Genomic DNA, 115343 nt, shown 5'->3' with positions numbered 1-115343 from the left:
CCCGTTACATCAATTTACGGTGTGAACCTGACTGAGTATTTAACTCCTTTCGGCATCGTAGATGTTGTTTGGAATCCCGTAATGGACGGAAAGTATACCGATTACGGTTTCACGGTGGATGCGGAGAAAGTAAGACTTCGCTATATGGCAAACGACAAAAAAGGAAGCCGTAAATTCAGGATCGAGGAAGGTGTCGAGACTCCCGGAGTTGACGGCGTGACTGACAAGATCCTTTTTGATGTGGGACTTGAAATCCACAACGAAGAGTGCCACGGTATCCTCAAAAAAGCAATATAATTTGATCTCCCGAGAGGGGCGTCTTGTTTAGGCGTCTCTCTCTTTTTTTATCACGCAATTTGGAAAACGACATGTCACACAAATTCACTTTCATTTCAAAATACAGGAATTTTGGTATCACTCTCCCGGGTGGAGCAAGGGTAAAGTTTCAGGATAATCTTTTTGTCACGGAAGATGCTTCGCTTGCTGATAAGCTGAGAGCGTCATCGGTCTGCGGAAAGGATTTCAGCGAAACAACTCCTTCTGAAACGGAAGAGGTAAAAGGGAAAAAGAAGTAAGAAATGGCGATTATTACGCTTGCAGAAGTTAAGACGCTGCTCTCTATTTCAGACGATACAAAAGATGATCAGATTGAGATGATGATACCGATTGTAGAGGATTTTGTTGTGAGATACTGCAATGATGATTTTACCGATGGGGATGGCGTCACTTCTTTTCCTGCCGGGCTAAAGTTGCCGGCTTCACAGTTGATCAAGTTCGCAATGACGTACAAAGGTGTTAGCGGTGAAAGTATTGGGGACTATTCCGTATCGTTTTTTGGTGCTATTCCAGAGAGCATCAGGGCCGGTTTGAAACCGTACAAAAAGCTGAGATTTGTGTGAGTGTTAGCGACTACTACAAACAGAACTGTCAGCTTTATTCGGTTTCGAGAACTGTGGACTATGGTGGTGCTTTTAGTGAGAGTTATGTCAAGGTAGCCGACTTTATGGGGCGAATCAGGCTTTTACAGGGGCGTGAACGAGTGATAAACGAGAAGCAAGGTTATGAGTCTACACACAGAATTTATTGCTCCAAGTTGCTCTCTGTGAGTTTGACAGACCGGGTAAAAAATGGTCAGTACACTTTCGATGTGGTGAATGTGAACTACCTGAACGATGAAGCTGATCATATTGAAATTGATGTGAAGCTGGTGACGGAGTTATGAGTTTTATACTTTTCTTCATAGCCGGGTTATTGAACGGCGGTATGGACATGATCAAGTTCAACTGGAACAGGTTCATTTTCCAGACAGATTGGTGGTTAGAAAAAGGCGACTGGGCACCTGGTCTTAGAACATGGCTACAAAAACATGTTGCTACAATGTTCGCCGGGGGCTGGCACCTGCTGAAGTTTTTAATGGTGATTTCAATTGTTGGGACGGTACTGATGTACTCCCCTTTATTCGTTTGGTGGATTGATCTGGTGTTGATGTTTGCGGTATTTAGTACCGGCTTTATTTTAGGTTATTATTTCGTGTGGAGAAAGCGATAAATGTTTCTGAATTTTCTTAAAAGAATCTCTTACAAGCTGGTGGGTCGTTACCTTAAGATCGGCGAATATGTTGATCAGGTAACAAAGAAAAACGCTCTTACATTCCATTTTACAGCAGGGTACGGAGATGCAATCGCTACCGGCAACTACTTCGATCAGCAACCCGGAAAAGTAGCAACAACTTATGCTGCCGGCAGGGACGGAGTGATTGCGGAATTATTTCCACCTGCCAAGTGGGCGTATCATCTGGGTTCGACTCTTTTTAATGAAATGCGAACCATCGGGATAGAGATTCAAAACATCGGGCCACTCTGGAGCAGGAACGGCGTTATGGTGGATTGTTACGGCAATATTTACAAGGGTGAGTATGTCAGTTTTAAGACTCCATTCAAAGGCGTTTTTCACTGGGCAACTTTTACAGAAGCACAATACGAGAATGTGGGAAAATGGGCGGCTGAGAGATGTTTGGCGTTCGGGATCCCGCCAATAATCAACACGAATCTCGATTATGTCGAGAACAATGAAAAGCTCGTTGGGATCACAACGCACACGCATTTCAGGAAAGACAAATACGACATCGGGCCCGCATGGGACTGGGCACGGTTTAAGGTTTATTTCGATGCCGAGTATGCAAGATTGAAGGCTGCCGCATGAAATGGACAGAACGCGGACTTAGGAAGTACAGTGCCTTCCTGATCAGCCTGTTGGCTTACTGTGTGATCTTTTCTGTTACGGTTTTCGCCAAGTACATCGATAGCGCAAATATCCCTGCATTTGCGTTTCAGCTTGGAGTTGGAATTGCATCAGTAACAGGTGTTTTTTATGCAGGAAATGTTTTGAGTAAAAAGGTAGGATATGAGCAAAGGATTTTGGATTACAGCGGGAATTATCCTGTTGTTGGTGACAGTGCTGGTATTGATAACCGGCAGGAAACCCAATCCCAAAGAAGTACGGGAATATAAAGAGGGAACACCTGACACTGTATTTGTGAAAGGTGATCCTGATACTGTTTTTTTCTCCCGGGTGTATGAGAAGATTGTACAAGTGCCGGTGGAAAAGATTGTGAGCTTTGGCAGGGACAGTTCAAAAACGGACACAACTGTAAATCTTGAGAATGGTACTCTGACATTGGGATTAACTACTTATCCGGCGATTGAGTCTTTAAAACTCGACATCGATCTATTGACAGTTGATCGTGAAATTGTGAGAGTAGATACATTTAAGGTTACAAGGGTGGATACGCTAAACATTACAAAGGAAGTGAGTATCGAACCGGCTTGGTACGAAACCTGGTGGTTCGGTTCTCTTTTGACAACTGCCGTCGGGATCACGGCTATAATTCTGGGTAAGTAGTATGAGTAAAATTGATGAGGCGTTAAGAGAAAAAACCGCCTCCTTGCTGGAAATACAAGAACTTTCGAAACGGATTGACAGTCTCGAAAGTGCCGTTCGGGATCTGACAAAGATACTTAAGGACGATCTAAAGGAAACGAAGGATCGACAGACACAACTCGAGGACAAAGTGGAAAAGCTTGAAAGATTTAAGAATATGCTTATCGGAGCATTGATCCTTTCAAACATTATTGTCGGAATAATCGTGAAGTTCTTCTTGTGAAGGCTGAGTGGAACACTCCCGACCTGACGCTGATCAGGCAAAGGCTCGTTGACAAATTGACCATTGCAGGTGAAGTCGTGGCCAGTGCTGCAATCAAAAATTGTCCTGTAGATACTGGAAATCTGCGAGGCTCGATAACGGCTGAAGTTGATGAGAATGCCTTGGTTGCAAGAATCGGGACTCCTGTTGAGTACGCTCCCTACATTGAGTTTGGTACGGGTGAATATGCTGAAAATGGCGACGGAAGGAAGGGCGGCTGGTTCTTCGAATATGATGGGAACAAGGGCGAAAAGGGAAAGCGGTTTACCCGGGGAAATAAACCGCAACCGTTTTTAAGACCGGCTTTGATCGAAAACAAAGAGAAGATCAGGGGGATATTTAATGCTTCCTGAGTTACGCCATGTACTGTATGTTCGCCTAGAAACACTTATAGACAGAATTCCTGCTTTTTATGTTGAGGCTCCCTCTAATCAAGCACTCCCCTACATAGTTTTTTCAGGGTTAACAGGCGGTGTTCGTTGGGATACAATGAAAAAAGATGAAGAACAGTATGTCCAGATTAATGGGTACGGGACACTTAATGATGTTGAGTGGGCAAAAGAGAGAATAAGAAAGGAGTTAGACAATAACCCTTCATCTCTTGGTCAATTTATGTCCGGAGGCGAAACATTCACCGTTTACGACATAACAGAGCAAATAAACAGAGTTGCCAAATTAGGCGATGTTTGGCAATTCACATTACAATTCAAAATCACAATTCAAAAAAGTTGAGGCAGAAATGGCAAAAGTAGCCGGTAAAGGAATTTCTTTAAAGTTGGGAGCAGTCCCGACAGAAAAAGGCGTTGTTGATGTGAAGTTAACCCAGCAGGCTGGTGAGATAGATGTAACAGATACAATGTCAGCAGGTGATTCGAAAGAGTACCTTTCGGGTTTGGTGGACCGATCATTAACATTCGGAGCCTGGTTCAGAGATGATGACGCGGATCCTCTCGATGTTGGTGACACATCCGCATTCGAGTTGATTATCGGAGCAAAGAAGTTTTCGGGCAACCTTGTTATCACACAGGCTGATCTGGATGCATCAATGGCTGATGCAGTAAAGTACGCTTATACGGCAAGAATCACAGGTGCAGTAACATTCGGGACTGCGAGCTGATGAGCACTTTCGTGAATATTGGAGGGCTGAAGCTGAAAATATTTCCGCGGAAAGCCCTCGATGTTATCCAGTTAGCTGAATATGTTCGACGGTCTGAGCAGAGTAAAGAGCCGCAAAATCAGGTTTTTCAGTATGTTATGATAGTGCGAGACAGCTTGAAAAACAATATCGGAGAATATGCCTGGTGGAGAGTAATAACCCGGTGGCGCATAAAACGGGCTCTTTCTCTGAAGCGGATAGCGGGTTGTTTATCGTTGCTGGAATTAAGCGAAATTACCAGACTTATTTTGATCTCAGAGGGAATTTCTGAGAATGAGTTTGAAGCGCTTAAAAAAAAAGTGGAAGAGACAGCGACCTCGATGTAACGGACTACGAGCTGTGCGTATCCATCGTGATGAGCTTCTTTCACTTTGACGAAAACAGAGCTTTAGACATGGATATAAGTTCTTTCAGGAAGAGAGTGACTGATGCCATTCGATTAGGCAGTTTTCAAGCCGGTGCCGGGCTCGAGCTTGAGGACAAGGATTTGAAGAATAATCTTGAATATGAGGAGATGAAAAGGATTTGGAAAAAGGAGAATCGATAGGAGTTCTGTATGTTGAGATAAAAGCACAAAATGAAATCTCAAAAGAACTCTCTAAAATTCAGAGAGATGCGGCGAAAGGTGCTGATAATATAGAAGATCAGTTCAATTCGTTGCGTCTTAATATTCGTACCGACCTCATGAAAAAGAATATCAGTCAGATCAGACAGGATCATACGAAGTTGAAAGAGGAGCTGGAAAAACAAATCGTCCTCAATGCAAAATACGGTGATTTGGAGAAGTTGCAGGTGGAAATTGAGGAGTCGGAAAATGCTCTGAAAAAATTTGCCCGGCAAGCGGAGAAGACCGAAAAAGAAGTGGATGAGGGATTTATTTCGAAAGCGAAATCGAAATTCAGCTCGTTCGCCTCTGCGGTTACTACAATTTTTGCCGGTATGGCTATAGGCTCTTTTTTCAAATCATCTGTTGAAGCTTTTTTCGAGAGTGAGAAAGCCGCCGCCAGCCTGAAGCAACAACTTGGATATACCTCTGATTCGTTAAACGAGTTTGCCGCGGCAATACAAAATGTAACAGTTTATGAGGATGATCTCGTTGTGGGGGCTATGACACGAATAGCGGCGTTTACAAAAGATGAAGAGCAGATAAAGGCACTTACACAAGCATCCTTGGACCTTGCCGCAGCGAAAGGGATGGATCTTACATCAGCTGCTGATATGGTTGCAAAATCCTTTGGCAGTGAGACTAATGCCTTGGCTCGCGCTGGCATAGAAGTTGACGCTGTGGCGGGAAGTACGGAAAGACTGACTCAGGTGACAGATGGAATTGCAAGACTCTATGGTGGTCAAGCATCTGCTCAGGCGGCTACATACGGCGGAAAGTTGCAAATCTTAAAGAATAAATATGGAGATTTGAAAGAACAAATAGGGCAACAGCTTGCTCCCGCTCTTGGGGCTTTAAGCACCTATTTCGGTAAGACGACAGACCAGATGAAGAAGGGTGACACGGCGGGAAGCACCCTCAAAAAAACCTTTAATGCGATTGCAATAGTTGGCGTTTCATTATTCACATCCCTCAAAATAGTCTGGATAGCATTAACTACCCTGATAGCAGGAGTGATTGGTTTTGCGAATCTTGGGATTCAGGCGATCACAGTACCCTTCAAAACATTAATAAATCTTCTAAAAGCGGTTTCAGATATTGGTCCCAGTATAGTTGCAATTTTTAAAGGTGACTGGGCAAATGTTAATTTTGCCGGTATTACCTCAGCTGTAAAGAATGCTATTTTGGAACCGGTAACCGATGTTAAAAATGCCTTTAACAGAATGGTACAAATCGGGAAAGACGGTTGGGCAAAAATTGGGGACGAGGTGAAATTAGCTCGAGATTTTGGAGGAGCCTTAAAATATGAGGATTATTTAGACTCACATGCTAATCCGAATAGTGAGACAACAGGGTTAGACTCAAATGGACCCAATGAGACGGCGGATAACAAAGAACTCTTGGATAAAAAAGAGCAAAATTTAGAAGAGTATTATGATAAGGTAAAATGGCTGGATAAGGGTTATCAAAAGTTTCGGGAAGATCAGCTTGAAAAGGAGATCAAAGAACATAAAAAAATGTTGGGGAAAAAGTTTAATGAAGAATTGTTCCGCAAGCGGGAAATGCAAAAACTTGAGGAAGAAAGAATTAGTTTTTTAGAGGCAATTGATCAAAAGGAACAAGAGTTCGTCAATAATAAATACAAAACCTGGTATGAAAAGGCAAAATATTGGCAAGAAAAGTGGAAAGGCTCGGAAATTGCCGGAGACGAAGCTCTGCAAAAAATTAACCCGGCTGATGTTGCCTACAAACGGGATAAAAATCAAAATCCTCGCGGGCTTACTGCCAGTGGTTCATTACAATACGAACCAACAGCACCGAAGGATGGTTTTGAGGTGCTCAAGAATAATCTTAAGAAGAAAGAAAACTTCACCGGTTTAGAGTATCTGGACAATTTTAGTGCTTTGGAGGCGGTTAAAAAAATTACAGAGGGGACACTTGAAGCGAAGCTGGCTTTTGACGCCTTGGGAGATGCTGTAGCGCAAACCCTTTCATTCATTCGAATCCGATTTGCCGAGGATGCGAGCGACATAGAAAAGATTTGGGGGGGGATGATCAACAACATGATCGATAAATTAGCCGGGCTTCTTTCTCAATGGCTCTTATTCAATACGATTGCGGCATTTATCCCTGGTGCGGGTTTCGGTTCGATAGGATTTGGCAAGCTCTTGGGACTTCCCGAAGCGGCAACAGGCGGAACCTTTCTTGGAACGAATAACGGTGTGATGAAATTAGCAATGGGTGGTGACTTCATTGTTCCGCAGGGATTTGCCAATGATTCATATCCTATGTTGGTGCAATCAGGTGAACGGGTGAAGGTAACGCCAAGCGGAAAGGTGGGAGATGATGTAAGGCTATTAGCAGAAATCAAAAACGCAATTGAGGCTAACACACTCGACAGACGAATGCTTGGCTCACGACCTGTTATAGTGCAACCGAAAATTCAGATTGGTGACAGAGAGCTGACAAAAGAAGTTTCGAAGGTAAACAAAATTATCAGCAAGGAAGGGTGGAAACTGGAATGATCGCCATCCTCATCAACTCCGTTGATTTTTCAGACCATGTCGTTAAATGCGATAGAATCCCTGTTTGTGTTCGTAACAGGGATTTTTCTCCTGTTGCAGAGGGTTTTGGGTTTTCGCTTGGGTGGAATATTTCAGAAATTCCCGAGGTGGGCGATATCGTCGTTGTCAAGTACGGCACCACAAATATTTATCATGGCTACTTGACAAAAATTGCCAATAATTGGAATGAGAGAACTTACGATCTAACCGTCGAAAATTCTTTATTCAAACTTCGGAATGTCCTGATCGAATCGGCTAAACTTCGGAACCTTATCGTACAAACGAACGGCTTTGACACGGGTTCGGCTTTTACCGTAACCGAGGGTCTTTGTATGGCAACAGATCACGGACTTGTTACAGACCAGCCGATAATTTTCATGACGGATGGTACACTTCCCGCACCCCTGCGAGATGATCGATACTACTACGCTTTTTACGAAAGCTCTGACAGCTTTAGGGTCCGTCTGAAACCTGATGACCTTGGCTTTGTCGATCTAACTTCTCCCGGGAGCGGTACCAATAAGTTTATCCTTCCAGACCTGAATCTCTATAAAGAAATCGACAATGAAGAATGTCCAAACGCCAACCTTGCGTGGGCTCTCAAAATGATCTTCATTGCCGCTGGTCTGAAACTCGATACTACTGCGGTTGATGAGTTGGTTTTGTTTAGCACCAGTGTCGAGGGTGTGGGTACCGAGTATAAGTTCAAAGACATCAAGATTGATCTAAACATGTTGTTCGCTATCAATCAGGATTACGCTTTTAACAACACAAAAATTGATGATACGGACGGATATACCTACTTCCAAAACAAGGTGAATTCGCTTGATTTCCTCTTCTTTGTTTGCTCTATGTTCGGCTTTACTCTTCAATTTTACTCAGAAACAGGCGGGATAACTTATAAACTTTTGGCTCCGACCTCGTTCACATATTCGGTTGCTGACAACGATAAATTCAGCTTTTCGACCGAGACGCTCCCGGACGAACTTGTTTCCGGCTACTCTGCGGTGATTTCTTACAATACTGACAGAACGAAGTACAAAAACACAGTTGAGACGGATATCACAGATGTGAAAATCGTCTCTGTCGGAAATGCCGAAGAGGAAGTGAAGTGGTACTCTAATTTCATTCCACTTCTAAAAGACAAAAGAGGGGTTGCTTTACCCGGGAATGTGTTGCCTCTTTCTACATATCCCTACCCTCATACTTCGGCATTATATTTTAAAGTGAGATTCAAAGACTATGAACATCTGAGGGAAACGATTGAAACAAATGTAGTTTTAACTAACCCTTTCGTGGTGGAAAACTACATCAATCCCGAAAAACTGACAAGCGAAATTGTACAGGAGAATATACTTTGATTTTTGGAATATCGAAACCCAAGTTTGTATTTAGTGCCACCGACTACTTTCTCGATTATGCGGTACTCTCCCCTAACTACTCCATTCCCCAGAGCATGGAACAGACATCCGTTCTTACCGGTCACAGGGAATTGGTGGAAAAGGGAGATTATGCGGAGTTTACAGTCCTGGTGCATCTTCACAAATACGCGGACCCTCGGGCAAAATTTGAAGAGCTTTACCCGGCTTATCGACAGACCGTGAAGTTTTATCCGCATAGAGATGGTGAAGCTCTAAAGGACTTAAACGGTGATGATGCTCTTTTTATAGTAACTGAAATGAAGCCCGGGTATCTTTCTAACCTGGTTAATTTTGATATTCTCACAATCACTTTCAAGAGTAAAGATTATGTCGACCTTTCTGATCAGGTCGTTTATCCTCCTGATCCATCGGTAATAATAATGGCACAGGTGTAAAATGGCAACTTCAAAATTCCTTAGACTCTTTCTTACAAACGCCTGGGAACCTCTTCTCGGGGCTACAATTTACCTCGTACCACAGGCGAACAGTTATCCGACAGGAGCTATACTTCTTACTGCCCACCCGACTCGATCAGGTATATATGAAGCAGACGGAGTTGCTCACGGCGAGTATAAAATCTATATTGGTTCGGGAACGCCGACATTATACACGGAGAAAATTTGGGTTGGTGAAAACTTCATAACTATTATCGCTGACAAATTCGATGTGGTGACTAATCAGCTCACTACTGCCGGCATTATGGACAATGCCGTTACTGCTGCAAAAATCGGGAGTGGTCAGGTGACAAGTACTCATGTAGCTGCAGAGAACATCAATGCAGCACATCTTGCATCGAATGCCGTAACAACTGCCAAGATAATAGACGGAGCGGTTACAGAGGCAAAGCTCGCATCAAACTCGGTTTCATCAGGGAAAATAGTTGATGGTTCTGTTACTGCTGCGAAAATCGCAACAGGAGCGGTTACAGAGACCAAAATAGGAGCTCTGGCGGTTACTACCGGAAAGATTGCGGACGGAGCCATTACAAGCATCAAGCTTGCAAACGATGCGGTAAACGGCACTAAGATCGAGGACAACTCGGTAAGTGCCAACAAGCTCGCTGAAAATGCCGTTACGGAGCTTAAGATTGCCAATTCAGCGGTCACGGCGAACAAGATTGCCACTAATGCCGTAACAACAGATAAAATCATTAATGCCGGTGTGACAGATCTCAAGATAGCAAACGGAGCTGTAACAGAGTTGAAGCTGGCAACTGATTCTGTGAGCACTTCAAAAATCGTAAACGATGCCGTTACCAAGGCAAAGCTAAACCCGGATGTGATTGATCCAAGCGGTCTGCTTGCACAGAATCTTGATGGCTCACTTAAAGTTGATGTTGATGGGGTGTCGCTTGGAACCGGTTACGGTTACCAGCTCTCAATCCTTGACGGTGGTGTTGATAAGAGCCACATCAATTCGAATGTAGCAGGTGCGGGACTTGGCAAGAATTTGGACGGAGCCTTGGAAGTTAAAACTGACGGAGTATCACTCGAGGTGGTCTCCGATCAGATCAGGCTAAAGCGAAAAGAGATATACGGGATCCTGCAATTTTCGGGCGGTGGAAGATCTTTCACACAGTCTTACAATTCAGCCGGTGTTACATTGTCTGTGACACGCGATGATGTCGGAGTTTATTCAATCACGGTTTCAGGCTCGGTTTTAACAGTTTCAAAAACAGTCTGTTCAATTCAAGCACTGGTACCGGCACAGATTCACATCGGAATTAGAAGATATTCAGATACCGTGATTCGGATTGAGTCCGAAGACCCTTCTGGATCCGCCGTTGACCTCGATGGAAGTTTCTACTTAAGTGTGGTTGTTTTCCCCTAAACCTGATTGATCCACCAGATGACCCTCGTATGCTTTAGTGTACGGGGGTTTTTTGTTCCTTCCCACCCAACCTTTAGAGAATTTCTAACATTTTAAAAATTAAAAAAAAAGTACTTGACTTGTGTAGTGTGATTGTAGTATATTTGTAGTAGAGTTTAACACAATTTTGTAACAACACAACGGAGTATAAAATGGCTTGCTGGAACACACACATTGAAACAACAGAGAATAAAGTTGTTGTTAAAAGCGGAACAAGAGACCACTCATATTACGGAAAATTCTGGGTGGCAAAAATCACAGGCACCGACCCTAAATGGGGACTGAAAAGAGAATTTGTAAACGGGAAAGACGAAGCCCGTATTTCTGAGGATGGCATCTATCAGGTATTCAGAACCTGCCAGTACGCAAAAAGGGATGAAAATTACTTCATTCGGGTAACCGGTAACACTTATGTTGTAATCAGCAAAGAAGAGGCAATTCAGCACTTTGAAAGTATTGCAGCTTAATTTCACAGGGGAGCCTCACAGCTCCCCATTCAACATAAACGGAGAATTAAAATGACACCTGAGCGTTTTGAAGAAATATTAAAGAACAATGGTTTTGAGCCGGTGGAATGGTTTTATAGAGATGTTAGAATATTGTCATTAAGACATTATGGTGGTGCATTAAGCGAAGGATTGAGAATCAATTTTGTAGAATCAGAAAGTCATATACCATTAATGGAATTGGAGACATTCGATAGTGAAATGGTTGAATTCAAACCAGAAGTCACAGAGGCTATTGCTTATTGTATCATTAATTTTAACGCAGTTTGGAATTATTTTTATCAGAAAGGAACAACAAAATGAACAACAAAATGAACATAATTGAATTAGCACACCTGGTTAAATGCCATGTATTGGATACAACCCCTCGCAATGTGGTAAGCACAAAACGGCTTATCGCCACAGATGAAAATGCAACAACCTTTCTCGATGTGCAAGATACATCAAAAGAGGGACTGATTTACTTTGATTGTATTTTCCGAGATGGGCAGGTACGGTTGAGCGAAGTGAAAAGAAACACAGCCCGGAAAGCTATTAATGCGCAGGTATCCGAGGAAACTTACGACAAGCTGAATCGCATGGCGGTAGATCAGAAGCGGAGTATGACAAGCATGATCGAGTGGTTAGTCGAAGAAAAGTATCGACAAACTTTCGGAGAGTAGATTTAGATACCCTCTTCGGAGGGTATCTTTTTTTATTCTAAGGCAGATTATCCGGGTTGTAAAATTGAAGAAGAACTTAATCAGAATTTGGATTTCTGTTATACTTTCTGTTATACTCTTCAACATGAACCAACTTTATTAAAGCAAAAAGCCCTTGTAACTTCTTTAATTACAAGGGCTTATTTTTGTGCACCTTGCGGGACTCGAACCCGCGACCTGATGATTAAGAGTCATATGCTCTACCAACTGAGCTAAAGGTGCACCGCAAAATTACTCAAAATATTTTATATTGCAAAATTGTTCTCGAATTTTCCGGAACATTTAAAACGGAATTGTTTCATTCCTGTTCCGTTTAACCGCTTTTTGTTAATTCTTCAGTAAAAGGAGATATTCTGAATCTTCAGGTCATCTGGGACCGGATCAGCTATGCTGTTACAATCCCCTCTCTTTTCATTGCGATACTCTGGATCATTAAATTGACCGAATGGTTCACCGGGATATCTCTCTCCTGGCTTGGAATAGCCCCGAGGGATACCGATCATATCCTTGGGATTTTTCTCTCTCCCCTCATCCATGGTGATTTCAGACATCTGATGTCGAACACACCACCACTGTTTGTTTTGGGCTTTCTTGTGCTCTTCTTTTACCCTGTCGGCTCCAGAAAAGCAATCCCGCTGATGTATGTGCTCGGCGGAATAATCCTTTGGGTCATCGGCAGACCGGCTATTCATATCGGAGCGTCCACACTGGTTTACGGACTGGCATCGTTTCTGTTTTTCAGCGGAGTGGTAAGAAGAGATATCCGTTCGATAGCGCTCGCTCTCCTTGTGGTGTTTGTTTATGGAGGTTCTCTTTCGATGGGACTTCTCCCCGTCGATTCGGGGATATCATGGGAAGGACACCTCTCGGGTGGAATTGCAGGCATGATTTCAGCCATGCTCTACAGAAAATATGACCCCCCTAAAAAATATTCATGGGAAGAAGAGGATGAGACTGAAACTGATGTGAAACGGTACTACAAAGACAATTATTTTACTTGAAATTGTATCTCTTTTTGAAATAAGCATAGGCTGAGTTTATCCGTTTGGATGCCTCTTCAGCCCGTTTCCCCTCCTGAGCATTCGAACCCGCTTTCGAGTCGGGGTGGCTCTCCTTCATCCGTTCCCTGTATTTTTTCTTGATGTTTTCCTTGCTGTAGTCGCCATTCAAACCGAGGATGTCGCCGTAATATTTATCCATCGGATCGATATATTTTCCCCCTGTTCCTGATGAGGATGTGTAGCTGCTTCCGCCGGAGCTTCCTCGTGAGTAGCGGCTCGAACCTGATGCGCTAGCATTGTCGTAATCCCTGACAAGGTGCTCCCTGCCGATCAGAAGAAAATGGTAGAGATTCTGTGTCCTGTACCCGAATGCGTGCAGGTAAATCAGGAGCAGGTCACCATACGGTTCGGTCTCCATCGAGAGTTTGCTTGCCTCCAGATACAACTCATGAAGCAGTTTGGGAATGTCGTAGTGATGCTCATTCCCGTTCAGTCCTTCATCCGCAAATGGATTGATCAGGCGAAAGACACTCTTCAACCAAGTATTATCCTGCCTCGAATTGCTGAGTTTGTAGAGGATGAGAAAATCCCTCAGCATATCTTTTTGGGGCACCCTCGCCATTATTCCGGGCTCCAGGGTACTGCATATCAGTTTCATATAGGTAGCCCGCCCAAGGAGGTCCATCAACCCCTCAAGATTTACTCCAAAAAGTGAGAGAACCACTTTATTGATGGCAGGCACAATGAGCAGGTCCTCGGCACCAAATCCGCCCGTAAGAAAAGCAGCCAGCCAGCCGGCACCTTTTGCGATGTTACGCGAAAGTTTCACCTTGTCGAGACCCTGCATTATTTCATTTCTGATCTCACCCGCAATTGTGTATGCCTCGTTATACCGGCTCTGATCATAATATTTCTGAGCCAGCCGGTATTTCTTTTCCAATTCGTAGTAGTTCAAGAGGTCCATTGTGTTTGTTAGATGAATGATGCAACAGAAAAAAGAAAGGCTGCCCGTAATGAGACAGCCTTAAAAATCAGGATTACAAAATGACTAAAGATCCCCGGCTCTCTTCATCTGGAAATACATGCTTCGTGTCATTTCATATCTCCAGACAAGTCCGTCAACGGGATCAACATAATCATCAGTCCTTACAAAACGGAGTTTGTTCAGTATGTGGTTCGATGCATTCACTTCAGGTCTTGTATGCGCGACAACTTTAATAATCGAACTGTCCTTAAACGAAAAATGAAGAAAAGCCCTGGCAGCTTCGGTTGCATATCCTCTGTTGCGGTACTTTTCAGCTGTACCATATCCGATTTCAACAACACCGTTGTTCGGCTTCCCTTTGAATCCACCGGCACCAATAAGTGCCTTGTCTTTTCTGTGTACAAAAAGGTAGAAACCCCACTCGCCAAATCCCGGTCCGTGTGCCAGTAAACTGTAGATGAACTCGAGTGCCTCAGGGAACTCCAGGTATCCCTTCTCCACTTTTAAGCCAAATTCCTTCTCAAAAAGAGACTCGTCCTCTTTTAACAGCTCGATATGACGGGCTTTTGAGTTGACAAGATCAAGATTTTCTGTTTTGATTACAAATGGTTCTAGCATGAAATGAATTTTTCCGGAAAAAATAAAAAAACTAACTTTTAATGTAACTTATTTTTTGACCGAAATAAAGTCATTTATTTTGCTGAACTACTTTAAACTTGTCGCCTGATACTCAAGGACCACCTGGGAACCCGAGTAGAGATACAGAATGCCGTTGTTTACTGTAAATCTGTCAACTTTTTTAAGCGCCTGAAAATAGTTGATCTCCAGATTCATATCGTCACAAGCCATCTTTGTGGAACCGAGGTCACCAAAAGTTATCCTGTCACCCGATACGGTTACATTTCCAAAATACTGGTTGCAGCTTGAATTGCCGCCAAAACTGTTCACACCTGCAACCACTGCCAAAGTGACATCATTCGCATATGCAGGTTTAACCGCAGCCTGACCGTTTATTTTTACCAGTTTCCAGGCGTTGCTGTAAAGAACTCCCGTATCGGAGAGTTTGACCAAAGATCCACACCCTGCAAATAGCATCAACAGGAGGAGTGGTGTAATAATTTTAATCGTTCGTTTCATTTTTCTTCCTCGAATATAATTGAAAATTTAATGATGGTTTTACTGAATGAAAGTTCAGTTTGTTCCCCGTCTCCGGTTCTTCCATCCTGAAACCGTGACAATTAAAACTTTTCGTTTATTAAAAAATCGAAACTTCATATATTGTCACTTTCAATTTAACTCTTTCCGGAGATTTTCAATGTACTTTACAATAAATGCCGAAGATAATAAATTCTTTATCCTTTGCGACGGTTCTCTGAACGCTGTTGCAGTTGAGGAATTCAGAAATACCGTGGAGCCCTTCATTCGTGATTACCGAGCCCCTGTCGTTATAGACCTCGACAAGGTTGACTATGTTTCCTCTGCCGGTATCAGAGCCTTTCTGCTCCTCTTCAGAGCTGCAATGGCAAAAAGTCCCGAAGTCGGCGTACATTTCATGGACATGGTTTCAATTATAAATATCTCTCCTCAGGTACAGCAGATTCTCGATATCTCCGGTCTTTCCGATTCGATAAGACAATGGTCGGAGGAGAGAGATTCTCTTCATTAAAAGGAACTTTTTAGTTAACCTGTGGATTTATTCAAATAAAAAGAGAGTTAATGAGCAGAATAAACATTGAAGACAACCGCATAAAAAGATACCTCCTCTTCGGGCTCGGTTTTGCGTTTATGGTACTCGGAATCATCGGGTTTATCATCCCCTTGATGCCCGGCACCATCTTCCTGATCCTTGCATCGATATTTTTTGCGAGAAGTTCGGAGAAATTCCACAATCTTATCCTCCACAACAGATTCGTAGGGAAATATATCCACTACTATCACAACGGAGGCAAAATGCCCCTGAGAGCAAAAATTATCACCGTTGGAATAATTGTTGTTTCCCTCACCATCTCAGCAGCCTTCACATTTTGGATAAACTGAACAAAAAGAACAACCCGCCACTGCACGGTGTCAAAACAATCGCGCCGGTTTCTCATGACGGGAATGCTGCAAACCTTCAGGAACGCTTGAATAAACTCTCCCTGATGGTTTATCTGGCAGCAGGTGACATGGAAATTCATGAAACCGAATGGGATCTCATAAAAGACAAAGGGGAAAAACTCGGTTTCTCTTCCGGTGAAACAGATGAAATTATCAAGTCACCGGCAAATTTCCTCCATGTAGTAATCCCGGAACGAAAAAGAGACAAACTCTCTCTGATCTACGACCTCCTCAATCTGATGCTGGCAGACGGGAAGGTAACAGTTGAAGAAGTTGCCATCATTTCCAAAATTAGTTTCCTCTTCGGAATCCCCGCCATCAAACTCAAAACCTTCTATATCCAGCTCGTTGAAGCCGGCAATAAGGGTGTCACCAAGGAAGAATTTCTGCACACAATGGAAATCTTTATCTGACCTCACCTTTTACCTCAATTAGTGTCTTTCATCACTTGATTTATTCGACCCAAGTTGTTACATTGAATTGCAGTAAAGTTTATTTTTTCAACTAAACAAGTCGTTGCAAATTGGCTCCCAATACAATGATCACCCTCGGTGGTCTCGTACTTTTTGGAATTTTTCTCCTTTCCACGAACAGTATCATTCTGAATCAGTCTGATATTGCCGTCTCGAATGAGTTCTACATCTCAGCCATAGGGTTGGGGCAGTCTCTGATTGATGAGGCGAAAGGGAAAAAATTTGATGAAGCCGCTGTTGCAGGTACTCTGAATGCCATCGGAAACCTTACCGATCCTTCCGCTCTTGGAAGGGAAACAGGCGAAACCTACACAACCCCCGATTCATCGTGGACAGGCAGTTTCAGAAGCCTCACCACCTTCGACGATTTCGACGATTACAACAACTACACAAGAATGGTCAGTACACCCCGCGCAGACAAGTTTTCAATTTCCTCGAGAATTGGATATGTGAGCGAAACCTGGCCCGATTCCACTAAAACCGTCAGAACTTTTGCCAAGAAAATGACTGTCACCGTAAGCAGTCCTTATCTTTCAAACACCGTCATTCTGGAATATCTCTTTATCTACTGATATGACTGCGATGTTAGACCTGATCGGTGCAACTCTGATCTCAGCTTTTATAACTCTAATGTTGATGACCGTTAACAACAACCTCTCCACTACGGCATCGCAACAGTATATGAACACTAATACCCAGCAAAACATGGTCGCCCTCACAGAGGTGTTTCAGTACGACTTCAAAAACATGGGGTACAGAGTTACTGACTCGATAAAAATCAGGGTTTCAGAACCGACATATATGAGCTTCAGAACCGATTTTGATAACAACGGCACGGTCGATTCAATTACCTATTATCTCGGCACCACATCAGAACTCACTGCCACTGAAAACCCGAATGACAGACCTCTCTACAGGAAAATAAACAGCAATACTGCAGTGCTCAATAACTGGGGTATAACGAGTTTAAGATTCAGATATTACGACAGTCTGGGAGTCGAAACTTCCTATAAATCAAAAATTAGATCCTTCAAGGTTACAGTTTCAACCATGAGCCCTATGAAATATGATGATCAATATTCATATTCCAATTGGGAAAAACTTTACAAACCAAGAAATCTGAGGTAAACCATGCCCGGGAAAGCTTTAATAATTTTACTCGCTGGAATACTCAGCATCGCCGGGATCACTTACATGAACATTTTCGACTCCGGCAGAAAAATGAATCAGTCAACCTCTGATTCTTACAGCAACATGCAGGTTAAAAATATCGCCGAAGCCGGCGCTCAGATGGCAGTAAGGCAAATGATTAAGGATACTGCCTGGAGAACAGGTTATCAAAACCTGAAACTCTTCGGCGGCACTATAAATGTCAGACTGAAAGACACCATCTTCGATACCACCTCAGTTGTCAAAGTGGTTTCTGTTGCCACGATGGGAGGTACTGATGATTTCAAATCATGGACTGCCACCTGCTACTTCAACAGATTCAGAAGACTCACAATCTTTCCACCTGCCATCAAAGGTGCAGTAACAACGAACAGTACCATTACAACCCTCGGTGATATGAATGTCGACGGGCGGGATCATTCGGTGAGTGGTGCCCTCCTTTCGGGTACCGGAAGTCTCGGTATATGGACTACGGGAGGTCTCTTCCAAAGCGGCTCCTCTACCATAGGTGGTACCAATTCAGGAGGTACCGATTTTGCACCCTCTAAACCGGCAAACGCTACTATTGTCTCTTACAACCAGACTTATCCCGGTGGATACCCCCGGTCTCCCGACAGCCTTCTTGGCGGTCCCGCGAACGGATACCCGGAGGGGACTCTGAAATCGATCGCACTCGCCGGACTCGGTGGCAGCCAGTATGTTACAAATCCTGTGAATCTAACTTATCCGCTTAGAGGTGTAACTTATGTGGAACTCCCCTCAGGCACTACCTGGAACTCTGCCAATGTTGACGGTACAGGCATCCTCGTTATCCACAACTCTGCGGTAAATGCTGCGATTACAAACATCAATTCCGGTATCTTCGCGGGTATTTTTATGTCTGATGAAGTCGTCAGAATTCATACAAACATCATCGGCGCACTGATTGCCATTTCACACAATCCCGAAGGTGGTGATTGTATTGGAAACGGGACGGGAAGCATCCTTTTCTCCCGTGAGGCGATTATGAATGCCGTAAACCTGGTAAACTTAACCAACTCGATCAATGCGCTGTCTGTTAATCAACAGATTTTGTACTGGTTCGAATGATTAATTTTTATTAATTTTTATTTCTGAATGTCCACATTTAATCGATCAATTTAATATACAAATTTTAGAAACGAGATAGAGAAAATCTATGCCCGGAAAAGCCATTATAATTCTCCTCGCAGGCATGATCGCCCTGGCAGGGATTACTGTGGGTAATATTTACGAACGGGGCAGTGACCTCGCAGCAGCTTCTGTGAATACTTACGACAACAATCAGATCAAGAATATTGCCGAGGCAGGGGTGCAAATGGCTTTAAGAAAAATCACCGTTGATACTGCATGGCGAACAGGTTTCCCGCTGATGAATCTGATGAGAGGTAAAGTGTCAGTAAGACTAAAAGATACAACTGCCCTCTCGATGAATCTTATTAAAATAGAGGCATTTGCTTTTACAAGTTACGGCACTTCCTCACAAAAAAGCTATACCGCCATTTGCTATGTCAACAGGAATGCCACTTCGACCGCCATGCTTCCACCTGCAATTAAAGGTGCCATTTCTGCAAACAATTCAATCCAGACTCTTGGTAATCTAACAGTGGATGGAAGAGATCACAATCTTTCAGGCGGTTTGGTTGCTGCAACAGGAACTCTTGGTGTATGGACAACTTCCACTTTAAATCAAAGCGGCGCATCGACCATTGGTGGAACCAAAACGGGTGTGGATTACGCCCCCTCAAAACCTGCAAATCTTAATACTATCGCAACTTTGCAGACTTATCCGGGTGGATATCCTGCATCGCCTGACAGCATCATGGGCGGACCGGCAAACGGTTATCCCGAAGGCACTCTAAAAGCTGTGGCAATGAGTGGTGCAGGTGGCAGCCAGTATGTCACCAACCCGGCGTCTTTGACTTACCCTCTTAGAGGTGTAACCTATGTGGAACTTCCCTCTGGTGGTTCATGGACTCCCGCCAACATTGACGGGACAGGAATCCTTGTTGTCCATAATACAGCTCTTAATGCAGAAATGAAAAATGTGAACAGCGGTACCTTCAAAGGTGTTCTCATAGCTGACGACATAATTCATATTCATAATACCATAATCGGTGCTGTAATAAGCATGTCACCCCTCCCCTCAGCCGGAAACTGTATCGGTAACGGTTCGGGAGATGTGCTTTATTCGAGTGAAGCAATCAGAAATGCTGTGAGTGCAGGAACAGGTGCAGGAACAGGCGTTGTCAGCAGCAGTATGAAAGTGGTTTACTGGTGGGAGCAGTAACAGGAGGTTATTAAAAATAAAAAGGGCAACCCCGTTCGGAACTGCCCTTCACAAAACAAACGATATTTTTTAGAGAGCTATACCAACAAAAGAATCTGCTTTAAGACAGGCACCACCCACCAAAGCTCCATCTATGTCAGGCTGACCAAGTAACTCCCTTGCATTATCAGGTTTTACGCTTCCGCCATATTGGATGATGGTTTTTTCAGCCGTTTCACTTCCAAAATGTTTTACAAGTTCCCCTCTGATGAATGCATGCACTTCCTGTGCCTGAGCCGGTGAGGCAACTTTCCCCGTTCCAATAGCCCAAACGGGTTCGTAAGCAATAATTACATCCGACATCTCTGATACAGAAACTCCCGCAAGACCTTTTTCGACCTGTCTTTTTATGACATCAAAAGTTACTCCTGTTTCTCTTTCTTCAAGTGTCTCTCCTATGCAGAAGATCGGCTTCAAACCTGCGGCAAGAGCTTTTTTCACTTTTTTGTTGATTGTTTCATCAGACTCACCAAAAATGGTTCTCCTTTCGGAATGTCCAAGAATGACAAATTCAACACCGACAGATTTCAGCATCGAAGCTGATATCTCGCCTGTGTATGCTCCACTCTCTTCAAAATACATGTTCTGAGCTCCGAGTCCCACATTGCTTCCCTTCAGCAGCTCTCTGGCTGTCTCAAGTGAAGTGAAGGGGGGACAAACGATAAGCTTTGCTTCGATATTTTTATTTGCCAGTTCAGCTTTTATACCCGAAATAAGTTCAATAGTACCATTAAGGTCGTTGTTCATCTTCCAGTTACCGGCGATAACTTTAGTTCTCATTTTTCTCCTCGAAATTTTAAGATTTTCAGACACAAAGTTACCCATATTTATACCGTCTGCAAAGTTCTTTTCCCGTTATGGCTGATCAAAAGACCCGGCTGCCATCCTTTCCCTGTTTCTTTTTTTCAGGAGTTCATAGTCTTTCAGGGTTATTTTTCCCTGTTTGTAGCTTTGAATCAGTTTTTTTTCGAACTCCACAGGATCGCCAATTTCCATTTTTTTACCTCTCTTTTCGGGAGGTGATTCAAAGTCATGGTACTCCCGTTTCCCGTCTTCATAGAGATAAACCCGCCTCTGTTTTCCGTCCTTCCACTCGTTGAAGCGGTCGACCACCTTCGGTTTGTAGAAGGAATTTTTGATTTTACCCCCCGAACCGTCACCGAGCCAGTCCCTCTCCCCTGATCCATTCTGCCAGTATAACCACGGTTCATCATACTTGATCGTCTTTTTCTTCCCCTCTCTGTATTTTTTGTAGAGGGAGAAAACTCCCGGTGAGAGAAGTGAAAGCAAAGCCTCCTTTTGGGGAAGTGGTGCTCCCTCCGAAGAAGGAACTCCGTTTTCCCCGCCAACCAGCTCCCCAAACAACCCAAGTATATCCGAAACCTCCCCCTCATTCTTTCTGCGGAGTTGGAATTTTTCATGGTTTGTCGCTCCCAGTCCCAACCCTCCCGAAAATCCTTTTATAAGATTAACGAAGAAATCCTCATTCACGCTACCACCTCGTTTCCTGCAAGAGCTTTGCGATTAATGACTCCTCCTCCTGATCGGCTGCGGGTTCATCTTCATCATCATTCTCTTCCGACTCGTTCGACGGCACAGGAAACGACGCCACCACTTCATTTTTGAGAAGCGGCTCAAAATATTTTCTGATCTCATCCATCAACTCCGCCTTAAGTTTTGCCAATGCCTCATCGTTAAGGTCTGTTGCCTGCGGACGATCAATTATCTCTGTCGCATCAGAAAATTCAGGTTTTGATTCAGTAGCCTCAATTGTCTCAGAAACCATTTCAACGCCGGTCTCCTGTTCCGGGTCCATTTCCCGATTTTCTTCACTGTTCATTTCTTTTCTCCTCTATTGATTGTTTACTGGTATAATTGTTGATAATTTTTTCTTTGTCTCCGGTTTCAAGGTTCATGTAGTTTAGCACCACATCAATGGGAACCGATCCCGGGAAGACATTATTTAACGAGATGAGCTGATCAAGTTTTTCCGCCTTCTCATCGCTGCTCAGAGGTGCTTCGGTAACAGTAATTTCATAGTCCATTATTTTTAACTCTTCGGCAGACGGGAGGTTTTCCCCCTGTATCTCCTCCCGCCTCATTTGCCGAAGTACCGCTTCAACCGCGGAGTCCCCCTCATATTCCAGTGTCCCCTCGAGCAGCTTTTCCCCCAAATCGCATTTCCACCTTCTCAGATTATCAAGAACAAGCCCGGCGGCAAGCAGCCCCTGCTTCTGTTTCGCTATTATCGCCTTGCCGCTCTCGTTGCTGTAGTCCGCAAGTCCGTGAAAACTTCTGCCACCGGCAAGATCCTCAATAAACCCCTGCATCACCGCGGCTATCTGAAAATACTGCGGATTAACTCCCGAAACCTTTAACGGACGGAAGACCTCTTCACCTGTTCTTGTCCAGATGATTCCCCCTGTCCTTTCCGCCTTCCTTAATGCTGTTTCGGGAGTCTCCGACTCTGCCAGCGCGTGAACATTCCCCTGATAAACATTCTTCACATCCCTGCCGAAGCTGTAATCGATTTGCATAAAGACCCTGTCAAGGAATATCTGCGGCTCAACGAGAAGATCGGCAAGTGTCCAGAATTTGTTTTCAAAATGGAAAGGGCGGTAAATAGAGACGGGTATCCTGTTCAGTGGAAGATCGATAATGTCGAGTATCTCCCCTCCCGTCATAACATATTTTGTGATCTGTACTCCTTCAACGGGCATGATCTCGTGCAGCGGAACCTCCTGATCATTCTCCAGATACGGAATGTGCAATTCTCTCAGCCGGCTGTTCGCCTTCTCCCGTGATGTGAACTTCCCGGCATAAACTCCCCCCGGAAGCCGGTGATGATCCCTCCAGTCATTGAAAAGGAGGACAAACTCTCTTACCGGTGACTTGCAATAATGGTTGATGAGTCTGACTGTATCCTTCCCCCCTCTGAACAGGTTACCACTGTCACTTCTGTAAAACGAATGTGTGAAAAGAGAATCACCCGAAGAGGAAACACTCCCGTATTTGCGCTCGACACTCTCCCTGCTAAAGGTTTCACCCGTGGCAATAAACAGGGCATCGTCAAGATTGTAACTCTTCGCACTGCTGTCCCAAAACACATCGAGATAATCCCTCTTTTTTGCAGATACCCTGATCTCGCCTCCCGGAGAGACGGGTACAACCTCGACCGCCCCAAAACAGACCGAAAGTCCTGAATCGAATACATCACTCTCGAGCTGCATAAGGTCCTCGCTCCTCTCTTTGTCTTTCAATATTGCCGTGGCGATCTCCGCACTGAAGGAATTTTCTTCGCCCGAGGTGACCTTGATCGAATTCCTCGACTGCCTTTGTGTCGAAATGATATTGTTGATTTTGTGGTTCATCAGGGAAATGGAGTAAGGATGCCTGTTGGCACCCTTGATTGCGTCAAGTTCTTCAGGTGTCCAGTGAATCCCCTGCTTGAATCGTTCATTCCTCCTCCCCCGTTTCCATGCCTCCTCAAAGTAATTGAGTGACTCAAGGTGAAGTTCTGTTATTTCGTTGTGTGAATAGTAGTTGCCCATATTTCGCTTTTTTTTAATGCAAATTTGGGGCACGGGGTGGTTTTTCTCAAGTGTGAAGTGCTGCACGGGAAGGAATTTAAACAAAAAAACCCGGGAGAGTTTTCACTTCCCGGGTTCGTAAAATAAAACGGTTTTGTCTAACGGAGGTAGATTACCTTCTTCGACAGGAATTCTGTTTTGCCCGAACCAAGATTTTTGATTCTTGCATGTACAAGATAAACACCACTGGCGAGGGTGGTATTAAAGTTGTCTTTTCCGTTCCAGTTATACCTCTTTGCTCCCTTCACTTCCTCATTAACGGCGATATCCCTGACAAGCTGTCCTGTGATATCGTAAATGCTGAGTGTTACGCTCGAGAGTTCCGGAAGACTAAGTTTGATCAGAGACATCGAGTTGAACGGATTCGGCCAGACATCAAGCATAAGCGAGTCGACAATTTCCTCTTCACCTTTAATGCCAGTGAGTTTGCTCTCATCCCAGGGATTAATGAGATAATGAACAGTATCGTTCGGCTCGAGTACCAGAAATGCCGTGTAGTCGCAAAGTACCCTGTCGCTGAATGCCATGTCAACGATCAAAGCGGTATCATAGGCCGCATTGACAAGCATTTCGTTGATCTTCTCGTTTGTCAGGATGCTCGGCATGATTGTTCTGCTGCTTATTGTATCAAACTGCACCGTAAATGGATACTGCTTCGTGTAAAGTGTGTCATTTCCGGAGAATTTGGCTTTCACATCTATTGTTACGGTGTTGGTGTTCTGATACTTTCCGATGAAGAACAACGGTGCCCAGTAGTTCTTAAGATTTTTCCTGATCTCGCGAAATTCGGAAATCAAACCACCGGACTGTGCAGAAGCATTTATGATCAGGGTATCAAGAGCCGGCATCGATGTGGCAAGACCCGAGGAAATGAAATCCCAGTCATAAATCGCTTTTTCGAAGTGCAGTCCGCCTCTCTTTTCAGCTATCTTTGAAAGGAGCAGACCACTTCCGTAATAAGTCTTCAGGCTGTTGTATGTGACAGGTGGAATTACAAACGGTTCACCGTCAAGCAGATTTACCGTACTTATGGCAGGTTTTTTCTCACCAAGCATCACATTGAACTGATTCACCTTCTGATTGATCTCTTCCTCTGTGTAATACTTGTCGGAATTGCTGGCAATTATTATCTTCGAAGGGTGTTCCTGAACATTGAAGTTCGTGATGAAATCAAGATAGTCAGGGAGCATCAAAGTGCCGTTTGTGACATTCATTCCCATCAATGGCGGGTTTATCAGAGATTTCAGACTGAGATCATCATCATATCCGTAAATTCCCGAGACAACAAAAAGTCCGCTTAATACCTTTTTTGAGAGAACGGCGATTTTGTCCAGTGAATTTTTCAACTCCACTTTCACATTGCCATCGTTGTGGTTCAACACATGGGTGGTCTTCCTCTCCAGTGAGAACGGGAATCCCATCCCGAGGTTACCGTTTTCATTTCTGAACCAGGTATTGAACTTCGTAATGGTTGTATCCACTCTCAAACTGGTGAAATAGTTTTTGAGAAGGGAATCCTGGACAACTGTTGATTTTGAGGTATAGGAAAGGAACCTGCCACCTCGATTGAACATCGTATTAAGGGTATCTTTGTATCTTGCTATCGTATCCTGATGCTTGAATCTACCTACAGGGAGATATGCCATTACCAGGTCGCTGGATGTAATCTGGTCAATACCTGTTCCAAATTCGTTCACAGCCTTGTAATTTGCCAGCGTACTGATACCGTGGAAATCCATCGTCCATCTTGCATCATTATCCAGCCAGAGAATCTTCCGTTTCTTCACCTGTTGAGCTGCAATTCCGGGCCCGCTGTTCAAGTAGTTTGTGAACATGTTTTGAAGATTCCACCCGGCTATTACGGAATAGGGGGTCCATCCGTCTGTTATCTCGACAATGTTGTTCCCTCCGGCAATAAAGATCCGCGCCGAATCTCCATCCCTGATACTTCCCGTTATCAGCTTTCGCAAATTGGTCGCCTGCGTCGAAAGGTTTTTGCTGAAATCACCACTCACATCGAAAGCATACATAAGCCTCTGCGGCGTTCGGGAGGTATCCACATTAAATATGGTACCCAGCGAAAGACCCAGTTCAAAATAATTCTCGCCCGGTTTCTTTTTCTCCGAACTGAAATATGTCCCGAAATTGAACGGGAAATCATAAGTCATTTTCAGCGACTGGTAGCTCCCCACATTTGCAAGATAGGCGTAGAAATAGCTGAACCCCATGGTATCCGCCTTCGGAACAAAAGTCGAACCCGGCGCCTCATATATCGATGGTAAAGGCGTATCACTGCCGGTTCTCCGGAAGAGTATGTGCAAAGGAAGGCTCGCTAATGAATTAGCCCGCAACAATCCGTAGGGAAGTTCTGCAATGTTTTTGTTTTGAGCGTATTGAAGCGGTACGAGATATGTGATTTTAACTTTTCGGGTCGTACCTGACCTTAAAGGAAAGATGTGGAGTTCATACTGCTCTCCAATCTTTGTTAGAAAACCCGGATCGGGGTTCGTCGGAATGTGGATAATGCTGTCGTAAAGTTTCCTGGCTCTCCAGGTATCAATGTGGAGCGCTTGCATCACATTGTTACCCATCCACATCCAGAGATCCTTCATTATCGCACCTTGTGGCAACTCGAAACGGTGAACAATCTCAACATTGTTGTTACCAAACAGACCGTTGTCCGTATAGTAAATGTATAACGATTGCTCCGTAAATGCACCCCTTGGCTCCACAACAAGTGTAACATTTTTCATGTACGCAGCGCGTTCAGGTACCCAGGGTTGCAAAGGTATTCTGGCGATCAATGTATTTATCGCCGACATCTCCGTTACAAATAAGCATACGATTAAAAGCATATATAGCCGTCTCATGGGCATGCCTCCTTCCGATCACTCTCCCGCCAAATTATGGTCCCGTGATCTTTAGTTTTTTCCGGTGTCACCAGTAAGGCTGGTTATTTCCCTCCACCGAAATTTGATTATTTGTTTGTGAAGTTAAACATAATTTAATTGAACCACAATAGCTGATTGTTCATTTATATTTCCCTTATTATCTCCCCTTCTCGGAAAAAATTAGTAAGTTTGTATTACTCTTTTTTATACACTTTTATTGAAGATTACCTGACATTTCAGGTACTCTTTTTACATCAACCGAACGAAAATAACGACACACGGAGACATTTACATGGAGAGACAAATCACAGTTTTCCTTCCCTACAGCGGAGGAGAACATACAAAAACCACTATTACAAATCTGAAATCAACAGGGACGGTCGACAAAATATTTCTGCTCACTACACAGGACGGTCTAACCCCGCTTCCGGGTGCCGAAATTCTAAAGGTTGACTCCATTCAGTCTTCAGCCGGAATAAGAGCAATCGTTGCAAATAGCGCGACTCCTTACTTTGCTTATATTAAGCAGGATACTATCATCGAACCGGGACAGTTCGGATTCGAAAGAATGCTCCTCGTTGCAGACGCAACTTCAGCTTCCATGATTTACTCGGATTACTACGAGATCAAAGAAGGCAACGCCTCACCGCACCCTGTTATCGATTATCAGGCAGGAAGCCTCCGCGATGACTTCAATTTCGGCTACCTTATGCTTTTCAATACAGATCTGGCTAAAAAAGCCGTTGAAGAAACCAAAGACGAAAACTTCTCATTCGCCGGTGCCTACAGCCTTCGCCTCGCTGTTTCAAGGTTTGGTGATCTCGTCAGAGTTGGTGAGTTCCTCTACTCATCAATCGAACACGATACAAGAAAATCGGGAGAAAAACTTTTTGACTATGTAGATCCCCGTAACCGCGCTGTACAGATCGAAATGGAACAGGCATGCACCAATTATCTTAAATCCATAGGTGCACTCCTCACACCCGAACACTTCAAAAGCATCGACTTCTCAAAAACAGATTTTGAGTTCACAGCCTCGGTTATCATTCCTGTTAGAAACAGAGTAACCACTGTTGCCGATGCAATTCAATCAGTATTGAAACAAAAAACAGATTTCCCCTTCAACCTGATCATAATTGATAATCACTCAACCGACGGCACTACAGAGAAAATCAAGGAATTTGCATCCGATCCCAGACTTCTTCACCTCATCCCTGAAAGAAAAGACCTTGGAATTGGCGGTTGCTGGAACCTCGGTGTTCATCATGAAAAGTGTGGCATGTTTGCCGTCCAGCTCGACAGCGATGACCTCTATAACGATGAAAACACGCTGCAAACAGTCGTTGACACTTTCAAAAAAGAAAAATGTGCAATGGTCATAGGTACCTACCAGATGACCAACTTCAAACTGGAAGAGATACCTCCCGGAATCATCGATCATAAGGAATGGACTGATGACAACGGACCAAACAATGCTCTCAGAATCAACGGACTCGGTGCCCCAAGAGCTTTCTACACACCTGTTCTTCGCGAAATAAAAATACCGAATGTCTCCTATGGCGAAGATTACGGAGTCGGTCTCGCGATTTCCAGACAATATCGTATCGGAAGAATTTATCATCCAATCTACCTCTGCCGCAGATGGGAAGGAAATTCAGATTCCGCGCTGAGCATTCCGCAGGTAAATGCACACAACTATTACAAGGATAAACTCCGTACTTTCGAACTTAAGGCGAGGATGAAAAAACTCTCTTGAGAAGGTCAGTACTCTCCGTACCGGGACACATCGCTAAAATGCACCTGAAAGCTTCGGCTTCAGGTGCAGATGTCGTCATGCTCGACCTCGAAGACAGCGTTCCTCTTTCCGAAAAAAGATCCGCCCGTCTTCAGGTCGTTGAATCAATTAATTCCCTCGACTGGGGAAACAAGTTCCTATCCATCAGGATAAACCGACCTGGAGACCGCTTCGCCTACAGGGACATCGTGGAAATTATCCCCTTCTGCAGCGATAAACTCGATTCCATCGTAATTCCAAAAGTCTCCTCCGCCGCTGATATCCATTTTGTCGAAAAACTTCTGAACTCACTCGAGGATGAATATTCACTCAAAAACAGAATATTCCTTGAGCCTTCAATTGAGGACGCCCTCGGACTGGAAAATGTTTCAGAGATTGCTGCCGCTTCGGAGAGAAATATCACACTCGTCTTTGGAATAGCAGATTTCTCCTCCTCCATCGGTGCCAAATTTATCTCGATTTCCGGTCACGGTGAAAATGAGGATACCTATCCGGGTCACCGCTGGCAGTTCGTCCTATCAAGTATGGTGGTGGCGGCAAAAGCCCGTAATCTCGCCGTTATCGATGCTCCTTATGGCAATTTCAGCGATGCGCAGGGATTGAGAAAATCAGCCGAACTCGCTGCCGCGCTCGGGGTGGATGGAAAGTGGGCTATACATCCTGCTCAGATTGAAATAATCAATGCGGTCTTCTCCCCTTCACCTCAGGAAATTGAACGGGCCAAAAGAGTGCTGGATGCTTATGAAAATGCTTTGAAGGAAGGGAAAGGTGCGGTGGAACTCGACGGCAGAATGATTGACAATGCAACCATCCGCCTTGCAAAAATCACCCTGAACAAAATTTGATTAAACCGCAAAGGACGCCAAGACCGCGAAGATTAGTAAAAACCACAGAGCACACAGAGATCACAGAGCACTTAACGAAACTAATTTCAAATATGAAGTTCTTAGCTCATAGATCATAGATCATAGTTAATAGCTCTCTGTGTTCTCTGCGCCCTCTGCGGTTTATTAATTAATCCTATTCTATTATTTCCAGGATTGACTCGAGAGGCAGTTTTTCCCTCGCAGGAAGTGACTCGAGAGGCTTACCGACTGCAACACACGCAGCAAGACGATATGGCTCCTTGATTCCCAGCAATGGCTCCAGCTCTTCCCGGGCAACGAGAAGACCCGTCAACCAGCAACATCCGTAACCCATTCCTGTGGCAGCAAGCATGATGTTCTCTATTGAGGCTCCGATGCTCTGGATGTCAGGGTAGTTCCGCATCTTGTTCATCTCTTCATGTGTCATTCCTGATGCTTCGAGAATCGTGTCAACAATTGCATCATACGATTTCATCTGAACAGCTATAACTGCAGGTGCATCGGTAAAGACTGTGGAAAAATGTGAAACGGTGGTTTTTATCTTCTCACCTTTGCTGTCTTCTGTGGAATTCAAAAGTGATGATATTTTTTGATTCACAACATTCGACATCTTCGCAATTACATCTTTATTCGTTACGACAACAAATTTCCATAGCTGTGCGTTATTTATACTTGGGGCAAGACCCGCAAGTCTTACCAGTTCTTTTAAATCTTCAAGCGGAAGACTCTCAGGCTTAAAATGCCTGACACTTCTTCTGCGTTCTATTACTTCTTTGATCTCCATAAATTTTCCCATTTGTGTCCTGAAACTTAACAATATTTTAGCTCCCCGTGAAATCAATTTAATCCCCGTAAATTTGTAATTTGCATTGTTTATTTAATTTTGAACTCATTTCACGGAGATCACAGAATGAAAGCCAAAAATTATGATGAGATGTTGCAGGTTGCAATAGAAGAAGCCAGAACCGGACTTGCTGAAGGTGGAATTCCGATAGGAGGTGCCATTTTCGACCTCGAAGGAAATCTGGTCGGAAGAGGACACAACCGCCGGATTCAGGAAGGCGATCCATCCATCCACGGCGAAACCGATGCATTCAGAAAAGCCGGAAGGCAGCGAACATACCGGGATAAGATTCTTGTAACAACTCTTGCACCCTGTTGGTACTGCTCTGGTCTTGCCAGACAATTCAATTTCAGAACTGTAATTGTCGGTGAGTCTGTAAATTTCGACGGAGGAGTTCAGTGGCTCCGGGAATCGGGAATTGAAGTTGTCGATATGAAATCAACCGAATGCATCGAGATGCTAAAAGACTATATTACAAAAAATTCTGAAATCTGGAACGAGGATATCGGAGAAGAGTAATAGTCTATCAATGGAGACCACTTATCCGGGTTAGTCACCGTCTCCATTAAATGAAATAAGCTCTTAAGCGAATCTGTTCCCGTTTTTATTCATCTAACTTATGTTGATCTTTGAGAGTCTTTTTTCCGGATTTTCTCAAATCCATGATTAAGTTAAAAAAGGATAAAAATATGGAAAACATGCAAAATCGAATTCCGCTTCTTGGCGAAAAAATGCCGGACATTACTGTCCAGACCACTCACGGAGTCAAAAACATCCCCGGTGACTATGCCGGCAAATGGATTGTACTCTTTAGCCATCCGGGAGACTTCACTCCCGTCTGTACTACTGAATTTGTTGCTTTTGCGAGCAGAAACGAACAGTTTAAGAATTTGAACGCCGAACTCGTCGGATTGTCAATTGATCAGGTTTTCGCTCATATCAAATGGGTTGAATGGATTCAGGACAATCTTGATGTGAAGATACCTTTCCCGATCATTGCTGATGATATGGGTAGAACTGCCGAAAAACTCGGGATGATTCACCCGGGAAAAGGAACAAATACCGTTCGCGCGGTCTTCATTATCGATCCTCTCGGACTGATAAGACTGATGATCTATTATCCTCAGGAAATCGGACGACAAATCGATGAAATACTTAGAGCACTGAAGGCTCTACAGATTTCTGATGCGAACAAAGTGGCAATGCCGGAAAACTGGCCCAACAATGAAATGCTGAAGGATAAGGTCATTATCCCTCCCCCAAAAGACATGGCAGGAGTTGAAGACCGTAAACAGTATGAGGGACCCGACTGGTGGTTTAAGTATAAATCGCTAAACTAAATATTACGCTAAAAAGGCTGTCTCAAAAGGGGCAGCCTTTTTTTGTATTTTTATCTGAAGAATTAAGTTTTACACTATCAAAACAGGCATCAAAATGAAATCCGCAGGACGATTCTTTTTGCTTTTACTCTTTCTCTTTTTGAAGGCAAACCCCCAAAATTCCCGGCACTCTACTTGTCTCTGGCAGTATATGACGGCCACCGGTGTACCTGCGGCAATCTCTTTAATATATCATTCAAATCAGGATCTGATACTGTTGCCTCAATCAAAATATTCAACACCCTCGGAGAAGAAGTGTACAGTAAACAGAATATTTCCTTGGGAAAAGGTGCAAACTCTTACTCGGTCACCCATAATCTCCCGGCAGGAGTATACATCCTGAAGGCAGTAATAAACTCCGCATACGGGCAACAGACCGTGATTGCAAAGAAGGTATTGATAATGAAATGAGAATTCACCGATTTTTCGGAGGTGGAATAACCAATCTTTGATTCACACAATTTATTTCTTTGTTTTTCTTTGCGTTTTAACTTTATTCGCATAATTAATTATTCTTTACACGGATACTATGCCCGATATTCTTACTCCCGAAACATTACAATACCTTAATTCTCTTCCCCGGAGGAGAAACCCTCTGATAGCTGAAATGGAAGAGTTTGCCAGACAAAATTTTGTACCAATCCTTGACGCAGCATCCGCTCAATTTGTTGAATTTCTCGTTAAGGCAACGGGTGCAAAAACGGTATTGGAAATCGGGACTGCCATTGGTTATTCTACTGTTAGAATTGCTGCCGCACTTCCCGAGAACGGAGTGGTCTACACAATCGAGAAATCAACCGATATGATCCCGGTTGCGGAGCAGAACTTCGATGCGTCGGGCGACTCAAGCAGAATTAAATTGCTAAAAGGAGAGGCTGTTCATTTTCTTCTTAAAATGAATATCGAGTTTGATTTGATTTTTCTGGATGCCGATAAGGAAGATTACCGTCGCCTGTTCGAATTCTCTCTGCCTCTTCTGAAAAAAGGTGGAGTTTATCTTGTCGATAACCTGCTTTGGCACGGATACACTTCCGCAACCGGGGAAATACCCCCAAAATACCTGAGATCCACAGGTCTGATCAGGGAATTCAATCAGCATTTTTTTTCGGTTCCGGCACTCGAGACTTCTTTGATTCCAATCGGAGACGGGCTTGGGCTTGGATATAAAACTTCAAAATTTGGAGAGGATAAATTGAGCGAACTGCATCATTGTTTTAAAAATTTTAATCTGCTCGCAACCGACAGGCTCGAAGAGGCAAAGGATATCCTTACTCTCATCGAACTTGCTCTCGAATGTAATCTTGAAAAGAACTTCGAAAACCTCTGCTTCGATGCCAAATATATGATCGGGCTGGGGAGCTCAATAGCGAAGGCGGAAGAGAATCCTGAAATAAGCTCACTCGGAACAATGAGGGAAGACCTGAATAAAACCATTCTGAAATTTCTGCAAGGGTTCCGTGAACTTCTCTCGGAAGCCGATGAGGAAACCCAAATCTATTTCCTTAATAAATATCTTCAACAGGAAGAGGACGAAGAAGGAATGGAGGACCTGCTAAGACTGGTTAACGACTTCGCAGAATTAAAACTGATTCTGAATGATTTAAAACGGGGTTGACAACTCTAAAAAAACTGAACGACTTTTAAGTCCTTAATATTTTCAGGCAGAAGACTTTTCTTCACCCTGAACCTGTAAATATTGCTGACTCCCGCAACAGGCTGCTTGTCCACAAATTTGTAGTGGGCATCAACCACAGTATCACTATAAAGATTGTAGATTATGATATCTTCACGCGTCACAAAAAAGAGATATTTCTCCCCTTCATAACTCCGCGTCGGCACCACTTCCTTAAACAATCTGCTTGTGTAATTATTGATTCCCGGGATTTCCGACAGGGCAAACGACCCCTTCGAATGAAACCAGTAATAATCACCACCATCGAAAATGCGAACCATTTCTCCGTCAAAAATCATCGGAAGTGTATCCTTAACATCTTCAACCTGAATGTTTCGCTCAGCTACATATTCCCCGGCATACTTGATGAATTCATCTTTTTTCGGGACCTTCAGCTCTACAGAATTTCCCGCCATAGACTTCTCATTGGGAGAATTCTTCTGCATGTAAAGTCTCAGATACTCCTTTGCTCCAACATCCCTGATCAGGAAGTGGTTGTATGCAGCAGCAAGAGGTATCGAGAACGATCTGTCCTGTGCTGCGAAAGAAGTGTCGTCTGCCAAAGTTGAAATATCCAAAATTCCTTCTTTTTGAAGGAATGCACCAAGCTTCACAAGCAATCCGGAAGAACGGGGGGGCATCCCACCAAGAGCAGCACCAAATCCCTCCCCAAACAACTTTGGAGTATTCAAATTCATTTTCCGAAGTTTGAACCGCAACAACTGCTCAGCAAGTCCGGTAATATTCATCGGGGTGCAGGTGACAATCTCATCCCACGCGGGAATAAAAGCACCTTTCGATTCATCAGCACCGAACTCGGTAACATTCTTCTCATGCAAGGCAACAATATAAATAAGCCGTTTCTTTTTAAGTTCTGCCTTCTCCTCATTTGTAAATTCGAGGAGTTTCATGATTGCTGCGGCATTTTTCTCAATTTGGGCGCCGGAATATGAATTGAAATTCTTTTTCTCTCTTACGAAAAAATCAAAATAGTCTGTTTCATATTTAGTCCAATACAAGGTGAGATAACTCGATGGAGCGACAAGCTGAAACTTTTTGAAATAGAAATATTTTTTGTAGTTGACGGAGGGGATTGAAACTTCGACACGGAAAAAATCCTGAGGCAGGTTCTCAATCTTATGATTGATTTCAGTCTCACCCTTTAATATGCTGTTTCTGACAGAAAGGGGGATTTCACTTCCCGCTAAAATCTTGGTCGAAACATCATTGTAGAAAATATTGAACCGTTCCGCTCTTTCAAGCGATTGCGGTTCTACATAATGTACTATTCTCGCAGGATCACTGAGAAGATACTGAACAAAACCCCTCACAAAATCTTCTCGCGAAGGTTGAGCTGATAACATAGCGGCAAGCAGGATGAAAAAGCCGGCTATTCTCGTCATGAATCTCATCCTGGTTCTCAATATCTTTTCAACTTTCAATGAAAACTCCGGCGGAGCAGAAACTATTTTTTTATTTCTTCGATGGAAACCACAGAAAAGCCTGCGTTCTTCACGGCTTCTTCGATCTCTTCTCTTTTCACTTTTGCCTGATCAAATCTGACTTCCGCACTCCCGACTTTCACACCGAGTATGTTCACCGCAAGTTCAGATAATTCCACTTCCACTGCCTTTACACAGTGACCGCATGTCATTCCATCAATAGTAATTTTTACACTTTCCATCGGCATTCCTAAATTAAGAAAAAATGATTATTTTCTGTATGAAATTTTAATTAAATTTTTCAGAAAACAGGATACAATTTAAATGAAAAAAATGATTTCATTGCTCCTATTAATTTTCCTCATCTCTCCGTCGTATGCACAAAAAAGAGCATTCACACTTGATGATATCTATAATGTAAAAAATGTAACCGCTCCGGCTCTTTCTCCCAAGGGGGATGTGATGCTCTACTCCGTTACCCGATACGAAATGAAGGGTGGGAAGAGTTATACTGATCTTTTTCTCGCCGGAGTTGACGGAACCAATCCTGAAAAATTGAATCCGGAAAAGGAAGGGTGGTATTCGCCTGCATTCGCTCCGGATGGAAACTCCTTCTACTTTATTTCTTATAAGGGTGGCAATGCACAATTATGCAGCTACACCTTTTCTTCAAAAGAGGTAAAGAAACTTTTTTCATTCTACATGGGAATAAATGACTACACGGTTTCCCCCGATGGTAAAAAGATTGCATTCTCTTCCAAGGTCTATCCCGAATGTGGAGAAAATGACAACTGCAATGAAACAAATTACTCGGCTTTCAAGGATGGACCCGTTCATGCGCATGTCTCCGATAACCTTTTTGTTCGTCACTGGACCGAGTACGAGGATGATCTCTACTCACATCTTTTTATTTATGATGTAGCAGCAAACTCAATAAAGGATATCACACCCGGAAATTTTCATTCTCCAATTTTCATGCTCGGAGGTGGTGTCGGATATAACTTCTCAACAGATTCAAAGTCGATTGTTTTCGCTTCAAACCGTGAAAAAGATCAGGTATCAACAACAAATTCCGATCTTTGGATGACAGACCTCGAAGGGAAAACCCTGAATAACCTGACCAAGGTAAACAAATCATGGGATGGACATCCCGTTTTCTCCCCCGACGGGAAATACCTCGCATACAGAATGCAAACTGTTCCCGGATATGAATCGGATAAATTCAGAATCGCACTTTACGACCTCTCGAACGGAGTTGTAAAAGTTATTTCCGATGCGTTCGACAATTGGGTTACAGACATTTTATGGAGCCCCGACTCAAAGAAAATCTATTTTACAGGCGATGTGCAGGGTTACAGTCCCCTTTTCAGTATTGACATTTCAACACTTAAAATTGAAGAACTTGTGGCAAAGAAGAATGTCGGTGGATTCACTGTTTCCCCCGATGGTAAAAAACTGTTCTACACATACAGACTGAATCACCTCCCTGCGGAGATTTACTCTCTCGATCTGACAACAAAAAAAGAGTCTCAACTGACCTTCGTAAACAAACAACTCACGGATGAGGTTGATTTCAGACCCGTCGAACATCACTGGGTTCCCGGTGCGGACGGAAAGAAAGTCCATGTAATGATTGTAAAACCTCACGGCTTCGATCCGAATAAAAAATATCCACTCATCGTGAATATCCACGGTGGACCTCAAAGCCAGTGGTCTGATGCATACCGCGGTGATAATCAGGTTTATGCAGGCTACGGGTACATATATGCACTCCCAAATCCCCACGGCTCAACAGGGTACGGACAGGAATACACAGCGGCAATTTCAGGAGACTGGACAGGTAAAGTGGTCGAAGATATCCATAAAGTTACTGATTACCTAGAGAATCTTCCTTATGTGGATAAATCAAGAGTTGGCGCAATGGGATGGTCTTTTGGAGGATACATGGTCAACTGGCTTCAGGCAACCACAAAAAGATACAAATGCTTTGCTTCCATGATGGGACTCTACAATCTCGATGCCTTCTACGGCACAACAGAAGAACTCTGGTTCCCTGAGTGGGATCTGAAGGGAACTCCATGGACATCAAAACAATATAAAGCCAACAGTCCGTCAGAGTATGTCAAAAATTTCTCAACCCCCACACTCATCGTAACGGGCGAAAGGGATTACCGCGTCTCATACAACCAAAGCCTCGAATACTTCACCGCTCTTCAGAAACTTGGTATCGACTCCCGGCTGATCATTTTCGATAACGATGGTCACTGGCCCTCACACACCAAATCGATGCCGCTTTACTACAATGCCCACCTCGAGTGGTTCCACAAATATCTGAAAGGCGATCCCGCTCCCTACGATACAAAAAAGATGGGGAGAAACAAGTTTTAGGGATGAGCTATGATCTATGAACTATGAGCTGTTTTGGGATTTAGCTCATAGTTCATAGTTAATAGTTAATCGCTGATATTCAGTTCTTTATAAAGCTTCGTCTTTTTAAACTCGGCGTTGTCTTTGGTGAGGTCAACTATTTTTTTGCTTAGGTCGGCTTCTTTCAGTTCAAGCATTACATTGGCTTCCCAGCCGTCTGCCACTTTGTTGACGGAGCTGTCAGTAACGACGGGTTTTTGAAGCAATTCATTTTTGGCAAGTTTGCCGGCATTGGAAAAGATGTCGGCAACTTCCTTTTGATTCTTCAACTTCTCTTTTTTTAGCGATTTCTGATAATCTTCAAGTTTTTGTTCGATCTGCTGCGAAAGTCCGTTTTTTGCACCGGTCATTGCTTTCACCATGGCAGTTTCCTTGTCGGAAGCCTTGGCTGAGAATGTGGAAAGAAGAAGATCGGGTGAATAACCGAGTCCACCCTCATCGGGCATCTCCTTGTTAAATCCTTTCTCGAAAGCACCCGATTCCTCCGGAACTTCGACCGGGGCAGGCACTACTTCCTCTTCCTCTTTCTTCTCCTTTTTCTCTTCCTTGTTTTGCGCAGTGGCACAGCCGTTCAGCACAACCCACAGAGGAAGGATCATGATGAGAAACAAAAACAATTTATGGGAATTCATATTGATCTCAATATAAAATTTTTCTCGCTATTTATTCGCTTTAGCCCAGTTGTCCCGAAGCGTAACTGTTCTGTTAAACACGGGTTTTCCCGGAAACGAATCTTTTATGTCAGCACAAAAATAGCCGAGTCTTTCGAACTGACATGTGAACCCCGGCACCACATCCCTAAGATAAGGTTCGAGTTTGCAATTATTTAGCACGGTGAGGGAATTTTGATTCAGATTATCTGTCCATTCCTTCCCTTCGTCAGGTCTGTTCGGGTCAACATGATCAAACAACCTGTCATAAAGTCTGACTTCAGCATCAATTGCATGTTTTGCAGAAACCCAGTGTATTGTACCTTTAACTTTACGACCATCAGGTGAGTTCCCGCCTTTGCTTGCAGGATCATACTCACAGTATATTTCAACGATTTCACCGGTTATTTCATCTTTTTTGAATCCGGTACACTTCGCAAAATAAGCCCATCTCAGACGAACTTCATTACCGGGGAAAAGTCTGAAATAACCCTTGACAGGTTCTTCCATAAAGTCTTCCCGCTCGATGTAAAGTTCTCTGGAAAACGGTACCTTTCTGCTCCCTTTTTCCGGTTCTTCAGGATTGATGGTAAATTCCATCTCCTCCGTCTGATCCTCGGGGTAATTGGTAATTATCACCTTAAGCGGATTAATTACAGCCATAGCCCGTTCAGCATGTTTGTTCAGATCTTCTCTTATGGAGAATTCAAGAAGTGCGACATCAATAATCGACTCTCTCTTCGCAACGCCTACGCGGTCGGCAAAATTTCTTATCGCCTCGGGTGTGTAGCCTCTTCTCCTTAGTCCGGCGATGGTCGGCATCCTTGGATCATCCCATCCGTTAACAAATCCTTTTGTAACCAGCTCGTTCAACCTCCGTTTGCTCATGATTGTGTAATTTAGATTCAAACGGGCAAATTCAATCTGCTGCGGGTGGCAGGGCGTTTCAAGAGTATCCAAAACCCAGTCGTATAACGGACGGTGGTCTTCAAATTCCAGTGTGCATATCGAATGTGTGATCCCTTCCAGCATGTCAGAAAGGGCATGAGCATAGTCATACATCGGATAGATGCACCATGCATCACCTGTACGATGATGATGAGCCCGCATGATTCTGTAAATAACAGGGTCACGCATATTAATGTTGCCTGAACTCATGTCAATTTTGGCTCTTAGGGTTTTTGAACCATCAGGAAATTCACCGGCTCTCATTCTTCTGAAGAGGTCAAGATTCTCCTCAATACTCCGGTTTCTGTAGGGACTTTCCTTTCCCGGCTCTGTCAGGGTTCCGCGGTATGCTCTCATTTCTTCGGGTGAAAGTTCACAAACGAACGCTTTTCCTTTTAATATAAGTTGTTCAGCAAAATCATACAGCTTCTCAAAATAATCGGATGCGTAAAAAAGTCCGTCACCCCAGTCAAATCCGAGCCATTTCACATCTTCCATGATGGAATCCACATACTCTGTGTCTTCCTTGCTGGGATTTGTGTCGTCAAACCTCAGGTTGGTCCTGCCGTTATATTCGATTCCGATTCCAAAATTGAGGCATATCGATTTTGCATGTCCGATGTGCAGGTAACCGTTCGGTTCAGGTGGGAATCTGGTGAGTACTTTTGTACCGTTCTTTCCTGTACGCAGGTCTTCATCAATTATCTGTCTGATAAAATCTCTGGGAGCAGAAACTTCTGTATTATTATTGTTTTCCAATTCTTCCGGCATGTTATTCTTTTGCTAAATATTTAATAAATGAATCCAAATTTACATAATTTGTCTCTAAGTTCATAAGCAAAGCGATTTGCCGGAGAATGGTCGGATGCACCTCTCCCGTTGGAGACTTCCGGAAACCTCCAGGGAAATTTCCCTGCGACTTCTTTTTAGGGGGCAGTTTTTCCTATTTCAACAAGTATGCGGTAAATATACCGTTCCACTTCCCTCCATTACTTGTTTTGCCTTCAATATTCCTTCCATCACCGGATAAAGAAAGTTTGTATGAGTCAAGGGCTATTATCCCGAGCGGGTCTTCCTCTTTATAACCTGACATCTGAATTTCATCGCCCGTTAGAGTTCCTTCAAGAAACTCGACGGCAATCCTGTCGATGTATTGTTGAAATTTTCCGGGCTTGGTGGCTTTGAGCTGCCAGACGAGTACCGCTTCGAATTTTGAACCGCCTGTGGAATTCATGACAAGTGTGCCGGCAAAGGAAGTACTGTTATTGTCAGTCCAGTTGACCGACCAGGCTCCGTTCAGCCTTTCGGAGTGTTGTGCGCTGATCTCAAAAAAGAGAATCAGGAAAAGAAGAGTTGTAACTTGTGCGAATCGTTTCATTTTATTCCTCATGTATGGAATTTAACACATTACAATAAACCTATTCTCACGCACTGATAATGTAACAATTATTCTCGCAATGTCAATGAATTTATGTTTTTTTGTTTTGTGTCTTGGTTTTCTACCCACATGTCGCCACAAGGGCTCTTTTGAAAGGGGTCACTTGATTCTACACATATGTCGCCACAAGGGCTCAAATTCCCTCTGCGTTAATCTGTCCAATCTGCGTGTATCTGCGTCCCCTGCCCACATGTCGTCACAAAGGCTATACCCGTCGCCAGGACAATCGAGACGATTGTCGCTCCTTTTCCGATATCGGGGTTTGTTCACTATCTGTGGAATCCGTGAAGAATCTGTGCAATCCGTGGAACTATAAAATTCCCTCTGCGTTAATCTGTCTAATCTGCGTGTACCTGGTCCGCTGAGGCGGATCTGCGTCCCCTCAAACCCCTCTTTTTCAAAAATTTTTCCCGAAATTTGAATTTTTTTATATAGTTTATAAACGGAGATTAGAAAAAATCTGAAACTGCAAATATTTAAATTTTGGTATAGATATGAGCCAAAGAATACAATCGTATGAAGTAATGGAAAACATCGGGTATGGTGGAATGGCAAAGGTCATGAAGGTGCGCCACCACATCACGGGTGAGATTCGTGCCATGAAAATGCTCTACGAACAGTTTGCCATCGACCCCCACATGAGGGAACGATTTGAAGAAGAGGCGAGAAACGCCGGCAGACTTCGCCATCCTAACATTGTTCAAGTATATGATTATATAACGGAGGGGAACTACCTCTGCATTATTATGGAGTATATCGATGGTAAACCACTTTCAAAAGTGATCGGCAAGGAAGTGGGACCAATCGTCCCCGAAGTGGCAATTCCTATCTTTATGCAAATAGCATCGGCAATCGAACACGCACACAATCTTCCAAAACCCCTGATTCACCGCGACATAAAACCTTCCAACATCCTTATTACCACAGACAGAACAGCAAAAGTTACCGACTTTGGAATCGCCAAAGTACTGGGTGGTGACAGTCATACTGCAACAGGAACGATGCTAGGCACACTTGAGTATATGAGTCCCGAACAAATGAACGGTAAGGATGTGGATCAAAGAAGTGATGTTTACAGTCTGGGGATGACTCTATATGAAATGCTCGCGGGAAGACTCCCTTTTGGCTTCGGTTCCCAGGATTCAATGCTCGATAAAATCAGGGTGATTAATCAGTCAAAGATTCCCGATCCAAGAGATTACTACCCGCACATCCCTGAATATCTTGTGGAAATTATTCGCAAAGCGATCCAAAAGGACAAAAACCTGAGATTCAAATCTGTCTCCGATTTTATTGAAGCGATCGAAATAAGGGCACATGTCTCTTCACCATCTCTCGAAAGTTTTGCTCCTGAAAGCGAGGTGAATCAGGAAATCAAAAAAGAGGAACCGGTATCCCGGAACCATCGCAATTCGGAAACCGCTGCTCAACCCGACTGGTCAGGTAAACTGACTGAGGATGATGTTACTAACGAAGAAGACGAGGAGGAAGAAGAAGAAGAAGAATCAGGCAGTGGCTCTTTCTATCCTCTGGTTATTTTCCTTGTCGCTGTCATCGGCGGTCTCATTTACCTGATCATTCAGCTCTTAAAACATAAAAACTAAACTTATGGACGCAGTACTGTAATAATGTGCTGTTCGGAACATTTGTACCCTCGGTTCGTGGGTATCAACCTGAAATTCTTGTAAACCTTTACATTAGAATCTTTTCTCAGTTTCCTGTCGAAAGTGGAATGGAATTCGGTTATGTATGCTGAAATGGAACCACTGTCAAATTCATATGCAACCAGATCTGTAAAGTAGTGGTCATTCGGGTCTGTGTTATCGAAAAATTTAAAGAGTGTACTCCTCATCTTTTCCCGGTCGAAAGTATTTTTTCCGTAGATTGCGGGATATGAATAAAGGTCTGCCAGTTCTTCCGTCAGCTCTTCTTTATTGCCTCTGCTGTATTCATTGAAAAAAGCCCATATCTCCGACAATTTCCTGTCGTCTCTCACCCTTGTGGAATCGGGCTTCCTCTCTTCCACTTGCCTTTCATATCCGCTGGTCGTGTCAACGACTGGAGCTTTAACCGACTCGGTTTTAGCTTCCTTATTCCCTTCTTTATTTGTGGTTACCACAAAGAGGGCAACGACAATAAGGAGTAATACAATGATTATTCCCATCAAAATCATTACAGTTTGATTCTGTTTTGCTCGCATAAATCCCTAACTCCATTTCTGATACAAATTCATAAGATGTAGTAATATTTCCGGTCAAAAACAATGATCGATTTACGATTTAAACATAAAAAAATTTTTGATCAGAGCAAGAGTTTAATAAAATTTTAGCTGATTGAACAGGCTTTGCAGATTCCGGTGGCAGAAATCTCCAGCGATTTCACACTGTATCCATCCGGAATATCAAGTTCAGGCTGTTTGTGGTAGTTGAGGCAGAAGGTTTGTCCACACGACGAACACAGGAAGTGGATGTGGCGGTCTTCGTGACGGTGGGTGTTACAAGAACCGGATGAACATAAAGCATACAGAACAGTGCCGTCACCTGTGGCTATCTGATGAATGATACCCTCTTCCACAAAGGTATTCAGAGTGCGGTAAACCGTCACCCTGTCAAAATCATCACCGATATTCTCCTTTATCTCTTTACACGACAAGGCGGTGGATTTATCAAGAAGTGCCGATACAATCTCTTTTCTTATTGTGGTGATTCGAACTCCATGCGACTTCAGCAGTTGTTCCGGTCGGTTGCTCATATATTCTTTTTCTTTTTTTACTCTGCAAATGTAATATTTTTATTTTATTTTTGCAACATTGTTGCAAGAATGACAAATTCTTTTTACATTTGTAACAACAAAAACAATTTTTCCGGAAAAAAGTGAAATTTAACCATTTGGAACACAACAAGATTCATAACATAGACAAGACAGGTATTACCGTATCCACTCTCTGCCTGATTGAGTGCACCTTGAGACCTGTTATTCTCACCGCTCTCGCTTTGAATAATGTCGGTGGATTTCTCCATGATCTCCTCGCTCTCCTTGTGATTCCCGTTTCCGGTTATGCTGTTTATAAAGCATGGATTTCTCACCGGAATCTTTTTATTATCTCTCTACTTGCCATCGGAACAATACTCATTGTCTCCTCCTCTCTTCTGCTCGGTGATGCACACGACCACGGCCATTCAGGGTTCGAACTGAACACTCATCTGATAATGGTTATTGCCGGAGGTATCTCCATGATTACGGCACACATTATGAACACAAAATACTGCAATTCCTGCGCTGTCTGAGCTGTTTCTCACCGGGGAAGGAATAGTAATTCCATCCATCCTTGATTAAAACAGTTTGTCACTTTTTAATAAAAATACATACCCTTGCCTGATTACATTCCCGTTTTAATTTTTGGAAATAATGGAAGAAAAGTTCCTCTTACGAAATGTCTATAGCACAAAAGGCGTTTCGCATCTCGCTGCTAATATAAAAGCTGTCTATAATGAGTTCGATGATAAAGGATTTTGCTCCGTCGTCAACTCAAAACTTGAATCTCTCGGATTTGGTGACAGAGGAAATCTCATCTCGAACTCGCTTGACCGGTTCCTCCCCAAAGACTTCGAAAAAGCTGCAAATATCCTTTTGAAGGCACTGCCACCCGCGGGAAGTGAAGAATTGAAGGGGTATGAAGGTTTTATTATTATACCTCAGGCTGGTTTTATCTCAAGAAACGGAATGGATTATTTCGATCTTTCGATAAAAGTTCTTTTCGAAATGACACTAAGATTCAGTACTGAAAACGATATCAGACCTTTCCTGATCCGTTACCCCGAAAAAACCATTGCCCGGTTGAAGGAACTTGCCCGTCACCCGCATGCTCTCGGCAGAAGACTCGCAAGTGAGGGTACAAGACCCAGACTCCCACTGTGCGGCAGACTCGATATTTTCATCAAAGACCCCTCGCCTGTCCTCGAAATTCTTGAAATATTAAAAGACGATCCCGCTCTCGTTGTCAGACGGTCAGCGGCAAACAACCTGAATGACATCTCAAAGGACAACCCGGAAGTGGTCGTCGAGACTCTCACTCGATGGAAAAAGAACGCTTCACCTGAACGGGAATGGCTCATAAATCATTCGTTGAGAACGCTCTATAAAATGGGACATCCCAAAGCTCTCGAGCTGCAGGGTTACCCTGTACAAACGGAAATATCACTAAACAGCTTTTCCATCTCGAAAAAAGCTATCTCACTCGGTGAATCCCTTGGTCTTGATTTTATTCTCGAAAATAAAGGTGATTCTCCTGTAAAACTGATGATCGATTACGGTGTCCATTTCAAAAAAGCCAATGGAACCAATAAACTAAAAGTTTTCAAATTGTCTAAAAAGACACTTGAACCCCGGCAGCAGATTAAATTTAAAAAATCTGTTCCGTTCGTTCCGATAAACACCCGTGTATTCTATCCGGGTGATCATATTATCGATTTAAGGGTAAACGGCAATGTTCTCGGAAGCTGCAACTTCCATTTGTCGCTGTAATTATTGAACCATTTCTCGCTTGAATGAAGCGATATTTTTAATTAACTTTAGAGTTGCGTTTTTCAAGCTTTAAAAACCCCCAAAGGAGATATATGTATATAACTTTCTTCAAGTCCTTCAGAAATGTGGCTCTTACAGCCCTGCTGGTGGTCTTCTCACTTTCCGCCACCGTCTTCGCACAGCACACAGGAGTAAATCTTGATACTGTAAAAGCCGGCAAATTTGATACAGGAAGGATGTGGACTTTCGACTTCCCGCCTACTGATCACTTAAAATCAACCTACAACTTTTCACCCGATGATGAGTGGTACAGCAATGTAAGAATGTCTGCACTTCGCTTTGCCGACTATTGCTCTGCTTCATTTGTTTCCGCCGACGGTCTTGTAATGACAAACCATCACTGCGGCAGGGAGAGCATAACCGGAGTCTCCAAAGAGGGCGAAGACCTTCATAAATCGGGCTTTTGGGCTTCTACTCTCGCTGAAGAAAGAAAAGTTGACGGACTCTTCGTTGAACAGCTCGTTTACATCGAAGATGTGACCTCCAAAATCCGCGAAGCCATGGATTCCGGTACCACCGATGACGAAAAACTGAAAACCAGAGACGCCAAGAAAAAAGAACTCGTCGAAGAACTTAAAAGCAAAGGCTTAAAAGGACAGGTTATCACCTTCTTCAACGGCGGTAAATATTCCCTTTATGGTTTCAAAAGATATAATGATGTTAGACTCGTATTCGCTCCCGAAGACCAGCTCGGTTTCTTCGGTGGTGACCCCGACAATTTTACCTACCCAAGATATAATCTCGACTGCACCTTCTTCCGTGTTTACGATGAGAATGGTCAACCGTTAAAAACCGATCACTACTTCAAATGGAGCACAAACGGCGCCATGACAGGTGAACCGGTTTTCGTAGTAGGTAACCCCGGAAGCACCAACAGACTTTATACTGTCTCCATGCTCGAATCGCAGAGAGATTACACAACCCCCGTTACCATTGGATTTTTGAAATCACTCGTGAATTCATATTCAAAATATCTTGAATTGAAGCCTGAAAAAGCTTACGAAATGAACGATCAGCTCTTTAGCTTTGCCAACGGCTTAAAAGCCACCAACGGTCAGCTCGAAGGGCTCCTTAACCCTGTCTTTATGAAGAAAAAACAGGACTGGGAAGCAAAATTTAAGGCTGCAGTTATGGCTGATCCTAAACTCGCTTCCGAATATGGCGAACTTTGGGACAAAATTGCAAATGGCAGAAAAAAAATGAATGAAGTTTTCAACGAACTGAATGCATTCAGAGTAAGACCGATGATCTTCTCACAATATTTCCTTACTGCTTCAGGCATCATTGGTGCCGCCAAAAAAGGAAACAAACCTGAACTTACAGTATTCCCCGATGACTTCGATCAGACGATGTCGGAACTTCTCTTAAAAGAAAACATCGCTTTTATCAGCGGACTCATCGGTACGAACCACCCTGCATTCATCGCCCTCACAGGCGGAAGAACAGGTGATGAAGCCGTTAAATACCTCCTCGAAAAAAGCAGACTTACCTCCAAGGAAAAAGTTGCTGAATTTCTGAGTATGGAAGTTGAAGATATTCTGAAATCAGACGATCCGTTTATCAAGTACGCTCTTCTCGCTCAGGAAAAAGTAAAATCGCACAGCGATATCGTAAAGAAATCGCAGACCGAGGAAGCCGTTTTTCTTGAGAAACTCGGCAGAGCTGTCTTCGAAGTTTATGGTACTACCATTCCACCGGATGCAACTTTCTCACTCAGAATTTCTGACGGTGTTGTAAAAGGTTACGACTACAACGGAACCACCGCTCCTCCGATCACTACCTTCTACGGTCTTTACGACAGATACTTCAGTCACGGTAAAAAATTCCCATGGAACCTCCCCGAAAAATGGGAAAATCCACCTGCAGAATTTGATCTGAGTGTTCCGTTCAATTTCGTTTCAACCAACGATATCATTGGTGGTAACTCCGGTTCCCCTGTTATCAACCAGAAAGCTGAAATTGTCGGTCTCGCTTTTGACGGCAACATCGAAAGCCTCCCCGGTCAGTTTATTTTTGACGAAACTGCAAACAGAACCGTGTCTGTTCACTCGTCAGGCATGTATGAAGCTATAAAAAATCTTTATAAAGCTACCCGTCTGGCAAATGAACTCAAAAAAGGAAAACTTGATTAATCTCTGATTGATCATTACTCCCCCGTTTTTATAAGCTGTCGCCCGCCCGGGTGACAGCTTTTTTTATTTCAAGACCCCATATTCAGGCTATTTTCATAATTCTGATCAATTAATTCTGCAATTTTTCTTATATTTCACTTGTATGCAAAAAAACATTTAATTAGGAGCAAAAGATGGCACTTTTTACAGGTGGCAAGAAACTTGAAAAACTTACACAGGATAATGAGAAACTTACAAAAGAAGTAGCCAAGTTAAAACAACTGCATGACAAAATCTCCCGCGAAAGCAGCGAATTAAGGATGGAGAAGGGGAACCTTCTTATCGATATCGAAACCTTAAGATCGCAGCTCAATACTTTCATGGAGAAATATGTCGATGTCGAGGAACTCGAGAAAAGAGCCGAAGAACTCAAAAGTGAAATCGCCGGTCTTGAGTCAGGCAGTCGGATTCCTGCTGAAGCCACCATCGCATACGATGAAATTCCGCTTCATCTCCGCTCTGAAATTGAAGAACTGGAAAGAAGAAGAGCGGCGCTCCAGACTGAAATTAATACCAAAGAAGCATACCTTGAAAAACTGAACCAGCAGTTCGACCTCCTCGAGCAGGCTACCCTTAATGCCGCTCCGGTTGCTCCGGCACAGATTGCTGACCTCTCCGAATTGAATTCGGAGCAGGAAACCCTGCAGGAGATTATTCTCGACCTCCGTAGATCAAAACACGAACTCGAGGCAGAAATCGCCGAACTGCAGTCTCAAAAATCAAGTCTCGAAATGCCTCATTTCACTCCTTTTGTTACAGAACCCGAGCCGGTGTCAGTTGTAGACAATTCTGAGGAATTGTTCCGGCTCCGCACTCAACTCGAAGAAAAGGAACTGCAGCTTAATCAACTTCAACAGCAACTCTCCGAGGAACTCGCTGACAGAAATCTCGAAATCAGCTCCTTAAGGTCACAGATTGAAGAAAGAGACCGTAAGATAGCATCAATGGGTCTCGATGGCATCAGCATTGAACCATTTGAGTCGCCCGAACTGCCTTCTTATCTGACAGGTGATTCAACTCCCGAACCGGTGAGTGAAACATCAGATTTCAACAGGTTGGAGCTTGATGAAATCATCTCCCAAAAAGACTTGCAGATCGATAACCTTCAGGAAACAATCGCATCACTCCATCAGGAAATTGAGAGTTTACAGGAGCTCATTCTCACCATGGAAGAGGAGAAAGCAAATGCTCCTGTTCAGGAAGTCGATTTCGAATCTCCCGATGGTGAGCCGCTTAATCCACCGGTTGAAAACAGTGAATTTACGGTGCCCGAAGTGGAAGACACTCCCCTTCCTCTCGAAGAAACTATTGTTGATGAGGAAGCTTTCCAAATGCCCGGGTTCGACGGTAGCACTCCGCCTGAATTCCCCGAAGGATTCGATTCGGAACAAACAGCAGCGTTCATGGAGCAGTTTGAAGCTGAAATGGAAAACATTAAACAGCTAAGACTGGCACACGACACCCTGCAGGAGGAAAACAGTGAACTCGTTGCCAGACTGACCGAAAGTGAGTCCCACCTGATCACAGCCAACAAGTTGCTTACAGACCTCCAGCAGGAGAATGAAAGATTAAATCAGGAAGTGGAAGCTCTAATTGAAGAGGTTGATGCACTTAAATCGCAATCTGCACAGATGTACCAGCCTGAGCATGCCCCGTCATCCTTCGATGAAAAGGAAAAAATTCTCTCCGATTATCTCGAGAAACGGGAGAAGCTCAGCAGCGAAGTTTCATCCCTGAAATCGGAAATTGACAGACTCTCATCACTCGCAAAAGCACAGAATGATGAACTGAATTCCATGAACGAGGAGTTACAATCGCTTCAGGAAAAAAGATCGGAAGCACTTCTGAATCTCCAGCAGTTCGAGGAGAAAAAATCACTTCTCACCAAAGAAGTGATGGAACTCGAAAATACAAAACTGTCGGTTGCAGGCGAGGTTACCAATCTCAACGATACCCTGAGTGACCTGGAATCATCATCGAAAGTCCTCGAAGAGAAACAGCTTAAAACAGAGGAACTCGTGCTCGAGGCTCTCCGCTCATTCAATCAGGAAATTGTTTCGCTCCGTGAGCATCAGACCAAACTCAGAACTGATATCATGGAGAAGGAAAGACTCAAATCGCAGAAGGAATCTGATATCGAACAACTCGATCTTCAACTGGGTGAATTAAAGTCGGAAATCAAAATTGCCGAGAAAGACCTCACTAATATCCGGCAGCACATCCACAGCCTGAAAGAGGAAAAAGATCAGTTGAACAAAAATCTCTTCGAGCTCAAAGACACCGAAAAACGGATGAACCTGATTGTTCAGGAGCTCAAGAAAAACCGTGAAAACCTCAAGGAAGAGAATAACGAGCTCGAGAGGAAACTCTCCTCGATGTTCAACAGCTTCTCGAAACGGCACGCCGATCTTGAAGGAAGAAGAGCATCACTCGAAACTGCGATAAAAGAAAGACAGTCTGATCTCACAAATTTGCAGGATGAAATTGAGAATGGCTCGATCATGCTCAACCGTGTGAAGTCTGAGCTGCAAAGCCTGGAACATCAGAAAAACGATCTCGTAAACAGTATCGAAAAACTGAAAAAAATTGAAAAAGAAGCCCACGATTCAAACAATGAATTTTAAGCGCGGTGCTATCCATGGATGAAAATTTCGACAGCGGATCTATGTCCCCTGATACAAATAACCAACTCGACATTAAAAAACTGGAGCTCGACAGACTCAAAACCGAAGAGGAACAGCTTGTTGCGAAAATAAAAAAATTGCAACAGAACCTCATTGACCTTGAGACCAAGGAGACCGCCCGTCTAAGCAGCTTTAAGTCGCTCTATTCCAAAGAACGAGATATGCTCCTCTCCGAGGTTGAGGCTTTGAAGCAGGAAAAAGCTCTGCTTGAACAAAAGAATTCGGAACTCAGCGAAAAAATTGACAACAATGAGTCCAGACTGATTGCTCTTATTTCCGACCTTGGAAACAAGACCCGCTCGGTCGCTGCTCTCGAGGATTACCTCCCGCAGTTGCAAAAATCCGTCGAGAATAAAGAGAGAGATTTCAACTCCATTCTCAATAATATCGAATTAAATGAAGAAAAACTGCTCCACCTCTCCAAGAGACTTGAAAATGCAAATCGCGACCTCGATATCAGAAAAATTCAGCTCGAGTCGTATGAAGCTTCCATCTCAAGCTCACAACAGACCGTAAATGAGCTCGAAGATAAAATCACAAAATATGAAAATCTCAAAAACGAAATCTTCAGAAATATTAAAAATGCCCTCCTGAAGGAAAGCGCTCTGAAAGAAAAAACCGCTCGATTAAAGAAGCATCTCAATTCCCTCGAGGAAAACAGATACGAAATCGAGTCAAATATCCTGAAGACCGAAGAACATTTTATTACCATGGCTTCTGCGTACAAGCAGGAGATAAGCGATCTGAAGGTTAAGGTCCGCGAAATTTCGAAAAAACTGATTGACAAGGAGCTCATCCTTTTTAGAAAATCAGAGGAAATTGCAAAAAAAGAGAAGGCAATCACCAACCTCGAAATCGAATTCCGTTCCATCGTTTATCGTGTAAAATCGGGCAATGAGGAGGTTGAATCAATTTCTGCCAGAAAAACAAAATTGCAAAATGAAATAATCGAACTCTCGGCACAAAAAACCGGTCTCGAAAATTCGGTTAATGCAACATTGTCCGAACTTGACAAAGCCGGCGAAAAATCGCATGAGACGGAGGAAAGCTTCCTCAAGGTGATACAAAGCTTCAAAGAAGAAATTGAAGCCCTTAGAAGAGCCCGTGACGAAGCCAGCAACGAATATTCACTCATCGAGCAGAGGCTCTCTCTCCTCAAACTTGAGTCCCAAAAATCGGAAAGATCAATTTCCGGTATCATCCTCGAGAATGATCAGCTCGCTGCCGAACGAGATATCCTCAGTAACGAGATAACCAAACTGGTCGAACTAAAAACCCGGCTCGATTCTGCAGACCCCGAAAACATCGAGGAAAACATCGAATCGCCTGTGACTTCTGAAAGTGAACTCGAACCTGAGAAAAAAACGGATCAGGACGAAGAAGAAGTGAAAGAGAGGATTATGCCTCCCTACGGATACAGTGGCATCGACAAGGAGCTGCTGAGTTACCTGTCGTCAGAACTCAAGGATTTCGGAAGCGAGTCGATAAACAAAGAGCTCGAAAGTCTGACTGCCGCTCTGATTGACGGCAATGAAGCTTCACCCGAACCCGAAATAAAGATCCAGACTCCCGCCAATTCGGAGGAATTGAAGGATTTAATAAAAAAAATTAACGAATCTCCCGATGAAGAAGGAGAAAAATAAAGAATCTGTTTGTTTATTTCTGATTCCATTGTTATCTTAGTGTCTTGAATTTTTTAAATTCCCTCGGCGGGGTAGCTCAGCAGGTTAGAGCAGTGGAATCATAATCCACGTGTCGGGGGTTCGAGTCCCTCCCCCGCTACCATATTTTTTTGGAGAAAAAATGTTTACCTTTTTTAGTATCGTTATCATACTCTTGGCTGTTTTCCTTATACTGGTTGTTTTAACACAACAGTCCAAGGGAAGTGGTTTGACTGCGACTTTCGGTGGTGGAAGTGTTGGTAGCATGTTTGGTACACGCCGTACGGCTGACTTTCTTTCTAAAGCAACCTGGGTAATGGCTGCTACAATTGCCATTCTTACCATTCTCGTTAATGGTTTCTTCCTTCCGACCGGATCAAGTGCTGAAAGCGTTATCCAAAAGGGCGGATCAAATCAGACTGCTCCCGCAAATCCAGGTGGAAATCAACCCGCTAAATAGTATTAAAAGTTTATTGAAAAAAAGGCTGCCCAAAAAAGGCAGCCTTTTTTTATAGCTTGTCGATAAGCAGATTAAATATCTGATCCTGCAGCGCCCTGTAATAATCAGGGTAACCGTATGTATAATTGAAGAAAACAGCTCCTATCATATCCCTCCCCCTCTTCGTCTTGAAATATCCGCTTAATGTAATAACACCCGAGAGAGTACCTGTCTTCCCTTTCAGATTGTTGTCACCGTTTGCCTGTTCCATCCGGGAACGCAAGGTACCATCCACACCTGATATACTGAGAGTTGAAAAGAACTGCGATCTGAAAACCTGATTCCCGTAAATGTACTCATAAATTTTTACTATCACACCAGTCGGGATTTGATTTCTCCTCGACAAACCACTTCCATCAGCAAGAATTGTCCCTTTCAAATAGGCACCCGACTCATTCAAAAAACCGATACAAAGCTTTATTCCGTTCTTTGTATTTCCTCTCTCTCCGTTTACTGCGGCACTAATCAGCTTCATTGTATATTCAGCGTAAAAATTGTCACTCCGCTTGTTCACGATCTTCAGCAACTCTGCAAGCCGCACTTCCGAAGTTACCACAAGGCTGCAACCACGGGGCATAACTCCTGAAACCGCATTACCGTCAATTCTTATCCCCTCTTTTTCGAGGGCAGCTTTCAATTTTTCAGCTATCGCAACGGGAGGTGTGGTGAATTTGTTTCCTGTTATCCAGATGTTTTTGTCGAGAACAAGTGCCGAAAGAGGATATGTCTCGTAATCATACTCGCCGCTCCCTACATACTGCGACCTGCTGTAAAGGTCATCAAAGTAACTGTCATCACCGATTATATTCCCGGTTATCTCTCTTACACCACTTTTCTTGAATTTGGCAACAAATGTTTCCAGGTCCTTCGTGGTGAAGAGCGGATTCCCCAATCCTTTTATGTACAGATCGCCCGTCAGTACTCCTGTTGTGCTTATACTTCCCAAATACCTTAGTTCGGTAGCCAAAATGAAATCCCCGCCAAGCAGGTGAAGTGCCGCCGCACTTGTTACCACTTTGGTATTGGATGCAGGAATCATAACATTCCGGTGGCCGTATGTGTAAACCGTATCGTTTGTCTCGGCGTCAACTACAAGAATCGACCACTGGGTTCCGGCAGGCATTGCAGTGAGGATATTGTTTATCCCCGAGCGAACATCCTGGTACTGCGCCAAAAGGGGGAGGGAAAGGAAAAGAAATAGTGTAATGAAATAATTATTTTTTAATTTTAGCCGCAAAATCGATTTTCACAGGTTTATTTATAAAGTTTACTTATTTAACTTTAAAGATATGAATTATTGTTTTTATTGAAAAACATAAAATAGAGGAAACAGTGGATATGACAAGAAGACCACCTAAATCTTATAAAAATGAAGAATTTCTGAACTCATCCGAAGGCAGAACTGTAAGAATTCTTTCTGAATACCTCGACCCCGAAGCTAAATTCAAAAGAAATAAAATTACCAATACTGTTGTTGTTTTTGGATCTGCCAGAATCAAGCCGTTGGAAGTGGTTCTTGACAAGGCAAAGCAATTGGAGAATTCCGGAAACGCGACCGAAGAAGACAAAAAGCAACTCGAAAGAGAGCTCGCTTCAGCAAAATATTATGAAGATGCTGTTGAATTTTCAAAACTCACGGGAGAATACCTTAACTCGCGAACCACCGAAGATAAAGGCTTTGCTATTGTTACAGGCGGAGGTCCCGGAATTATGGAAGCTGCCAACAAGGGAGCAACCCTCTCAGGATGCAAATCCGTAGGCCTCACCATCAGCCTTCCAAAAGAAGAAAGCATGAACGACTATGTGATTGACGAACTGGGATTCGAGTTCCATTACTTTTTCATGAGGAAATTCTGGTTCGCATATCTTGCCAAGGCTGTCGTTATCTTTCCGGGAGGGTTCGGCACTCTCGATGAGATGTTCGAAATTCTCACACTGGTTCAAACCAGAAAAATGACAAAGGAGATGAAGATTATTCTCTATGGAAGTGATTTTTGGAAAAACCTGATCAATTTTGATAAACTGATTGAGGTGGGCACCATTTCACCCGAGGATGTCAATATTTTTGAGGTACATGATACGCCAAAGGATGCATTCGAGTCACTTAAGAAGTACCTCGATGCCCGGCTTATCAAATAGAATTTATACTGAAGAAGGGGCTTGCATAAACTGCAGGTCCCTTTTGTGTGAAGAATAGACTAAAAAAGGTCTGTGTCGTTCTATCTTCCGATAAAAAGACACAAACCCGTTATAAAACCTTATGAGAACTGAAGGATAATGTTAATCCTTGTTGTCAGTCCTGTGAGCTCTTCTCTCCGCTTTAATCCTCTCAAGTCTTTTCTTGATTGAAGGTTTAACGAAGAATGTCCTCTTCTTAAATTCTTTTAATATGCCCGAGCGTTCATATTTCTTTTTGAAGCGCTTTAACGCTTTATCTATAGATTCGTTCTCTTGTACAGTAATGCCTATCAAGCGAATACCTTTCTTAATTGATGGAAGCTAATAACTTTTTAATACCTTTACTCTGAAATTCAACAGTAAGCGATATCTTTGTTGGTGAAAGTTTGGACTTCGACTTTACAACCCCGAAATCTTGCCATTCTTTATGATAAAGAACAACGCCTACTTCATAGTCTTTGGCCGGCGAGTAGTCAACTGCCTCACCCATGTCAATGTCTTTTACCGATATCTTGTCGTCTCTGATGATATCATCAACAGAAATAACAAGTTTGTTCTTGCATTTTTTGCAGTGTGCCCAGTACATGTCTTCGCCAAAAGCCTCTCCCGCGGGGGTAGAGATTTCCATCTTGGTTACAGATGCGCAGGTTCTGCAAAATGCTTCTATGTTTTTTGTAAGTCGTGCCATATAAATTAAATTTTAGCTTTAAAATATACGGAAGATTTTCCCCTTTTTCAAGTAAAAAGGGGAAAATCATCTGTGTTAAAACTGTTTTTTTTCTCTTTTTTTGTATTTATCACCGAAAGAAGGCTTGTCAGACTTCCTTTCGCGGGAATTAAACTCTTTAAAGCGTCTGGAACCGTCTCCGCCGGCTGCACTTTCAGAGCTTCCACCCTGTCCGCGGTAACCGCCTGAAGAACCTTCAGAGCTTCTTTTTCCTTTGTAACCACCACCCGATGAGCCCTCGGAACTGCGGCTTCTGTTGAATCCGGAACCGGCTTTGTCACCTTCGGAACTGCGGCTTCTGTTAAAGCCTGAACCGGTTGATGATGAACCTTCGGAACTGCGACTGCGGCCATATCCTGAACCACCCGAGGATGATCCTTCAGAGCTTCTTCCTCTGCCGCCACCGTATCCGCCGCCGCCACTTCTGTTGCCGCCTTCAGAGCTTCTGCTTCTGTTGCCGCCTCTGTAATTGCTTCTTCCGCCTTCGGAACTTCTGCCACGATCGCCACCAAATGATGCTCTTCTTGGTCTGTCATCCGAACCGGATTTGCTCTTACCCTCTGAAATTTCGACTGAAATGGTTCTCCCTTTGTAATCTTTTCCACCGAATGAATTCATGATCACATCGGTAAACTCGGAATCCGCTTCGAAGAATGAGAAGTTCCGCTGAAGTTCAATGTCACCAATCTGTATATCGGAAAATCCTGTGTACTCGTTAACGAGTCCCATGAGGGTTCCGGGTTTCAGATTGTCGGTTTTTCCAAGATTAATAAAAAATCTTGTGTAGTTCACATCAGATCTTGAATTCTTGCCTGTCGATTTTCCCTCTTTCGGTGTGGCAAGTTCCGCACTGTTTTTGTAGTAATCGAGGAAACGGTTAAACTCAACCGAAACGAACTTCATTATCAGTTCTTCCCTGTCGAGCCATTCAAGTTTTCTGTAGATTTCGGGCAAAAATGATTCGATCTGAGTATAGTCAACTTCCACTTTTTCCATTCTGTCAATCAGGTGGAAAAGCTGTTTTTCGCAGATTAATTTACCGGCAGGAATCTCTTCAAAGGTAAACTTTTTATTAATCTGTTTTTCGATGCGGCTAAGAATGTGTTTCTCTTTTGCGTTGGAAATAACAATCGAAGTCCCTTTTTTTCCGGCTCTGCCTGTTCTTCCGCTTCTGTGTGTGTAGAGTTCTATCTCTTCGGGAAGGCTGTAGTTGATAATGTGTGTAAGGTTGTCAACATCAAGACCTCTCGCAGCAACATCAGTTGCAACCAGAATCTGCAGGTGTTTTATTCTGAATTTGTTCATTACCTGGTCACGCTGAGCCTGACTCAAGTCACCATGAAGTGCATCAGCATTATAACCGTCTTTCATCAAAAGATCTGCCACTTCCTGGGTTTCTCTCCTTGTACGGCAAAAAACAATACCGTAAATCTCGGGATAAAAATCCACGATTCTTTTCAGTGCAAGATATCTGTCTTTTGCATATACCTGATAGCAGACATGATTTACATTCTCGGCACCTGAGTTTTTCTTTCCGACTGTAATTTCAATCGGGTCTTCCATATATTTTTTAACAATTCCGGTAATTTCTGAAGGCATGGTTGCAGAGAAAAGAAGCATGTTCTTGTCAGCAGGTGTTTCTGAAAGTATCGCAACGAGTTCATCTCTAAATCCCATGTTCAACATTTCATCAGCTTCATCAAGAACAACAGTCTCAACTTCGGAAATGTTTACTTCTTTACGATGAATCAGATCGAGTAATCTGCCCGGAGTGGCTGATATTATCTGAGCTCCGTCTTTCACTAATTTTATTTGTCTTTCGATGCTCGCTCCGCCAAACACTGCGGCAATTTTCACACCTGTTTTATATTTTGAGTAGTTTGCAAGATCATCGGCGATCTGTAGGCAAAGTTCTCTGGTCGGACTTAATATAAGTACCTGAATCTTTTTCTTTGCAGTATCAAGATTCTGAAGTATCGGTATGCCAAACGCTGCGGTCTTTCCGGTACCTGTTTGTGCAAGGGCTATAATATCCCTGCTGTTATCTTCCAAAAGTAATGGTATTACTTGTTCCTGAACTTGAGTGGGCGTTTCAAAGCCAAGTTCTGTGATGGCTTTAATGATGCTCTCTTCAATTCCAATTTCTTTAAACATAAAATCCTTAAAAGGTTGGCGACCGGCGTAAGACCCCGAACGGGAGTTTGTAACTCTGTTGTCGTTCTCCGTTTTCTATACGGAATTGCGGGATACTTGCTGATCAAAATAAATAAATGTCAAACCCGAGGCAGAAACTTCCGAGCCGGAAGTGTACAAGTTGATAATAAAACGAATAGAAAGATTTGATTGTCGGGGGATACCGTGTTTTTTGTCTTTATGGAAAGTTTTATACACCAATTGCCGCTCTTGCAGGCTGTTTCGAGGAAATTTTAATTTCCAGCACCTAATATACTAATTATTCCACACATAAACTAATTTCAGGGAATGTCAGAACTCCGGAACCTCAGAACCTCAGTATCTCGGAAGTTCAGAGGCTCTGAAACTCTGAGGTTCTATTTCACAAAAAGCATCTTGTCCGAGCGGATGAAAACCGGTTTCAGGTTTGCATCCCTTACTGTGAGGTTGTAGAAATATACTCCCGATGCCATGTCATTCATCGTTCCTGTCTTTCCCGGGGTGAAATCCCTCTCGTGCTCTCCTGCAGGTAGCCAACCATTGTTCAATACCGCAACGGTTGACCCGTTTACATCGTAAACCCTCAGGATAACCTCTCCGGGTTCTTCAAGCCTGAATCTTATTGTTGTGGATGGATTAAATGGATTAGGGTAGTTTTGGTAGAGTACCACTCCCTTGGGTGTAAGTTCTCCACCTTCTGCGATATCAGTCAGTACCACCGTTACACTGTCCCATTTGCTAACAAGACCCTGATTATCCTTCGCTGTAATTTTGTATGTATAGTTTCCTGTCGGGTCAGAGAGTGAATCGGTAAACATTGTGTCTCTGCCTGAGTATATTCTGTTTAATTCTCCCGGGATGAAATACGGGTCTCTCCCCCTGTGAAGTGAGAATGAATTGAAATCCGCCTCTGTACCTCCCCGCCAGTGAATCTCCATCCTCCCCTCGCCTTTCAGGAGAGTGCCGGAGGCATCCCCACGGGAGGGTAAAGGGGGTGAGGTAACAAGAGTAAACCTCGGTTTTTTGGGTGCAAGATCGAGATATTCGTATCTCTGACCATAGGGACCTCCATACCTTCCGATGTCACTTCTGGTTCCGTCAACATCAAGGATGGTCGGGTCACCGGCATCAATGAGGGGGGAATACATCCGAAGACGGTAGTTGCTACTGTCGGTGCCTTCATACATCGGGTCATACGAAGTGTAGATCAGAGTATCGGGATCAAGTTTTGAAATGTCATTGGAAATTGTGCCGTTGCCGTAGAAGTTGTTGTAACTGATGTTGCCATGGACCACGCCCTCCTGGCTGAGGTTAAATACAACTGTGCATGAGTCAATTGAATTATTGAGAAAGGTTAAAGGTGTATTTGAAGTATATGGCTGTATTGCAACCTTATGTTTGTTGATTATGTTATTTTCTATCTCTCCTCTGGCATATTCAATTCCAATTGACCCCGGTCGTCCATTAGCTATTAAATTGTTAAAAAAGGATGCAGTACTCCCTCCTAATATGCTCAAATAAAGACCTGTCATATCGCTAAGTAAAACCAAATTATTTTTAAATACTCCATAATTTACCATGAATCCAAAAGTCGATTTACTTATATAATTATTAGCTATATTCAGAGTTGAGGTGCCGGGCGAGTAACTTGTTTCAAAGGCAATCTCGGCACCTGCGATCAGATTATTTGATATTTCCCCCCTACCTGACCAGATTGTCAAAGACTTGTAAAATCTGCCTGAAAACTTATTGAAGCGAATTCTTACATTTGCACTTCCACTTATTACATCCACCCAAACCGCTTTATGATCTGTTGAGGAAGTGATTGTTCTAATCGTGATATTCTCAAAAATGAGATTATCTCTCATTCTGAAGGCGTAAGATGTTGTAAATTGAGGAATATTTTTCATATCCACAACGCAACTGTCAACATCAACACCGATTATCGCAAGGTCTCTCCCTTGGTGTTCTGATACCACCTGTTCCCTGTAGATACCCGTCCCGATCAGTATCGTATCTCCGCTCTCACACATGTCAACAACTTTCTGTATGCTGTCAGATGCAGTCGCCCAGGTGGTGTACGGATACACAGGCGTGGGGTTACCCGCTTTCACATAGCGGATGGTTGGTACAACAGCCCGACCGCTCCCTGAATGAGGAGTCCGTCCGGAGTGACCCTTCTCAGCAATCTCATCTTTTTTGTTGTGGTATCCCGATTTATTATCGCTGTTCGTCTTACTGAGCATTTGGCTGTTCTTCAGCGCAAAGCGTTCCAATATTCTTTCCTTGTCTCTACCATAAACATACCAGATTAACCTGTCCATCACTTCAATATTATCGATGTAAAGTTCTCCGTGGTTCAATGTGCTGATACCTTCAGGAAGTACAACTGCATACGATATATTCATCGATTTTATGCTTTGCGGATCGATTGTACCGGATGAACTGTTATTGAAACTGCTTATTATCCGCAAATCGTATGGAAGAATGATCAGCGTAAAAAACTCATCGGACAAATCTTCCCGTTTTACTTCCTTCCCCGCCAATGTGACGGTTGTCGTCTTTCCTGATATGTCTGTCAGGTTCAGATTCACCCGTAATGAACAAACAGTGATGTTCGAATCAGGCCTTCCTCCTCCCTTTAACTTAAATTGTGCCAGATATTGTATCAGCATTGAATTTGGAAGTCCAGGCAGGTTTGTAAATCTGTAATCCCTTTCCTGATAAATGAAAGGACCTTCAACGAGTGTGATCTCCTGGCGGGTTTTGTTGCAGGCTGTGTCTGTCAGAGACCTTTCAGATAATTTGGTTTTGACATAAATCCCCGATTGATCGCTTATGACGGTTGTGTAATTGGAGTCACGGTTCATTCTGACAGTGCTGGAAAAATTACCACCACTGCCTCCTTCTGCTTCCCAAACATTATGGATACCGTGAGAGAATAGTTTCTCCCAGTCAATTTGCCTTTCATCGGGTTCAGATACATTCCAAAAACTTGTTTGTGCAAAATTTTTCCCGAAAAGTATCCCGTTTGGTACCTGTGATTTTATGGTTTGTACCAAAACGATCGTAAAAATAACACAACTTAATAAACTGTATCTACAGGTCATTGATCCGTCTTCTTTTGGTTTTTATAAATTGTTGAACCCCGGTACCTCAGAATCTCCGAAGTTCTGAAACTCTGAAGTTCTGAGGTTCTATTTCACAAAAAGCATCTTCCGGCTCTGAATATATACGGGGATGTCCCTCTCACTTTCAACCACATTGATGCGATAGATATAAACCCCGCTCGCAACCCCTCCGGATTTACTCCCCGGTGCTGCAAGATCTTCCGCGTTTACCGTCAGCGAATAATATCCCCCCTCCTGTTCCTTGTTTATCATCGTCTTCACCAGTTCACCACTCGAGTTGTAGATATCAAGCCGTACCCTCGACCTTGTTTTTAGCTTGTATTCTATCGTTGTAGAAGGGTTAAAAGGATTCGGATAGTTCTGATAAAGGTGATAATCTTCTGAAATAATATCTCCCTCATCAACCGATACGGGTACTATTCCCGTCTCCTCACTCGCATCACTCTTTAGATTCTGGTTATCTACTGCCTTTACCTTAAAAAAGACAGGTTTGTTATACGGTTTCTTGTGAACGAAGTTAAACAGTGTATCTGTACCGTTCCAGATTATCTTCGTTGTGTCGGGGGTAAATCCTCTTGTGCTGTCGGCATATACCTCATATCTGTTCAGGTCTGATTCCGTGTTTGGTCTCCAAGAGAGTTCATAGATTCCCTGTGTACCCGTGGAGCGGAGTTTCACTCTCGCCGGAACGCGGGGAGCATAATCCTGATATGTGTAACTTTCACCAAAAGGTCCGCCGTAGAAACCGATGTCGCTTCTCGTACCGTCCTTGTCGAGTATCGTTGAGTCTCCCGCATCTATAAGGGGGGAGTACATCTGGAGATGAAAATCGATGTCGGGGAAGTCACCGTAATCCTTCACAAACATCGGATTGACATACAGATTCCCGCTGTTGACAAGTGGTGGCTGGGTTCCGCTAATCGGGGTGGGTACATTCCAGAAACAGTTGTTGTTTACCTTCAGATTGGGAGAGTTGTTCCAGATACCTTTATCAAACCCGTAAACCACATTATTGGTAAAGGTTACATTGCCGGAGGAGACCATGAAGTCTTTGCGGTATTCCCTGGCAGGACCCTCTGAAATGCAAAACACATTGTTGAAGAATGACATTGTGCCGTTTGCAGGGACAAATGTATTGATGTCATTATTATATGACCTTGTGTAAAACAAATTATTCGAAAACTCAACGATTGGGTTGATGGAAAAGATGTTACTGTATAACTGACTATAAAAACTGGATGATTGGAACGGTTTGATAAAAATGTTATTTGTGATCAAAATATTTGGATATTTCAGATAGTTTATGATGAAATTTTCCATTGAATACAGTGGGTGGACCAGTACATTGTCGCAGAGTTTAATTGAATCAATATTATTTGCATCTATTGAAGTCAAAAGAAATGTATGAACATCCCTCATAATAGTGTTTCCAATCACCCCCCTCGCGAGTGAGACACCTGATAAGAAATTGATCAACTTACAATATCGTACCAAAATCCCGGATGCGATTCCGGATAAAGGGTTATCTTCGAATGCTATTTTAATTAAGGAGTCATTTATTTCAGTTGAATTACCTATTAATGTCAAATTCAGCACAGTTAATGAATCAGCTAATTCTACAGCTGATTTCCGGAACGAATTTGTTGATTTAAGACCCGAACAATTTATTACTGTCGATTCCATTTCTTCACCAACAATTGTGAGGAAAGGTGGTATATTCCGAAGGTACTCCCTGTACACCCCCGAACCAACATAAATTGTGTCACCTCTTTGACATACATTAACACATTTCTGAATGCTGTCAGATGCAGTTGCCCAGGATGTGTAGGGCGGTTGTGGGGTCGGATTGCCCGCTTTCACATAGCGGATAGTACCATGCACATTTGTTATGAGACTGCATAGCAATACAGCAAACAGGAATGCAGTCATTTGGTATCTCTTGCAACAGGAATCATCTGGGGGCAATCTTTTCGTCATATCTGTCCCCGCTTACCTCTCATGCCGCAAGATGATATTATTGGATGATGTCCGTAGAGGGCTCCGCCGTTTCTTAAAAGGTTGTACCAGTCCCTCTTTGTAAAGATATGCGATTGATTCCCCGAGTATTTGTATCGCATCATAATTATCCACTGAATTGGGAGCCGGTATTTCAATTTCATAATCCTCGACCCGGGATGTCATAGAAGCATTTATGTTATCATCAGTTTGTAATGATTTAAGATAATAGAAGAGACGGCTCATTCTTTCTGAACTTCCTGTCGGCGAAAAGTATTTTTCCCAAATAAACGAATCTGAAACTTCAATGCTCTCAACAGCGTAGAATTCACGGGTGGTTTTGTTTTCCAATTCGAACTCTATTCCCAGAAGTTTCTTTCCGGAGGTGTGGTTTCCGATAAACTCAACAGGGGAGGTGTTGTCTTCAAGAAAGCCAAGTTTATAAGAAATGTAGCAAAGATTTGTATTAACCAGTTCCCCTGAACGGACTGCATGAGTTATCACGGAATCCTTCACCAGACCCCCGTCTTCAAAGTGAATGATTACTTTTGCAAGACAAAGAGTATCATAAGGTCTTCTGATCCTGTCCCCGTTCGACAGTCTTCTCAAATGGAAATCAACTCTGTAGCTGATGGTATCAAGGCACCACTCATTTGCCGGTACCCTGTATCTGGTAACCTGTCTGTAGCCTCTTTCTTCCCTGTACGGAGAGGATTGCCAAACCGAAGGTCCGTATATTATCTTTGAGTTTAAGGGTGCATTCAGGTTGGTCCGGTAATATTTCCCATCCAGAAGGGTGTCTTTGCCTGATTCATGACGGAGTTCGAGACGATGGGCACTTGGGTCTGGTTTGAAGGCTTTCCAATTCTTGTGATATGCATTGGAAAAATAAAAAATCCAGTCCATACTGTGTATTCGCTCTGCACTGAAGAAATTGAAATTTTCAATCCTGCTTTGTGGAAAACCCGATACCATCATGAAAACCATCAAGAACAAGGTCTTGACTATAAATTTGTTTCTGTTTATCATATTAATTCCTGCGAATAAAAAATAACTTGTGCCTGAAAATAATCAATTTTTGGGAAAGAGAAAGTTTTAGAACTCCGGAACTTCAGTATCTCTGAGGTTCTGAAACTCCGAAGTTCTGAGGTTCTGCATGGCTATTTGATACACAATGAGTACCGGGAAACAAAAAAAGCTGCCCCAAATCTGAGACAGCTTTAAATCAAATTGATGAAATGCAGAGACTGGTTACTTCAGTCCCGTTTTGGGGTAATCACAAGCACAGGGCAGTCAGAGTGACGGATAACTTTTTCAGCAACACTTCCAAGGAGAGTGTGCAGGAGTCCTGTTTTTCCCTGGGTTGCAATAACAATAAGGTCAATTTCGTTTTCAGCGGCATATTTCACAATTTCGGCATGACTTACACCAAACCGGAAAACCTTCTCAATTTTCGCATCACCGTACTTATCTTTCATTTGAGCTATGTACTTGTCCATCTCAGCTTCAGCGTGCTCCTTCAGTTCATTTTCGATCTTTTCCTGAGTGAGGTCAAAGGTACGGATTGCAAGAATCGGTTTAAAATCCTCTATAACATGAAGCAGATGAATCGTAGCGTCATATTTTATCGCTCTCTCAATTGCGTACTCCGCAGCAGACATCGAATATTTGCTAAAATCAGTAGGGAATAAAATATTTTTAACAGTCGCTAAAATTGCCATTTTCTACCTCTCTAATCCAAACCACAAAAAAGTGTTTTAAGGTTTTCGGGGTTGTCTTTTGCAACAACAGCCCTAACATTATCGCCACATCTGTTTATCAATATCCCCATGTTTCCCTCTCCCTGAGTGTAGCATGAACCCGACATTACAGTTGACATTATCTTGTTGTCGAGGCTGAGTTTCTTGTCGGAAGTGAGATATTTTTTATCCACCTCAAATATGTAGAGCAGATTCCCTTTTGCATCGGACAAAACCACATGACCGAACTTTTCACCATTGTCCTGTGATACCACGGCTCCCACAAAATGCCACCCCTTGGGACAGACCATTCTCATCTTGTACTGCAATCCCTTTTCAGCGAAAAAAGACTGAATCTTGCCCGGATCATCCGAAGTGATCTGAGGTGCAAGCTTTGCATCAAGAATGGCTTTGAAATTGTTCATCGCCATTTTATCAAGACTGAATTTGGACTCCACTACTTCCAACCCACCGGTTTGGGTATCAGTATATTTAAATATGAATAGCGTAATAAAAATTACAGCTATTGCCGCTGCGTAGGCGTAAGGACGGAGAGAAAAAACCTGTTTGTTGTTTCCCTTCTCGACCGCTGCTCCTGTCCGTATATCGAGTAAAATCCTGTTTCTGAGAGAGGAGGGACATTGTGCCATCCTGCATTTCTTTTTTACAGTCTTTTTTACAGTCAACTGGACATGGTGTTCCGTCTTCAAATTGGGATCGGTGGCGGTGGCACTCAACAATTCAGATCGTAACTGATTGTCTTTTATTTCATTATCCACTAAAGCAGCAACAAGTTCGGCGTATTCGTGTCTGTTTTTATCGTTCATCATATCTGCTAATTCTTAACATAACCTTTTGTGCCTGCGTAGTCATAGAGCTTTGCATAGAGCATTTTGCGGGCTCTGTGCAGTCTCGATCTGACTGTACCCACAGGGCAGTCTATAAAATCTGCTATCTCTTCATAAGTGAATCCCTCGATATCGGCAAGGATAACTACCGTTCTGAAATCTTCCGGGAGAGAGGAAATGGCTGACGCAACCTGATCATCGAGAAGATTGTCAAATATTTCTTTCTCAAGGTGTGCGTCTTCGGTGGAAGAGGGCTTTACATTTTCGTAATAGTTTTCTACATCTTCATAATCAAACCGTTCGGGCTCTTTAGTCTTTTTACGGTATGAATTGATGTAGGTGTTCTTCATTATTCTGAACAACCAGGCTTTACAGTTGGTTCCTTTTTCAAATTTATCGAAGAAACGGAAGGCACGCATGTAGGTATCCTGCACCAGATCACTCGCCTCGTCAGAGTCACCCGTCATCCTGAGTGCAAAATTAAAAAGTGCATCCATGTGCGGAACGGCTTCCCGTTCAAAATCAGCGTAAATATCGCCGTTATAGTTTTTTGTCATACTCGAAGTTTAAAAAGTATATAATCTCGTTTCCTAATAATAGCAAATTTATCTTAAAATACAAAAAAAAGGGAGCATTTTTTACTTGAATGGTGCAGATTTAAGGATAATTTAATTTGAGAGTGGTTGTTTTTCAGGTTGAGAAAGGAAACGATTTAAATTTGTTCCGGAAATTCTTTTGCTGTTCCGTTATTTACTTCATAAACTTTTTTCTCCCCCCGTTGCAGCACAAAGTCCGCTCTTCCACCGTTCCGTACAGGAGGAACAACTGACAATCCCGTGCCGTCAATTTCTTTGTAACCCCTTCGGTTTCGAAGCTTTCCGATTCTTTTTACTGTTCCCTTTACAATGACAGGCCTTCCCTTTTTAGAAGGGACTTCGATTCTGTTTACCCCGATATTCACAATTTTTCCTTGAAGGCTGACACCCCGGATGAGAAGATCATACATCACTTTTTTATTACCCGGGAGTTCGTCATACAGTTTTGTATCAAAACTCAAATATTCACACGGGATAATCGATTTGAATGCAGTAATAAAGAGAAAAAAGTTCAGACTCCTCTGAAACCGTCTCTCGATATCATCCTCCCATCCGCCACTTTCCACGAGAATTGTAGCTGCACCAAGAGCCTGAAAACTGTCTCCAAAAGCTCTGTACTCAAACTCCTCACTGTACCTTCCGATATGACCGGGTATAAGTTTCTGAAGGTGGTCGACGAGGTTGGAGATAAGTTTTTTAGCATTTAAACGTTTTGGGGGGATTGAGTTTTTATCGTCAGGGGGTGGTGCCAGGAAAGAGATGGTCGCCGGTTTGCCCGAATCCCCTGCCGCATGTGCTCTTCCCTGATCGTGTAGATTGAACGCAAAATCAGGCTTGATATTGCGGAAAGCGTTCATTAAAACATTTGCTTCGGGTGTTGTAAGGTCGTGTGCATCCCGGTTGAGATCGACTCCGGAGGCATTTTCCCTTGTAAACCTCTCCGCGCCGTCAGGATTGACGAGCGGCATTATCCAAATGGTCAGGTTATCCAGAATTTCATCCCGGAGTTTAGAGAATCTTCCGGGATTTCTAAAAAACTTCATCAGGTCAAAAAGTGCTGCATTCGCTGTAGGTTCGTCACCATGCATCTGTGCCCACATGAATACCCGGATTTTGCCTCTTCCCGATTTAATCAGCCGGATTTCACGACCTTCTTCAGATACCCCCGCAGTCTGAACATCAAAAAGGGGTTGTCCCACTAATTCACCGATTAAGAGATCGACATCGTTGAATGTATAGTAGCGGTCGGGTAATCTCTCTTCCTTAAACCCCGCATGTTCATTTAGAATTTCGAATTGTACCCGGTCTGTCATAAAATACTTTAGTCTAAAACATCGTTCCCAGAGTTATCGTCAAAAATATCCCAGAGATATTCTGTTTCATGATTCCTTCCATCCCCTCAACACCACCGTCAAAGAGGTGTGCGTAGTAGTATCTCACATTCAACCCGAGCAGATTCTTTTTGTTAATTCCAAAGTTTGCTCCAAGGCCCGCATAACCACCCAATGCGATCTTTGCCTGCGCCGATCCGAATGAGGAGAAAAACTCCTTTTCGAACGGAGTGGTAATTATAAGATTTGGTCCGACACCAATCGAAATGTAGGGACGCAGATTCTCGGTGAGACTCTCCTTAAAGAGGCGGTACTGAAAACCGGTGGAAAAAGGGACCTGAAAAATCCTGTTTTTCTTCCCGACAACGATTATTCTTCCCCAATAATCGATGTATTCAAATTCCCGGTCGTCCTTCACTTCGCTTATCGAAAAGTCTGTAAACCAGGTAAGTTCCTCGGATAAATCTTTCCGGTAAAAACCACCCAATCCAAAACCCGCTTCACCGATCATAAGATCGAGCCCAAGTGTGTTTGGCGGAAAAGGCTGTGGCTTCTCTACAGGAGCAACATCTCCCAGTTTCTGTGAAAATAAAAATATCGGAGACAGCAGAAGAATTAATGCAATTTTTCTCATTTTTTCTTATCTTTTATTTCAAGGTATAAAAAATTAAAAATTTATTTTTCCCGCTCAAGTTAATGATAAAATCTGATAATAGTCAAGGTTATCCGAAACCACCTGAATTTAATTTCCCCATCGAAAAACTGACGGAAATTGTGACTGAAAGATTAAGGAATCTCTCCATTACAGGGGATTTCATCTCTATTGAGCACCAAAGGGAAATGTCTGATCTTAATTCGCGCTTCCCCATGAATCCCACACCCGGCACCGGTCTGATGATCTTCTCCCGCTTCGATCTTATCGATGAACTTCAGAAATGCCTTTTATATGAATTGAACAATAAAAATATTTTCCGAATCGTAATTCTCCTTTCAGGGGAGTTCAACCCCGGGGCGATGGCTTCATTTTTCACTTCTATCTCTTCCGCTTCAGAACTCGAATATTTTGAAAAACAGTTCTTTTACGACGAATTCAAAGACAAATTAACTCTGCTCTCTTTAAGGATAAAACAATGATACTTACACCACTCGATAATTTTAAAGGTTTCGATCTCGATAACTGGCTGTTCGACAACAAAGACCGAACCGATGATACTGGTCTCCTTCTTTTGCTTCCTACCAAACGAAGACAAAGGGAATTTAAAAAATTTCTTGCCAAAAATTACCCCGGATTAAAAATAAAAACCGATACCATTAGGGACCTCGCAAGGAAAATCGGGGGTAAAATCGATCCCGGTTTTAGAATCATCCCCGATGAAATTCTGGAAGTATTTGTCAGACAGATTATAAACGATTTGAATGATCCCGATTTTTCACAGAACCTCACAAATGGGATGATCAGACTGATCAAAAACACTATCTCCGAGTTCAAGGAAAACGGTACAAACGCCGACAGTTTAATCCTCGAAATCAACAACCTGAACCCCGTAAACAAAGATAAAGCCCTCTTTCTGTCACGGGTATTTTCTGCTCTCGATATAAGACTTAAATCCTCCGGAATGAAAGAAATTGGTGATATCTATCTGATGATTCAGACTAACTCACAGCTTGTTCCCTCCGCTTTCAGTTCTGTTTATCCGGATGTGAAAGAAGTATTCATGCAAAACTTTATGGAACTCACTTCACCTGAAATAGCCCTTGTGGAAGGAATCGCCAAACAAACAGGGAACAGGGTTTACATCGATTTCGACTACTCCATCGGGAACCCCTTTCTTTTTGAAAAACTGCAAAAATGTTTTAACTCCCTCGAAAAAGCAGGATTCCGGAGCCACAAGTCTTCGACTGAGTCTGTATTGGAATTCCATACCCGGCTCAAAGAGAACCTTTTCAAGCCTGTGAAACCCGGTATAACAAAAGTTGACAACATCTTTGAAATTCAGGCACCGACCCTTTATGATGAAACCAATTTCGTAGCCAAAGAGATCAAAAACCTTCTTTTGACCGATAAAAGCCTCCAAACAGCAGAAATTGGTGTTATTTTTCACCGTATTCCGGCTTACACTCCTTTTATAAGGGCTGCATTCGAATCACAGGGAATCCCGACAAACATTACAGACAGGTTCAGAACCGGTGATTTTTCACCCGTCTCAGGATTGCTGGACCTTCTCAGAGTGATTTCGCACAATTTTAGTTTTGATTCTGTCTTCCGGGTATTGTCGAATCCCGTCCTGCAGAAAAGATATGGCAATTCCACACATTTTAAAAGAGGGTGCAGTCATATCAAAGTTACATCGGGATATGATAAAATGGTGAAGTTTTTCTCCCTGGAGATACAAAAATACCAGGGATACACCGGTGAAGAGGAGGAATTTGATGACACTTCCATTATCTCATCCCTGAAATCGTCGCTCGTCACAATCCAAAAGCTGTGGGGAGATCTCGAATCTCTCACCCTCGATATGGAGCCCCTCGTTTTCTTTAAGAAATTAAAAAAACTTGTAAAAGATACAGGTTTGCTCACAGCTTATGTTTCCGATACAGGAAGTGCCGCTCTCTTTAACATACGGGCACTCTCAACTTTCCTGAGTTCTGCATCATTTCTCTTTAATGTTTTACAGCAGTATGAGAACAGAAAACGGAACTATGAAGAATACCTCGAAATGTTGCTCGATCTGTCGCAGGAGACCAGGTTTAATCTCGTCGAACAACCTGAAACGGGCGTTATGATTACCACTCCCGATGAAGCCAGGGGTCTGAAATTTAAACACCTATTTATCTGTGCTCTGAATGATGGTGATTTTCCCACAAGATACAGGGCTGAAATATTTAAATATGACGGTGTTACAGAGCAAATAAAGAAACATTCGGCGGAAGAGAGACTCCTCTTCTACCAGGCGCTCTCCGCTTGGAGAGGTCCAGACCAGGGCAGACTTTATCTGACAAACAGCAAAAAAGCCGGCAAACAGGCAAAAGTTGAATCATTCTTTAAAAGCGATTTCAAGACTCTCTTTACTGTCACATCGGTTGATATCAAAAACTATGAACAAAAAATTTATTCAAAAAGGGATATCTTCTCCTCCTGGCATCAGTTTGACAATAAGACAGCGGTAGTTGCCCTCGAAAAATCGTCTCTGATAAATCAGTTTGACATTGAGGAGCTCAAACAAAGAAGTAACGACTACCTCGCCCAATCAAACCTTGCCGGTTCTGAAAACAGTCCCTTTGCCGGATACATTTCATTTGATGAGACTGAGGAAACTCCCCTTTCACTTCCGGTTTTGAGGAGGGTAAACACCCCTTTTTCCGCCACAAGTCTGGAAAGCTATGCCAGGTGCCCCTATCAGTTTTTTGCAAAATATATCCTTGGAACAGAAGCCGACGAGGAAATATCGGAAGAACTTGATTCGCTTGAGTTCGGTACTCTTCTGCACTCCATTCTGAGAGCATTTCACTCTGAATTACTCGAACAAAACAAAAAAATCAGCGATTGCACCGATGCGGAACTGGAAGAATATTTGAACAGACTGATCGATATAGCCAAAAACATCGAAGATCACAACCTTACCGAACTCCTTGATACCGAATCATTCCTTTCAGCCGAAAAAATTCTCGGAATTGCCGGTAATTCCACATGGTCAATTCTCTACAAATATCTGGAGGTTGCCAGAAACAACTCCAACACATTCCTCCCTGCCCTTTTTGAAAGCAACTTTGGAGGTTTAAAACTGACAGGCAGGAACAGTGAGGAAAGAAGGGCTCCCTACGAGATCAAGATTAAAGGAAGAATTGACCGGATTGATGTGGATGAAACAAACAGATTGTTTAAGGTTATTGATTACAAGTCAGGCGGGAAAAAATACCCTGAACCGGAGGTCAGAGAAGGGAAGCGTTTGCAGCTTCCCCTCTATTTAATAGCAGCAGACAAAGGAAAGATTAAGGATTTGCCGGAAGACTTTTCATATCTTTTCCCGCAGATTTTCTCCCTGAAATATAACGAAAATGATTTCGGTGCAAAAGATATTCACTTCTCGAGTGGCAAAGTTCCTGACACCCGAGAGAACGCAAAGGCAAAGTGGGAGGAATTGCTCCAAATCACAGAAACAAATATTCAAACCTTTGTCCTGAACATCCTCGAAGGTAAATTTAATCTTACTTCCGATTCTGACAGAGACAACAAAAATTGCCAGTACTGTAATCTGAAACCCCTCTGCCGGGTTAAGGAGCACAAAATTTAACGAGCTTCTCGAATCCTTCGATTATCATAAGTTCAGCCTGACCGTGACGGATTGTGTTCCCTTTCAGGAAAGCTTTTGCCTTGTCAATGATTGCCTGATCAACTTTGTCACCTGAGAAAACCGAACCAACCATTTCGGGCATTAACTCGCAAATTAATTCGAGACTTTCGACATGAGGCATCACTTCAAAAAGAATGGGGTGCCTTTTGATCTGGTCTTTCAATTCGGGCATTCCCGTTTTCCAGAAAGCGAGCTGACCGAGCAAAAGACTGGTAACCGAACCATCCCGTGACTCAATTAATACACTCACAAGTTCATTAAATTTCCTCGCTGTGGCTGCATCCGGTCTGGCGGCATCCACCACTCTGGTATAGGGAGAGTATTGGGTATATTTCACACCCATCGAATGTCTTTTATACTCTTTAACGGGTTCAAGTACATCCACAAGCATCTTTAAGGGTTTAACATCCTCACCGCCGACAAGCCTGCGGAGCATCATCTCGTAATTTTTTTCGTGCAACAAACCCAGTTCTTCGAGTTGAAGACTTATCCTGTCGAGTCTTCTGTACATGTCTTTCACATCAGTTACGCTGTTGTGTGACCAAAACCTCTCTGCAATTGCTGCGGTACGGGGCCAGATTCTCGAATCGACATTTTCATTCGTAACGAGTTCTGCCCACATTGTAGCTTCACCACCGAGAATGTTTTTCTGCTGCTCAGCCGGAAGGATAGTATCAGGAGAAACAGGATGATTATTATAGTGAAACTTCGTTGATTGAATCAGGTCTATATAATAACCGTTGGAAAGGATAACATTATATCCGTCTTTTGAAGCCTGCAGGAGAGCTTTTTTTCCTCTCCATGAATGTATTACAATATCTTTCGGCATTTCAGGTTGCAAAATCTCATCCCAGCCGACCATCTTTTTATTGTTTCTTTGTAAAATCTTCAGGATTCGGGTGTTAAAGTATGCCTGAAGTGCATGCTCATCCTTAATGTTTTTCTCCGACATAAATTTCTGAATATCGGGATTTTCCTTCCAGTGGTTTGCCTTCACCTCATCACCACCGATATGGAAATATTCATCCGGGAAAAGCTGCGCCATCTCGGTGAAAAACTTGTCAAGAAACTCGTATGTGCTCTCTTTTGTCGGATCCATTACCGGTCCGAAGATCCCCCAGTTCCTCTCTATCTTGTAGGGTCCCGGTTTACTCGCAAGTTCAGGATGCCCCACAAACCATGAAGTGGAATGACCCGGAACATCAAACTCCGGATACACCCTGATACCTCTGTCTGCGGCGTATTTGATAATATGTTTAATCTGTTCCTGTGTGAAGTAATTACCATCGGAACCCATTTGATGCAGTTTTGGGAAGACCTTGCTCTCGATCCTGAATCCCTGATCTTCAGAGAGGTGGAAATGGAGTACATTCATCTTCATGGCTGCCATACCGTCGATATTCCTGAGCACCATTTCAAGCGGCATCCAGTGACGGCATACATCGAGCATCAACCCGCGCCATTTGTAGAACGGAGCATCTTTAATCGATACTACAGGGAGAAAATAACCGGCGCTGTCTCTCTCCACAAGCTGGAGAAATGTCTCCAAACCCCGCATAGCTCCGATATCGGTAACTGCATTAAGCGATATCTTCTCATGCGTTACATCAAGTGTATAAGTCTCATCCTCACCAACCTTGATTGCTCCCTCACGGTCAAATCTGATTGTGAGTGCGGGATTAACTATCGAATCTGCTCCTGATACGATATCCTGAAGGAAAAACAGACCTGTCCTCCCTGATAATCGCTGCAGTGCTTTTGTAGCATAAGCAGAAATCCGTGGATTGATTTTTCCCGTTATCTTCATCTTGAATTTAGCATCAAGACGGTACTGTCCATCCCCTGCTTTCAACTCTGCAGGAACGGGCATTAAATTGAAAACTGTTTGCTTTTGTGACATGACAACTCCCGACGACAAAATAAACAACAGCGTGATTGTAATTAATCTGTGCATTGATCTCATTTTTCTTCTCCTTTTGCGTCCAAATTCTTGTACCAGACCTGATACAAAAAATAACTTAAAATTACCAGTATGAAAAACAGTATAAAAAATGTGTCCCACTCCTTAAAAACCACAACCATTGCAGTAGCGAAAAGCACCAGTTGCCAGGGTACCGCTATGATTGCAGATATTATGCCCCTTTTATTCTCTTTACTTATCGCCGTCCTTTGTTCGGGCGACAGTTTCTCCGTTATCCTCCCCCAAAATCCAAAAGGTCTGGTTTTCAGGAAAAATTTCGATAGAGTCTCATCATCCGTAGGCTCGGTGAGAAGTGTAACTGCTACAGTCCCGGCAAATGAAAGCACACTTACCGAAAGGAATGAGAAATACTCAGGTGCATCCGGATAGACAAGTCCCTGAACGATGGCGGTTGTCATCCCTGCAAAAATTCCTGCTGTAAATCCGTAACCGTTCAGTCTCCACCAGTACCACCTGATAATAAGAGGAACAATAAGCCCGGCTCCCATGCTCATCGTAAGCCATCCCCAAATCTGATTGATACTCGTAATAAAAAGTGTAAGTACCAGACCGCCGACAACAACCATTATGGATGCGAGACGGCTCTGATTTACAAGTTTTTTCTCGGAGGCTCCCGGATTGATAAAACTCCTGTAAATATCATTAACCCAATAGGAAGCACCCGCATTTACTATGGAAACAAATGTTGACATCGCTGCCGACATCAGACCGGCGATCAACAGACCCTTGAAGCCCATCGGAATCAACTTGTCAATTACTGTAGGAAGTGCAAGTTCGGGATCCTGCACGATGTTGCCTGTAGTGTTTCCGTAAACTATGGCCATTATTGCAACCGCTGCTGTGAAGGGCCACCTGAAAGTAAGAAGGACTGTCCAAAAGAGAGAGAGAAGTCCGGCATCCCTGTCACTTCTTGCAGCGTAATATCTTTGGATCATGTAGCCACCCGTGCCGCCACTTCCCTCTATCACCGTTTTAGCCAGATAAAAAAGGATCGATACTCCAAAAAGGTTGTAAATCGCATATTTCGATTCTTCGGGGAAATTTAATTCCCACTGCGGTATGATGTTTGTCCAGCTTTCCCTCGTTACAGTTCGACTTATAAATCCTCCGTCAACCGCAGGGGTCGAAATTATGAATGTATCGGGAAGAATATATTGAGTGAGTGAAATGTAGATAACCACAAAAATCGAAATCAGTATCAACACCCCCTGGATCACATCTGTCCAGACCACACCATAGAGACCGCTTGCAGCAGTATACATCAGAGATATTGAAACCATAATCACAGAAGCCACAAAATCCGGCTTCATTCCCCAGATTTCCGGAAGATCTAAAAACTCACCGATAAACTTTCCCGAACCAACAGCAAAATATCCCGTGATGGCAATTGTACTCATAAGTATCGCAATGGCACAGACGAGACGGGCAATCCTCCCCTGACGACTGTCACCAAACCTGAACTGCATCCACTCTGCGAGAGTCATCACATGTGCCCTTCGGTTCCACTTCCCCATAAAAACCATCATAAACGCCATTATGAGAACAATTCCGCCTCTTATCTCAACAAAATAGCCCTGAGCCCCGAGAGCATAAATGAGTGCAACATTAATCATCGTTCCGCTGACATCTATATTGGATGCCATGCCGGAGGCACCAAGAGCCCACCACTTCAGGCTTCTGTCACCAAGAAAGAAGGAATCGATACTTTTTGAGGCTTTCCTCTCAAACCACATTCCAATTATTAAAATGCCGACCAGGTAAATTCCCACTATTATGTAATCAATTATTTCCATATAACATCTTTTGGGGTGTTTAATTAGTTATTTTATCAATTCGCACAGGACCCCTGACCGCATTGGTCAGAACCACCTCTTCGGCACCGGAAATGTCTTCCTTGTAGAGTACTCTCTCGATGGCACCTGTTTTTTTCATGAAGAGAGACCTCCCTATGCCTTCGAGCAATCCGCAGCCAACAGGAGGCGTGTGCCATTTTCCATCGATTTTGGCGAAAAGATTGCTGATTCCTCCTTCGCATACTTCATCCTTCTCATTCAGATAGATGAGATCGAAAAGTCCCTCCTTCTCAACAATTTCCCGCTCATTATCGTACAGGGCTCTTTCAGTAGTCTTTGAATAAAGGAAAGGATTTTTACTCGAGATGCGTTTGCCTGAAAAAGCAGCGAAATTTTCTTCGGGAAGTGGCACCAGTTCTTTAACCTCTGATTCCATGTCACCATACTTTCCAAGAAGGATTTTCAACTTGTATTTTTTTGTTTCGTCAGTATCAAAAAGAGCATCCAATATCGTTTTTGTAAAAGAGCCCGGACTAAAACAGAATAAATTAACTTTAGCAGACTGTGCCATCCGCTCCTTATGCAACTCGATTAAGGGGATACTCCCCTTGTCAATGAGCATGGTTTCAAAAATTCTATAGTAAGGTAACGGATTTGTAAAAAACTTCCCTTTTATCACGCACTCATCATATTCATTCTCCGGGACAGAGTCCCAGACGATCCCGCTGCCAAGTCCTGCCTTCCCAGTTTTATTTTCTCTGTCCAGTTCAAGAGTTCTGATAGCAACATTTAAAGTTGCATTCTCCCCGTTGAGATACCCAATCGATCCGGTATACAGCCCTCTGTTTCTTTTTTCAAGCCCGTTTATGATTCTCATCGAACTTATTTTCGGAGCTCCTGTTACTGATCCGCAGGGAAAGAGAGCTTTAAAGATGTCCAAAAGTCGTATGTTTTTGTCTATTTGGCCACCAATTTCCGAAACAAGCTGATAAACTGTTTCATATTTTTCAACTCTGCACACTGATATCTGTCTGAGAGGGCGAGTGGAACAAATTCTGTGAAGATCGTTTCGCAACAGATCGGTTATCATCAAATTTTCAGCCCGTTCCTTCGGATTCCGGGAAAGACGAGCCTGTTTTTCTCTTGAAGCGCCGGTCGACAAATCAGCCTTCAGCGTCCCCTTCATCGGAGCCACTCTTATCATATTGGATTTTTGTGAGAAGAACAGTTCAGGAGAAAGTGACAAGATAACCCTGTTTCCGAGGTTTATATATGCTGCGTATTTGGAAGATTGATTGAAAAGGAGCGAGGAAAAAATTTCCGGTGGACTGCTCGAATAGTTAAAACTTGACGACATAGTGTAATTTATTTGATAAGTGTCCCCCTTTTTTATACTCTCCTTAATCGACCTTACAGCACCGGTATACCCTTCTTTAGTCTGATCGAAAAGGAAATCAGATATCATGTTTTCGCGGTTTCCTTCAAAACCAAAAGGTACTCCTTCCAGGTCAATCAATTGAGCAGACGATTTTTTGAAAACTAAAGCACTGCCAAAACGCTTTTTTTTCGATCTTTGAAGAACATCCTCAAGTTTTGGAAGAAAAAGGAGCCCGGCTTCGTAGTCAACCATTACCAATACATGATATCCGGATGATTTATAAGACTCGATCTTGTTGAAAAATTCTTCAACATTATCACGGGTCAGAATCAATTTTGTTTTCGCACCGGAAAGCAGAATCGATCTGGATTTCCCGTGGAATGGAGGATTCACAAGAAAGGCGCTGTTCCCGGTTTCTTCCACTTTTTCAAGTATTTCCCGTAGAGATTCCGGTTTGTATGCCGGTTTTTTGTACGCCATTTAGCCTAAATTTCCTTTTTAAACTTCAGCAACTCATCACCCGAGAGTCTGAAAATCGTCCATTCATCCATAGGAACAGCGCCAAGTGATTTGTAAAATTCGATCGCCGGAGTGTTCCAGTCGAGCACTGCCCACTCAAATCTGCCGCAGCCTTCGGAAATCGCCTGTTCTGCCAGATAGATTAGAATTTGTTTACCAAAACCCTTCCCTCTGTATTCAGGCAGAACAAAAAGGTCTTCGAGGTACATCCCCTTTTTCCCGAGGAATGATGAAAAATTGTAAAAATAAATTGCATAGCCAACCGGTTTCCCGTCATGATATGCAATATATCCCTCAACATTCGCTTTTCTGCCGAAAAATGTTTCGGTAAGTATCTCCTCAGTCGCCGTCACTTCGTGTGAGAGTTTTTCGTATTCCGCTATTTTTTTTATGAACCAAAGCAGAAGAGGGATATCTCCCTCTTCCACTTTTTTAAGTTCGAGATTATTAAGTCTGATCATTTTGTGCTCTTAGTGTCCGCCGCCACCGCCTTGAAGTTTTCCACCACCCGGCTTGGTCTCTTTCACAAGCAACCAAAGAATTGCGGAAATTGCGAGAGCCACGCCACTGATCATAAAAATAAGTGTTTTGTCAGGATTCTTTTCAACGATTCCGCCAACAATCACGGAAACGAGCAACTGAGGAAGTACCACAGAAAGATTGAATATCCCCATGAACAGTCCCATCTTCTCTTTTTTTACATTTTCCGACATGATTGCAAATGGTAGACTGACGATTGCTCCCCAGCCGATACCGCAAACTGCCATCATGGCGTATAATGAGATGGAATCACGGACGAACAATGCAATCGCAAAATATCCGGCACTCATCAATGCAAGAGCAAGAATGTGAGTTTTTACTCTTCCTATCTTTTTGGCTATGTTAGCAAGTACCAACGCCGGAACTATGAATCCGACAGTATTAAGTACTGCGAATGAAATGGAGATGTTATCGCCGATCAGCTTGTTAGCTTCATCGGAAATTTTTGCAGACACTTCATAATTGTAGAACACTTCCTTTATAAATCCGAAAATATACACAAACATGGTCTGAACACCCAGCCATGAAAATGCATGTGCTGCATATATCTTCAGCAATTCCGTAGTGTTGGTCTCATGTGTTGTTTCCTCAGCTTCATCAGCAACGACCGACAATTTGCGGGGTTCTTCTATGAAAAACATCGGTATCACGGAAAACAGAAAAACAAAGAAGACACCAAAATATATTAATATGTAATTGTCAAGCAACACGCTGATCAGGTAGGCAACCACTCCAAAGAAACCTGATATAGTCTGCATCCAGGTGTAGCCTTTTGTCCTGGCATCACCTTCGGGTGTCACATCCGCGATGATCGACCGTGTAGGATTAAAACTGATATTTATCGCCAGATCGAGCGAAAGTGCAACACCGGTTGCCACTATGATTATCTCACCAATTCCCAGGAAATTACTAACAACATCTATATTCGGCAGTGCCATCAGCATTATTGCTGCGGTTATTCCACCGATAAGAACAAACGGTCTCCGCCTTCCACCCCAGAACCACACATTATCACTGATCATCCCCACCAGTACCTGTCCTATGATGCCTGCCGCCGGTCCTGCCGCCCAGACAAACCCGATTTCTTCCAGATTAAGATGGTACTTTGTGTTCATAATCCAGCTTAGTGCTGCTATTTGAATTGACAGTGCAAACCCCATTGCCGTTGCCGGTAACGGGAGAATTGTATAAAACAGATTACTCAGTTTTTTCTGCATCTGAAGCATTTGTTTCTCCGGATTGTATTTTATTCGTTTCTGATAACTTATTTAAACAGACCTTCAAATTAACAATTTTGACCCGAATATTTGCAAATGCTCATAACTATTAACTAAAAACTTATAACTAATTTTCCCGCCAATGTTCGTAAATTTAAAGATGTGATTTTTATTTGGAAAGTCGATTAAATGAAGAAAAAATTAGATTTCTGGCAAATATGGAACATGAGTTTCGGATTCCTCGGAATTCAGTTCGGATTTGCTCTTCAAAACGCCAATACAAGCAGAATATTTCAAACCCTCGGGGCAGAAATAGATAATATTCCAATCCTATGGATTGCTGCCCCCGTAACAGGATTGCTTGTTCAACCCATAGTTGGATATCTTAGTGACAGAACATGGGGAAAACTTGGCCGCAGACGGCCATTCTTCCTTACTGGTGCCATCCTGGCATCTCTTGCCCTCATTATAATGCCAAACTCACCCGTTCTTTGGATTGCTGCCGGTATGCTTTGGGTGATGGATGCATCCATCAATATCAGCATGGAGCCGTTCCGGGCTCTCGTCGCCGACCTTTTGCCATCTGAGCAGAGAACCACAGGGTTTGCCGTACAAAGCTTTTTTATCGGAGTTGGTGCCGTTATCGCCTCACTTCTTCCTTATATCCTGACCAACTGGCTTGGTATAAGCAACACAGCCCCCAAAGGTGAGATACCCGATTCGGTAATTTATTCTTTTTATCTCGGAGCTGCTGCCTTTTTTGGAGCTGTGCTTTGGACTGTGATAAGGACAAAAGAATACCCGCCCGAAAACATGGAAGAATTTCTCGAACATAAAAAAACCAAAGCCGGTTTTCTGCAAGGGGTATCTGAAATCGTTGATTCATTTCTGAAGATGCCAAAAACGATGATTCAACTCGCATTCGTTCAGTTTTTTAGCTGGTTTGCCCTCTTCTGCATGTGGATTTATACAACCCCGGCGATTACCAAACATTTATATCTTACTGTTGACACAGAGTCGATTGCATATAATGAAGGTGCCGACTGGGTGGGCGTGCTTTTTGCAGTTTATAACGGCGTCGCTGCGGTTACCGCATTCATCCTTCCGGTTCTGGCGAAAAGATTTTCACGAAAATTTGCCCATTCATTGTCGCTCACACTGACAGGTCTTGCGTTTATTTCCTTCCTTTTTATTCCATCGCCAGGATTACTCCTCATCCCGATGATCTTTATCGGATTGGGCTGGGCATCAATTCTTTCCATGCCTTACGCCATCCTTTCCGGTGCACTTCCTCAGGAGAAAATGGGGGTTTATATGGGAATTTTCAACTTTTTCATTGTGATTCCGCAGATTGTGGCTGCAACATTAATAGGATTTACTGTAAAAACCTTCTTCGGGGATGATCCAATTTATGCCCTGGTCCTTGGAGGTGTTTCAATGATCATCGCGGCAACGCTGACAATGTTTGTAAAAGATGAGAACTGAGTGGCTTTAAAAGCAAAAGGAGGAGCTGCTGCAAAGCTCCTCTTTTTGTGGAGGGTCGTTTGATAAGATTTTGAAAGTTATTCGAAGTTTTTGCGAAATTTTAAATATCTTTAGTGTAACTTACTGCTTGTTTCATCGCTAAATTCTTCAATATACACAAACGCAATATTACCCCTCTGAAAGAAACTATTGTGTGACAGACGGCAAATCAGTTGTGTTTTTTCCCGTTTTTTTGATATATTGCAAACTGATTTTATATAGGACACACACTTTATGAAAAAGGCGTTTTTCGGCTTCTTTTTTATCCTCTCGGCAACCCTGTTCGCTCAGGAAGACCCCATGAAAGCATGGACCGAGTATATGACACCGGGTGAGATGCACCAGTGGCTTGCACAGTCTGTCGGTGTATGGAATTATACTCAGGAATCGTGGATGTCTCCGGGAACTGCTGCCACGGTTGATACAGGGATCTCCAAACACACCATGATACTTGGCGGCAGATATCTCCAGATAGTGCATGAAGGTTCTGCCTTCGGAACACCATTCACCGGAGCAAATATCGTCGGTTACGACAACAAATTGAAAAAGTTCTTCTCCTTTTGGATAGACAATCTTGGGACGGGATATACCGTTGCCACAGGTGACTATGACAAAACCACGAATACGGTTACTCTCCTTGGCTCAATGCTCGACCCGGTCTCCGGCAGTGATTACAAATATAAAATGGTGATCATGCAACCTCAATCAGGGAAGGTGGCTAACGAGATGTATGGTTATGACAAGTCGGGAAGTGAATTCCTGATGATGAGATCTGTTTACAAAAAGGCGGAGTAAAAGCTCATGTTTCTCCATTCCAAGGTTTTTGATGCAAAACGATAATATCGGCAGTTTGGCCGGAGGTGATGGCACACCCGATGAAGCCAGCGTGATGAGAACCCGGCGGATTTTTGAAGCCGGCTGGCAGTCATCCATTGACGCCATGAGACTCTGTGACTCAAAGGGAACGATTGTCTATACTAATCCCTCCTTCTGCAAATTGTTCGAAAAAACCGAGGAACAACTTTTAGGGCAGGAATTTACAGTGATTCATTCTTTCGAATCAAAAAATCTCCCTGCCATTCTTAACAACTTTCATGAAACCCTTAAAACCAAAAATGCCCAGCAAAGGTATGAGGGTGAAGTTCACCTCTGGAATGGGAAATCGAAATGGGTGGAAGTTTCAAACTCTTTCATCGAATTCGATGATGAATTGTATCTTCTCAGTATCTTCAGAGATATCACAGACAGAAAAAATACTGAAATTGAACTTACTGCTGCCAAGGAAAGGGCTGAGGAAGCCAACAGAATAAAGTCCTCCTTCCTTGCAAACATGTCGCATGAGTTGAGAACTCCACTTATCGGGATCATGGGATTTACTGAAATCCTTCAAGAGAAGTCTCTTGATGATGAATGTGTCGAAATGCTCGAAAAAATTATGAAAAGCTCCAAAAGACTTCTTCAAACTTTTGAATCCATTTTCGATCTCTCACTTCTTGAAGCAAACAGACTCGAGTACCGCCTAAAGGATATCAGCATCAACGATTGTATCAAATCGGTTGCCAATCAGTACAAATCACTTGCGATGGAGAAAGGAATTACCCTCGAACTGGGACTGCCGGTCTACGATTTAAGGGGATACCTCGACGAAGCCGTCCTGATAAAAATTCTCACCAATTTAATCGACAATGCGGTAAAGTACACACCTGCCGGAGGAGTGAAAATATCGTTGATCGAAAAAGACGGACTGAATCAAAAATTTGCACTCATTACCGTGGCAGACACGGGAATCGGGATACAGGCTCCAAATATTGCTCTGGTATTCGATGCCTTCAGACAAGTGAGTGAAGGCTACTCGCGAGCTTTCGAAGGAAGCGGCCTCGGATTGACACTCACTAAAAAGTTTGTGCAGTTTCTCGGTGGTACCATAACTGTTGAAAGCAAAGAAGGAGTAGGCTCCAGTTTTTCAGTTTCACTTCCGCTCACAGGCGCCCCATCCAAACTGTCGAATCTCCATAACAAGGACGCAGAAAATAAGGTAAAACCGTCCCTCCTTGTCATCGATGATGACGCAATCGCAAGAGATGTTTTTAAACTTATTCTCGGAAAAGAGTATAATATCAGCGAGGCATATGATTACGAGACCGCCATGGCTCTTATCAATGAGAAAAAATTTGATGTTATCATTTTGGATATTATGTTGGGAAGAAGCAGGATGGGACTGAATATCGCTCAGGAATTAAGAAACATGGAACGATACTCCAAAACCCCCGTGGTTGCAATCACCGCACTGGCGATGAGGGGAGACAGAGAGAAGATTCTGGAAGCCGGATGCTCCCACTACCTCTCGAAACCGTTCAGAAAAGCCGACCTGGTTAATATCATAAAAGAAGCCCTCGCATCAGCTACCGTTAACTGACGCGTCAATCTCCTCGACGAGAGCCAGCAATTTGAAATATTCTGCCGGCTTCGACATGTAACTGTGTACTCTCACATTTTTTTTTGCATCCTCAACTTCAACATCCATGGTGGAGGACGACAGCATTACGATACTCCCGCTAAAATTTCCCGGTCTCATTTCGCTGAAAATTTCCAAAAAATCCCATCCGTTCATCACCGGCATATTTATGTCCAAAAATATGAGATCAGGCACCCAGCTATCATCCTCAAGAACCTTCAACCCCTCCTGACCGTTGGAAGCAGTCCTTATCTCCGAAACTCTGCCCGTTTTGTTTAGAAAGCGTTTCATGATAAAAAGAAGTGTGTCATCATCATCAATGGCAAGAACTTTAATCATTCTTCCTTTCTCCTTCTTATTGTGATTTTAAACTCCGTACCCGAACCCGGTTGACTTGCTACCTCGATTTTGCCACCGGACGACTTGATTTGCGTATTGAGAAGGTAAAGTCCGAGCCCCTTACCTGCGTTCTCAGAGTGGAATCTTTGATAAAGCCCGAACAACCTCCCGCCATATCTCTCAAGGTCTATCCCTTTACCATTATCAGAAAACACTAATATAATGTCATCCCCATTTTGGAGGGATTTGATTTTTATTATGCATTTCCTGCTGTTTTCCGAGAATCTTATCGAATTACTTATCAGATTGTAAAATATACTGTCAAGGTCAGCTTTTGAATAACAGAACTGAGAGATTTCCGAAAAATCGGAGCTAATCTCCACTTCCTTCCCATCGATAAAACTTTCCAATCGTGTCTTTACCGAGTCAAGTATCTCCTGAAGTGCCACCATTTCATATTTTTTGTTCAGTTCGTCCCTGATCTTTACGGCTTGCATCAGGTCCTGAAGTGTCTCATTCAATTGTCTTACAGAACTTTCAAAGTTCTGAATGATCTCAATATTTTCAACATTTGCAGTATTTTCCTTGTCGTAAAGACTGAGCAGACTGATCAGATTCGAAACAGGTGCCCGAAGGTTGTGTGTGGCAATAAATGAAAAATTGAGCAGATCCCTGTTCTTTTCTGTCAGAAGATTTGCTATTTTTCTCTGCTCCTCTTCTGCATTTACACGATCTGTAACATTCTTCATAAATACTGCAAGAGCCATCACATCACCTGACTCTGCTCTTATCGGATTGATAGACACTTCGTAATGGTTCATTTCATTTGGTGGATCTGCTTCGATAAAAGCTTCCACTTCCTCGCCCGCCAATGCACGATCATACAGCGCTTTCCATCTGAGGACCGTACTCTCCTTTGCCTTGGGATCGACTACTGAATAACCAACTTTGGGACTGAACCCATAGGTACTCTTGATTATGTCACTAAAAGCTGCATTAAACTTCATCAAACGGTAGTCGCGGTCAATTGAGAATATTATATCTTTTGTGTTCTCAATGATGGCTGTAAGTTTTGCTTCGCTCTCAATCAGCTTCTTTTCGGTTAACTTCTTATCTGTAAAATCCCTTCCGACAAGAAAGACAAGTCCAATTTGCGGATCAATTCGAGCCGACCAGCTAACATACCGGGTCTCACCCCCTTTGGTTAGACATTCCACCTCATAATCATATAGAGGTGCCCCGGTCATCTTGAGCCAGTCGTAAAGCGTCTCTGCTGCCATTCTTTCATCACGGTTCAATATGAGTGAAAATCCTGACTTAAGAAATTCTTCTCTCGGATATCCGAATTTCTCATGCCATATCTCATTCAATTCAATTATCTTCCCTGTATAGTCAAGTATGGCAAAAAGGTCGAGAGAAAGGTTAAAAAAACCGTCTTTGAACAGTTTAGAATTCAGCTTCTTTGTGATATCACGAACGAAAACAATAACTCCCGAGACACATTCATCATCAGTACCGTCTATGATCCTGATCGATATTTTTCTGAAACTCCTGTCTTTCATCAGAAGCCGAACGACAAGTTCATCGGAATCCACTTCCCGGTTCAGAACTTTTTCAAAGTATCTTTTGAATTTCTCCCTGTCTTTCGGGTACAGTAATTGCCCAAAACCCTCAGTCTTTATAATGACGGGATCGATCTGAAAAACCTGCCTGAAGTTTTCTGAAATTGATTTGAGGTTACCTTCCCGGTCGAACACAATGTGGGCAGTGTCAAAGGTGTTGATAAGTGAAATTAAGTAATTATGCAGGTTTGGCATTCTATTTCCGGGAATCCAAGTATGTTAACTTAAAAAATACGCATTTACTTTTTAATATTAGTGAATCCAAATTAAAGTATTTTTATATTTGGAAAAACATTTTAAATTGTTATGTGATATTGAACATTATTTATTAATTTTTCAATCCCCCGTTACTCCCTTCAATTGGAACATAATTGAATTTCACGAGTTAAATTACAAGAAATTAACCAATAAACAATTCATTAATCCGAAAGGTAAAAAATGAAAAAAACAGCACTTCTCTTCTTTTGCATTGCTTTTTTTAGTGCGGCTTATGCTCAACCCGAATACTTGGGTAAATCAAAGAAAACGATACTCAACTCAGAAACAAATATTACACTACAACAATTGACAACCGATGATGGTATGGAATTTCTTTTCTCGGAAGTTCCTGACATCGGACAACTGTTCCTCTTCTTCACGGACGATGAAATTTGCAATACCATGGCTATTTACCCTATGAATGACGAAGTGATGAATTACCTCTCCTCAATGTTTGACCAGGAAGGGAAAAAGGAAGGTAAAAATGTCTGGAGTATTACAGAAGGTGACTTGACGCAAAGAATTTCATTGGAAACGGACTCAAACGGGAAACAGTATTTCCTCATCCTCATGTCAGAGTGACCTCAATAACTTTTTTTAGATTTTCAGGGTTGTCCCCGACTTGTGGACAACCTTTTTTTATACTCTCTCCTCAAAATACTTCACTACTGCACCGGCCTCACCGGTTTCTTTTAATGTTGAAACAGCTTCTTCTTCCTTAAATGCCGAGACAATTTCGGCAAGTATATTCAGATGGGTTTCTGCCTTTTCGACAGGTGATACCAGTAATATCGTGACGAAAACCGACTGTTCCTCATCAGCAGAATAGATGTAACCATTTCTGTTAATTGATATGGCGAGAAATGGCCTTTTTACATCCATTTTCGCATGAGGAAGCGCAAGTCCGGGCAGGATAACAGGAGAAAAATATGAATCCTTTGCCGTTACTTCCTGATAAATCTTCGCCGAATTTAGACCTGATTGCATTGCAAGAAAATCTGTCAGTTTTCCGATTATTTTTTCTTTCTGATTATCTGAAGAGAAAATAATGTTTTTTACATCAAGTATCTGCTTTAAGGTCTCAAATTTCTTTATCGATCCAAGGAAGAAACTCATCATCGGTGCACTTACAAGGGATGTAACCAGAGCCATAACGACCAACGCAACAAACACTTCCTCATTGATTATTTTAGCCTGAAGTGCCAGTAACCCGAGGATTATCTCCATGGCTCCCCTGGAGTTCATTCCAAAACCTATCGCCATCGACTCCGGTTTGCTCATACCCCCGAGACGGGCTCCGATTCCACATCCCACTACTTTTCCTGTAATCGCAAGTACTAAAACAATAAGTACAAGAACCGGGTTAAAGTGTGCAACAAAATCTACTTTTAGACCGATGGAAATAAAAAAGAGAGGTGCAAATATGTTGGTTACAAACTGGTGGATTATCTCACGGGTTGTCTCTTTCAGATGGCTGCTGTCTCCGATGACAACACCAATCATAAAAGCCCCGAAAATTGCATGTATGCCTGCTGCTTCAGTAATTGCAGCCGCCACCAGTCCTGTAATGAAAATAAAGCTAAGAATACTGCCCGGGTATGAAAGTTTGTTTTGGATTCGTGGAATCAATCTGTCAATAATCGGTTTTCCAATTGCAAACAACAAAAAGAGGAAAAGAAAAATGCCACCGACTTGTATCATTACATTCGATTCACCACCACTGCTGATCATTCCAATGATTATTGAAAAGAAAATCCAACCAAACAGGTCATTTACTATTGCCGAAGCTATTATTATGACACCCAACTCCGACTTTAATAAATTCATATCCATAAGGGTTCTGGCAATTACAGGCAATGCTGAAATAGACATTGCTGTCCCCATGAAAAGGCCAAAAATCAACTTGTTATCCGTTGCCACTTCAAAATAGTTTGAAAAGAAGTAAAATGGTACGAATCCAAGAATGAAAGGTATCGCCATACCAAGACTGCTGGTGTAAAATGCAGTTTTCCCCTGTTTTGCTATGAGTGCAAGATTTACCTCGAGCCCTGATACGATCAGCAACATGATGACTGCAAGTTGAACAATCCCGTTCAAAACGAGAGTTACATTGCCCGACTGAGGAAAAAGAGTTTGTTGCAATCCGGGGAAAAGATTTCCGAATATTGTTGGGCCCAGCACAATACCGGCAATTATTTCACCAATAATAGCAGGCTGCTTTAGCTTGTTGAACACTTCACCCAAAAACCGGGCGAAGAAAAGCATAATGCTTATCGAGAGGAGAAATGTTACAATTTCACCGTGATTCATTTGTAGAGCAGGGTGTTTGTTGGAATTCTTTCAAATAGGAATTCCATGTCGTGCATAAAAATTCTGTCGATAAAGCTGAGTTTTTTCTCTCCCATGGTTACCACCAGTAAATCGGCTTTTTGTTCACTCGCATAATTGAGACACTCCCAGCCTTCTATTCCATAGAGTACCTCACTCTCGAATTCTTCGTTGTGCAGCCCCATTTCATTTGCAAAAAATCTGATTTTTTGTCTCTCAAGATCGATCAGTTCTTTTCGCATACTGCCGGTCTCATCGGTGGAACCGGAATCGAAAACGACGCTCGGCAAACCGGGGATGTTTATCTCTTTTATGAATGTGAAACTCTCTGGATGATCGTGACGGGCAATCTGAGTGGCGACCTTGGCTGCGTATTCCCCTTTTCCGTCATAACATACGGAAACTATTATCTTTTTGAATCCAAATCTTTCAGCCTCCGGTTTTGTGAATACCAGAATTGGACAATGACAATTTCTCATAATGTTCCGTGCCACAGATCCAATTATATTCTTAAACCCTTTCTCTTTTTCAAGTGCGCCAATTATTAAAAGATCAAGATTTAGCTCCTTGCTTTTTTTTATCACCGCCTTTGCCGGATCACCACTTAACCATACTATTTCATGGTTCGGGGAACTGATATTCTCCGCGATCAACTGGTTGAGCCTCATCTCTGTTGACTCATCCTTCTCACCGGCATGAAGCAAATAAAGTTTAAAATCGAATAGTGCCTGAAGTCGTGACGCCTCGCTCAACAGCATCTTTCCTGTGGGTGAGAAGGTAACTGCGAGACCGGCTTTTCTGAACGAAGAAAACATTGTTATTATCCATTTTTAACTTCGTTAAGTTAAGAAATAGATTCGAGATTGGGAAATAAATTCTTGCCGGGCGGCAGGTATAATGGGTTAAAGTGCTAAAATTGCAGACTAGGAGAACTTTTCGTCATATAATTTTCTGAAGAGCTGTACATCTTCCCAGGTATCCCTTTTCCAGGCAGGATTTCTTAGAAGTGCTGCAGGATGAAAAGTCACCATCATTTGGGCACCATGGATGTCGAACACCTTTTTTCTGAAACTCCCCAGTGTACCTTTTCTCTCAAGAAGTGATTGCACTGCAGTGCTCCCAAGACAAAGAATGAAGGAAGGTTTAATAAGTTCTATCTGTTTAAGAAGGTAGGGTCTGCACTCGGCAATCTCGGAGTCGAAAGGCGTTCTGTTTGCGGGAGGACGACACTTCACGATGTTCGCGATAAAAACTTCTTCCCGGTTGAACTTTATTGCTTTTAGAATATCCGTTAAAAGCTGCCCTGCCCGTCCGACAAACGGTTTACCCTGGGCATCCTCATCAGCTCCGGGTCCTTCTCCAATTACCATTACCCGGGCATTGGGATTTCCCTCCCCAAACACAAAATTCTTTCGGGTGTGACCCAAAGGGCATTTCAAGCATTCGCATATTTTCGACCTCAAATCATCAAGGGAAACGGCGTTTTTTATAGTTTCAGGGGTTATATTTCCCGCAACAGAGGGTGTAACAGCCGAAACAGAGGGTTTTATGGGATGAGATTTACTAAAAACAGCCTGTGGTTGCTCAACTGTTTTGTCTTCAAATTTGGGAATGTTCAGAGTGGTATAAAGATCATCGCCGAATTGTTCTTTTTGCAACTCGAGCGATTTAATGATTTCCTTTTTCAGATTCATATTTCGCCGGAAATGGAATCGAGTATCAGATGGGCTATTTCCGTTTTTGACTGCAACGGATGTTGCAAAGTTGTACCGTCTTTCTTCAGTATTGTTACTGAATTGGTATCAAATTCAAATCCGCTGCCGGCATCTTTCAGTGAATTAAGGACAATTGAGTCGAGTCCTTTTCTCTCCATTTTAGAGAATGCATTCACAATTTCGTTATCAGTTTCGAGCGCGAAGCCAACAACATATCGGGCTTGCTTGCTTACGGCAGAGAGGATGTCCTCGGTCTCTGTAAGCTGGATTGAGTCAAGTCCGGTCGTTTCCTTTTTGATTTTTTTATCGGAAACTGAAGCAGGTGTGAAATCAGCAACTGCTGCTGCCATCACAAGAACACTCTCCTTTGAGACCACACTTTTTACCGCTTGCGACATTTCCGCTGCACTTCTGACTTTTATGGTTTTAATCTCGGGGTAAACATATTCATGCGACGGTCCGGTGACAAGAGTTACTTGAGCTCCTCTCTGAAAAGCTGCTTTGGCTATCTCATACCCCATCTTCCCCGATGAACGGTTTCCTATGTATCTCACTGGATCGATATCTTCGTAAGTCGGTCCGGCAGTTACAACAATCTTTTTTCCGCTCAGGTCTTTACTTCTGCCGGAAAGAACTGTGTAAACGGCATCAACAATTTTTTTTATTTCGGGGAAACGACCTAACCCGACAAGACCGCTTGCAAGTTCACCGTGCTCAGCATCGACTATAAAAACACCCCTCTTACGAAGTGAATCAATGTTGTTTTGGGTTATTTCATATTCATACATGTCATGATCTGCGGCGGGACAAATAATCAACGGCGACCTGCGGGCTGTTACAAGAGTGGTTAGGGCGTTATCTGCAAATCCTCCGGCGATCTTTGCCAGAGTATTCACTGAACAGGGTGCTATCAGCATCAAATCGGCCCAGATACCATATTCAATATGCCAGGGGTCCACTTCAACATTACCATTAAGATCATCAGGAAAAATGTTCCTGATAACTTTGTTTTTAGAAAGTGTGGAAAGGGTCAGCGGGGATACAAATGCAGCAGCCGAGGGAGTGATTACTACTCTTACCTCGGCTCCTGTTTTAATCAGCTCTCGGATGAGATAACATGATTTATAAGCTGCGATGCAACCCGTTACCCCAAGAATTATTTTCTTGCCGGCAAGTGGCTTTATGGCAGCCAATTCAGTTATCCTCTGTCTCTGTATTCTGCGTGAATTTTGCTTTCGAGAAGTTGATTGAGGGCTTGAATATGTGGTTTGTCCCTCTTCTCAAATTCCACCGAAATCTTCATCTGATCGGGATTGTCAAGATCTTCACCATCGTCAGAATTGTTCTCAGGCAGATTGCTCTGCATCTGCTTAAATTCAATTCTCTGCGCATCGTTTATGATACGGGCGCGTTTTGCCGCAATTACTATGGCTTCATAGACATTTGCTGCATTTTTATCGATCTCTCTAAGATCAACCGGGGTTATTCCCATTATTGGTTACCTCCAATGGTTTTGGGTTTACTTATTAACTCTAAAACTTCATTTACACATTCTTCAAGATCATTGTTTACAACACAATGATCGAATTGCTCCCGGAACGAAAATTCAAGTTCCGCTCTTGCTATTCTCTTTTCAAGTTCTTCCTGCTTTTCAGTATTTCTCCCTGTCAGACGGGCGACAAGCTCTTCGATGCTGGGTGGAAGGAGAAAAACAAGAACAGATTCGGGAAATTGCTGCTTTATGTTTAAAGCACCTTTCACATCGATCTCAAGTATGACATCCTCCCCTTTTTCGACTGTATCCACAAGTTCACTCTTAAGTGTACCATAGTAGTTGCCAAACACTTCTTCCCACTCGACAAATTCACCGGCTTTCACTTTCTTCATGAAATCATCTTTCGACAGAAAGTAGTAGTCTTTCCCGTGAACTTCAATCCCTCTGGGGTTCCGGGTTGCGGCAGAAATGGAAAAACGAATCTCGGGTCTGATTTCCTTGATTCTTTTTATTATTGTGGTTTTTCCCGTCCCGCTCGGTGCCGAAATAACATAAATTTTGCCCCGCACCTTATCGCTACTCAATATTTTGCACCTGCTCTCTGATTCTCTCAATCTCATCACGGATTTGAACAGATTTGTGAATAGCCTCGGTGGAAAGTGATTTGGACGCCAAAGTATTGGCTTCCCGGTGCATTTCCTGACATATAAAATTCAGTTTCTTCCCTGCTTCATTCTCTTTCTCGAGAGTTTCAAGGAAAAAGTTCAGGTGGCTTCTTAATCTTACACATTCTTCTGTAATATCAGCTTTGTCGGCTATCATCGCAATTTCATACTCTATCCGGTCAGGGTTGATGTTGCTGTTTTCGGTTATCTCGATTACGCGCCTTTTCAACTCACTAAAGTACTCAGCAACTTTTCCACTGTAATCCTTTTCCACATCTGCGAGGTAACCATCTATGAGCCTGATCCGCTCGGAGAGGTCTTTTGCGAGTGCTCCGCCCTCTGCTTCCCTCATCTGGTTCAATTGTTTAACAGCTTCGATTACAACAAGTTTCAGATGCTCAATATGATCATCATCGAGCTCGTCGAGTTCAGGGGTAAAGATATCTCTGAAGTTGATGATATGATCGAGCTTCACTTCCCCCGCAACACCATAATCGCTCTTTATTCTCCCGAAGACTCCGAGAAGCTCTTTAAGCTTGCTTTCGTTCAGAAAAAATGTTTCATTTTCGTTCTCTTCGGGCCTGATTGAAAGGCTGATGTATATCTTTCCTCGCCTTAAAAGATTTTTCAGGGCTTCCCTGATCTCGTACTCTTTATTTTGCAGAAGTGAGGGGAGTTTTATTGTGATTTCAAGGTAGCGGCTGTTCAGACTTTTAACTTCTGATTCAAAGGCATATCCTTTATAGGTGGAAAGTGCCTTGCCGAAACCTGTCATGCTTAGGATCATAAAAACCGGATTTTAAATTTTTAAATATACGGAAAATTAAGGAGTTAATCAATTTGAATTAACTTTAGAACGCCTCGCCTATACCAAAATGGAATTGCATCAGATCAAAAAATCTACGCTCCGGTATCGGAGTACGGTCGTAGGGATCATATACCTTAAAACCGAAATCGAGCCTGAATGCTGCAATGGAAGTGTAGAAACGGAAGCCAAATCCTGCCGCAACCGCCACTTCACTGATTTTTACATTGGACATCTCTTTCCAGGTGTTCCCCCAATCAGCAAAAACCGCCATCCCGATAAGACTGTTGAACCTTTTCCGAAGTTCAAACGATCCCTCCGTCAGTATCCTACCGCCAGGTATGCTGTTCTCATCCAGCCCATTATCAATCCCTTTTTGCGGAGGAAATGCCCGGGAAGACCATCCCCTTACGGAGTTGCTTCCCCCGACAAAAAATTCCTTTACATATGGCACCGTATTTTTATCCCCTGACAAAGTGCCGATATAACCCGCTGAAAATTTCATTCCAAAAATCAGATCATTGGCTGATGAAAGAGAAAAATAGTAACTCGCTGTAGCCTGCGACTTCAGGAACAGCAACGAAAGATATTCACCCTTGAATGCCATCGAAAACAGGTATGGTAAAAGATTCCCTTCCTCAATATAAAGATTATAATTGCTCCCCTCGGTCGGGAAAATAAAATCATCCACATGACTCGATATCAACTGACCGCCAAATCCTGCCGACATAAGATCGTTATACGGATTTCCCAGTTTTTCACTGATTACCGTGAGTCTGTTATATTCGAGTGCATAGAAGAGGTTCATGCTGTTGAAAAATGTGTACTTTGGCAGCTCAAACTCGAAATTTATTTTTCCCTTGTAGGTAAGACCCTGAAGGTATTTTATCTTTTGGATCAGACTCGAAAGTTCGAGGCTCGCAAAGATTGGCTGCCCCAGGAAGTAGGGTTGTTCCACCCGTGCCCTGAACTCGGCGGCTCCGGTAGTCACGGTGTCGGAAAGCGATATCAGACTGAACAATCTTGGAATGTTTAGTGAGAACAAATCCTGATAGTTTATCTGTGCCCTCGAAGTAAACCGCCGCGCACCTCCAAAAAAGTTCTTTCGGTTATACTCGAGGCCCACACCAAAGTTAAATGCATTTTGAATGTTGTTCATTATCAGCTCGGGGTTCAGGTCGTTCATCATGGAGATGTTCCCATCGACCTTAACCGGTACTGAAGATTCCCGGATTCCTTCCATACCGGGATAGATTCTTACATAACTGAACAGACCCGTCCTGTAAAGCCGCACCTGAGCCTGGGTTATTTTGTTAATATCAAAAATATCACCCTGCTTTATTCCCGTCAGGTCCTTGAGCATCTCTTCACTCACTTCACTTTTCCCAGGTCCGCCGGTAGAAACAAGCACAGAATCGATATAATATTTTTTCCCGAGTTGGAAAAAGATATCCACATAAGCCCTGTCGATAAGAGTGTCTTTTACGACAACAGTACTGTCATAATTGGAGAGCAGATACCCCTGCGATTTGAGATACATCAAAACACCATTTATCGATTCAAGAACACGGTCCTGTGAATATGGCTGCCCCTCTCTCACAAGTACTCTGTCATTAATCTCCCAGAAGTCCCTCTGCGGAAATTCTGTCAATCCGTGCAGCTTTACTTTCCCCAACACCGCTTCCGGTCCTTCAAATATCTGATAAGTCAGATCTGCACTTCGGCTTGCAGAATCGAGGGAATAGTAGTAATCAACCTTTGTCTTAAAAAAACCTCGTGAATTATACAATGCTCCGATGTTTTTTACATCTGTATCTACCAAATCAAAGTCGATGTACACAGGTGGTGCACCAAGGGATGTGAATTTATTAAGAAACTGGAAAAAATTATTGGGAGATTCTTTCGACTTTAAAATCGAGGAGATTACTTTCGACGGGATATTGTTATTTCCCTCAAATTTGATCGTCTGTAATTCAAATTGCATCTCCTCCTGAGCCTTAAGTGACACAGTAATGAGAAACAATAAACAGAAAAGCCTGCAGGCATTCTTCAAAAAGCTCTCCAAGGGGGAAATTTATTTTTCTTTTGATTGCTGCCTCGATTTATGACCGGCAAAAATCGAGGCAGCTACGAAAATCTAACGCCTGTTAAACTTCCATTATCTCTTTTTCTTTATGTACAAGTATCTGATCAATTTCTGTGATGTGATCGTTCGTCGATTTCTGCACCTTCTGTTCAGCTTCCTTCAACAGATCCTCCGACAATTTGTCGTCTTTCTGTTTTTTCTTAAGGTGTTCATTCGCATCACGACGAATGTTCCTTATCGCAATTTTTGCTTCCTCGCCGAACTTCTTAACCAGTTTTACAAACTCTTTTCTTCTCTCCTCGGTGAGAGGAGGAATTGGAACTTTGATGTTTATACCATCATTTACCGGGTTAAGCCCCAAATCTGCCTGAAGTATTGCTTTATCAATTGCATTTATCGAACTTCTGTCCCAAGGGGAGATGGAAAGTGTGTGTGCGTCCAGTACACTTACATTCGCAACCTGCTTTAATGGGGTCGGTGTTCCATAATAATCAACTTTTATTCCGTCAAGAATTGCTGTGGTAGCTTTTCCGGTACGAACTTTTGCCAGTTCCTGTCTGAACGCATCTATTGATTTGTTCATCTTGAGCGTGGCTTCTTTAATTATTTGTTCCATTTCAAGCCTTATATAAAATTACTGATTTTAAAAAAACAAATTTACTTTTAACCAGTATGATTTACAAATGTACCAATATTTTCTCCCATTACAACACGCAATAAATTTCCTGTGACATTCATGTTGAATACCTGAAGGGGAAGATCGTTCTCCTGACAGAGACTTATCGCAGTAAGGTCCATTACTCGAAGATTTTTATTCATTACATCAAGATAACTGATTCCTTCAAATTGCTTCGCTTCAGGATTTTTTTCGGGGTCGGAATCGAACACACCATCCACACGGGTTCCCTTGATAATTACATCGGCTTCAATTTCAACTGCCCGAAGTGCTGCCGCGGTATCAGTGCTGAAATACGGGTGTCCCGTTCCGGCTGAGAAGATTACGACTCTCCCTTTCTCAAGGTGTCTGATAGCTCTTCGTCTGATGTAAGGTTCCGCAATCTCATCCATTTTTATTGCCGTCATTAAACGGGAAAACACTCCCGCTTTTTCAATTGCATTCTGAAGTGCGAGTGAATTTATTGTTGTTGCAAGCATGCCCATCAAATCACCGGTAACCCGGTCGATTCCCTGGCCCTCGGCTGCAAGTCCTCTGAAAATATTCCCTCCACCTATGACTATTCCTACCTGTACACCTATATTGTGCACAGTTTTTATCTCTTCAGCAAAAAATTTGAGCATCTCGGGATCTATTCCGAATCCTTTGTTGCCCATTAATGATTCACCACTCAACTTAAGCAATATTCTGCGATATTTAGCTGATGACATCTTTTCTCTCTCCACTTTTATATAAAAAAAGGTCTTAAGAGACTTAAGACCTTTACAATTTATTCAACGACTGACTATTTCGAGCTGTCACCGAGATTGAATCTTACAAAAGAATCAACAACGATTTTTGTGCCGTTGGCTTTGTTTACTTCATCCAAAAATGCTCCGACAGTCTTTTTGTCATCGCGGAAAAATGACTGCTCGAGAAGTGCAACTTCTTCGAAGTATTTGCCAAGTTTGTTCTTTGCAATAAACTCGATCTTGTCTTCCGGCTTTCCTTCTTTTCTGAACTGCTCTTTGTAAATCTCGAGCTCTTTCTCAATCAGGTCAGCAGGTACATTGTCTCTGCTCACTGCAACTGGACTCATGGCTGCAACCTGTTTTGCAACATCCTGTGCGGCATGTGCAAACGCAGTAACAGCATCACCAGATACATTATCGAATCTGACGAGGGCACCCAACTTGTCTCCATAATGGATGTAGAAGTCGATCATGCCATTTTCTGTCTCAAGAGAAGCTACTCTGGAAACTTCAAGTTTTTCGCCAATTTTTGCAGTAAGTTCATTTAACAAATCAGTAACTTCCGGAACTGATTCGATCAATTCTGCAGAACTTTTAATCTTCTTTGAAAATGCGATATCAGTAATCTGTTTTGAGAATGCCACAAAATCATCAGATTTAGCAACAAAGTCTGTTTCACAGTTTACTTCTACCAAAACACCATATTTTTTATCTTCAGAAACTTTTGCTGAAATTCTTCCTTCGTTGGCGCTTCTGTCAGCTCTTTTGGCTGCCATGGCAGCACCTTTTTTCCTCAGGTAGTCAATGGCTTTATCCATGTCTCCTTCAGATTCAACGAGGGCTTTTTTACAGTCAAGAATTCCGGCACCAGTCCTGCCTCTAAGTTCATTTACTTGTGCTGCGGTAATATTCATTCTTAGTCTAATCCTTGTTTTTTATTTTGAGTCTTGCTCAGTTTTATCCTGTTCTTTCCTTACTCTTTCAGATTCAGCAGCGGCTTCGGCTTTTTGTTCCTTGGCTCTTACGCTTGCTTCTTTGGCAGCTTCGACCATTGTCTTGATCACAAGTTCGATGGTCTTTACTGCATCGTCGTTAGCAGGGATAACATAATCAATCAGATCAGGATCGCAATTTGTATCAACCATGGCGAAGACGGGGATGTCGAGCCTTTTGGCTTCTTTTACTGCGATGGATTCTTTTTTTACATCGACAATGAAAACTGCTCCAGGGAGCTTGTTCATCGATTCGACGCCTTCAAGTATTTTTCTTAACTTGTCTTTTTCGCGAGTAAGGAAGAGACGCTCTTTCTTTGTAATTTTCTCGAAAGTACCGTCAGTCTCCTGTCTCTCGATCTGCTGGAGTCTTTTTACACTTTTTCTAATTGTTGAAAAATTGGTAAGCATTCCGCCGAGCCATCTTTCGGTAACCCAGTTCATTCCGCAGTTTCTTGCTTCTGTCTCGATTATGTTTTTGGCTTGCTTCTTCGTACCAATAAACAAGACTTTGTTGCCCTGAGCAACCACTTCACCTAAAGCAACCGCTGCCTCGGTGATCATTTTTTTAGTCTTGTTAAGATCTATAATATGAATTCCGTTTTTCTCCATAAAGATGTAGGGTTTCATCTTTGGGTTCCAACGGCGGGTAAGGTGACCGAAATGCGCACCCGCTTCGATCAGTTGAGTTAACTCTATATCGTACATCTAAACTCCTGTTAAACTTTTTCTTTCTTCCACTTTACCTTAAGCCGCGAGGCACAGGCGGTAAATCAGAAAGAATGTTGATTTGTAAATAAAATTATCTTTTCGAGAACTGGAATCTTTTACGGGCTTTTGGTCTGCCGTATTTCTTTCTTTCAACCATTCTCGGATCTCTTTTCAGATAACCTTCCTGTTTCAAAGGTGATCTGTAATCTTCATTTTCTGCAGTAAGAGCTCTTGAGATTGCAAGGCGGATTGCTTCTGCCTGTCCGGCTGAGCCACCACCCTTTACATTCGCAATTACATCATAACGCCCTGTCAACTCCAGTTTCTCAAATGGGGCTGCAATATCGTCCTGCTGTGTCTTCTGTGCAAAGTAAACGGTCAAATCCCTTCCATTGACGATTACCTTACCCTGACCGGGTCTTAAAACGACACGGGCAACTGCGGTTTTTCTTCTTCCAACAAATAAAGTGTCTGACATTAATTCTCCGTTAGATACTGATTACTTCAGGTTTCTGGGCTGCGTGCGGGTGCTCAGCGCCACGATAAACCTTCAAATGATGAAAAATCTTCTTACCTAATCTCGTCTTAGGAAGCATTCCGCGAACAGCATGCTCAATGACGAATTCAGGTTTTACTTTTATCATCTCGTTATACAATTTGGTTTTAAGTCCACCCGGGTAACCACTGTGATGTTTGTAAATCTTCAGCTCGGCTCTCTTGCCGGTGACGACTACTTTATCAGCATTGATTACTACGACAAAATCTCCGGTGTCAGCATTCGGGCTGAATACCGGCTTCTTTTTACCCCGTATGATACTGGCTACTTCGGTGGCTAATCTGCCCAACACTTTACCCGAAGCATCCACGACATACCACTTCTTTTCTACATCAGCGGTACTGTACCATGGGGTCATTTTTTCTTGTTTCAAAGCTATTCCTCCAACTACAAGTTAAGTTTTTTGAAAGACCACAAATATAATATTTTTTTGGGAGAAAAACAATTTTCAGGGAGGGTACTTCGTAAAAAATAAAGTACTTATTCGAAAAAGAGGTGCGAATTCTTTTGATGGACGGCTGTTTCACCCTGAGTAGACTAAAATTATAGAAAGGCCTCTCACTCTCTCTCTACCTTGCCCGAAAGCGCGTCGTCTCTAAAACGACAAAAACTATTCCAATCAGACCTGCTTATAAACCTTTTTCATCCACTGAATGGTGTTGGCAATCCCCTGATCCAGATTCACCGTCACTTTCAAACCGAGGTCTTTCTGTGCTTTTGATGAATCAACTTTTTTCTGCTTTGTGGTAAGTATCTCCGATTCTTTGTATGTAACCATACTGTCATCTTTGCCGAGGTAGTTCAGAATCTTTGATGAAATTGTTTCGATATTGTGATAATCGGTACCCCCGATGTTGTACACTTCTCCGGGGTTGAAATTATTTGATATGTTTGCGAGCGCATTCACAACATCTTTGATGTAAATACTTGTTCTGAAATGATCTTTGTAAACTGTGAAAGGTAAATTGTGCAGCGCACTGTAGGCGAACAAACAAATTACTGAACGGTAGGGACTGTAATATTCACCCGGTCCGTAGGAATTGAACAGCCTGACTCTTACACTTTCCGTGCCTGACATAATTGCGGAATTCATAACCTGCTGCTCATTTACCCATTTAGTGAGAGCATAGTCGTTCATCTGCTTCACTTCATAATTATCCATGACCGATTCCACCATAACATCCTTGAAATCGCCATAGACTTCAGATGTACTGAAATAAACGGCCTTAAATCCCTCTTTTTCCTGCATTTTTAAAATATTTTTGGTCCCAATGGCATTTGTTTTCCAAAGGGTTTCATAATAGTCTTCGCCGTTCCATCTGCCAAACTCAGCAGCAAGATGAAACACCATATCAAACTTTCGGGGAGAGTTCATATAACCTCTCTCCCAACCACCACCAGTCCAAAGCTGTTCCAACTGACGGAACTCGCTGACATCTATACGAGCATAATTTTGCGCGAAATGGTGTGTATCAATATCAATAACAAAAACGCTGTGGCCTCTTTTTTCCAACTCAGGAATCAGGGCAGTACCAACAGCTCCAAGTCCACCGGTAACAAGAATATTCATTCGCTTTCCTAAAAGGGGGTTCTAACCAAACTAAAAAATGCAGAGCCCGCTTCTCCGCTACAACACAAAATAACTGTACCACCCTCGAAATCACTACGCAATGCACTAAAGAACATTAAGCCATCTTTAATAACAAAAATAGTAAAATATATGCTGTTAATCAATCACATTTTTTCGATTTTAGTTAAATTTTTTTTTGAAATTTGTCAGCAGTCATCGATAAATACTATTATTACTGGAGATTAACCGGAAATTGACTCAATAATCAGATTATTGGTGCAAATATTTCGCAAAAAAAGAATTTTTGAATTCTAGGCTTTAGATATGTTACTCTCCTGACAATTTAATAATTTGCAGTTCAAAAAATTTATGTTCCAATCAAATACAAATGTGTAGAGAGAACGAATAGAAACTAAAGATACAACCGGAATAGTATTCTTAGAAAAGCGAAGCATGTTTATTACTTTTTCGGTAATACTATGTCTTTACACATTCTTTGGATTGTTCTTCATGTCGAACTATGACAGGTCCAATGATGATTGGGAACATTTCGCTGCAATGAAATCTTTTGCTGATGCACCACTAGATCCTTCACATCCATATTCATTTGACACAAAATATTCCCACCTTTTTACACCCTACCATCTATTTTGGGGTCTGATAGCACGACTGCTAAATATTTCTCCATTCTTTTTGTCGCCCGTCATAGGATTAATCAATGTCATAATTTTCATTTTCGCTGTGTACATTTTTGCAGACAGATTCCTAAAAGATTCAAATTTGGCAAGTATACTGCTGTTAACCCTGTTATTCCTGTGGTTTTTGGCCCCTGGTTACAGCGGTTATTATCAATTTAGTCATTTGATGAAAACTGCTGTTTATCCCTACAGGCTGGCATTCTCGCTGGCCCTGATTACTTTGTCATTTTTTCCGGTTAAAGAAAAAAAACTCAAAAATCTGTTTGTCGTCCCGCTAGTGTCAGTGGTATTTCTAATACATCCTCTTTCTGGATTATTTTTATTCATAATGTTAAGTACCCAAATTTTATATTTAGAAAATCTGCGAAAGACTATAAAAGCAGTCTATCTTTCGTATTTGATAATCTCGATACTATTAACATTTAGCTGGCCGTTTTTCCCGGTTTTCGAGACAATATTCTCGTCCGGCAAAATAATGTTTTTTAGTGATTATAAGATTTTTTATGAGGGTCAGTTCATTCTATGCCTTATCCCGGCAATCCCAGGATTGTACTTGCTTTTTCAATCGCAAGTCAAGGCACCATCAAAAAGGATAATGCTAACTTCTCTGCTAGTGTTTTGCATTATGTATTTAATAAACTATTTATTCCTTCATTCAAATATCATCGGAAGAATCGTACTATACATTGCATTCTGTCTCCAAATCTTAACAGTATTGGTGATCAAAAATGGCGTAAACATCCCAAAGAGGAAACTCCAAATTGGCTATTTACTTATTTTAAGTATTTTGGCAGTACCCCAATTCTATATAGCTTTCAAATCACTTTCCTTTTATAAGGACATCCAAAACGGTACACCTCTTTCTTATCACTCGAATATTAATTTCGTTTCCAGACTAAAGCCGGTCTATTCAATACTTCCGAAAGGAATGGTTCTACTCGCCCCAACGAATGAATCGTGGATTCTGCCCTCACTTACCGGTGTAAAAGTGCTGGCAATAAAGCATTCAGACCCATTTGTCGATCCTGAAAAATTCCATTTCAGAAATAAAATCGTTGAACAGTTTTATGACAACGATTGCGACCCAGGAATATTATTGAATCAAAATATACAGTTTTCTTACCTTCTAATTCCAAGAGGAAAACCTACTTTAAAATTGCGGGAATCATATCCGGACCTAAAGGCCGTTTATTCAGATTCATTATATACTCTTTTCAAGAGAGGGAATTGATTGCAATCACCCATCACTCACAAAAAAGTCAAAATAGTTCTATTTGGGAGCTGCATATATATAATAACAATCTGTACTGTCAATTTTTGCCCATTCATTTGTGACCCGGTATGTAATTATCGATCCATACATTCTCTTATAGTCACCGAGTGATTGCTCGATTTGCCACCAGTCCCGATCGATAAAAACCACAGTTCGTTTTTTAACCAATTCCGCAAACACTTTGTCATGTTTATTTGCAATTTCACAATTAATGGCATAATCTATTGGTAAAGGGGATATCGAGCCCTGAAAGAAATTAATTAACGGCATGAAGGGGAGGACTTTCGAGTTGTTCCCGTATTTCCGAACGAGGGAGTCTAGCTCATTCAGTTTGAAGCAAATCTTTTCGTCACCTTTAATGTACTTTAGCGCCGGAGTTATATCTGATAAGTCATAAACAATCTCACTTTTTGTATCACTATAGTGAGGTTTTTGATAACCAATAAAGTATGAGATCATTCCGAAGACTAGCAGATATAATAAGAATCGTTGAAGATTTGTCAGATTCAGCATTTGGCGTGCCCCCATGAGTGATATCATTATAATTGGGGTCGAAAAGAGATGCGGACTCGTGTGTGCCCAACTGATCGAGCTGCTCCAGGACAGAAACAATAACAACAAAAATGCCCAAGGTTTATAAAGATTTTTGAAATCAAACAGCATATACATTAAAGCCAGCAGAAATGTGATTGTCGCAAATTCATCTCGGAATTGAATTTTGAGAAATTCTAAAGTCGACATCTGTTTAAAAAATATTCTGTTAATAAAAAATGCTAATGGATAAACAAAAATAAAAAATGTGTATAAATAAGGAAGAAGAGCCAAGCTGATTGTGTAATTCCTGTACTCTCCAACATATTTTATTAATCTCCAGATGACAATGGATAAGAAGATGAATATGAGATCAGAATGGAGATATTTATATACACCGGCAGTGTAGGCCTCTTTAATCGAAGAGGCTGAACTAGTCTGAACTATGAATTCATCCAGCGCACCAAAATACTCCAGTATAAGACCAAAAACAATAAGCAGAAGAATGAGGGTACCACCCGCGGTTATAATCGTAAATCGTGTGTGTTTGCTCAAATACAAGAAGATAATCCCTGCTATTGGCATCAGATAAAATGATTGCTTTGTAAGCGCTGAGAGAAACAGGAAGAATATTCCAATTGAGATTCCCTTTTTGGAATTATCTCCAATGAGGAAGTAAATTCCAATTGAACCAAAAAGTACTCCATCAACAGTGTGCCATGCAGTGGGTGGAAATGTTGCAACTGAAAAAACAAAGCCGACTGATGCCAACAAATATTTATCCAGTTTATTCTTTTCAAAATCAAAGATTTTACTAAAGGACTTTGACGCTAAGAGACTGCTGATACCAAGACTTATATAGAAAAATGCTCTCTCAAAAAAAATGACATAGTCATGGTGGAGGACAAATAAAGGCAAGCTGTGGAAAAGTGGTGATAATGGAGGTCGTACATAAATAAAATCTTTGTACGGGATCTCTCCGTTGAAGATTCTCCAAGAGAGCCCGGTTATAAAACCATCATCTGCCTCTGTGAGACCATAAGGTGCGTATATTATAATGTACAATGTCACTATTAGAATAAACAGTAGTTTGTATTGCTCTGTCTTGACCCATTCAATTATTCTAGTATAATTCATAAATACTTACAATCAGTTTAAAAAGCAAAAATCTATAATAGTCATTAAGAAGTTAAATTGTTAACTTGAACCCGTAAAATATGAAAAATCCGGCAAAACTCTCAATTGAAAAAAATTTCATCGTTAAATACTGACTCTCTGATATTTTCTGAAAAGTCTTTTTACACAGCATGCGCCCTCCTTTTGGTGTACGGGATAATTGGTACAATATTCCTCGAGTGTTTCTATGTTAACTATGATATTTGGGATCATGTTGCTCAGATAACCGCCTTCAGAGATAATCTGTTCAACCCTGTTGACCCGTATATTAGAGCGGGAAATATCTCTCACATTTTAACTCCCTATCATCAACTACTCGGACTAACTGCAAAACTCACCGGCTTATCTCCGCTAATTATTTTTAGCATCGCGGGGATTTTTAATCTGATATTTTTCTTGTATAGTGTCAGAATAACGGCAAGATACATGTTCGGCGACTTTAAATATTCACTGATAGTCCTTTTAGTACTGTTGGGATTTTGGATTTACGCACCCGGATCAAGCGGAGTCTACGATTTTTCACTCATACCCGTGACACTGGGGTACCCGTATCGGGCTGCATTTCCTGTGTTGTTGATTGTGATTTCCAAAATCCGAATTGACATGAGTGTGAGTACATATTTATCCTTCACGTTGCTTACAGCACTTGTATTCACCATCCACCCGTTATCCGGAACTTATTTAATGCTCGTCATTGGTGCAAAATCCCTTATGAGTAATGAATGGAACAAAAAAAAAATCCTGATGATGGTAATGCCTGTAATCTCTCTGATTCTGACTTTTTTTTGGCCCTATTACCCTGTCCTAAAATTTATTTCTTCCGCTCCGAATTTAAGTGTTTTCAATCTCCCGGAGGCTTACCAGTTTTATTATAAAACCATATATACTATTGCTCTGCTTCTCTTACCATCGATAACAATGATAATCGAAAAGTTAAAGAGAAGGGAATATGATTTCCGCCTGCTGATTCTTCTCCTTTTGACCCCCCTCTTAACACTAAATTATTTCTTTTTAAAAAACGAACCGCTTGCAAGATTCATTGTACTTTTGACTTTGGTGCTTCACTTTCTTACCATCGAGTGGTTGATAACAAAATGGTTGACAAAGGGCAAAACTCATCGAGTGACATTTTTTTTAACTGCCGGAATTCTGCTGATAATGCAAATGCAGTTTTCGTTCACAACAATATCACTTTTTCCTGACATTCTTAAAAATAAACCGCTTGGTTACCATTCAAATTTTAGGTATTACCATGAGTATCAACAATTAGATGAATGGATTAAAGATGGCGGCATAATTCTTGCACCCATGCCTGTTTCAGTAATGATCTCAAGAACGACACATCAAAATGTCGTTGCCTACTATTACCCAAATCCGGCGATTCCCGGAACAAAAGAAAAAAGTGCTGATGTGGATAAATACTTCAGCACTTCTTATATTAAGGAAAAAAATTCAATTCTAAAAAAATATCATGCCAAATATCTTATTTCAAAAGAAGAAATTTCTCCTCTGTCGAAACAGGGTTTGAAACTGACTCAGTTAGGCACAATTGATGACTACTCTGTTTACCGGATTCTCGATATCAACGAACTATAGCCAGTTTCTCCGTAATTCTTTCCACTTTTTCACCCTTCTTCATCACGATTCTGTAAAGGTAAACCCCGCTGGCAACAGGATCACCATCCTCGTCCCTGCTATCCCAGTAAATCTTGTTGAAATCGTATTTTAATTGATTGACAGGTACAACAATCTCTCTGATTTTTCTGCCTGCAACCGTATAAATGATAACTTTCAATTCCTCGGGTATCTGAGTGAGTTTGAAGGTGAACCAAGTCTCATTTGGGAAAGGATTTGGATAGTTATATACATTCAAAAGTTTGGCTTCGTTTACAACCGAGAACTTCTTTGCTATCCTTGCTGTATCGGCAAATGAACTTGAATTACCTCTTGCTACAACATTAAACTCGTAATCTCCGTCCTTAAATTCCGGTTTGTAGGTAACAGTAACTTTTGGATTTGAATTGTTAAACGAATATGAAACTCCCTGAGATCTGAAAAATACCGGAGAACCGTTTAGCCTCATAGAGATTGTTGAAGTATCCTGAAGCGGTATCGAAGAGAAGTCATAAAGCTCAATCTTTATTTCAGCCTTAGGATTTATATACTCACCATCAGGTACATCTACTCCATCAACAGCAAGAGTCAAATACGGTTTCGATGTGTCGCCTTTGATAAAGTAAGGAATCGTGTAAGTGTTGTTGTCTTTATAGAATTCTTTCAGAACATTATCGGGATCAACAGTAATTATGAGTTGCCCGGTGCCAACATCAATCGGAGTTTTAAAAGTAACGGCAAATTTCTTGTTACTGAAAACTCCAAGTGAATCAACAGTTTGCTCAAAAACCTTCACAGGTGTATTGTTACCAATTTTATTTTCAACTTTTACCTTGAAATTTTTTGCTTCTGTTTCGCTCCCGTTAAAAACTTTGAAGTTAAGACTGACATCCCGATTGGGCAAAACTGTGTCAGAAGATAATACCACACTCTGATAATTAGTACCCACCTCAGTAAAATCTTTGTATGTAACGAAAAGTCCGCTTAATTGAGGGCTGGACTTTTTGTCAAATGATTCAAAATTGGCCAACACCCTCATCGTTTTTACAGGTAAACTATTCAGGAGTGACAGATCATAGGAACCACTAATGTTTGACAGATATGAAGTGGTGTCAGTTGTTCCTAAAGAATCAGTATGGATAATTCTGAACTTCATTGCAGTCGAGTCGGGGAATATACCATTTACAACCATTCTATCCCACGATGTAACGGGACCTATTGGAACAGAGATCAGACTCCCATCAATCAGATTGAAATTAATTGTTGTATCAAAAACTGCCGGACCAAAACCAATCTTCTTCCAACCCTCAGGCATCATTCCGGCAGGTGTATTTTTTTTCCCGACCATATACCAGGAATCTCTTCTGGCTAAGGAATCGATGTATTTGCTGCCGTAGTTCTTGAGCATATTTCTTAGACTGGCATCGGCGACAAAAGGATCGAAGGCAGCGGCAACAACGATTAGATTTGATGGATTCAGTGTGTCCAGAAATTTCTTATACTCGTTGACTTCATAAGTATAATCTCCAAAAGTCAAATTAAAAGATTTTACATAAAGGAATTTCATTGAACTGGCTTCAAATACTGCAACATTATGACTTAATACCGTACTTGACTGTAAAACATTTGAATTGTTGTATGATATTGTCGACGAATTACCATCATAGTATCCGGATGCGGTTATTTGGAGTCTCACATTTTGATCCTTCAAAATCATCCGTGAATCCTTAAATATTACATTTTTGAGATCAGAAGCACTAAATGAGATACTGTCTGCCAAACCGAACCCGTTTCTTGTGGAGAGGTATATCGACCTTATAGAACCAAACTGACCGGATAAATTATCCTTAACCCTGAACCAGTACCGCTTTTCTTTGGCAAGTGTCGATAAAGATACCTTCGTGTAAAATGAGTCAAAAGGTGCTGTAAATTGTTGTGCAGATAACATTGTCGGATTGTCCGCAATTTGGATTGTCACCGACTCTGATTCTGGCTTCCTCTGTGGATTAATAAAGTAGAGAAAGTCTTTTACAACATTTTCATTACTGTACTTGAGATAATCGCGCGATGATGAGCTGCTCACAATAAATGAAGTCTCTACTTCATTATCATTGCTGTAAATCTCTTGTATCCTGCCATCATTGTTGAGAATCGCTTTTATTGCGTGGACACCCAACCTGTTCTTGATTGGTATTGACACAATAAGTGAATCTTTAAATTCCGGAACCATTCTCTTCATTAGAGTATCAAAGACGATTTCACCATTTAATCTGTCTGTAATTCTTAATTGAAGCGAATCATTTATCGCCGACCCATAGTTGTTATATTGCAGGATTACTTTTATCGAATCCTGGGTATCATCCGGATTTTTTGGAGAGATTATCATCGCCTCAGTATCGAACAAGAAATTCGATTTTGGAGGAATCTTTAATCCAAGAAACGGATCACCAAAATATGTATTGGTCATTGTAAACAACTGATTTGTTGTACTGTTACCATACTGCTGAAGCATTTTCGTCTTCGCAGTCCTGAGAGCATCAGCAGGTTTCCAAATACTATCATTGATAATTGATGTATAGAATAGATATGGAGCCACGCTTGCTGTGCTGGTAAATCCTAAGCTTGAGTTACTTATATAAGCTATAGGCTGACCTGTGGGATACATTAAAAACTGCTCGGCAAAACAATCTACATCAGGTTCACCGAATTTTCCGGTTGAACACCCGAAATCAGTAAGAAGCGAACCTTTGCCGACATTATTCAATAACTGGCTCGGAGTACGGATATCATTATCCCAGTGGAATGTCCCTGAATGACCAACATACGAGAGAATAACACCACCTTTCTTAATATTGGCATCAACTTCATCCAAAGGGAAGGGTCCATAATTGCTAAAAGGATTAAATGTCCTGTAATATTGATTGTAGTCAAACGAGTAGGGTCTTACCTTAAATTTTTGGGCAAGAACAGTATTTTGATCTCTGAATTCGTTCGCTTGTGATTCATCAACACCACCGGAAAGCAGCAGAACCCTTTTATTAAACCTGTCATATTTTTGCGTGTAGTGTGCTGCCAGCTTTGTAAAATACCGGTTCACATCATCGTTGCTCTTTGCCGGAATCCTTCCGGTTACAATCTGCGGGATGTAGGAATTCGTCGAATCAAAAACTGACAACAAATTATCACTTAAAGGTGACCCGAATGATGGGACAAGATTTTTCTTCGGCTTGATACCCAGAGCTGTTGAATGAGACAACCTGTAATCCCAGGCTGCACTTCCGACCAGCATAGCATAATCAGGATATGGCGACTGCCAGACTGTTTGAGTCGTTCTGAAAAAACTCCTTAAAGCTTCAGTTGAAAAGTACCCGTAAGAATATTCGTCATAAACATCATTCATGTCAATAAACATTGTATCGAGTTGCGACGAATTTTTCAGATACCCGAGGTGCTGCCGAATCGGTTGGGCAAATGCATCTATTGAGACGGCGAGATAATCGGCTTTCAAAGACGGGTTTCGAAGATTCTTCCAGTTTTTCTTGTAGTATAGAGTTGGTTTAAGAATTGAACTGTTTTTTACCAGAAAATAATTGTCAGATTTTGCCACAGTATCTTGAATAACAAGTGAATTTCCCGTTCTCGATGCAAATATTTTTTTAATTCCACTTCCCCGTTTCCACAGGATCAAACTGTCTGAAGCCACATTCGTTATTTCAATATTTTTCACTGTCGAGTTCGCAGAATACGGAAATTTGAAAACGAGTGAGTCATTCGTGGCTTTAAGTTTTCTCGAATACTCCATCTCGACCCAATCAACCCAAACTGTATTGATTGAGGTGCCGGTTGGATATGAAACCACTTTCAATGTATTATTTCCGTTTGCAAAAAGACTGGAAGGAGCACTTCCCTTGAGCACAATTCTGTCATATCTGTCCAAATATGAAGAATCATAAGTGGGATATAATGTACCGATCTGCATAACCAGACTGTGTGATGATGTGGCGTTACTCGAAGCTCCGCTTGCTATTCTCGAAAAGAACCTCACACTGTCTCCCGGGTCCAGTTCACTTATATTGAATGTGTATGATCTGGATGATAAAGTCGTTGGAGCATTGATATTCTGCCAGTAGAAAGTTTTATTCTCGTAAAAATAGGGCAAATCCCTTCTGACAAGATTGCCGTCAAAATTAAGATATGATCTGTCCTGCTCCTGATGAACAAGTTCGGTATATGCTTTTAGGGTATCAGCAGTAGCCTGCAAGTTTTGAAGTGCAGTCTGGACCCTTTTCCCGGCACTCCTGTTCCAGGTAACCCAGTAGACAGTAGTATCAGTAAAACGGTCAAAGTACTCATTATAGGGCACACCATATGCATTAGGTGTCCTGTAATTAGCACTTCCCATGTTCCTTTCACCCAGAAATTCGATATAATCGGTAGCATCAAACCTGTTATCCGAACCGTCAAATACAAAAATTTCCTGCTGAATTCCCTTTTTCAAGAGCTGAAGTGTAGCCGGCTGAATCTCACCGATACTCACCCCCATACCCTGCAGATCGGAACCATAAACCCTGTAAATACCATCTTTTGCCACACCTATTTTAACATAGGCTGCAGAAAAATCAATCCAGTTTCCGGTTGTATCATTTACCGATGTTGCAGAAGCAAATTTATCAACTGATTCCGGGTTCACAAGCATCCCTGAAAAAAGCTTTCGTGACTCATCTGAAAATCGGATTCCGCTGTTGTAGTTTAAGAGTGGCTTGTTTGAGTTAATTGTGAATTCTACTTTGTCAATAATCTCAAGCTTTGAAGAGCCGACATTAAAGTTGTACTGATTGAATTTTAGATGAACAACCCTCACCCCCTTAATTTCGAAATATCCAAGAATCTCAATGACTTCATTTCTCATTTGCTCCAACACAACTTTTGGTTCAAAATTCAGACTTATTGTCGTATCGTGAGTGAGATTTGCTTCCGGATTGATTGAAGGATTGAAATCTTCCGTCCTTTTCTCGATTATCCGAAAATCAACCGTAACTTCCGCCCCGGGAGGAAGTGCAACAAATAATGACTTCGAGGGAAGTGAAATCTCTCCGGGACGCGATTCATCGTAATAACTCAGCTTTTTCTGTCTAACATCATCAGTCAGTTTGGCTATACTGACTGGTTCGGGTTGGATTGTGAATTGCAGCTTTTGCCCGCTCTCCTGATAACCCGAAATTTTGTCCTGTGAATGGAGGGAAATGACAAGGAATGGAATCAATATGAAATATCTGAGCATGGAAACCTGGTGTATTTTTATATTCAAAATGATGTCTGATTTTTGGATAATCTTAAACTCTAATATAAAATAATTTGCTAAATCAAAACAGACCATTATCTGTTAAGCGATGATATCTTTTTCTTATATAACCGATGACCCGCTTGAGAAAGGGTCGTTTATTCACTTTTTTCCAGTGATTTCTGAAATGAAAAGAATCATAACCTGCTTCTCTTTCTATTTTGGTTGGATGATCCGATATCTTAAAATCGTCATCAACAGGGAGATTAAAAAATGGTTTTTCCCCGGAAAAGTGAGTACCGTGACTGCCAATATTCGAAACGAGATTTTTTTGGGGAATGATGCAAAGTCCGTCATGTTCCCAAATGGTGAGAGCTGCCTGATAATCCCAGCCGTCATAGGCAGGGTGATTGAGATTATAACCGAATTCCTTCATAAAAAACTTCTTCTCACTTTTATCAGGAAATTTCTTCTGAATTATTGTTTCCAATTTCGGTCTGTAGAAATCAACCGGAAGAATTATACTCTCCCAACTTCTCCTCCAGGTTGCCCAACCCCAAAAATGAGCATATTGTGAGAACACATAAGAGTTGGTGCCTTGTTCATATGACTCGCTGAAGTTGTTTCCGCTTATCATCCAAATCTTTTCTTGATTCTCATATCGTAAAAGCAACTCCTCACAAAAAGCGGGAAACGCCTTTCCCGGTACACAATCATCTTCGAGAATAATCAGTTTGGTCTCTTTCTCGAAAGCTGTCGTAATTGCATGAAAAGGACCTCCGCCACATCCAAGATTTTTATCGGAATAAATTTCGATAACTTCTTCGCAGAAGTCGATTGTTCCAAAAATCTTCTTACAGTCTTCAACTTTCTTTATATCATCCTGATTCCCTTCCCTTGGCCCATCAACAAAGGCATACAGCCTTGAGAGTTTGTGGACAGATAGTGCACTCACAACTTTTTGCAGCATCTCAGGGCGATTAAATGCAATTATAAGAACCGGTGTATTAATCATTCTTCTGCCTCAAAAGTGCAACGAAAAGCAGAGCTATCTGAATTAAAGCAGAAACTACGAAGGCGATTGCTGCACCGATATAAAGCATGCTCGATGTCAGAACAAGAACCAGCCCAAGCAAAACGATACTGCCAAGCAAATTAATGGCGGCAATCAACTTTACTTTTCGGCGAATATAAAATTTCACCTGTATCGCTTGAATTATCGGTAATATGAGCGCCTGTATCACTAGGATATTCGAATATTCAAGAGAATCCTGAAATTTCCCAAGAGTTAACACTTGAATTATTGTATCTGAAAAAACGAAGTATAATGCCACAATCACGAGTATTATCAAAACAAACACTCGAAAATTCTTAGACTCTCTTATCGGTTTATCACGAAAATCCTCATAAAACTTCGGCTCAAATGCCTGAAATACGGATGTGCATGCAGTTGTTACAAAAGTTGCAACCTGTTTGCCGACATTATAAACTCCCAATCCCGGCAAATTGTTTAACCTTTCAAGTATAATCACATCAGCAGACGGTGCTGTGCTGTGAAGAAAAGATGCCAGAGTCAGTGGCAACATTTCTTTCAATCCCCGCTTCACCTCGATAAAACTATAGGAGTGTTGTCCCTTTCCTGCCAAACCAAACCATAATGAAATCGCTATTATGGTATTGGAAGTGGCTATTCCAAGCAATTTCCCTGTTGCACCGTAATTAAACAACCAAACTATCATTATTGAAAAGAAGACATTTCCCAGCAACTGAGAACCCTCTGTGATAAAAAAGTATCGCCCTGCTCCCTCGATTCTGAAAGCTACAAGTCTGATTGATATAAAACTTTGACTGATCAGTATGATAAACATGATCGGGACATTCGGAAAAAAGAGAATTTCTGTCCCGGAGGCTGTAAAGTAAAAATACACCAGAATCATCCCGACTGTCATCAGCATGAGATTCCAGAAAAAATTGAAGATCAGCAAATCAAGCAGAAGTTTTCTTTTCCCTGCTTCATCAAGTTCCCGGCTTCTTATGATGTAATAATTTGTAAGTGAGAGGATCGAGAATTGTGCAACTATCATGTTCAAAGCAGTAAAAAAAGCCAATATTCCAAAATCTGCTTTTGAAAGAAGAACCACAAAAATCGGAAATGAAATAAATGAGACTGCAATGCCTAATATTGAAGTGGCAAAAAAATAACCACTGTTAAGAATCAAGGTTCTTAGTCCTGAGGGAAGCAATGCGGCGAACTGTTCCTTAATCCTCATCATTTCTGCCCCGAGATCTCGAAAATCCGGTAGTTAAGACCGGCCGAAATCTCTTTAATCCCAACATGTTTTACCAGTTCTTGTGGTGAATAGCCGGTATCATTCATATTGCCTCCGAGCCAGATTAAAAAACTTTTTTCTTCGCTGAAATATTTCGGGAGATCATCTAACCTGACAACGACATCCTCTGAATTATAGAAAAATTTTTGAGGGGATTTCTTCGTCTGAAGATTTGTCGCATAGTATAAGAGTTCAGGATTATTGCAATAAATCTTTCCTGTTGATTTCAATTCCCGGAAAATATGATCCGGTATCCTGGGCAGCCTTGCCTGATACTCATCTGTGGCAATTCCCCCTGCACCATGTTCGATTCTGGAATTAAACGATCTTATATCAGTGCGAATATACAGAACAACAGGAATAATCAACACAACTAACCCTGCTATCGTTAGGAATTTTTGATACTTCCACTTCCTAAGATTGGTTTTGACAACATCAACGAATATTAAGAAGAGGATCAAAAGTGGAATGAATGCCGGAAACAAAAGTCGATTATTTAGTCTGTCAAATGCAGAAACAGTGCAGGAGATGATAGTTGCACTAATAAACAAAACCGTGAACAACAATTGAATGTCTGACCTTCTTGCAAAATCTGAAAACGGAGTCTCAGTAACCTTCAGGTAGCGGGCTGCTGCATATAAAATGACGGGCAGCAACAACAAAAATGGAAACACCCAATACAAAAAAGTCTCAGTCGAGATCAGAGTAACATCAATAATATTATACATTGAACTCCCTCTTTCTCCAAATGGAGTTCCCGAAACTGTAAAGTTTCTAATCAGCCATAAAACAGCCGGAACAACTGCTATAGAGATGGAGAGAGAGGTATTTCGAAACCATTCTCTCCTGTTACCTCTCAAAATCAGATATAAGATTACAACGAACGAGATAATTCCGATATACTTCAGAAAAAAGAGAATTAGTGACAAAACCGACAACCAAATGACTCTCCCCACGGTCAATTCTTCCCGCCACTTCTCGCCCAGAAAGAGAAACAGGAGCAGAATGGGGATGAAAATTACCTCAGCAAATGCGAAAACTGACACCAGATAAAATCCCGGGGCAATCACCAGCAACCCCATCCCGTAGTAACGAAGGCTCGGTGCCTTTAGTTTTTGTTTCAACAGGAAATAAAATATTATGAGAATAAAGGAGAGGGAGAAGATATTCAGAGCAAATAGAATGGAGTACTGATTTGCCCCGGTAATTGCAATTAAAAATGAGATAATCAATGAGTATCCCGGAGGCCATAAAACAAACGGCTCACCGCCTAACCCGACGAATCCCCTCCCCGCGAGGATGTTTTCGGAGAGAGCAAGATAATTCATCGTATCCCCCGTTAATCCAATCCCGTATTTTGAAGTGCCGATGACAAAAAGTGTTATTGCTGTCAAAAGAGCCGCACACAAAACAATCAGATCGACACGGGTCAGGTGAAAATCCAACCCGGCGTCATTTTTTCTCATGCGCCACTTCGCTTTATACTCTCCCCTTCACAGCATCTGCAAACTCGAGGAGCATACCCCAATTATTTTTCTCTTCAAAGTAATTACCCGTCACAATAATTTTTGCACCCGAATCCACCATTTTCCCTGCTGTTTCGGGAGTTTTGATTCCACCACCGGCAATTACGGGAATTGATATGTTTTGCGACACGGCATGCACCATTTCAAATGGAACGGGATTATCAGCGCCGGATCCTCCTTCGAGATAAATCATTTTCATACCAAGATATTCTGCAGCGAGGGCTGTCGCAACGGCAATCTCCGGTTTGTGTCGCGGTATTGGCATGCTGCCACTCATATACTCAGCCGTCGTTCTCCGGCCTGACTCGATCAACATGTAACCTGTAGAAATCGCCTCAAGTCCATATTTTTTAATCACAGGTGCGGCAATAACATGTTTCCCGATCAGGTGTTCCGGGTTTCTCCCACTGATGATGGAGAGGAAAAGGATTGCATCTGCAAATCGGGATATCTGACTCAAACCGCCCGGAAATATAATCACAGGAAGGTGTGTAAGTTTCTTTAGTGTCTTTATTGCAAGATCAAAATCTCCGGAGACCATTAAACTTCCACCGACAAGGAAGCCATCTACTCCGGCAGCGGCACATCTGTTGGCAAACTCTTCCAGATCCGCCCCGTGAAAACGATCGGGATCCAAAAGAATAAAGTACAATGCTCTCTGATTGGATAATTTTGTTTGTATCGAAGATTGGATGGTCATCAAAAGTGTAGTTTTTCCAATTTTGCTTAAATTTCAGATTATTCTATTAAAATTTAGCGAATCATCATGGAAATTAAAAGTAAAGAAACGGAATTCCCTCTTTTTTGTGATTTTAACTGCAAATTTGCTTCTTTTGCAGGAAAGGAATTGATTGGTGATTGCAGGAAGGAATTGGCGGTATGGTGTAATCACTTTGAAAAATATAACAATAAAAATTCGAAGTGCATCTTAAAAAAATCGGTGGGGAAAACCAAAGGGTAACAGCCCGTTTTTTTGATTCCGGTTCCGATCATTTAATAACTTTCTTAAGTTCCTTTTCAAACTCTGAATATGTTTTCTTCTTTGGATGAAAGGAAACCTGCTTCCCTTTACTATTGTAAATGGCAGTAGCCGGAATTGCCCCGTTCCAGTTTTTGTTGATCATGTCAATTAGTACCTGATCATCCTTAAATTTCGCAACAAAATTAACAAACGGGGCTTTCATCTTCTTTAAAAAGGGTTCAATCTTGCTTTTGATCTCGTCAGGGTGATCCAGACTCACTCCTACAAAATCAACATCTGTATACTTCTTCGCCAGTTTCACGATATCAGGAAACTCCTCTACGCACGGTATACACCAGGTCGCCCAAAAATTAATGAAGAGAGGTTTACCGTCCCTGTTCTCAATTAGAGCTTTTACACCTTTCTCATCAATTGTTTTCACACTTTGAGAGTATACACACGAGGAGAATAAAACCACAATCAAAGCTATTTTGGACAACTTCCTAAATCTCGGACAACTCATAATTCTAGACTCATAACTAATAAATTAATTAACCCTTTTAATGGTACATCCGAAAGCTTTTGTCCTTGAAACAGAGACCGGCTTGCCAGCAAGTATTTCATCGAGAGCCTTGCTTAAATCTTTAGTGGTAACTTCCTCTTCTCTCCTTTTATCGTCAATTCTTCCGTGATAAAGTAATTTAAGGTTACCGTCCAATACATATACCTCGGGTGTAAATGAAGCCGACAACTGATCAGCTACCTTGTTTCCTGCATCTTTCAATATGGTAAAATCGAGACCGTTGGATTTAGCGTGAGTCTTAATCGCGGAAACATCTTCAGCCTTGTTGGAATTAATGCCCAGAAAAGTAACACCTTTATCTTTGTAAGTTTTAGCAATTGATGCCATTCTGGAATTGTAGGCATTGGAAACAGGACATTCGGTGGAGATGAACATCAATACAATCGCCTTTGAAGATTTATAATCAGTCAGAGAGTGCGATTTACCGTCAAGATCAGGTAAAGAAAAATTATTGACAATTGTATCAAGAGTTTTGGTGTTATCCTGTTCGTTGGCTACAGCTTCCCGTTTTGTACAGGAGGCGAACAACAAACCGGCGAATAACAATATTATAAGCTTTCGCATGAAGAATTCCTTTCGAAAAGAATTGGGGATATATCTAATAATAACACAGAAGAAGAAAAAAGTTCCGGAGAGTGAAATTTAAGGAATGATTTAAAATAAAAAAGCCCCAAAATAAATGGGGCTTAAAAAATAAAAACCGGCAGC

The 115343-nt window shown here is 42.2% G+C and carries 110 protein-coding genes, 2 tRNA genes and 1 rRNA gene (2 of these 113 cut by a window edge); 53 read left to right on the top strand and 60 right to left on the bottom strand.

Features of this window, described 5'->3' with window-relative positions; translation table 11 throughout:
* The 21 genes from J0L60_06600 to J0L60_06500 form a co-directional block, all read left to right on the top strand.
* A protein-coding gene (locus J0L60_06600) for a DUF5309 family protein (GenBank protein MBN8545786.1) crosses the window boundary here: on the top strand, positions 1 to 297 show its end. 891 nt of this gene lie to the left of the window's left edge; 297 of the gene's 1188 nt are visible here — the last part of the coding sequence; the start codon falls outside the window, past its left edge; its stop codon occupies positions 295 to 297.
* Positions 298 to 368: 71 nt separating this feature from the next.
* Positions 369 to 575 carry a hypothetical protein gene (locus J0L60_06595; protein MBN8545785.1) on the top strand — a complete coding sequence of 69 codons (207 nt, stop codon included), beginning with the start codon at positions 369 to 371 and terminating at the stop codon, positions 573 to 575.
* 3 nt (positions 576 to 578) lie between these two features.
* Complete coding sequence (locus J0L60_06590; protein ID MBN8545784.1) at positions 579 to 899, top strand: phage head-tail connector protein; 321 nt, start codon at positions 579 to 581, stop codon at positions 897 to 899.
* Positions 896 to 1222: a head-tail adaptor protein gene (locus J0L60_06585; protein ID MBN8545783.1), complete on the top strand. Its 327-nt coding sequence runs from the start codon at positions 896 to 898 to the stop codon at positions 1220 to 1222. Before J0L60_06590 ends, J0L60_06585 begins: the two co-directional genes overlap by 4 nt.
* Positions 1219 to 1548 (top strand): hypothetical protein, encoded by a 330-nt coding sequence (locus J0L60_06580; protein MBN8545782.1) that lies wholly within the window; start codon positions 1219 to 1221, stop codon positions 1546 to 1548. The genes J0L60_06585 and J0L60_06580 overlap by 4 nt, the downstream gene beginning before the upstream one ends.
* The gene (locus J0L60_06575) at positions 1549 to 2202 is read left to right on the top strand and encodes an N-acetylmuramoyl-L-alanine amidase (protein ID MBN8545781.1); all 654 of its coding nucleotides are present in this window, start codon (positions 1549 to 1551) and stop codon (positions 2200 to 2202) included.
* Complete coding sequence (locus J0L60_06570; protein ID MBN8545780.1) at positions 2199 to 2510, top strand: hypothetical protein; 312 nt, start codon at positions 2199 to 2201, stop codon at positions 2508 to 2510. The genes J0L60_06575 and J0L60_06570 overlap by 4 nt, the downstream gene beginning before the upstream one ends.
* A complete protein-coding gene (locus J0L60_06565) occupies positions 2404 to 2901 on the top strand; it encodes a hypothetical protein (protein ID MBN8545779.1) in 498 nt (165 codons plus the stop codon). The genes J0L60_06570 and J0L60_06565 overlap by 107 nt, the downstream gene beginning before the upstream one ends.
* 1 nt (position 2902) lies before the next feature.
* Entirely contained in the window at positions 2903 to 3163 is a 261-nt protein-coding gene (locus tag J0L60_06560; protein MBN8545778.1) for a hypothetical protein, read from the top strand.
* Entirely contained in the window at positions 3160 to 3555 is a 396-nt protein-coding gene (locus J0L60_06555) for an HK97 gp10 family phage protein (GenBank protein MBN8545777.1), read from the top strand. The genes J0L60_06560 and J0L60_06555 overlap by 4 nt, the downstream gene beginning before the upstream one ends.
* The gene (locus tag J0L60_06550) at positions 3545 to 3934 is read left to right on the top strand and encodes a hypothetical protein (GenBank protein ID MBN8545776.1); all 390 of its coding nucleotides are present in this window, start codon (positions 3545 to 3547) and stop codon (positions 3932 to 3934) included. Before J0L60_06555 ends, J0L60_06550 begins: the two co-directional genes overlap by 11 nt.
* Before the next feature lie 7 nt (positions 3935 to 3941).
* Complete coding sequence (locus J0L60_06545) at positions 3942 to 4319, top strand: hypothetical protein (protein MBN8545775.1); 378 nt, start codon at positions 3942 to 3944, stop codon at positions 4317 to 4319.
* A complete protein-coding gene (locus J0L60_06540) occupies positions 4319 to 4684 on the top strand; it encodes a hypothetical protein (protein ID MBN8545774.1) in 366 nt (121 codons plus the stop codon). Before J0L60_06545 ends, J0L60_06540 begins: the two co-directional genes overlap by 1 nt.
* A 29-nt stretch (positions 4685 to 4713) precedes the next feature.
* Positions 4714 to 4905: a hypothetical protein gene (locus tag J0L60_06535; GenBank protein MBN8545773.1), complete on the top strand. Its 192-nt coding sequence runs from the start codon at positions 4714 to 4716 to the stop codon at positions 4903 to 4905.
* Positions 4906 to 5084: 179 nt separating this feature from the next.
* Entirely contained in the window at positions 5085 to 7487 is a 2403-nt protein-coding gene (locus tag J0L60_06530) for a hypothetical protein (protein MBN8545772.1), read from the top strand.
* The gene (locus tag J0L60_06525) at positions 7484 to 8887 is read left to right on the top strand and encodes a hypothetical protein (protein MBN8545771.1); all 1404 of its coding nucleotides are present in this window, start codon (positions 7484 to 7486) and stop codon (positions 8885 to 8887) included. The genes J0L60_06530 and J0L60_06525 overlap by 4 nt, the downstream gene beginning before the upstream one ends.
* The gene (locus J0L60_06520) at positions 8884 to 9342 is read left to right on the top strand and encodes a hypothetical protein (protein ID MBN8545770.1); all 459 of its coding nucleotides are present in this window, start codon (positions 8884 to 8886) and stop codon (positions 9340 to 9342) included. The genes J0L60_06525 and J0L60_06520 overlap by 4 nt, the downstream gene beginning before the upstream one ends.
* 1 nt (position 9343) lies before the next feature.
* Positions 9344 to 10777 carry a hypothetical protein gene (locus J0L60_06515; protein MBN8545769.1) on the top strand — a complete coding sequence of 478 codons (1434 nt, stop codon included), beginning with the start codon at positions 9344 to 9346 and terminating at the stop codon, positions 10775 to 10777.
* Between the two features lie 191 nt (positions 10778 to 10968).
* On the top strand, positions 10969 to 11283 hold the full coding sequence (locus tag J0L60_06510) for a hypothetical protein (GenBank protein ID MBN8545768.1): 315 nt from the start codon (positions 10969 to 10971) through the stop codon (positions 11281 to 11283).
* Between the two features lie 51 nt (positions 11284 to 11334).
* Entirely contained in the window at positions 11335 to 11625 is a 291-nt protein-coding gene (locus J0L60_06505; GenBank protein ID MBN8545767.1) for a hypothetical protein, read from the top strand.
* Positions 11626 to 11675: 50 nt separating this feature from the next.
* Positions 11676 to 11984 carry a hypothetical protein gene (locus J0L60_06500; GenBank protein MBN8545766.1) on the top strand — a complete coding sequence of 103 codons (309 nt, stop codon included), beginning with the start codon at positions 11676 to 11678 and terminating at the stop codon, positions 11982 to 11984.
* Positions 11985 to 12172: 188 nt separating this feature from the next.
* On the opposite strand, the gene J0L60_06495 is transcribed toward J0L60_06500, so the two are convergent.
* Positions 12173 to 12245 (bottom strand) — tRNA-Lys (locus tag J0L60_06495).
* 215 nt (positions 12246 to 12460) lie between these two features.
* Between J0L60_06495 and J0L60_06490 the strand changes: the two genes are divergently transcribed.
* A complete protein-coding gene (locus J0L60_06490) occupies positions 12461 to 13024 on the top strand; it encodes a rhomboid family intramembrane serine protease (GenBank protein MBN8545765.1) in 564 nt (187 codons plus the stop codon).
* On the opposite strand, the gene J0L60_06485 is transcribed toward J0L60_06490, so the two are convergent.
* From J0L60_06485 to J0L60_06475, 3 genes are all read right to left on the bottom strand, one after another.
* Positions 13017 to 13988 carry a J domain-containing protein gene (locus J0L60_06485; GenBank protein ID MBN8545764.1) on the bottom strand — a complete coding sequence of 324 codons (972 nt, stop codon included), beginning with the start codon at positions 13986 to 13988 and terminating at the stop codon, positions 13017 to 13019. The genes J0L60_06490 and J0L60_06485 overlap by 8 nt on opposite strands.
* An 84-nt stretch (positions 13989 to 14072) precedes the next feature.
* A complete protein-coding gene (locus J0L60_06480) occupies positions 14073 to 14627 on the bottom strand; it encodes a GNAT family N-acetyltransferase (protein ID MBN8545763.1) in 555 nt (184 codons plus the stop codon).
* Between the two features lie 87 nt (positions 14628 to 14714).
* On the bottom strand, positions 14715 to 15146 hold the full coding sequence (locus J0L60_06475) for an META domain-containing protein (GenBank protein ID MBN8545762.1): 432 nt from the start codon (positions 15144 to 15146) through the stop codon (positions 14715 to 14717).
* A gap of 178 nt (positions 15147 to 15324) precedes the next feature.
* Here J0L60_06475 and J0L60_06470 point away from each other — a divergent pair, with 178 nt between their 5' ends.
* From J0L60_06470 to J0L60_06440, 7 genes are all read left to right on the top strand, one after another.
* Positions 15325 to 15675, top strand: a complete 351-nt coding sequence (locus J0L60_06470; GenBank protein ID MBN8545761.1) for an STAS domain-containing protein — start codon at positions 15325 to 15327, stop codon at positions 15673 to 15675.
* A gap of 50 nt (positions 15676 to 15725) precedes the next feature.
* A complete protein-coding gene (locus J0L60_06465) occupies positions 15726 to 16046 on the top strand; it encodes a YbaN family protein (GenBank protein MBN8545760.1) in 321 nt (106 codons plus the stop codon).
* On the top strand, positions 16034 to 16519 hold the full coding sequence (locus J0L60_06460; protein ID MBN8545759.1) for a TerB family tellurite resistance protein: 486 nt from the start codon (positions 16034 to 16036) through the stop codon (positions 16517 to 16519). The genes J0L60_06465 and J0L60_06460 overlap by 13 nt, the downstream gene beginning before the upstream one ends.
* A gap of 110 nt (positions 16520 to 16629) precedes the next feature.
* Positions 16630 to 17151 carry a hypothetical protein gene (locus tag J0L60_06455; protein MBN8545758.1) on the top strand — a complete coding sequence of 174 codons (522 nt, stop codon included), beginning with the start codon at positions 16630 to 16632 and terminating at the stop codon, positions 17149 to 17151.
* Between the two features lies 1 nt (position 17152).
* Positions 17153 to 17707: a hypothetical protein gene (locus tag J0L60_06450; protein ID MBN8545757.1), complete on the top strand. Its 555-nt coding sequence runs from the start codon at positions 17153 to 17155 to the stop codon at positions 17705 to 17707.
* A gap of 3 nt (positions 17708 to 17710) precedes the next feature.
* Positions 17711 to 18838, top strand: coding sequence for a hypothetical protein (locus tag J0L60_06445; protein MBN8545756.1), 1128 nt, complete (start codon positions 17711 to 17713; stop codon positions 18836 to 18838).
* Between the two features lie 88 nt (positions 18839 to 18926).
* Positions 18927 to 20057, top strand: a complete 1131-nt coding sequence (locus J0L60_06440; GenBank protein ID MBN8545755.1) for a hypothetical protein — start codon at positions 18927 to 18929, stop codon at positions 20055 to 20057.
* Between the two features lie 69 nt (positions 20058 to 20126).
* Here J0L60_06440 and J0L60_06435 read toward each other — a convergent pair whose 3' ends face one another.
* From J0L60_06435 to J0L60_06415, 5 genes are all read right to left on the bottom strand, one after another.
* The gene (locus J0L60_06435) at positions 20127 to 20876 is read right to left on the bottom strand and encodes a triose-phosphate isomerase (protein ID MBN8545754.1); all 750 of its coding nucleotides are present in this window, start codon (positions 20874 to 20876) and stop codon (positions 20127 to 20129) included.
* Between the two features lie 75 nt (positions 20877 to 20951).
* Complete coding sequence (locus tag J0L60_06430; protein ID MBN8545753.1) at positions 20952 to 21587, bottom strand: hypothetical protein; 636 nt, start codon at positions 21585 to 21587, stop codon at positions 20952 to 20954.
* A 1-nt stretch (position 21588) separates the two neighbouring features.
* Positions 21589 to 21936, bottom strand: coding sequence for a hypothetical protein (locus J0L60_06425; protein ID MBN8545752.1), 348 nt, complete (start codon positions 21934 to 21936; stop codon positions 21589 to 21591).
* Entirely contained in the window at positions 21926 to 23647 is a 1722-nt protein-coding gene (locus J0L60_06420) for a hypothetical protein (GenBank protein ID MBN8545751.1), read from the bottom strand. Before J0L60_06420 ends, J0L60_06425 begins: the two co-directional genes overlap by 11 nt.
* A 137-nt stretch (positions 23648 to 23784) precedes the next feature.
* Complete coding sequence (locus J0L60_06415; GenBank protein ID MBN8545750.1) at positions 23785 to 26556, bottom strand: T9SS type A sorting domain-containing protein; 2772 nt, start codon at positions 26554 to 26556, stop codon at positions 23785 to 23787.
* Between the two features lie 313 nt (positions 26557 to 26869).
* On the opposite strand from J0L60_06415, the gene J0L60_06410 reads away from it, so the two are divergent.
* Both J0L60_06410 and J0L60_06405 read left to right on the top strand, forming a co-directional pair.
* Entirely contained in the window at positions 26870 to 28333 is a 1464-nt protein-coding gene (locus J0L60_06410) for a glycosyltransferase family 2 protein (GenBank protein ID MBN8545749.1), read from the top strand.
* A 38-nt stretch (positions 28334 to 28371) separates the two neighbouring features.
* Positions 28372 to 29217, top strand: a complete 846-nt coding sequence (locus J0L60_06405; GenBank protein ID MBN8545748.1) for a CoA ester lyase — start codon at positions 28372 to 28374, stop codon at positions 29215 to 29217.
* Between the two features lie 175 nt (positions 29218 to 29392).
* On the opposite strand, the gene J0L60_06400 is transcribed toward J0L60_06405, so the two are convergent.
* Positions 29393 to 30022 carry a nitroreductase family protein gene (locus tag J0L60_06400; protein ID MBN8545747.1) on the bottom strand — a complete coding sequence of 210 codons (630 nt, stop codon included), beginning with the start codon at positions 30020 to 30022 and terminating at the stop codon, positions 29393 to 29395.
* Between the two features lie 126 nt (positions 30023 to 30148).
* Between J0L60_06400 and J0L60_06395 the strand changes: the two genes are divergently transcribed.
* The 4 genes from J0L60_06395 to J0L60_06380 all read left to right on the top strand — a co-directional run bounded on the left by J0L60_06395 (position 30149) and on the right by J0L60_06380 (position 33076).
* Positions 30149 to 30601, top strand: coding sequence for a nucleoside deaminase (locus tag J0L60_06395; GenBank protein MBN8545746.1), 453 nt, complete (start codon positions 30149 to 30151; stop codon positions 30599 to 30601).
* Positions 30602 to 30771: 170 nt separating this feature from the next.
* The gene (locus J0L60_06390) at positions 30772 to 31422 is read left to right on the top strand and encodes a peroxiredoxin (GenBank protein ID MBN8545745.1); all 651 of its coding nucleotides are present in this window, start codon (positions 30772 to 30774) and stop codon (positions 31420 to 31422) included.
* Positions 31423 to 31596: 174 nt separating this feature from the next.
* Positions 31597 to 31872 (top strand): T9SS type A sorting domain-containing protein, encoded by a 276-nt coding sequence (locus tag J0L60_06385; GenBank protein ID MBN8545744.1) that lies wholly within the window; start codon positions 31597 to 31599, stop codon positions 31870 to 31872.
* A gap of 118 nt (positions 31873 to 31990) precedes the next feature.
* Positions 31991 to 33076, top strand: a complete 1086-nt coding sequence (locus J0L60_06380) for an O-methyltransferase (protein ID MBN8545743.1) — start codon at positions 31991 to 31993, stop codon at positions 33074 to 33076.
* A gap of 5 nt (positions 33077 to 33081) precedes the next feature.
* Here the strand turns inward: J0L60_06380 and J0L60_06375 are convergent, their stop codons facing one another.
* Both J0L60_06375 and J0L60_06370 read right to left on the bottom strand, forming a co-directional pair.
* Complete coding sequence (locus J0L60_06375; protein MBN8545742.1) at positions 33082 to 34575, bottom strand: hypothetical protein; 1494 nt, start codon at positions 34573 to 34575, stop codon at positions 33082 to 33084.
* A 23-nt stretch (positions 34576 to 34598) separates the two neighbouring features.
* On the bottom strand, positions 34599 to 34817 hold the full coding sequence (locus J0L60_06370; protein ID MBN8545741.1) for a heavy-metal-associated domain-containing protein: 219 nt from the start codon (positions 34815 to 34817) through the stop codon (positions 34599 to 34601).
* A 91-nt stretch (positions 34818 to 34908) separates the two neighbouring features.
* Between J0L60_06370 and J0L60_06365 the strand changes: the two genes are divergently transcribed.
* Entirely contained in the window at positions 34909 to 36963 is a 2055-nt protein-coding gene (locus tag J0L60_06365) for a S9 family peptidase (GenBank protein MBN8545740.1), read from the top strand.
* Between the two features lie 65 nt (positions 36964 to 37028).
* On the opposite strand, the gene J0L60_06360 is transcribed toward J0L60_06365, so the two are convergent.
* The 3 genes from J0L60_06360 to J0L60_06350 form a co-directional block, all read right to left on the bottom strand.
* Positions 37029 to 37634, bottom strand: a complete 606-nt coding sequence (locus J0L60_06360) for a hypothetical protein (protein ID MBN8545739.1) — start codon at positions 37632 to 37634, stop codon at positions 37029 to 37031.
* A gap of 27 nt (positions 37635 to 37661) precedes the next feature.
* The gene (locus J0L60_06355; GenBank protein ID MBN8545738.1) at positions 37662 to 39371 is read right to left on the bottom strand and encodes a glutamine--tRNA ligase/YqeY domain fusion protein; all 1710 of its coding nucleotides are present in this window, start codon (positions 39369 to 39371) and stop codon (positions 37662 to 37664) included.
* A gap of 172 nt (positions 39372 to 39543) precedes the next feature.
* Entirely contained in the window at positions 39544 to 39978 is a 435-nt protein-coding gene (locus J0L60_06350; protein MBN8545737.1) for a hypothetical protein, read from the bottom strand.
* 554 nt (positions 39979 to 40532) lie between these two features.
* On the opposite strand from J0L60_06350, the gene J0L60_06345 reads away from it, so the two are divergent.
* Positions 40533 to 41642: a serine/threonine protein kinase gene (locus J0L60_06345; protein MBN8545736.1), complete on the top strand. Its 1110-nt coding sequence runs from the start codon at positions 40533 to 40535 to the stop codon at positions 41640 to 41642.
* Between the two features lie 2 nt (positions 41643 to 41644).
* Here J0L60_06345 and J0L60_06340 read toward each other — a convergent pair whose 3' ends face one another.
* Complete coding sequence (locus J0L60_06340) at positions 41645 to 42238, bottom strand: hypothetical protein (GenBank protein MBN8545735.1); 594 nt, start codon at positions 42236 to 42238, stop codon at positions 41645 to 41647.
* 125 nt (positions 42239 to 42363) lie between these two features.
* Positions 42364 to 42789 carry a transcriptional repressor gene (locus J0L60_06335; GenBank protein MBN8545734.1) on the bottom strand — a complete coding sequence of 142 codons (426 nt, stop codon included), beginning with the start codon at positions 42787 to 42789 and terminating at the stop codon, positions 42364 to 42366.
* 122 nt (positions 42790 to 42911) lie between these two features.
* On the opposite strand from J0L60_06335, the gene J0L60_06330 reads away from it, so the two are divergent.
* From J0L60_06330 to secG, 7 genes are all read left to right on the top strand, one after another.
* On the top strand, positions 42912 to 43325 hold the full coding sequence (locus J0L60_06330) for a MerC domain-containing protein (GenBank protein ID MBN8545733.1): 414 nt from the start codon (positions 42912 to 42914) through the stop codon (positions 43323 to 43325).
* Positions 43326 to 43446: 121 nt separating this feature from the next.
* Positions 43447 to 44562 carry a DNA alkylation repair protein gene (locus J0L60_06325; GenBank protein ID MBN8545732.1) on the top strand — a complete coding sequence of 372 codons (1116 nt, stop codon included), beginning with the start codon at positions 43447 to 43449 and terminating at the stop codon, positions 44560 to 44562.
* A 92-nt stretch (positions 44563 to 44654) separates the two neighbouring features.
* Positions 44655 to 46754 (top strand): S46 family peptidase, encoded by a 2100-nt coding sequence (locus tag J0L60_06320; protein MBN8545731.1) that lies wholly within the window; start codon positions 44655 to 44657, stop codon positions 46752 to 46754.
* A 173-nt stretch (positions 46755 to 46927) separates the two neighbouring features.
* Positions 46928 to 49417, top strand: coding sequence for a hypothetical protein (locus tag J0L60_06315; protein ID MBN8545730.1), 2490 nt, complete (start codon positions 46928 to 46930; stop codon positions 49415 to 49417).
* 14 nt (positions 49418 to 49431) lie between these two features.
* Complete coding sequence (locus J0L60_06310; GenBank protein ID MBN8545729.1) at positions 49432 to 51120, top strand: hypothetical protein; 1689 nt, start codon at positions 49432 to 49434, stop codon at positions 51118 to 51120.
* A 65-nt stretch (positions 51121 to 51185) separates the two neighbouring features.
* A tRNA-Met gene (locus J0L60_06305) sits at positions 51186 to 51262 on the top strand.
* A gap of 18 nt (positions 51263 to 51280) precedes the next feature.
* On the top strand, positions 51281 to 51598 hold the full coding sequence (secG, locus tag J0L60_06300; GenBank protein MBN8545728.1) for a preprotein translocase subunit SecG: 318 nt from the start codon (positions 51281 to 51283) through the stop codon (positions 51596 to 51598).
* A 49-nt stretch (positions 51599 to 51647) separates the two neighbouring features.
* On the opposite strand, the gene dacB is transcribed toward secG, so the two are convergent.
* Positions 51648 to 52874, bottom strand: coding sequence for a D-alanyl-D-alanine carboxypeptidase/D-alanyl-D-alanine-endopeptidase (gene dacB / locus J0L60_06295; protein MBN8545727.1), 1227 nt, complete (start codon positions 52872 to 52874; stop codon positions 51648 to 51650).
* Between the two features lie 95 nt (positions 52875 to 52969).
* Here dacB and J0L60_06290 point away from each other — a divergent pair, with 95 nt between their 5' ends.
* The gene (locus tag J0L60_06290) at positions 52970 to 53776 is read left to right on the top strand and encodes a TIGR00730 family Rossman fold protein (GenBank protein MBN8545726.1); all 807 of its coding nucleotides are present in this window, start codon (positions 52970 to 52972) and stop codon (positions 53774 to 53776) included.
* A gap of 141 nt (positions 53777 to 53917) precedes the next feature.
* Here the strand turns inward: J0L60_06290 and rpsU are convergent, their stop codons facing one another.
* From rpsU to J0L60_06235, 11 genes are all read right to left on the bottom strand, one after another.
* Positions 53918 to 54109 carry a 30S ribosomal protein S21 gene (gene rpsU / locus J0L60_06285; GenBank protein ID MBN8545725.1) on the bottom strand — a complete coding sequence of 64 codons (192 nt, stop codon included), beginning with the start codon at positions 54107 to 54109 and terminating at the stop codon, positions 53918 to 53920.
* A gap of 13 nt (positions 54110 to 54122) precedes the next feature.
* The gene (locus J0L60_06280; GenBank protein ID MBN8545724.1) at positions 54123 to 54503 is read right to left on the bottom strand and encodes a hypothetical protein; all 381 of its coding nucleotides are present in this window, start codon (positions 54501 to 54503) and stop codon (positions 54123 to 54125) included.
* A 75-nt stretch (positions 54504 to 54578) separates the two neighbouring features.
* A complete protein-coding gene (locus J0L60_06275) occupies positions 54579 to 56696 on the bottom strand; it encodes a DEAD/DEAH box helicase (protein MBN8545723.1) in 2118 nt (705 codons plus the stop codon).
* Between the two features lie 395 nt (positions 56697 to 57091).
* Positions 57092 to 59776: a hypothetical protein gene (locus tag J0L60_06270; GenBank protein ID MBN8545722.1), complete on the bottom strand. Its 2685-nt coding sequence runs from the start codon at positions 59774 to 59776 to the stop codon at positions 57092 to 57094.
* Positions 59777 to 59911: 135 nt separating this feature from the next.
* Positions 59912 to 61774 (bottom strand): T9SS type A sorting domain-containing protein, encoded by a 1863-nt coding sequence (locus J0L60_06265; GenBank protein MBN8545721.1) that lies wholly within the window; start codon positions 61772 to 61774, stop codon positions 59912 to 59914.
* Between the two features lie 60 nt (positions 61775 to 61834).
* A complete protein-coding gene (locus J0L60_06260; protein ID MBN8545720.1) occupies positions 61835 to 62869 on the bottom strand; it encodes a hypothetical protein in 1035 nt (344 codons plus the stop codon).
* Between the two features lie 227 nt (positions 62870 to 63096).
* The gene (locus tag J0L60_06255; GenBank protein ID MBN8545719.1) at positions 63097 to 63561 is read right to left on the bottom strand and encodes a universal stress protein; all 465 of its coding nucleotides are present in this window, start codon (positions 63559 to 63561) and stop codon (positions 63097 to 63099) included.
* 11 nt (positions 63562 to 63572) lie between these two features.
* Complete coding sequence (locus J0L60_06250; GenBank protein MBN8545718.1) at positions 63573 to 64406, bottom strand: hypothetical protein; 834 nt, start codon at positions 64404 to 64406, stop codon at positions 63573 to 63575.
* 8 nt (positions 64407 to 64414) lie between these two features.
* Positions 64415 to 64984, bottom strand: coding sequence for a sigma-70 family RNA polymerase sigma factor (locus J0L60_06245; GenBank protein MBN8545717.1), 570 nt, complete (start codon positions 64982 to 64984; stop codon positions 64415 to 64417).
* A 155-nt stretch (positions 64985 to 65139) separates the two neighbouring features.
* The gene (locus J0L60_06240) at positions 65140 to 66336 is read right to left on the bottom strand and encodes a peptidase M14 (protein ID MBN8545716.1); all 1197 of its coding nucleotides are present in this window, start codon (positions 66334 to 66336) and stop codon (positions 65140 to 65142) included.
* A 13-nt stretch (positions 66337 to 66349) separates the two neighbouring features.
* The gene (locus J0L60_06235) at positions 66350 to 66988 is read right to left on the bottom strand and encodes a hypothetical protein (GenBank protein ID MBN8545715.1); all 639 of its coding nucleotides are present in this window, start codon (positions 66986 to 66988) and stop codon (positions 66350 to 66352) included.
* Between the two features lie 62 nt (positions 66989 to 67050).
* Between J0L60_06235 and J0L60_06230 the strand changes: the two genes are divergently transcribed.
* Both J0L60_06230 and J0L60_06225 read left to right on the top strand, forming a co-directional pair.
* On the top strand, positions 67051 to 67488 hold the full coding sequence (locus J0L60_06230) for a hypothetical protein (protein MBN8545714.1): 438 nt from the start codon (positions 67051 to 67053) through the stop codon (positions 67486 to 67488).
* Positions 67485 to 70646, top strand: a complete 3162-nt coding sequence (locus tag J0L60_06225; GenBank protein ID MBN8545713.1) for an exodeoxyribonuclease V subunit gamma — start codon at positions 67485 to 67487, stop codon at positions 70644 to 70646. The genes J0L60_06230 and J0L60_06225 overlap by 4 nt, the downstream gene beginning before the upstream one ends.
* On the opposite strand, the gene J0L60_06220 is transcribed toward J0L60_06225, so the two are convergent.
* Genes J0L60_06220 through J0L60_06200 form a run of 5 tightly spaced genes read right to left on the bottom strand, consistent with a single transcriptional unit; the run spans position 70627 to position 78143 of the window.
* The gene (locus J0L60_06220; GenBank protein MBN8545712.1) at positions 70627 to 72669 is read right to left on the bottom strand and encodes a family 20 glycosylhydrolase; all 2043 of its coding nucleotides are present in this window, start codon (positions 72667 to 72669) and stop codon (positions 70627 to 70629) included. The genes J0L60_06225 and J0L60_06220 overlap by 20 nt on opposite strands.
* Positions 72666 to 74480 (bottom strand): sodium:solute symporter, encoded by a 1815-nt coding sequence (locus J0L60_06215; protein MBN8545711.1) that lies wholly within the window; start codon positions 74478 to 74480, stop codon positions 72666 to 72668. The genes J0L60_06220 and J0L60_06215 overlap by 4 nt, the downstream gene beginning before the upstream one ends.
* 19 nt (positions 74481 to 74499) lie before the next feature.
* A complete protein-coding gene (locus J0L60_06210) occupies positions 74500 to 76338 on the bottom strand; it encodes a chorismate-binding protein (GenBank protein ID MBN8545710.1) in 1839 nt (612 codons plus the stop codon).
* A gap of 5 nt (positions 76339 to 76343) precedes the next feature.
* Entirely contained in the window at positions 76344 to 76838 is a 495-nt protein-coding gene (locus J0L60_06205; protein ID MBN8545709.1) for a GNAT family N-acetyltransferase, read from the bottom strand.
* A 9-nt stretch (positions 76839 to 76847) separates the two neighbouring features.
* Positions 76848 to 78143 carry an MFS transporter gene (locus J0L60_06200; protein ID MBN8545708.1) on the bottom strand — a complete coding sequence of 432 codons (1296 nt, stop codon included), beginning with the start codon at positions 78141 to 78143 and terminating at the stop codon, positions 76848 to 76850.
* 180 nt (positions 78144 to 78323) lie between these two features.
* On the opposite strand from J0L60_06200, the gene J0L60_06195 reads away from it, so the two are divergent.
* From J0L60_06195 to J0L60_06185, 3 genes are all read left to right on the top strand, one after another.
* Positions 78324 to 79619, top strand: a complete 1296-nt coding sequence (locus tag J0L60_06195) for an MFS transporter (GenBank protein MBN8545707.1) — start codon at positions 78324 to 78326, stop codon at positions 79617 to 79619.
* 273 nt (positions 79620 to 79892) lie between these two features.
* Positions 79893 to 80453, top strand: coding sequence for a DUF1579 domain-containing protein (locus J0L60_06190; protein ID MBN8545706.1), 561 nt, complete (start codon positions 79893 to 79895; stop codon positions 80451 to 80453).
* Between the two features lie 31 nt (positions 80454 to 80484).
* Positions 80485 to 82074, top strand: a complete 1590-nt coding sequence (locus J0L60_06185) for a response regulator (protein ID MBN8545705.1) — start codon at positions 80485 to 80487, stop codon at positions 82072 to 82074.
* Here the strand turns inward: J0L60_06185 and J0L60_06180 are convergent.
* Entirely contained in the window at positions 82057 to 82452 is a 396-nt protein-coding gene (locus J0L60_06180; protein MBN8545704.1) for a response regulator, read from the bottom strand. The genes J0L60_06185 and J0L60_06180 overlap by 18 nt on opposite strands.
* Positions 82449 to 84269 (bottom strand): PAS domain-containing sensor histidine kinase, encoded by a 1821-nt coding sequence (locus J0L60_06175; GenBank protein ID MBN8545703.1) that lies wholly within the window; start codon positions 84267 to 84269, stop codon positions 82449 to 82451. The genes J0L60_06180 and J0L60_06175 overlap by 4 nt, the downstream gene beginning before the upstream one ends.
* A gap of 243 nt (positions 84270 to 84512) precedes the next feature.
* Between J0L60_06175 and J0L60_06170 the strand changes: the two genes are divergently transcribed.
* A complete protein-coding gene (locus tag J0L60_06170; GenBank protein ID MBN8545702.1) occupies positions 84513 to 84914 on the top strand; it encodes a hypothetical protein in 402 nt (133 codons plus the stop codon).
* A 57-nt stretch (positions 84915 to 84971) separates the two neighbouring features.
* Here the strand turns inward: J0L60_06170 and J0L60_06165 are convergent, their stop codons facing one another.
* From J0L60_06165 to J0L60_06095, 15 genes are all read right to left on the bottom strand, one after another.
* The gene (locus tag J0L60_06165; GenBank protein ID MBN8545701.1) at positions 84972 to 86642 is read right to left on the bottom strand and encodes a cation:proton antiporter; all 1671 of its coding nucleotides are present in this window, start codon (positions 86640 to 86642) and stop codon (positions 84972 to 84974) included.
* On the bottom strand, positions 86639 to 87475 hold the full coding sequence (locus J0L60_06160) for a universal stress protein (protein ID MBN8545700.1): 837 nt from the start codon (positions 87473 to 87475) through the stop codon (positions 86639 to 86641). The genes J0L60_06165 and J0L60_06160 overlap by 4 nt, the downstream gene beginning before the upstream one ends.
* Positions 87476 to 87583: 108 nt before the next feature.
* Positions 87584 to 88354, bottom strand: a complete 771-nt coding sequence (locus tag J0L60_06155) for a uracil-DNA glycosylase (GenBank protein MBN8545699.1) — start codon at positions 88352 to 88354, stop codon at positions 87584 to 87586.
* Positions 88351 to 89559: a bifunctional phosphopantothenoylcysteine decarboxylase/phosphopantothenate--cysteine ligase CoaBC gene (coaBC, locus tag J0L60_06150; protein MBN8545698.1), complete on the bottom strand. Its 1209-nt coding sequence runs from the start codon at positions 89557 to 89559 to the stop codon at positions 88351 to 88353. Before coaBC ends, J0L60_06155 begins: the two co-directional genes overlap by 4 nt.
* A gap of 14 nt (positions 89560 to 89573) precedes the next feature.
* Positions 89574 to 89867 (bottom strand): DNA-directed RNA polymerase subunit omega, encoded by a 294-nt coding sequence (locus J0L60_06145; GenBank protein MBN8545697.1) that lies wholly within the window; start codon positions 89865 to 89867, stop codon positions 89574 to 89576.
* A complete protein-coding gene (gene gmk, locus J0L60_06140) occupies positions 89867 to 90490 on the bottom strand; it encodes a guanylate kinase (GenBank protein ID MBN8545696.1) in 624 nt (207 codons plus the stop codon). Before gmk ends, J0L60_06145 begins: the two co-directional genes overlap by 1 nt.
* On the bottom strand, positions 90447 to 91322 hold the full coding sequence (locus J0L60_06135; GenBank protein ID MBN8545695.1) for a YicC family protein: 876 nt from the start codon (positions 91320 to 91322) through the stop codon (positions 90447 to 90449). The genes gmk and J0L60_06135 overlap by 44 nt, the downstream gene beginning before the upstream one ends.
* A 64-nt stretch (positions 91323 to 91386) precedes the next feature.
* Positions 91387 to 93324, bottom strand: a complete 1938-nt coding sequence (locus J0L60_06130) for a BamA/TamA family outer membrane protein (protein MBN8545694.1) — start codon at positions 93322 to 93324, stop codon at positions 91387 to 91389.
* Between the two features lie 163 nt (positions 93325 to 93487).
* A complete protein-coding gene (frr, locus tag J0L60_06125; GenBank protein ID MBN8545693.1) occupies positions 93488 to 94042 on the bottom strand; it encodes a ribosome recycling factor in 555 nt (184 codons plus the stop codon).
* Positions 94043 to 94089: 47 nt separating this feature from the next.
* Positions 94090 to 94812: a UMP kinase gene (locus J0L60_06120; protein ID MBN8545692.1), complete on the bottom strand. Its 723-nt coding sequence runs from the start codon at positions 94810 to 94812 to the stop codon at positions 94090 to 94092.
* A 74-nt stretch (positions 94813 to 94886) separates the two neighbouring features.
* Positions 94887 to 95747 carry an elongation factor Ts gene (locus J0L60_06115; GenBank protein MBN8545691.1) on the bottom strand — a complete coding sequence of 287 codons (861 nt, stop codon included), beginning with the start codon at positions 95745 to 95747 and terminating at the stop codon, positions 94887 to 94889.
* 21 nt (positions 95748 to 95768) lie between these two features.
* A complete protein-coding gene (rpsB, locus tag J0L60_06110; GenBank protein MBN8545690.1) occupies positions 95769 to 96533 on the bottom strand; it encodes a 30S ribosomal protein S2 in 765 nt (254 codons plus the stop codon).
* 94 nt (positions 96534 to 96627) lie between these two features.
* A complete protein-coding gene (gene rpsI, locus J0L60_06105; GenBank protein ID MBN8545689.1) occupies positions 96628 to 97014 on the bottom strand; it encodes a 30S ribosomal protein S9 in 387 nt (128 codons plus the stop codon).
* Between the two features lie 10 nt (positions 97015 to 97024).
* A complete protein-coding gene (gene rplM, locus J0L60_06100) occupies positions 97025 to 97450 on the bottom strand; it encodes a 50S ribosomal protein L13 (protein MBN8545688.1) in 426 nt (141 codons plus the stop codon).
* 261 nt (positions 97451 to 97711) lie between these two features.
* Positions 97712 to 98662, bottom strand: coding sequence for an NAD(P)-dependent oxidoreductase (locus tag J0L60_06095; protein ID MBN8545687.1), 951 nt, complete (start codon positions 98660 to 98662; stop codon positions 97712 to 97714).
* A gap of 510 nt (positions 98663 to 99172) precedes the next feature.
* Between J0L60_06095 and J0L60_06090 the strand changes: the two genes are divergently transcribed.
* Complete coding sequence (locus tag J0L60_06090; protein MBN8545686.1) at positions 99173 to 100591, top strand: hypothetical protein; 1419 nt, start codon at positions 99173 to 99175, stop codon at positions 100589 to 100591.
* 39 nt (positions 100592 to 100630) lie between these two features.
* Here J0L60_06090 and J0L60_06085 read toward each other — a convergent pair whose 3' ends face one another.
* Positions 100631 to 102301, bottom strand: coding sequence for a hypothetical protein (locus J0L60_06085; GenBank protein MBN8545685.1), 1671 nt, complete (start codon positions 102299 to 102301; stop codon positions 100631 to 100633).
* 105 nt (positions 102302 to 102406) lie between these two features.
* Between J0L60_06085 and J0L60_06080 the strand changes: the two genes are divergently transcribed.
* Positions 102407 to 103936, top strand: coding sequence for a hypothetical protein (locus J0L60_06080; protein MBN8545684.1), 1530 nt, complete (start codon positions 102407 to 102409; stop codon positions 103934 to 103936).
* Here J0L60_06080 and J0L60_06075 read toward each other — a convergent pair.
* The 8 genes from J0L60_06075 to rrf all read right to left on the bottom strand — a co-directional run.
* The gene (locus tag J0L60_06075) at positions 103923 to 109235 is read right to left on the bottom strand and encodes a hypothetical protein (protein ID MBN8545683.1); all 5313 of its coding nucleotides are present in this window, start codon (positions 109233 to 109235) and stop codon (positions 103923 to 103925) included. The two genes, J0L60_06080 and J0L60_06075, sit on opposite strands and share 14 nt — an antisense overlap.
* Positions 109236 to 109317: 82 nt before the next feature.
* Entirely contained in the window at positions 109318 to 110250 is a 933-nt protein-coding gene (locus J0L60_06070) for a nucleotide-diphospho-sugar transferase (GenBank protein MBN8545682.1), read from the bottom strand.
* Entirely contained in the window at positions 110243 to 111508 is a 1266-nt protein-coding gene (locus J0L60_06065; protein MBN8545681.1) for an oligosaccharide flippase family protein, read from the bottom strand. The genes J0L60_06070 and J0L60_06065 overlap by 8 nt, the downstream gene beginning before the upstream one ends.
* A complete protein-coding gene (locus J0L60_06060) occupies positions 111505 to 113031 on the bottom strand; it encodes a glycosyltransferase family 39 protein (GenBank protein ID MBN8545680.1) in 1527 nt (508 codons plus the stop codon). The genes J0L60_06065 and J0L60_06060 overlap by 4 nt, the downstream gene beginning before the upstream one ends.
* Before the next feature lie 13 nt (positions 113032 to 113044).
* On the bottom strand, positions 113045 to 113791 hold the full coding sequence (locus J0L60_06055; GenBank protein ID MBN8545679.1) for a geranylgeranylglyceryl/heptaprenylglyceryl phosphate synthase: 747 nt from the start codon (positions 113789 to 113791) through the stop codon (positions 113045 to 113047).
* A gap of 289 nt (positions 113792 to 114080) precedes the next feature.
* Positions 114081 to 114494 carry a TlpA family protein disulfide reductase gene (locus tag J0L60_06050; protein ID MBN8545678.1) on the bottom strand — a complete coding sequence of 138 codons (414 nt, stop codon included), beginning with the start codon at positions 114492 to 114494 and terminating at the stop codon, positions 114081 to 114083.
* A gap of 105 nt (positions 114495 to 114599) precedes the next feature.
* Positions 114600 to 115199, bottom strand: a complete 600-nt coding sequence (locus tag J0L60_06045; protein ID MBN8545677.1) for a thioredoxin family protein — start codon at positions 115197 to 115199, stop codon at positions 114600 to 114602.
* A gap of 134 nt (positions 115200 to 115333) precedes the next feature.
* Positions 115334 to 115343 (bottom strand): 5S ribosomal RNA (gene rrf / locus J0L60_06040) (it continues 107 nt past the right edge of the window).

Source organism: Ignavibacteria bacterium, from assembly GCA_017302895.1.
GTDB lineage: Bacteria > Bacteroidota > Ignavibacteria > Ignavibacteriales > Ignavibacteriaceae > UTCHB3.
Note: the sequence above shows the minus strand (reverse complement) of the source record. Positions and strands in the feature narration are given on the sequence as shown.

Bases quoted from the DNA above. Each gene is read 5' to 3' on its own strand.
- J0L60_06200 (MBN8545708.1), bottom strand. From the start codon at position 78,143: ATGCTTCAGATGCAGAAAAAACTGAGTAATCTGTTTTATACAATTCTC.
- J0L60_06405 (MBN8545748.1), top strand. From the start codon at position 28,372: ATGCACCTGAAAGCTTCGGCTTCAGGTGCAGATGTCGTCATGCTCGAC.
- J0L60_06175 (MBN8545703.1), bottom strand. From the start codon at position 84,269: ATGCCAAACCTGCATAATTACTTAATTTCACTTATCAACACCTTTGAC.
- frr (MBN8545693.1), bottom strand. From the start codon at position 94,042: ATGGAACAAATAATTAAAGAAGCCACGCTCAAGATGAACAAATCAATA.
- J0L60_06445 (MBN8545756.1), top strand. From the start codon at position 17,711: ATGCCCGGGAAAGCTTTAATAATTTTACTCGCTGGAATACTCAGCATC.
- J0L60_06235 (MBN8545715.1), bottom strand. From the start codon at position 66,988: ATGAGAAAAATTGCATTAATTCTTCTGCTGTCTCCGATATTTTTATTT.
- J0L60_06210 (MBN8545710.1), bottom strand. From the start codon at position 76,338: ATGGCGTACAAAAAACCGGCATACAAACCGGAATCTCTACGGGAAATA.
- J0L60_06145 (MBN8545697.1), bottom strand. From the start codon at position 89,867: ATGGGAATAACCCCGGTTGATCTTAGAGAGATCGATAAAAATGCAGCA.
- J0L60_06515 (MBN8545769.1), top strand. From the start codon at position 9,344: ATGGCAACTTCAAAATTCCTTAGACTCTTTCTTACAAACGCCTGGGAA.
- J0L60_06545 (MBN8545775.1), top strand. From the start codon at position 3,942: ATGGCAAAAGTAGCCGGTAAAGGAATTTCTTTAAAGTTGGGAGCAGTC.
- J0L60_06380 (MBN8545743.1), top strand. From the start codon at position 31,991: ATGCCCGATATTCTTACTCCCGAAACATTACAATACCTTAATTCTCTT.
- J0L60_06475 (MBN8545762.1), bottom strand. From the start codon at position 15,146: ATGAAACGAACGATTAAAATTATTACACCACTCCTCCTGTTGATGCTA.
- J0L60_06165 (MBN8545701.1), bottom strand. From the start codon at position 86,642: ATGAATCACGGTGAAATTGTAACATTTCTCCTCTCGATAAGCATTATG.
- J0L60_06060 (MBN8545680.1), bottom strand. From the start codon at position 113,031: ATGAGAAAAAATGACGCCGGGTTGGATTTTCACCTGACCCGTGTCGAT.
- J0L60_06135 (MBN8545695.1), bottom strand. From the start codon at position 91,322: ATGATCCTAAGCATGACAGGTTTCGGCAAGGCACTTTCCACCTATAAA.
- J0L60_06220 (MBN8545712.1), bottom strand. From the start codon at position 72,669: ATGAGATCAATGCACAGATTAATTACAATCACGCTGTTGTTTATTTTG.
- J0L60_06465 (MBN8545760.1), top strand. From the start codon at position 15,726: ATGAGCAGAATAAACATTGAAGACAACCGCATAAAAAGATACCTCCTC.
- J0L60_06505 (MBN8545767.1), top strand. From the start codon at position 11,335: ATGACACCTGAGCGTTTTGAAGAAATATTAAAGAACAATGGTTTTGAG.
- J0L60_06525 (MBN8545771.1), top strand. From the start codon at position 7,484: ATGATCGCCATCCTCATCAACTCCGTTGATTTTTCAGACCATGTCGTT.
- J0L60_06255 (MBN8545719.1), bottom strand. From the start codon at position 63,561: ATGGCAATTTTAGCGACTGTTAAAAATATTTTATTCCCTACTGATTTT.
- J0L60_06370 (MBN8545741.1), bottom strand. From the start codon at position 34,817: ATGGAAAGTGTAAAAATTACTATTGATGGAATGACATGCGGTCACTGT.
- J0L60_06045 (MBN8545677.1), bottom strand. From the start codon at position 115,199: ATGCGAAAGCTTATAATATTGTTATTCGCCGGTTTGTTGTTCGCCTCC.
- J0L60_06275 (MBN8545723.1), bottom strand. From the start codon at position 56,696: ATGTTTAAAGAAATTGGAATTGAAGAGAGCATCATTAAAGCCATCACA.
- J0L60_06180 (MBN8545704.1), bottom strand. From the start codon at position 82,452: ATGATTAAAGTTCTTGCCATTGATGATGATGACACACTTCTTTTTATC.
- J0L60_06095 (MBN8545687.1), bottom strand. From the start codon at position 98,662: ATGAATATTCTTGTTACCGGTGGACTTGGAGCTGTTGGTACTGCCCTG.
- J0L60_06590 (MBN8545784.1), top strand. From the start codon at position 579: ATGGCGATTATTACGCTTGCAGAAGTTAAGACGCTGCTCTCTATTTCA.
- J0L60_06595 (MBN8545785.1), top strand. From the start codon at position 369: ATGTCACACAAATTCACTTTCATTTCAAAATACAGGAATTTTGGTATC.
- J0L60_06410 (MBN8545749.1), top strand. From the start codon at position 26,870: ATGGAGAGACAAATCACAGTTTTCCTTCCCTACAGCGGAGGAGAACAT.
- rpsB (MBN8545690.1), bottom strand. From the start codon at position 96,533: ATGTACGATATAGAGTTAACTCAACTGATCGAAGCGGGTGCGCATTTC.
- J0L60_06260 (MBN8545720.1), bottom strand. From the start codon at position 62,869: ATGATAAACAGAAACAAATTTATAGTCAAGACCTTGTTCTTGATGGTT.
- J0L60_06575 (MBN8545781.1), top strand. From the start codon at position 1,549: ATGTTTCTGAATTTTCTTAAAAGAATCTCTTACAAGCTGGTGGGTCGT.
- J0L60_06335 (MBN8545734.1), bottom strand. From the start codon at position 42,789: ATGAGCAACCGACCGGAACAACTGCTGAAGTCGCATGGAGTTCGAATC.
- J0L60_06170 (MBN8545702.1), top strand. From the start codon at position 84,513: ATGAAAAAAACAGCACTTCTCTTCTTTTGCATTGCTTTTTTTAGTGCG.
- J0L60_06190 (MBN8545706.1), top strand. From the start codon at position 79,893: ATGAAAAAGGCGTTTTTCGGCTTCTTTTTTATCCTCTCGGCAACCCTG.
- J0L60_06480 (MBN8545763.1), bottom strand. From the start codon at position 14,627: ATGCTAGAACCATTTGTAATCAAAACAGAAAATCTTGATCTTGTCAAC.
- J0L60_06250 (MBN8545718.1), bottom strand. From the start codon at position 64,406: ATGAACGATAAAAACAGACACGAATACGCCGAACTTGTTGCTGCTTTA.
- J0L60_06390 (MBN8545745.1), top strand. From the start codon at position 30,772: ATGGAAAACATGCAAAATCGAATTCCGCTTCTTGGCGAAAAAATGCCG.
- J0L60_06320 (MBN8545731.1), top strand. From the start codon at position 44,655: ATGTATATAACTTTCTTCAAGTCCTTCAGAAATGTGGCTCTTACAGCC.
- J0L60_06265 (MBN8545721.1), bottom strand. From the start codon at position 61,774: ATGACTGCATTCCTGTTTGCTGTATTGCTATGCAGTCTCATAACAAAT.
- J0L60_06065 (MBN8545681.1), bottom strand. From the start codon at position 111,508: ATGATGAGGATTAAGGAACAGTTCGCCGCATTGCTTCCCTCAGGACTA.
- J0L60_06115 (MBN8545691.1), bottom strand. From the start codon at position 95,747: ATGAATATTACCGCAGCACAAGTAAATGAACTTAGAGGCAGGACTGGT.
- J0L60_06415 (MBN8545750.1), bottom strand. From the start codon at position 26,556: ATGAGACGGCTATATATGCTTTTAATCGTATGCTTATTTGTAACGGAG.
- secG (MBN8545728.1), top strand. From the start codon at position 51,281: ATGTTTACCTTTTTTAGTATCGTTATCATACTCTTGGCTGTTTTCCTT.
- J0L60_06350 (MBN8545737.1), bottom strand. From the start codon at position 39,978: ATGAAACGATTCGCACAAGTTACAACTCTTCTTTTCCTGATTCTCTTT.
- J0L60_06230 (MBN8545714.1), top strand. From the start codon at position 67,051: ATGATAAAATCTGATAATAGTCAAGGTTATCCGAAACCACCTGAATTT.
- rplM (MBN8545688.1), bottom strand. From the start codon at position 97,450: ATGACCCCATGGTACAGTACCGCTGATGTAGAAAAGAAGTGGTATGTC.
- J0L60_06075 (MBN8545683.1), bottom strand. From the start codon at position 109,235: ATGCTCAGATATTTCATATTGATTCCATTCCTTGTCATTTCCCTCCAT.
- J0L60_06070 (MBN8545682.1), bottom strand. From the start codon at position 110,250: ATGATTAATACACCGGTTCTTATAATTGCATTTAATCGCCCTGAGATG.
- J0L60_06090 (MBN8545686.1), top strand. From the start codon at position 99,173: ATGTCGAACTATGACAGGTCCAATGATGATTGGGAACATTTCGCTGCA.
- J0L60_06560 (MBN8545778.1), top strand. From the start codon at position 2,903: ATGAGTAAAATTGATGAGGCGTTAAGAGAAAAAACCGCCTCCTTGCTG.
- J0L60_06310 (MBN8545729.1), top strand. From the start codon at position 49,432: ATGGATGAAAATTTCGACAGCGGATCTATGTCCCCTGATACAAATAAC.
- J0L60_06280 (MBN8545724.1), bottom strand. From the start codon at position 54,503: ATGGCACGACTTACAAAAAACATAGAAGCATTTTGCAGAACCTGCGCA.
- J0L60_06570 (MBN8545780.1), top strand. From the start codon at position 2,199: ATGAAATGGACAGAACGCGGACTTAGGAAGTACAGTGCCTTCCTGATC.
- J0L60_06470 (MBN8545761.1), top strand. From the start codon at position 15,325: ATGTACTTTACAATAAATGCCGAAGATAATAAATTCTTTATCCTTTGC.
- J0L60_06085 (MBN8545685.1), bottom strand. From the start codon at position 102,301: ATGAATTATACTAGAATAATTGAATGGGTCAAGACAGAGCAATACAAA.
- J0L60_06485 (MBN8545764.1), bottom strand. From the start codon at position 13,988: ATGGACCTCTTGAACTACTACGAATTGGAAAAGAAATACCGGCTGGCT.
- J0L60_06155 (MBN8545699.1), bottom strand. From the start codon at position 88,354: ATGAATCTGAAAAAGGAAATCATTAAATCGCTCGAGTTGCAAAAAGAA.
- J0L60_06245 (MBN8545717.1), bottom strand. From the start codon at position 64,984: ATGACAAAAAACTATAACGGCGATATTTACGCTGATTTTGAACGGGAA.
- J0L60_06550 (MBN8545776.1), top strand. From the start codon at position 3,545: ATGCTTCCTGAGTTACGCCATGTACTGTATGTTCGCCTAGAAACACTT.
- J0L60_06160 (MBN8545700.1), bottom strand. From the start codon at position 87,475: ATGTTTTCTTCGTTCAGAAAAGCCGGTCTCGCAGTTACCTTCTCACCC.
- J0L60_06535 (MBN8545773.1), top strand. From the start codon at position 4,714: ATGAGCTTCTTTCACTTTGACGAAAACAGAGCTTTAGACATGGATATA.
- J0L60_06195 (MBN8545707.1), top strand. From the start codon at position 78,324: ATGAAGAAAAAATTAGATTTCTGGCAAATATGGAACATGAGTTTCGGA.
- J0L60_06440 (MBN8545755.1), top strand. From the start codon at position 18,927: ATGCCCGGAAAAGCCATTATAATTCTCCTCGCAGGCATGATCGCCCTG.
- J0L60_06365 (MBN8545740.1), top strand. From the start codon at position 34,909: ATGATTTCATTGCTCCTATTAATTTTCCTCATCTCTCCGTCGTATGCA.
- J0L60_06360 (MBN8545739.1), bottom strand. From the start codon at position 37,634: ATGAATTCCCATAAATTGTTTTTGTTTCTCATCATGATCCTTCCTCTG.
- J0L60_06510 (MBN8545768.1), top strand. From the start codon at position 10,969: ATGGCTTGCTGGAACACACACATTGAAACAACAGAGAATAAAGTTGTT.
- J0L60_06420 (MBN8545751.1), bottom strand. From the start codon at position 23,647: ATGGGCAACTACTATTCACACAACGAAATAACAGAACTTCACCTTGAG.
- gmk (MBN8545696.1), bottom strand. From the start codon at position 90,490: ATGAGATTGAGAGAATCAGAGAGCAGGTGCAAAATATTGAGTAGCGAT.
- J0L60_06325 (MBN8545732.1), top strand. From the start codon at position 43,447: ATGGAAGAAAAGTTCCTCTTACGAAATGTCTATAGCACAAAAGGCGTT.
- J0L60_06055 (MBN8545679.1), bottom strand. From the start codon at position 113,791: ATGACCATCCAATCTTCGATACAAACAAAATTATCCAATCAGAGAGCA.
- J0L60_06450 (MBN8545757.1), top strand. From the start codon at position 17,153: ATGACTGCGATGTTAGACCTGATCGGTGCAACTCTGATCTCAGCTTTT.
- J0L60_06130 (MBN8545694.1), bottom strand. From the start codon at position 93,324: ATGCAATTTGAATTACAGACGATCAAATTTGAGGGAAATAACAATATC.
- J0L60_06215 (MBN8545711.1), bottom strand. From the start codon at position 74,480: ATGGAAATAATTGATTACATAATAGTGGGAATTTACCTGGTCGGCATT.
- J0L60_06225 (MBN8545713.1), top strand. From the start codon at position 67,485: ATGATACTTACACCACTCGATAATTTTAAAGGTTTCGATCTCGATAAC.
- J0L60_06315 (MBN8545730.1), top strand. From the start codon at position 46,928: ATGGCACTTTTTACAGGTGGCAAGAAACTTGAAAAACTTACACAGGAT.
- J0L60_06205 (MBN8545709.1), bottom strand. From the start codon at position 76,838: ATGATCAGACTTAATAATCTCGAACTTAAAAAAGTGGAAGAGGGAGAT.
- J0L60_06540 (MBN8545774.1), top strand. From the start codon at position 4,319: ATGAGCACTTTCGTGAATATTGGAGGGCTGAAGCTGAAAATATTTCCG.
- rpsI (MBN8545689.1), bottom strand. From the start codon at position 97,014: ATGTCAGACACTTTATTTGTTGGAAGAAGAAAAACCGCAGTTGCCCGT.
- J0L60_06395 (MBN8545746.1), top strand. From the start codon at position 30,149: ATGAAAGCCAAAAATTATGATGAGATGTTGCAGGTTGCAATAGAAGAA.
- J0L60_06345 (MBN8545736.1), top strand. From the start codon at position 40,533: ATGAGCCAAAGAATACAATCGTATGAAGTAATGGAAAACATCGGGTAT.
- J0L60_06340 (MBN8545735.1), bottom strand. From the start codon at position 42,238: ATGCGAGCAAAACAGAATCAAACTGTAATGATTTTGATGGGAATAATC.
- J0L60_06185 (MBN8545705.1), top strand. From the start codon at position 80,485: ATGCAAAACGATAATATCGGCAGTTTGGCCGGAGGTGATGGCACACCC.
- J0L60_06580 (MBN8545782.1), top strand. From the start codon at position 1,219: ATGAGTTTTATACTTTTCTTCATAGCCGGGTTATTGAACGGCGGTATG.
- J0L60_06120 (MBN8545692.1), bottom strand. From the start codon at position 94,812: ATGTCATCAGCTAAATATCGCAGAATATTGCTTAAGTTGAGTGGTGAA.
- J0L60_06565 (MBN8545779.1), top strand. From the start codon at position 2,404: ATGAGCAAAGGATTTTGGATTACAGCGGGAATTATCCTGTTGTTGGTG.
- J0L60_06400 (MBN8545747.1), bottom strand. From the start codon at position 30,022: ATGGAGATCAAAGAAGTAATAGAACGCAGAAGAAGTGTCAGGCATTTT.
- J0L60_06425 (MBN8545752.1), bottom strand. From the start codon at position 21,936: ATGAACAGTGAAGAAAATCGGGAAATGGACCCGGAACAGGAGACCGGC.
- J0L60_06355 (MBN8545738.1), bottom strand. From the start codon at position 39,371: ATGCCGGAAGAATTGGAAAACAATAATAATACAGAAGTTTCTGCTCCC.
- J0L60_06435 (MBN8545754.1), bottom strand. From the start codon at position 20,876: ATGAGAACTAAAGTTATCGCCGGTAACTGGAAGATGAACAACGACCTT.
- J0L60_06240 (MBN8545716.1), bottom strand. From the start codon at position 66,336: ATGACAGACCGGGTACAATTCGAAATTCTAAATGAACATGCGGGGTTT.